Raw genomic sequence first — 113,529 nt, 5'->3', positions numbered from 1 at the left:
TTCTCGTTCGACGACATTTCCGATGCAAGCCGATGCGTGGACATCCATGCCGCCAGCGCACGGACGTGGGCTTGCTTCGATCAAACGATTGCTCGCTTCGAGCAGTCGCGCACAGCAGTGAAGGGGGCGCCGCTCGAAGTCATCGAGGAAAATAGTCGGGCAGCCGAAAGCCGTCATACGCGTGATTGCCGACGATGGCTTGCCTGAACGCATCCGAACGATACGCTTCGACGATATCGTCGGTGGTCTGCGAATGCTGGTTCGCGGCTTTCACCACGACCTGATTCACGTAGGGCGAAGTCATCTCCTCGAGCGCCAGCGCCGTGGTCAGGGCGTGTCCGCTCGATACCGCGAAGTTGCCCTGAATCGCCGCAAAATCCACGTCTTCCAGCGCGCGCGGCGCCTGTGCCGATTCGAGCAGCACGAGCTTGATGCCGGCAGGATTATCGGTCACGTCGCGCTCGGTTACATCGACAGGATTCGGATTCGGACGGATGCGAATCCAGCCGATACGCTGAAGGATCTTGAGCGCGCGTTCCAGATTGACGGGATCGTTGGGCACGGCAACCGTAGCGCCTTTCCGGACCTCGGCAAGCGCATGGTGCTTCGTGGAGAAGAGGCCCATCGGTGGCGTGGGCACTTGCACCACGCCGACGAGATCGGTGCCGTTGCGGTCGTTATAGGACTTCAGATACACGCTGTGCTGCATCACGTCGGCCGCTATCTCGCCGCGATACACCGCCTGGTTCGCTTCCAGGCCGGTGCTGAACTCGACGTAGCGCACGGTGTAGCCCTTCTTCGAGAGTTGCGGTTCGACGCCCTGACGAAACTCGTCCGCGTAAGGGCCGGGCACGAAGCCCACGCGCAGTGTGTGCGCGGTATTGTCCGCGGCGAAGCCGGGCGAGATGAAGACGGCTTGGCTCAACGTCAGCGCGAGCAGGAACGTCCTGAGTTTTACCGGTGCAATCATGGGAATGAGTGGGCTGAAAGAAAGCAGAAATCGTATCAACGCAACCCATGCGGGCGGAACAGATTGATCGAGCTAACCTTAGTCCGCAATGCGATAACCGGGAGGCTCCGCATCAATCGATAGTCTGTCGCGCGAGTTCGACTCTGGGCAGCGCAATGCCATGCCGCTCGCGAGCCGCTTGACGCGTCGCATCGATTTCCTTTTGCTTGCGAAGTTCGTCCCAACCCAGCACCTGTGCCGCGATCTCTGCGCCTTCGAGCAGCAGCGCGTTCGTCAGATGTCCGGAGATCGCGATCGTCGTGCGACGGAAGAATAGGTCCGCAAGACGCGTGACCATGTCGTGCGCGCACAGGTACTCGATCTCGCGCACCGTGAAGTCCGATGCGCTGCCAAAGGGCCGATCCGGTGCGCCCGCGCAAAACGCCGCGACTGCCGAAGCAGTCGTGCCATAGCGCGTGAGCAAGCCGTCGGCACGCTCGGCCGACACCCCATACTGTCGAACGACATCGCCGATCCATTCGGCCCGTGCATACGCATCGCGCGGAAAATCGCGGCCTCCGCCGATCGCCGTGTGACGCGTGCGGACCGCGCGTGAGCGTCCGAGGCGTGCGAGCGTGTCGTCGGTGACCGTTTCGGCGAATCCGCGAAACGTCGTCCACTTGCCGCCGACGAGCGATAAAACCGGGACTTGCGTGCCGGCAAGACGATCCACATGCATCGCGTGATCGCGGCTTACATCGCCGGGATCGGCGGCATTGGAATAGGGCAGCGGGCGCACGCCGCTGTATCGGAACGCAATGTTCGATTCGTTCAACACCACGCGTGGAAAAACTTCCCGCAGCGCGCCGAGCATGTAGGCGACTTCATCGTCCTCGCAGCGCACGGCGTCGGGCTCGCTTGTGCGGATATCGGTCGAGCCGATCAGCAACTTGTCCATGAAGGGATAGATGAGCGAGATGCGCCCGTCCTTCGAGCCGTAGTACACCATGCGGCCGCGCAGTTGCGCATGGAGCTCGGGGTGATCGACGATCAGATGCGAACCCTTCGTCCCGCCGATGTACTTGCTTTTTATGCCGAGCGAAGCATTCACGCTGTCGATCCACGCCCCGCCCGCGTTGACGACGACCTCGGGCCGCACCGCGACGAGCTCGTCCGTTACGAGGTCGCGCAACCACACGACGCCGCCCTCGACGCGCTCCACGCTCGTGTAATTGGCCGCCGCCGATTGCTTGCACGCGGCAAGCCCGTCCGCGACGAGTTCGAAATTCAGGCGTTCGGCTTGCGTCACCTTGGCGTCGTAATACGTGGCGGTCGCCTTGATTGCCGGATCGAGCAGCGGCAGGTCTTCAAGCGATTGCGCTCGCGTCGCGAGATGATGACGCGGCATCGTGCGGTCGTGCCGTCCCAAGAAGTCGTACATGGCAAGGCCGATCTTCGAGATGATCGCGCCGCGATCCGCAAGCTTGGCCTTCATGCCGAAGAAGCGTCGAGCGGACGCCACCATGCCGCCGAAGTACGAGTGAATCGGCAGCACGGTTTCGAGCGGCAGCACGTAATGCGGCGCGTTCTTCAGCAACAGGTTGCGCTCCAACGTCGACTCGGCGACGAGGCGAAACTCGCCCGTCTCCAGATACTTCACGCCGCCGTGTATGAGCCGCGATGGCGCGCTACTCGCACCGGCGGCAAAGTCGGTCTTGTCGATCAACAGGCAGTCGACGCCTTGCAGCGATAAATCGCGAAACACACCCGCGCCGTTGATGCCGCCGCCCACGATCAACACGCCGATCTTCGGGCTCTGCTTCAACCGGTCGAGAAAGAAATTGCGGTTTAGTTCTGTCATCGAAATTCTCCGGCTTCAATGCGAGGTGGCCGCGCGGTCGAGCGCGGGCCACAAGGGCTGAACTGCGGCGATGAGTTGCGACCAGAGCGCGTACGCGTCGTCGAGCTTCGCGTGGCGTTGCGGGTCCGGCGCATGCGTGCGCGCAACGCGGCAGGCGCGCGCCACGGCATCGGCAAGCGAATCGAAAACGCCCACGCTGACGCCTGCGCAAAGCGCCGCGCCGAGCGCGCTCGCCTCCTGACTTTCGGGTATGTCGATAGCGATGCCAAGCACATCCGCGAACGACTGAGCAAGCAACGGACTCGACGATCCACCGCCCGTCAACCCCGCACGATGCGCCGGAAAAGCGCTCGTCAACGCTTCGATGTGCCAGCGGTGATTGAACACCATGCCTTCGAGCACCGCACGCGCCAGATGCGCGCGCCGGTGCCACGAGCGCAAGCCGAAGAACGACGCGCTCGCCGGCTGCTCGAACGGAGAACCGAACAGGAAGGGATGAAACATGACCGAACTCGGTTCGGCCGACACCGCCTGCACTTCGTCGCCGATGAGATCGAACAGCGAGCATCCGCGCCGTGCCGCTTCCTGCGTTTCGTGCTGAAAGAGTTCGCGCAAAGCCCAATCGACATTGCTCGACGAAGCGGGCGAAATCGACATGTTCATCCACTGGCCGGGCCGTGTGCCGTTACGGCACGACCAGCGCGGATCGAGTTGCGGCCGATCCGACAGTATTTCGTTGATGCTGAACGTTCCCGCCGTCACCGACAACACGCCCGGTTCGGCGTTGCCCATGCCGAGGGCGCTCGACGTGACGTCGTGCAGCCCGGTTGCGACGGGCGTGCCTTCCTTCAAGCCGGTTTGCGATGCGGCAAGCACCGTCACGCGGCCGGCCTGCGCCGTGGACGCGACGATCGATGCGAGCGCCTGGCCGATAGTCCCCAGGCCGTAGAGCGCCATGACCTCGGCGCTGTACTGCTGCGTGTTCACATCGGTGAAGGACGAACTGGCTTCGGTTGGATCGGTGGCGGGGACGCCCGTGAGACAGAGCCGCAGCCAGTCCTTGCAAAACAAGACATGGCCGATCCGCGCGAAGCGCGCTGGCTCGTTGAGCTGAATCCATTTCAGCAGGCTGACGGCGGCGTACGGATAAGGCTGCTGTCCGGTCAATGACAGCGCCCGTTCCAGCACGCCTTCCTCGCGCCAGCGTTGCCGGACGTCGAAGGCGCGGCTGTCGAGCGAGAGAATGCCGGCGCCGAGCGGCGCGCCCGCGCAATCCACGAGATAGAGCCCATCGCCGTGTCCGGTTACGCCGACGGCCGCAATGGAACCAGGCGCAATCTCGCTCAACGCATCGCGAATGGCGCCACAGGCCGCATCCCAGGTTTCTCGCATGTCCCGTTCGACATGGCGCGCACGCGGCTGCCGCTGTTCGACGCGCCGGCTGCCCACGGCGACGGTGCGCCCGGCCGTGTCGAAAACAACCGCCTTCGTGGCTGTCGAACCGCTGTCGACGCCGAGCAGATACGTCTCCATCGTGTCTCCGAATTTTTTGTTGCATCGCGTCAAGCCGAAATTTCGCCTTCGGATTGCGCGATGCTTATCTAGGGTTATAGCGGATGGTAATCGAGGATCGGGTTGCCTATTGTGCTTACAATGAAAAAAATTTCAGCACGTAGAAAAAATATCACTTCAACGTGCGCACGGAGACGACATGACGAAATCCGCCGACAGGCGTGACGCCGAGGACAGTCTTGCGATTCGCGCGGCGTGGCTGCACTACGCCGCCGGTCAGACGCAGGCCGACGTCGCGGCTCGTCTCGGCGTGAGCAGTGTCAAGGCGCATCGGCTGATCATGCGAGCGAATCAGAGCGGCGCGGTCAAGTTCACCATCGACGGCGATGTCGCCGAATGCGTCGTGCTCGAAGCGGAGCTCGCGCAGCGCTTCGGTCTTAGCTATTGCGAAGTGGTCCCCGATCTGAACGAAGGCGATCTGCCGCTGCGTGCCCTTGGCGTCGCTGGCGCGCACTTCATGCAGCGCGAGATCGCGACGCGGCAAGGCGGCGTGATCGGCATAGGACATGGGCGAACGCTCGCGGCCGTCGTGGAGAACATTCCGCGCCTGGACGCGGGCACGGTGCGCTTCGTGTCCTTGCTTGGCGGCGTCACGCGCAAATACACGGCAAATCCGTATGACGTGATTCACCGGCTCGCCGAGCAAACGGGCGCGGTGTCGTATGTGCTGCCGCTGCCGTTTTTCGCCAACAAGGCCGAGGATCGCGAAGTGTTGCTGGCGCAGCGTGGCGTGCGCGAAGTGTTCGACATGGCGGCGCATGCGGATCTGATGGTCGTCGGTATCGGATCGGTGAATGCGGACGCGCAACTCGTCGCATCGCATATGATCGAGCCCGACGAAATTCAGGAGGTGCGCGACAAGGGCGGTCAAGGCGAATTGCTCGGACATTTTTTCAGCGATACCGGCCAATCCGTCGAAACATCGCTGGCGGCGCGCACGGTCGCGCCCGAACTCGACGACCTCAAGGGCCGGCGCATCATCGCGATTGCGGGCGGCGCGTCGAAGATCGCGGCGATTCGCGCGGTGCTCAATAGCGGCCTTCTGAGCGGATTGATCACCGACGAAGCCTCGGCGCTGGCGCTGAAGATGGAACCTGTCGCGACGGAGGCGGCGTGATGAGCGAGAACGCACGCGACCTTCTCATCGGCATCGACGCGGGGACCTCGGTCATCAAGGCCGTGGCCTTCGACCTGACGGGACGGCAGATTGCCGTCGCCTCGGTGCCGAACCGCTACACCACGAGCCCCGATGGCGCGGCGACTCAATCGCTCGATCAAACTTGGGGCGACTGCGCGAAGACCTTGCGGGATCTGGGCGCGAAGATCGAAGGTCTCGCGCAACGCACGCGCGCGCTGGCGGTGACGGGTCAAGGCGACGGCACATGGCTCGTCGGCGCAGGCAACAAGCCGGCGAGCGACGCATGGCTATGGCTCGACGCGCGCGCCGCGAACACGGTGCGGCTGTTGCAGGAAGGACCGGCGAGCCGCGCGCGGTTCCAGGCGACCGGCACGGGACTCGCCGCGTGCAGTCAGGGCGCGCAGATCGCGCACATGGCCGCGACGACGCCCGAAGTGCTCGAACGCACCGAAGTGGCACTGCATTGCAAGGACTGGCTGTATCTCAACCTCACCGGTGTGCGCGCCACCGATCCGTCCGAGGCGAGCTTCACTTACGGCAACTTTCGCACGCGCCAATACGACGACACGGTGATCGAAGCGCTCGGCCTCACCGCGTGGCGCGACCTGTTGCCGGAAATCATCGACGGCACGGAGATCATGCATCCGCTGACGTCAGACGCCGCCGCCGCGACCGGCCTGCTCGAAGGCACGCCCGTGTGTCTGGGCTTCGTCGATATCGTGCTGACGGCGCTCGGCGCGGGCATTCACACGGAAGGCGCGACGGGCGCGAGTTGCTCGATCGTCGGCTCCACGGGCATGCACATGCGCGCGATGCACAACGCCGACATCCATCTGAACGCGGAAGGCACGGGGTACGTGATCGCGTTGCCGGTGCCGGGCATGTCGGCGCAAGTGCAGTCCAACATGGCGGCGACGCTGAACGTGGACTGGGTGTTGAATCTCGCGTGCGATCTGCTCGCGCAGTTCGGCACGAGCCTTTCGCACGGCGACCGGATGAAGTGTATCGACGGATGGCTGCAGTCGGGACGTCCCGGCGCGCTTCTGTATCACCCCTATATCTCCGATGCCGGCGAGCGCGGTCCTTTCGTGGACCCGAACGCGCGCGCGGATTTCATCGGACTCACGAGCGAGAGCCGCTACCCGGATCTGTTTCGCGCGGTGGTCGAAGGGCTCGGCATGGCCGCGCGCGATTGCTATACGTCGATGGGCATTCCAATGCCCGATGAACTGCGCCTCACCGGCGGCGCGACGCGTTCGCGCGCGTTGCGCGGCGTGCTCGGCGCGGTGGTCGGCGCGCCGGTGCGTATCTCGCTGCGCGAGGAAGCGGGCGCGGCGGGCGCGGCGATGATGGCGGCGGTCGCGCTCGGTGTGTATCCCGACATGAACACGTGCATCGCGCAATGGGTGACGCCGCTGCTCGGACAAGTGGAAGCGCCCGATGCGGAACTGACGCAGTTGTATGCGCAGCTTTTTCCCGCGTATCGGAAGGCGCGCGAGGCGCTCGTACCGACCTGGGATGAAACGGCGCGGTTGCTGAAATCGCGGCATCGGCCGAACGCGCTAGCCGCGGGCCTCAACTAACGTCGAACATGGAACGCTGAGATGAGCGAGAAGGATAGGGTGGACCTGTGTGTCATCGGCGGCGGCATCAACGGCGCGGGTATTGCGCGCGATGCGGCGGGCCGCGGACTGTCGGTGATTCTGTGCGAAAAGGACGATCTCGCACAGGGCACGTCGTCGCGTTCCGGCAAGCTCGTGCATGGCGGGCTGCGTTACCTCGAATACTACGAATTCCGGCTCGTGCGCGAGGCGCTGATCGAGCGCGAAGTGCTGCTCAATGCCGCGCCGCATATCATCTGGCCGCTGCGCTTCGTGCTGCCGCATAGTCCGGGTGATCGTCCCGCATGGCTCGTGCGCACGGGCCTCTTCATGTACGACCATCTGGGCGGCCGCAAGAAGCTGCCGGGCACGCGTTCGCTCGACTTGTGGCGCAATCCGGAAGGCGCGCCGATCAAGGACGAGTACCGGCGTGGCTTCGAGTATTCCGATTGCTGGGTCGACGACGCGCGTCTCGTCGTGCTGAGTGCCGTCGATGCCGCCAAGCGCGGCGCCGAAGTGCTCACGCGCACCGCATGCATCGGCGCGCGGCGCGAGGGCAATGCGTGGCGCGTCGAACTGCGCGACACGCGCACGGGATCGACGCGCGTCGTGAACGCACGCGCGCTCGTCAATGCGGCGGGACCGTGGGTATCGGATGTCATCGGGCGCGCGGGCGCGAAGTCGACGCGCAAGGTGCGGCTCGTGAAGGGCAGTCATATCGTTACGCCGAAGTTCTGGGACGGTCCGCACTCGTATCTCGTGCAGAACCACGACAAGCGCGTGATCTTCATCAACGCCTATGAGGGCGACAAGGCGCTCATCGGCACGACCGATGTGCCGTGGGACGGCGCGCCGGAAACCGTGCAGATATCGAACGAGGAAATCGACTATCTGCTGACGGCGGTGAACCGCTACTTCAAGCATCCGTTACGCAAGCAAGACATCGTGCAGACGTTCTCGGGCGTGCGTCCTCTCTACGACGACGGCAAGGGCAATCCGTCGGCGGTCACGCGCGACTACGTGTTCGATCTCGACGCCAGCGGCGGCGCGCCCTTGCTGAATGTCTTCGGCGGCAAGATCACGACGTTTCGCAAGCTCGCCGAACATGCGTTGCAAAAGCTGCAGCCGACCTTCCCGAAGATGGGCCCCGACTGGACTTCATCGGCGACGCTGCCGGGCGGCGACATGGAAGGCGCCGACGTGCCGCGCTTCATGGCGAGTCTGCAAAGCCGCTACGAGTGGCTGCCGCGCAATCTGCTGCGCTATTACACGCAAACCTACGGCACGCTGACCTCGCAGGTGATCGACGGTGCGACCTCGCTCGCCGGTCTCGGCCAGCAGTTCGGACCGAACTTCCACGAAGCGGAAGCGCGCTACCTGATGTCGCACGAATGGGCCGAGTCGGCGGACGACATGCTCACGCGGCGCACCAAGCATGGCTTGCACATGAGCGCCGCGCAGAAGTCCGCGTTCGAAGCCTGGCTCGACGGCCTCGTGCGTAAATCCGCTTAAAGACACGAGACGAACATGGCATTCACGCTTGCACTGAACACGAATCCGCTGGTGAACCGCTTCGCCGAACCGGGCGACCTGATCGACACCATCGCGCACGACATGAAAATCCGCGACGTGCAGTTGACGCACGAGTTCATCAATCCGTCGTGGCCGGCGGCAACCACGCGGCGGCTCACGCGCGAGATGCGCGCGGCGATGACGCGCACCGGCGTGCGGATCACCTCGGGCATGACCGGGCCGTATGGCCGTCTGAATCACTTCGGCCATCCGGATGCAGACGTGCGCCGCTACTACATCGACTGGTTCAAGTCGTTTGCGGATATCACCGCCGATCTGGGCGGCGACTCCATCGGCACGCAGTTCGCGATCTTCACTTACAGAGATTTCGACGATCCGCAACGGCGCGACGCGCTGCTTCAAACCGCGATCGATTGCTGGGCCGAAGTCGCCGAGCATGCCAAAGCGGCCGGCTTGAAATACGTGTTCTGGGAACCGATGTCCATTGGCCGCGAATTCGGCGAGACCATCGCCGCGTGCATGGCGCTGCAAGACCGCCTGAGCGCCGCGAACATGGCCATTCCCATGTGGATGATGGCCGACATCGACCACGGCGACGTCACCAGTTCCAACCCCGACGACTTCGATCCCTATGCGTGGGCGCGCGCCGTGCCGCGCGTGTCGCCGATCATCCATATCAAGCAGTCGTTGATGGACAAGGGCGGGCATCGCCCGTTCACCGCGGAGTACAACGCGCGCGGCCGCATTCAGCCAGAACCGCTCATCGAGGCGCTGCACGCGGGCGGCGGGCGCGACAACGAAATCTGCCTGGAACTCTCGTTCAAGGAACGCGAGCCGACGGATCGGCAGGTCGTCGCGCAGATCGCCGAATCGGTGGCGTTCTGGGCGCCGCATTTCGACACCGGCATCGCCGATCTCAACATCTGAGGAGTCAGACATGCCAGGCACGATGACACAAAAGCTGATCAACGATGGCGATGCCGCCGTCGACGAGATGCTCGAGGGCGTCATGGCCGCGCACGGCGATCTGCTGACGCGCAGCGACAGCGCGCCCCGGGCGATCATCGCGCGCAACGGGCCGCGTGAGGGCAAGGTGGCGTTGATCATCGGCGGAGGATCGGGACACGAGCCGACGTTTCTGGGCTTCGTCGGCCGCGGTCTCGCCGATGCCGCCGTGATCGGCAACGTCTTCGCTTCGCCGCCGCCGCAACCGGCCGTCGATGCCGCGCTCGCCGCGCATGGCAACGCGGGCGTGCTGTTCATGTACGGCAATTACGCGGGCGATGTCATGAACTTCGACATGGCGACCGAACTGCTCGAACTCGACGGCGTCGAGGCGCGCACCGTGCTGACCACCGACGACATCGCCTCCGCGCCGCGCGACAAGCGCGAGACGCGGCGCGGCGTGGCGGGCAACGTGTTCATCTTCAAGGCAGCGGGCGCCGCGGCGGACCTGATGATGCCGCTCGGCGAGGTGGAGCGCGTCGCGCGCCATGCCAATGCGCGCACGTACACGCTCGGCGTGGCGCTCGCGCCTTGCTCGCTGCCGCAGACGCGTCAACCGAACTTTGAGATTGCCGCCGGCGACATGGAAATCGGCATGGGCATTCATGGCGAACCGGGCATGCGCCGGGAAGCCTTGCGCACGGCCGACGACATCACCGACGAAATCATGGATGCGATCCTCGCCGAGATGGGCGCGGCCAAGGGCGACCGCGTGGCGGTACTCGTGAATTCGCTCGGCTCGACGCCCCTCATGGAGCTTTACATTCTCAACCGGCGCGTTTCGCAGCGCTTGCAGGAGGCGGGACTCGTCGTGCATCGCACGCTCGTGGGGCCGCTGTGCACATCGCTGGAAATGGCGGGCGCGTCGATCACCGTCATGCATCTCGACGATGAATTGCAGCGCCTCATCGATCATCCGTGCGAGTGCGCGATGTTTCAGCAGAGGGCCGCATGATGTCCGCGCTTTCCACCGCCGACAACGCGCAACTGTTCCGCGAACTCGCGAGCACCATCGCGGCGGCGCGCGACGAACTGTGCCGGCTCGACGGCGTGATCGGCGACGCGGACCACGGCATCGCGATGGAGCAGGGCTTTTCTGCCGCGTCCAGGGCCATCGACGCGTTGCCGTCCGACTGCACGTTCGCGGATCAGTGGAACGCCGCGGCCAAGGGTTTTCTTAACGCGGTTGGCGCATCGTCGGGGCCGCTTTACGCAACGGCGTTCATGCGCGCGGCGAAGGCGGCGGGTGCGCGTCAGGCATTGCCGCTGAACGACGCGCCGGGGTTGATCGTCGCGATGGCCCAAGGCATCCGGTCGCGCGGCAAGGCGGAAGTCGGCGAAAAAACCATGGTCGATGCGTGGGCGCCTGCCGCCTCGGCAGCCGAAGAAGGCATGGCGGACGGCTTGTCCGTGAGCGACATCCTGACGCGCGTTCGCGAAGCGGCGAACGCGGGCGCGGAATCCACGAAGGCGATGGTGGCGACCAAGGGAAGATCGGCGCGCCTCGGTGAACGCAGCATCGGTCACATCGATCCGGGCGCGGCCTCCGCCGCGATGGTCATCAACGTGATTGCAGAAAACTGGGGAAGACATGACACGCACTGAACGAATGGACAGCCGCGAGGTGAGCCAATGAGCGCAATGACTCCGTCGATCAAGCATCAGGGCAAGCGCGGCATGCGCGTTGTGATCGGCATCGTGTTGCTGGCCATTTTGCTGATCGCGATGGCCATGAGTACCAAAATCGTGAAGATCGGTTCCGGCGCCGATACGCAGACCAAGGAATTCGAGCCGGAAGCGTACGGCAAGAAGCAGTTTCCGAAGACGCAGGCCGCGATAGAAAAGCGCGCCGTCGATGCGGCGACGCTGGCCGCCGCCATTGCCAAGGATCAGGACGCGGCGGGCAAGCAATACGGCATCGCGGGCGGCGGCATCGGTCCTGAGATGTCGGTGAAGTTCTCGGGTGTCGCGGGCAAGGAAGACTCCGGCGTGTACGAAGTCAAGGTGCCGGGCCTGCCCGATTCGCTCGTCATACGCGTGCAGACGGGACCGGCGATCAACGGCACCGACTTGCGCGATGCCACGGGCGACATCAGCTTCGGGCAGTTCACGAATCAGATCGATTACCAGAACGCCGGTTACGCCATCAACACGGAGATGAAGAAACAGGTTCTGTCGAAGGTCGATACCGCCAAGTTGACGGGCAAGACAGTCGATGTCGTCGGCGTGTTCCAGCTGATCAATCCGAACGGCTGGCTCGTCACTCCTGTGAAGCTGGACGCGAAATGAGCACCATCGATCCAACCAACGAACAGGGCGCGGCGAAGGATGGCGTGCTGCTGTCCGCGCGCGATGTCGTCAAGTCGTATGGCGGCGTGCATGCGCTCAAGGGCGTGAACTTCGAGATTCATCGCGGCAAGGTCACGACGCTCTTCGGCGAAAACGGCGCGGGCAAGTCGACGCTCATGAAAATCCTCTCCGGCGTGGAAAAACCGACCTCGGGAGAAATCGAGCTGGATGGCGAACGCGTGGCGTTCACGTCATCGACGGATGCGCGCAATCACGGCATCTCCATCATTCATCAGGAACTGAGTCTCGCGCCGAACCTGAGCGTGCGCGACAACGTCTTCATGGGCCGCGAGCTGCGCACGCCGACCGGCGTCAACTTCGCCGAAGAAGCGCGGCAGACGCGCGCGCTGATGGAGGAACTCGAAGAAGACGTCGACCCCATGACGCTGGTGCGCGATCTGCGCCTCGGTCAGCAGCAGGTCGTCGAGATCGCGCGGGCGTTGTCGGTCGATTCGCGCATCCTGATCATGGACGAACCGACTTCGGCGCTGAGCGCATCCGAAGTGGAGGTGCTGTTCAAGGTGATTCGCGACTTGACGAGCCGGGGCGTATCGATCGTCTACATCTCGCATCATCTGGAAGAAGCATTGCAGGTCACGGACTATGCCGTGGTGCTGCGCGATGGCCGCATCACCGCGACGGCGGAGCGCAAGGACATCGACCTCGGATGGATCGTGCGCAACATGGTGGGCGAGAACTTCGACCTCGGCTCGCCGCCGACCGGCTACGAGTTCGGCGAAGTCGCGCTCGATATCGACGATGTCAGCATCGCCGATGAATCCGGCTCAGGCGTGTCCGTGGTCGATCGTCTGTCGCTCAAGGTGCGCGCGGGAGAGATCGTCTGCATCTACGGACTGATGGGCGCGGGCCGCACGGAACTGCTCGAAGCGGTCGCGGGACGCACGCGGCTGCCGGTGACGGGCGGAACCATTCGGCTCGAAGGCGAGAGCATGGCGGGGCTGAGTATTGCGCAGCGCATTGGCCGTGGGCTCGTGCTGGTGCCGGAAGATCGTCAGCGCGACGGCCTCGTGCCGACGATGAGCGTCGGCTCGAACTTGTCGCTCGCGAGCATCCGCTCTTTCGTGAAGGGCATCTTGATGTCACCGCCGGTCGAGCGTGAACTCGTCGGCCAGTCGATCCGCAACGTGCACGTGAAGACCTCGGGCCCGGGCGCTTCGATCCGTTCGCTGTCGGGCGGAAATCAGCAGAAGGTGGTGATCGGCAAGATGCTGGCAACCGGACCGCGCGTCATTCTGCTCGACGAACCCAGTCGCGGCATCGACATCGGTGCGAAGTCGGAAGTCTTTCGTCTGCTCGCCGAGAACGCGAAGAAGGGTTTGGCCGTCGTGTATTCGACGTCGGAAGTGGGCGAATGCCTGAGCGTTGCGCATCGCATCATCGTCATGCGGCGCGGAAAGATTTCCGCGGAATTCGGCCCCAACGCCAACAAGGACGACATCATGGCCGCCTCCGGCGAAGCCGTGGTCGCCTGAATCAGAACATGCCTGGAGACATTGAACATGAACGACGCCGCCAAAACATCGACTCGCTCCGGATCGTCCGGCGAAGGGTTCGACCTCGGCAAAGTGCTGCTCGAAGGACGCGCGTTCTTCGCGCTGATCGCCATCATCATCATCTTTTCGTTTCTCTCGCCGAATTATTTCGCAGTAGAAAACTTCCTTACGATGGCCTCACACGTGGCTATCTACGGGATTCTCGCGATCGGCATGCTGCTCGTGATCATCAACGGCGGCATTGATTTGTCGGTGGGTTCGACGCTCGGGCTGTCGGGCGTCGTCGCGGGATTTTTCATGCAAGGCGTGACGCTCAACATGTTCGGGGTCGTCATGTACCCGTCGGTCTGGGTCGTGGTGGTGCTGTGCTGCGCGCTCGGCGCGTTCATCGGGCTCGTGAACGGCATTCTCATTGCGCGCTTCAAGGTGCCGGCCTTCGTCGCCACGCTCGGCGTGATGTACGTGGTGCGCGGTTTTGCCCTTCTCATGACCAATGGCCTCACGTACAACAACCTGGGCGGTCAGGCGGACCTGGGCAATACCGGCTTCGACTACCTGGGCTTCGACCGCTTGTTCAACGTGCCGGTGGGCGTGCTGATTCTCGCGATCATCGCGATTCTCGGCAGTATCGCGCTCAATCGCTCGGCCTTCGGGCGCTGGCTCTATGCGTCCGGCGGCAACGACCGCGCGGCGGAATTGTCGGGCGTGCCCGTGAAGCGCGTGCTGATCAGCGTGTACATGCTGTCGGGAATGTGCGCGGCTATCGCGGGACTGATTCTTTCGTCGCAGCTCACGTCCGCCGGGCCGACCGCGGGCACGACCTACGAACTGACGGCCATCGCGGCGGTCGTGATCGGCGGGGCATCGCTGATGGGCGGCACCGGCAACATTCGCGGCACGTTGCTCGGCGCGTTCGTGATCGGCTTTCTGTCCGACGGGCTCGTGATCATCGGCATCTCGTCTTACTGGCAAACGGTATTCACCGGCGCGGTCATCGTGCTCGCGGTGTTGCTCAACGCCATTCAATATCGCCGCAAGGTCAAGCGTCCGACGCCGACCGGCGGCCCACTGGCTTCTCCGCAAGGCGGCGGCAAGGCATAGCCCGACCTCCGGCACGCGAGAAGAATATCGAAGTCCTGCGCCAACACCAACCCAAGAAAGAGACACGCCATGACTATGAAGAGAAAGACCTTGATCCTTGCGGCCCTCGCCGTGGCTGCGCCCTTGTTTGCGAGCCAGGCTCAGGCGGCGGGCGGGCTGATCAGCATTATCGTCAACGATCCCGCCAATCCGTACTGGCTCGCCGAAGGCAACATCGCGGCGGCGGAAGCCAAGAAGCTAGGCTATAGCGCGAACGTGTCGGCGTCGAAAGGCGACACGAACACCGAAAGCCAGCAGATCGACACGGCCATCACCAACAAGTCGGTTGCGATCATTCTCGATCCGGCCAATGCGAGCGGCTCCGTCGGCGCCGTGAAGAAGGCGATTGCCGCGAACATTCCGGTGTTCCTCGTCAACGCGGAAATCAACCAGCCGGGGCTCGCGAAGGCGCAGCTCGTGTCGAACAACGCGCAAGGCGCGGCGCTCGGTGCTCAGCAATGGACGAAGGATGTCGGGCCGAAGGGCAACTATGTCGAATTGCTCGGCTCGCCTTCGGACAACAACGCCGCGACGCGTTCCAACGGCTACAAGTCGGTGCTCTCGCAGTATCCGGATCTGAAGATGGTCGGCTCGCAAGTGGCCAACTGGGATCGTACGCAAGGCTTCAATGCAACGCAGAGCCTGTTGCAGGCGCACCCGGATGTGATCGGCGTGATCAGCGGCAACGATGAAATGGCGCTCGGCGCGATTGCGGCGCTCAAGCAATCGGGCAAGCTGAAGAACGTGAAAGTCGGTGGTTTCGATGGCTCGCCGGCCGCGGTCGAGGCAGTGAAAGCGGGCGAGTTGCAGTACACCGTGCTGCAACCGGTCGCGGAGTTTTCCGCCAAGGCCGTGCAGGAAGCCGATCAGTTCCTGAAGACCGGCAAGACGGGCGCCGCCAGCGAAAAGCAGTTGTTCGACTGCGTGCTGATCACGAAGGCGAACGTGTCGAAATACACCGCGCCGTTCGTGCTTTCGAAGTGACCTAGCAGGCGTTTTCATCCGCGCGCCGGGCGGGCATGAGGCACGTCCGGCGCATGACGCGGCCTCATTTGCAAGACACACTGTCCGACAACCTAACCATGTCTGATACCCCGTTCTGGGTTGGCACGAGCTGGAAGATGAACAAGACCCTGGCGCAAGCGATCGCTTTCGCCGAGGGTTTGCTCGCGAGCCCTGACGACCCGCGAATCCAGTGCTTCGTGATTCCGCCGTTCACCGCGATTCGCGAAGTGAAGTCGATTCTCGCCGAGACCAATGTCAAGGTCGGCGCGCAAAACATGCATTGGGCCGAAGAGGGCGCGTGGACCGGCGAAATTTCCCCGCCGATGCTGGTCGATTGCGGCATGGATCTCGTCGAACTCGGCCATTCCGAACGGCGCGAGCACTTCGGCGAAACCGACGACACCGTCGGACGCAAGGTCGAGGCCGCCGTGCGTCACGGATTGACGCCGCTGATCTGCATTGGCGAAACGCTCGCCGACAAAGAGAGCGGACGCGCTGCGGACGTGTTGGCCACCGAGGTGCGCGGCGCGTTGGCGCGTCTTTCTCCAGAACAACGAACGGCGCCGATTCTGCTCGCGTACGAGCCTGTATGGGCTATCGGCGAGAGCGGCATTCCGGCTAGTCCCGAATATGCGGATGCGCGTCAAGCCGAGATCAGCGAAGTAGCGGAGGAAACGCTCGGGCGAAGCATTCCCTGTTTGTACGGCGGCTCCGTCAATCCGGGCAACTGCGCGGAACTGGCCGCGTGCCCGCACATCGATGGACTTTTCATCGGCCGTTCGGCGTGGAGCGTGAGCGGCTATCTGGATATTTTGAAACGCGTCGGCGCGGTGCTTTGACTTGGCATGCTCGACTTGCATCGAACAATCGACGGAGATACTCATGAAGCTAGCAATTGGTGGAGACAGCGCCGGAGTGGGACTTGCACGCGTGCTGGCGGATTATTTGAAGGACCGCTTCGAGGTATTCGAGGTGTCGCACAATGAGGCGAGCCCGAACGAGTTTTACGCCAATCTCTCGGACCGCGTGGCCTCCGGTGTGATGAGCGGCGAATACGATCGCGCGATTCTCGTGTGCGGGACGGGCATTGGTGTAAGCATCTCGGCGAACAAGGTGCCGGGCATTCGCGCCGCGCTGTGCCACGATACTTATTCGGCGGAACGCGCGGCGCTTTCCAACAACGCGCAGATCATCACGATGGGCTCGCGCGTGATCGGACCTGAAGTCGCGAAGACCATCGCCGATTCGTTTCTCGCCAATACCTTCGACGAGAATGGACGCAGCGCGGGCAATGTGAACGCGATCAACGAGCTCGACGACAAGTATCATCGCTAGGATAGTGCTCGCTAGACCCGTGCGCCGCGCTTGCGCACGGGGCGCGTCGACGTGTGGAAGCGGTCCTCGGTTTGCTCGATAGCCTGTCCGAGAAATTGCAGGAACATGCCCATCGCGACCGTGGTCGTCAGATCGGAGCGTTGATACAGGCAACTGGACGATTGCGCGCCCGCATCGGCGAGCGGCGTCCATGCGAGCTTGCCCCCGGCGACGTCTTCCGCGACATTCTCCGCAATCAGAAAGCCGATGCCGATGCCATCCGCCACCAGCCGGCGCACCATGGCGACCGAACTGGTTTCGACGAGCGGTCGCGCATTGCGCCGGTCGCGGTGATCGATTTGATCGACCATCGCGCGCAATTCGGTATCCGGCGACATCAGGATGAGCGGATAGCCAAGGCAGTCGCGTAGTCGCGGACGTCGCTGGAGTTTCGTGAGCGGATGTCCCGGTGGCGTGACCACGCCGAGATGCTGCACGTATGCGCGCACTTCCACGACGCCGGGCGGCGGCTTGCGACGCAGGCCGTAGCCAATGTCGGCCTCACCGGTCTCCACCCACTTCAAGATGTTTTCGCCGTTACCCGAACGCACGCTGTAGGTGACGCCCGGATAGCGCGTCATCGCGGCCTGAATCGCGCCGGGCACCAGATACTCCGCCGACGAAGGCGACACGGCCAGATTGACGTGTCCGCGCCGCAGCGAGCGCAAGTCCTCGACCTGAGTCATCGCGTTGTCGAAATCGCGCTGACCGCGCCGCACGGCCGCGATGATGATCTCGCCCGCCGTGGTGAGCTGCATGCCGCGCGGCAAGCGGTCGAAGAGCGGCGAGCCGACCTGTTCTTCCAGATTGAGGATCTGCTGATGCACCGCAGCCGCGGTCAGATGCAGCGATTCGGCCGCCTTGCGGATGGAACCGCGCCTGACGACTTCGTCGAAGCAACGGAAGGTCTGTGATATTGGACGCATGGCTTACCGTATGGATTTTTCTGACGACCCGTTTAAAACAATCAGGTTTTACTGACGCGTGGAATAGCCTAAATTTTGCTCCATCATCTTAACGGAGCAAACCGTGACTACCACCGTCGATCAAATCACCCAGCGTCGCCGCGGCGTCGGGCTCATAGCGCACGACCCCAACCTGTCCGCTGGCGGCTATACACTGATCGCGCCGCAAACGGCAGGCGGGCGCGTGTTTCTCGTCGATATGCGCGGCGAAGTCGTGCATGAATGGCAGATGCCGGTGCGCCCCGGCCGTCATGCGGTGATTCTCCCGAACGGCAATCTCGGTTACAACGGCAATCATGCGGATTCGGAAGATCGATATGCGCCTTGGTCGATGTGGCACGGCGGCGATTTTTACGAAGCCACGCCGGAGGGCGAGGTGGTGTGGCGTTACCAGGACCCGGCGCATCATCACGACGCGCAGTGGCTGCCGAACGGAAACCTGCTGTACGCCGCGTGCGCGCCGGTGCCCGCGGGTTTCGCCGATCGCGTGCCGGGCGGCACGGCGCATGGTCCGGACGAGCCCATGTTCGCGGACGTGATCCGCGAAGTGAATCGCGCGGGCGAACTCGTGTGGGAATGGAAAGCCTCTGAGCATCTCGATCCGAAAGACTTTCCTATCGCGCCGGGCTTCGGCCGTTATCACTGGCCGCTCGTGAACGGGCTCGGTGTGAATGCGCAAGGCGAGGTGCTGATGAGCTTACGCACCACGTCGGGCATTATCGCGGTCGACCGTCGAACGGGCCACGTGACCATGCATATCCCACCGGACGTGATTTCGCATCAGCATGCGCCGGTCGCGCTCGCCAACGGCAACATCCTCACGTTCGACAACGGCAACTTTCGCGCGGGCGCGCACGTGGCATTCTCGCGTGTGTTGGAGATCGATCCGTCGACGCACGAAATCGTATGGTCTTACGCCGACGACATGGTCAACATGTTCTACAGCGCGTTCATGGGCAACGCCCAGCGGCTCGCGAACGGCAACACGCATATCACCGAATCGGCGACGGGGCGTCTTTTCGAAGTCACGCCCGCAGGCGAAGTGGTATGGGAATACGTGATTCCGTGGTTCGCCGAATACCCGGACGAAGCGGCCCGCAAGACAGGTCCGGGGCAATTGAACAGCGTCTTTCAAACCTTCCGCTACCGCCGCGAGCAATTGCCGTGGTTGCCTGCTTGAGCGCCGTGCGCCACGCGCTTCGAAACCATGGGGGTCTCGTGAAAGCTGAATCCGCCACGCATGATGTCGACGCGCGTTTGCCCGCATGGCAACTCGCGCTGTTCGGTTTGCAACATGTGCTGTCCATGGCCGCATCGCCCGTTACGGCGGTCTTTCTGATGTCGCGCATGTTGTCGCTGCCAGCCGAGATGACCGTGCATCTGATCGGCGCGACGTTCTTCGTGTGCGGCGCCGGCACGATCTTACAGTCGCTCGGCGCGGGGCCGGTGGGCGCGCGGCTGCCATTCGTGATGGTGCCGGGCGGCGCGCCCGCGATGCTCTTCGCCGTCATCGCGATGCAAACGGATCTGCGTACCGCGGCGGGCGCGGCGATCCTCACCAGTCTCTTCTACTGGATCGTGCTGCCGGTATTCGCGCGCTGTCTGCGCTTCTTTCCGCGCGTGGTCGTGGGCGCCATGCTGCTGCTCGTCTCGGTCAGTCTCATCCGGATTTACGCCGGAATCGTCGTCGGGCAGCCGGGGACGCCGGGCTTTGCGCGGCCCGAGGCGCTCGGACTTGCGCTGCTGACCATCGTGGCCACGCTCGCGGTCGCGCGTCTCTTCAAGGGCACGCTGGGCAGGCTCGCGGTGCTGCTGGGTCTTGTCATCGGCACGTTCGCCGCCTGGGCAATGGGTTCGATGTCCCTAAGCGGCCTCTGGAGCGGCCCACTCTTCACGTGGCCGATGCTATTGCCCTTCGGCATGCCGCGCTTCGACGTGCTGGCCGCGCTTCCCATGCTGATCTTCAGTGTCATTTCGATGGCCGAAGCCACTGGACAGACGGTTGCCGTCGGCGAGATCACGGGCAGGAAGATCGACGTTCGCCGCGACGTACCGCGCACGATTCGCGGCGATGCGCTCGCGTCGCTGATCGGCTCGTTGCTCGGCACGTCGCTCATCATCACGAGCGCGGAGAATATCGGCGTCGTGCAGACCACGCGTGTGCGGTCTCGCTACGTCACCGCGACGGCGGGCGTGATGCTGATGCTCATCGCGCTGTTCGTGCCGCTCGGACGCCTTGCCTACGCGATTCCGGCGCCCGTGGTCGGCGGCACCGCGCTGATCGTCTTCGCGATGATCGGGGTGATGGGGATCAACCTGCTCGGCAAGGTCGATCTGCACGCGCGCGGCAATCAGTACACGCTGGCTGCGGCGCTCGTCATGGGTCTGTTACCGATACTCGTGCCCAACGTCTATGCAGCGCTTCCCGGCTCGCTGCAGATCGTGATGGGTAACGGCATGGCGGCGGGCACGCTGACGGCGATCATCGTCAATCTCATATTCGGCGCGTGGCGTCTCGCGCCGGTGGAGAAGGTTCAGTCAACCTGATTTCCGGACTTTCGAGCTCAGGCAGTTCTCCTTCTAACGCTCCTCCCAGACAGCATGACAACAAAAACTCATCGCGCGACACTCGTCGCGGGTTTGACCACGCTCGTCGTTTCGCCGCTGGCATTCGCGCAAAGCAGCGTCACGTTATACGGCAGCATCGATTCGGGTATTGGATACGTGAGCAATTTGCGCGGCTCGTCGGCTTATATCGCGCAGCAAGGGACCTTGCAGGCGGACCGTTTCGGCTTTCAGGGTGTCGAGGAAATCGGCGCGGGGCGCTCGGTGCTGTTCAGGCTCGAAAGCGGTTTTGTCACGACGACGGGTGCATCCGCCAGCAGCACGACGTTCTTCAATCGACAAGCCTATGTCGGAATGTCCGACGCGACGCTCGGCACGGTCACGCTCGGGCGTCAAACCGACTGGAACTTCGACTGGCTCGGCTCGGTTTCGACAGCGCAGTTGCTCGGCGACTTTTCCGCGTTTCATCCAGGCAATCTCGATGGTCTCGGCAGCACGCTTCCCGTGCAGTTATCGAGCACGGTCAAGTGGAAGAGCGCTGCTTATCGCGGCCTGAGCGTCGGCGCGCTTTATGGATTTCCGGGCGCGTCGGCCAGCAATACCAACGGGCGGACAATCAGTTTCGGTGGAAACTATGCCAATGGTCCGCTCAAACTGGTGGCGGTGTATTCGGAGTACCGCGACCGGCTGCTGCCGCTATCCAGCGGGCTCGGGCTGACTTCGTTCGAAGGCCAGACGCTCGCGCCCGGCGCCACGTTCAATGCGAGCCAGGTGCGGGAGATGGGTATTGGTGGCTCGTACCGGTTCGAGCGCGTCACGCTGCATGCGCTCGCAACCGATATGCGCATCGCGTCCAAGGGCGGCAGCGAACATTTTCGCAGCATCGACGCCGGCGCGAATCTGCGCGTGACACCCGCGGAGGAAATCGGCGTGGGCGCATGGACGGCGACGCTCGGCGCGCGTCGCTGGACGCAATTCACGGCGGCCAATGTGTATTCGCTATCGAAGACAACCCAGCTTTATGCCGATGTGATGTTCGAAACGGCGGGCGGCGGCGCGGTGGCCAATACGCTTGGCATCGGGGCGGCTTCGGGTGGGAAGCAGGTGGTGTGTCTTGCCGGGATTCATCACCTGTTCTGAGAATGATCGATCTTTCGGCAGCGTGAGGCCGCCGACGAAGTCAGCGGCCCACGGCATATGTCGCATCATTGCAGTTTCCAGATTTGCGCCGCGATCTCGCCTTCGTCCTGGAAAGCATCGAGGATGGTTTCCAGACCCACGAACGGCACGTTATTCACGGTCAGGAAGAAGGCAAGCCGCCGGCCGCTCTTTGCATCGATATACCCCGCAAGCGCCTGTGACTTGAGAAGCGGCAGGGGCGGTGTGGTGTTGCTCAAACCGCCATACGTGCCGGTCTTGGCGTAGACGCGACCCTTGGCACCGGCTAGCGTCGGATCGGCCTCGAAGCCGGTGACGGTCGTGAGCGAGCCATCGACGCCGAGTACCGGCAAAGTATCGACGTATGTCGCATAGTCGGGCTTGAGCCGCATGGCGCGCAGCAGCGTGATGACAGCCTTCGCGTTCGCGGTGGTATCGCCGCCGCCGCTGCCGTCGATGAAGTGATACTGGTCCGGCGAAATGCCGAAGGTCGAAGACAGTTCGCCTTGTTCGGTCGTAAGCGCCGTGGCCATGGTGCGCGAGCCGTTCTTCGCCAGTCCGTATTGCATCAGCGTAATGTCCGCGCCGATGTTGTAGCTGACCTTGTTCACGAAACGCAGATCCTGCGCATACGGAGCGGCGGTGAGTTGGGCGACCCGTTGCGCGCTCGAATAAGAACCTTGCGCCGGCAAGGATGCAACCGGATTCGCCTTGACGGGCGCGGCCGTCACGGTCACGCCCGCGCGTGCGAGCGCTTCGATCAGCACCGTGCGCGCATACGTGGAGGGATCGGTGATGCGAAACGTCTGCACCAGCGGATACGCGCCGGTCAGCGCGGGCGGAACCCCCGCCGGCACCGTGCCGCTCACTTCGCCGACACAGGTAGCCTGGCCGATACAGTTGAGCGGCTCATCCGGGAATGCCTGATTGAGCACGACGGCAAAGTCCGACGTCGGCGCGCCCGTGGTGAGCGTCGATAGCACCGTGAACGCCGCCGACTGAGGCCGGTACACGAACGGCAGCAGCGCGCCTTGCGCGCTCGCGCTGAAGGCGACATCCACGAGATCGTCGTTGACCAGGATCGGCGTCACGTTGAATTCATCGCGGAAGTCGAACGCGTCGAACAGACGATCGTCGATCACCACATCGCCATTGACCATCTTGATGCCCGAGGCGGCGACCTGCGCGGCCAGCGCGTTGTAACCGGCGAGCGGATCGGGCGTGGTCATTTGCGCGTTGCCGACACTATTGGCTTCGTTGTGATCGAACGCGGTGAGCGCGATCGTTCCGTCCGGATTCGCGCGACCGCCCATGGTGAGATCGCCGCTCGCGACGAGTACGAGATTGCCGGTGAGCGTGCCGTTTGCATCGACGGTGCCTTGCTTGTAGACCGGCGTCACCAGTCGATGCTGCGCACCGATGACGTCGAGCGCATTGGCTGTGGAGAAGAGCTTGCGCACGGACGCGATGAACACCTGTGAGCCCGAGTCGAGCTCGTAGATGACATGTCCGGAATCCAGATCGACGACCTGCATGGTCCACGTCGCGCCGCTGTACGCAGGCTTTTTCATCACCTGCATGATGGTGTCGGGCACCGTGGTATCGGTATGGTCCGAGCCGCCGCACGATGCCAGCAACACGGCGGACGCCAGCGCCATGCAGCGCGTGAGGGTCGGTTCCATCAAAGGCTTGATTGCCGAGCGGAAAGACATCATTGCGTCGTATCCTTTTTGGTTGTAGCGCAATGCGTTGAGAGTCGCCGCTTGGAGGAAGCATTTGACCGGACATCGGTCGCGGGTGATCAGGGCGGGGACGTTTTTTGCGGTGCCGATGCAAATATAAGTTAGGAAGGCGGGACTGACTACGTACTCCCATACACGAACTGTGCGATGACGAACAGAGACGCGGCCGTCCGAATGTTCTGCGGGAATGGAAACGACCGGATAGCCAACACGTTCGCGTCGCGGTCAGGCGTTGCACGTGCCCCGACACCTTGCATGATCGTTCCGCCAGGCTCCCGTCATGCTGAACCCGACTGCTCCACGCGCTTCGAACGCTTCGCCGCTGACGGTTTCGCAGCGAGTTTCGGCACAGCGTCCGAACTTGTCGCAACGAGCGCCCTGATGCCGGCAGCGGCAAATCTCACGATCTAAATACGTCGTTCGGCAGCCGGTCGTATCAAGTCTATTCGGCGAATATCGCGGATGAACACTACGAACCGGGGTTCAAGGCATCGCTCGGACTAAAGGATCTGCGACTCGCGTCTGAAGCCGCGCAAGAGTTGGGTGCCGCGTTGCCGATGCTTGCCGCCGTCTACGAACGCATGACTGAAACCGTCGCGGCAGGATTGGGCGAGCGAGACTGGTCGGCCATGGCGAAAGTCACCATCGAGAAACCACGCACCGAGAAGTGAAGGGCGTCACTCAAGGCGCTTCCTGTTGCATGAGCGCTCCTTACCGTTGGATTCCGTCGACGTCCTGTAAGAGAGGCTGCCGACGCTGCTCGCTGTCGATATGGCTCGGCGCATGCAACGAGCGCCGTAACCGCTAAAATTGCGGTTTTAGCCCGGAATACCTGCATGTCTTTTGCCTCGCTTGGCCTGATCGATCCGTTGCTGCGCAACCTGCAGAAGCTCAATTACCAAACACCCACGCCGGTACAGGTCAAGGCGATTCCTGCTGTGCTCGGTGGCCAGGACGTCATGGCGGCCGCGCAGACCGGCACGGGCAAGACCGCGGGTTTCGCGCTGCCGCTGCTGCAACGGCTGGTGCAACACGGGCCGGCGGTGTCCAGCAATCGCGCGCGCATTCTCGTGCTCGTGCCCACGCGCGAACTGGCTGAACAAGTGCTGCAAAGCTTTATCGATTACGGCGAAGGCCTCGACCTGCGATTCCTGGCCGCGTATGGCGGCGTGAGCATCAATCCGCAGATGATGGCCTTGCGCAAAGGCGTCGATGTGCTGGTCGCCACACCGGGCCGTTTGCTGGATCTGAATCGCCAGAACGCGGTGCAGTTCGATCGAGTACAGACGCTAGTGCTGGATGAAGCCGACCGCATGCTCGATCTGGGCTTCGCACGCGAACTCAACGCCGTGTTCGCCGCCTTGCCCGCAAAGCGTCAGACGCTGCTGTTCTCCGCCACGTTCTCCGATGAAATCCGCACGATGGCCGCGAGCATTCTGCGCGCCCCGGTGAATATCAGCGTCAGTCCGCCCAATGCCACGGCCAGCAATATCAAGCAGTGGGTGGTGACGGTGGATAAGAGGAACAAGCCTGAACTCTTCATGCACCTCGTGGCCGAGAACAAGTGGGAGCACGCGCTGGTGTTCGTCAAGACCCGTAATGGCGTCGACTATCTGGCGGCCATGCTGGATGAAGCGGGCTATTCGGTCGACACCATCCACGGCGACAAGCCGCAACCCGCGCGTTTGCGTGCACTCGAACGCTTCAAGACCGGCGAAGTCCATATGCTGGTCGCCACCGATGTGGCTGCGCGCGGACTGGATATCGACGACCTGCCTTTGGTCATCAACGTCGATCTGCCGATCGTGGCGCAAGACTATGTGCACCGCATTGGCCGCACCGGCCGCGCGGGCGCGAGCGGCGTGGCGGTGTCGCTCGTATGTGCCGATGAAGCGCCGCAACTCGCCGCGATCGAAGCGCTGATCCGGCAAACGCTGGTACGCCGGGAAGAACCAGGTTTCGAAGCCGAGCATCGCGTGCCGCAAACCAGCGCGACAGGCGAGATCGTCAAAAAACCTAAAAAGCCCAAAAAGCCGAAAGTGCCGCAGGTTACGCCGGGCGCGGCGCCGGTGCCCGGCAAGAGGTCGCGCCCGCAGGATGGTGAAAACAAGCGCAAGCCTGTGGCGCAACAAGACACAGGATTGTCCGGCGTCAATCCGTTTAGCGTGAAGAAGCCGCATGGCAAATCCGGCAGCAAGCCAGCCGCGGTTGCAGGTAAGCCGGCTGGCGGGCGTGGCAAACGCTAGCTCTCGTCGGGGTGTGATCGGTCTCGCGATGCATCCCGACCGCCGGCCAGCGTCTTCCGCCTGTCACGTCCGCTCACTCCAACTCCACACCCTTCAACTCCGGAATCAGCACGACAGTCGCGACGACATCGACGATATAGATACAAGCCAGCGCCGCGATGGCCGTGCCGAACGAGTAATAGCTCGCCACCGCGCCGATCGCGAGCGGTCCGAACCCGCCGACCGCGCGGCCGATGCTCCACAGCACATTCTGCGCGGTGCCGCGTGCATGGGTCGGATACAACTCGGCCATGAGTGCGCCATAGCCGCCCATCATGCCGTTTACGAACACGCCGACCACCATGCCGCCAATCAGTAGCGCCTCGGGCGTCGTCATGCGCGAGTAGACGAACACCATGACGAGCGCGCCCAACTGATAGATCACGAAGGTAGGCTTCCTGCCGATTCTGTCCGCGAGCTGCCCGAAGATCCAGATGCCGACCAGCATGCCGAGAATCGACGCCGCCGTCCATGTCGCCGACTTGGCGAGCGTGAAGCCGAACGCCTTCGTCAGATAGCCCGGCATCCAGATGATGAGACCGTAGTAGCCAAAGTTCTGCACCGAACACATGACGATCATGCCGATGCTGCGGCGTCGCGTTTCCCGATCGCGAAACAGCGTCTTGAGGGGAAATTCGTGCCGTCTCCTGATTGCTTTCTCGATGAAGATCTTCGGTTCGCCAATCGCCTTGCGGATGACGAACGACAACACGGCGGGCGCGAGTCCCACGAGAAACATGCCGCGCCACCCGATATGCGGTAACAATACCGGCGTCAGCAGCGCGGCGATCAGCACGCCGATCTGCCAGCCCATGCCGACATACGAGGAGACGCGTCCGCGCTTTTCGGCGGGCCACGCCTCGATGGCGAGCGCCATGCCGATACCGAACTCGCCGCCAAGTCCCAGGCCCGCCACGAAGCGATACGCTAGCAGGTCGTGGTATCCGGTCGCGAAAGCGCACAGACCGGTGAACAGCGCAAAGAGCAGAATGGTGTAAGTGAGCACGCGCACGCGGCCGAGATAATCGCTGAGTATCCCGAAGCCGATGCCACCCGCGACGCCGCCGACTAGCGTCCACGTAACGAGCGAGCCCGCCTGCGCGGAGCTGAGTCCAAGGTCCGCCGAGATGAGGCTCAGCATAAAACCGAGGATCAGCAGGTCGAAGCCGTCCATGGCGTAGCCGGAAATCGATGCGACGAGCGCGCGCACGTGCGGCGGTCCAAATATCGATTTGTCCGTGGCGCTTTGTGGCGAGCTGCCGTAAGACGCCGGCCGTGCCGACGCCGATGCATCTTGCGTGATGTCGTCGTTCATGTGTGGTCTCCCCGTGGACGCCTTAATTGAGCGCGTCCGGATCGTGCGGCAGCGGCGCGCCCGCGCCGGTGCGCTCGACGATCAGCCCGTAATGTTCCGGCCGCCGATGCTTCGCGAAGTTGAAGACGTGCTCGCGGAACGTGTCGCCGAGCGCGAGATCGACGTTCGCGAAGATCACCTCGTCGTCTTCGCTCATGCTTTGCGCGGCGATCTCGCCCGAAGGCGCGACAATCACCGAGCCGCCGATCATATGAAAGCCGTCTTCCTTGCCGCATTTGGCGGCGGCGGCAATCCACATCGCATTCTGATAAGCGCTCGCCTGCAACGTGACGAGATGGGTATGCATGCGCAAATGGACCGGTTCGGGCCAATGAATGTTCTCGGACGGCGTGTTGTAGCCGAGCACGCCGAGTTCCGCGCCTTGCAGCGACATCGCGCGCCATGTTTCCGGCCAGCGGCGGTCGTTGCAGATACACATGCCGAGGCGCGCGCCCATCGTGTCGACGACAGGAAACCCCGAGTCGCCCACCGCGAAAAACTTCTTCTCCAGATGCTGGAAAGGCGCGTCCGGCTTGTGCTCCGAATGCCCCGGCAAATGCGTCTTGCGATACTTCGCGACGATCTTGCCGCTGTCATCGACGATGATCGACGTGTTGAAGCGCTCGCCTTGCGCCGTCAGTTCCGCATAGCCGAGATAGAAGCCGATGCCCGCGTCGCGCGCGGCGTCGAAAAGCGGCTGTACGTCGGGATTCGGCATCGATCGCTCGAAGAAGCGTTCCATGGCCGCTTCCTCGCTCATCCAGTAGCGCGGAAAAAACGTGGTGAGCGCGAGCTCCGGGAACACGACCAGCTTTGCACTGCGCGCTTTCGCTTCGTGCAGCATGGCGACGAGCCGCTCGACGACCGCCCGACGGTCATCGGCGAGGTGGACCGGTCCTATTTGCGCGACGGCCAGGCCGATTTTGCGTGACTTGCTCATGACTTCCTCTTTTGTTCCGGGTGTTGATGTTCGGGGTATCCGAAAGACGGGTGGAGAGCGCCTGTCCCGGCGTCGGCAAGCGCGCGGAAAAACCGGCCGCTCGCGGAGACTTCGCGCGTGGCCTGATAGGGCAACGGCGTCGAGCGTGCAATGAAGCGGCCGCTGCCGGGTTCGGCATGAAAGCCGGCGTCATCGACGATCACGCGGCCCGCGCTCACCACCGTGCGCGGCCAGCCCGTTACCTTCGTCCCCTCGTAGGGCGTGTAGCCCACGCGATCGTGCAATGCGGAGGCTGTCAGCACGACTTCATGGTGTGGGTCCCAGACCGCCATGTCCGCATCCGCGCCCGCTTCGATCAGCCCTTTGCGCGGCGCGATGCCGTACATGCGCGCATGATTCGTCGAACTCAGCGCGACGAACTCGGGCAGCGTCATGCGCCCCTTGTGAACGCCTTCGGAGAACAGCAGCGGCAGGCGCACTTCGAGTCCGGGCATGCCGTTGGCCATCTGCTTGAACGTGGTGGCTTCGCCATGCGGCAGCTTGCCGGATTCGTCGAAGCGATACGGCGCATGATCCGACGACACCGTCTGCAACACGCCCGCCTTCAGCGCCGTCCACAAGGCTTCTTGAGCGTTCGCGTCACGCAGCGGCGGGCTGCAGCAATACTTCGCGCCTTCGACGCCGGGAAGGTCCATCGCGTCTTCGGTGAGCAGCAGATAGTGCGGACAGGTCTCGCCGTACACTTGCGCGCCCATGCGCTGCGCCGCGCCGATGGTCGCGAGCGCGTCCTGCGCGGACACGTGAACGATGAGCACGGGCGCGTCGAAAAGCCTGGCGAGCTGGATCACGCGATTCGTCGCTTCGGATTCCGCCAGCGCCACGTGACTCGTCGCGTGGTACTTCGGCGCGGTGCGGCCGCTTTCGAGCAGCTTTTGCGAGACCCAGCGGATCACGTCGTTGTTTTCGGCATGTACCATCACGAGCGCGCGTTCGCGTGCGGCGAGAGCCAACACGTCGAGCATCTGGTAGTCGTCGATCTTCAATTGATCGTAGGTCATGTAGACCTTGAACGACGTGATGCCCCGGCGAATCTGCTCGACGAGATCTTCCTGAAGCGTGCGGTGGTCCGTCTCAGAGACAATCAAGTGATAGCTATAGTCGATCACCGACTTTGCCCGCGCGAGCGCCGCGTAGTCGTCGGCCACTTGTTTGAGCGATTGTCCGCGATGCTGCGCGGCGAACGGCACGATCATAGTGGTGCCGCCGTGGGCCGCCGCGACGCTTGCGGAGTACCAGTCGTCGGCGCCCATGATTCCCATGCCCGAGCGTTGCTCGACGTGACAGTGCGTGTCGATACCGCCCGGCAGCACGTAGCGTCCGGTCGCGTCGATATCGCGTTTGCCTGCGGGCAGGCCGCGCGCCACTTCGACGATCCGGTCGCCGACCACGCCGACGTCCGCCTCGAAGACTGCCTCGTCCGACGCGACGAGTCCATGACGTATGGTCAGATCAAATTGCTGCATGTCTTTTGTCCGCTTGAGAATTCAGAGGTGTTGGTTCGCTCGCGCGCGGCGAGCCACCAGTCGACGCTTGCACGCGCGAGCGCTTCGGTCGGGTCGATTGCGGGTACGTCGAGCGCAACGCCCGCCAGCGCCACCGGAATTTCCGTGCACGCCATGAGCAACGCGTCGGCGCCGCGATCGATCAGTGCATGAGCGGCGCTTTTGAGCCACGCACGCGCTTCGTCGATTCTCCCGCCTTTCACGGCGGCGATTGCGCCCATGACCTGCGTCGTCTGCGACATCTGACCCGGTTCGATCGCGTCTATGCCGCTTGCAGCCAGTTGATCGTGATAGATGCGCGCTTTGAGCGTCGCTGTCGTCGCGAGCATGCCGACTCGCCGCGCACCGGGGCACTTCACCGCAAGCGCTCGAAGCGCTGCCTCGCCGATATGCAGCACCGGCCGCGTCGTCTCCTGCGCGAGCCGCTCGTGCCAGACATGCGCCGTATTGCAAGGAATCGCGATGGCCGCGCAACCGGCCGCTTCGAGCGTGCGCAGGCCGTCAAGCAGATGCGGCCAAGGCGCGTCCGATCCCGCGAGAAAGGCCGTGCTGCGATCGGGTACTTGCGGCACGTTATGCACGATGACCGGCATATGCTCTTGATCGGACGCGGCGGGCGTCGCCTGTATCAGCTTGACGAGAAAGTCGGCGGTGGCGAGCGGCCCCATGCCGCCAAGCACACCGAGACGCGGAAGCGCAATGAGTGCGGCGTTCATGTCGGACGCCATGGGTCCTGCCGCTCGCGACAGATGGCGAAGGCGAGCGAGGCGGCCGTCGAGCACGGATCGATTACCGGCACGCCGAGCGCCGCTTCGATATCGGCGCGAAGCGGCGTCATGCCCGCGCAGCCGAGCACGATGACATCGGCGCCATCTTCGTCACACAGCGCGCGGCCGGTCGCGATGAGCTTGTCGAGCGCGGCGTCTCGGTTGCCCGATTCGGCCACGCCAAGATTCACGGCGCGTTCTCCCGCGACCGTCTGTGCGATGCGCGCCGCATGATAAGACCGCCAGTGACGCGGCATGCCGTGCGCGCTCGCCGCGATCACGCCGATGCGCGACCCGCGCGCAAGCGCGACGCCCATGGCCGCGGCACCGATGCCGAGCACCGGCTGTTGCGTGAGTTCGCGCGCGGCGTGCAAGCCGGGATCGCTGTAGCACGCGATGACGAACGCACTCGCCGACGCTTCATGCCGCGCGACGTACTCGGCCACGGCGACGGCGGCGCGGTCGGCATCGCGCTGGGTTTCGATGCCGCCGTCGACCGCGAAAAGCGTCTCGAAGCAAACGGGCGCGTCGTCCGCGCCTCGAAGCGCGCACACGGTCTTTTCGATCTCGCGCGTGACGGTGGCGAGACCGTTCGGATTCAGGAAATGGATAAGCTTGGGCATGGCTCGGATCGACTCTCTTCGCGGGGCTCGACTAGAACGAACCATAGCAACGTCGATATTCGCCGTGAAATAGTTCAAATTTCGTATCCCATAGACGCGCTGCATGGATTCGTCGCGCGGCGGTGCCCGCGCTACACTGCGGGCGGTTCACATACATCCGAAAGCGGCGGCGCGGCAACATGACGGCGCGATGAACAACGACCAAGCCCATGAATTACGACGAGGAAATTCCCAACACGCGCACCATGAGCCTGCGGCAGATTGAAGTATTCCGCGCGATCATGATGACGGGTTCCATCAGCGAGGCCGCGCGTTCGCTGTATGTGGCGCAGCCCTCCGTGAGCCGTGTCTTGCAGGTGACGGAAAGCCGACTCGGGTTCTTGCTCTTCGAACGCATGCGCGGCCGGCTCTATCCGACGCCCGAGGCAAAACGTATCTTCGACGAAGTCATGCGCGCGTATGAAGGCATCGAGCGCGTCGATAATCTCGTCCGTTCTCTCGCCGACGGCACGAGCGGCAAGCTCAACATCGTATGCAGCCCGAGTCTCGGCGTGCATCTCGTGCCGCTCGCCATTGCACGATTCCACGCCGAATTCCAGCAGTTGCCCATTCAGTTCGAACCGCTCACGCACAACCATCTCGTGCCTCGCGTGCTGTTCGGCAAGAACTGCATTGGCGTATCGATGTTCGCCGTCGAGCACCCGAACCTCGTCACCATGCCGATTGCAAGCGGACGGCTTCTCTGTGTCGCGAAAAAAGGCGCGCTGGCCCGGCGGCGTGCGCTCGACCCGAAACAGGTCGCCGCCATGCCGTGGATCGATTACGAGCACGACACGCCGCTCGGACGGATCGTCGGGCACGTGTTCAGAAACGAGCGGCGGCCGGAGCCGGTCGTGCGCGTGCGCTCGGCCATCAGCGCCTGCACGCTCGCGAGGGAAGGCGTCGGCGTCGCGGTGGTCGATCCGTTCTGCATCGATTCCGCCATGCGAGACCTGCTCGATGTCGTGCCGTTGCGTGCCGAAGCCGAGCATCGGCTGACCGCGAGTCTCATCTATTCGCACGTCGAGCCGCTGTCGAACGCGGCCCGGCGCTTCGTCGAGATCCTGCGCGACGTGCTGAACGCGCATGGCGTCAGCCGTTCGACGTAGCTTTGTCATCGCCATTGGCGATGGTGCCTTGCCAAATGACCACGTCCAAGCCGGCCGGCCTGATGCAAGATGCTTCTCAAACAGCCACCGACAACAAAACTGCACCGCGCCTGACGAGGCGGTCATTTGACGGAGCGAGACGAAGCAATGCAACTCGAACAGCTTAGCGCGGGTCCACGCACGCTTTACGACAAGATCTGGGACAGCCACCGCGTGATGTCCCGCGACGACGGGCAGGATCTTCTCTACATCGATCGTCATTACATTCACGATGTCACCGCGCAGTCGTTCGACCTGTTGCGCCAGCGCGGGCTCAAGCCGCGTTCGCCCGAGCGCATTTTCGGCACGCCGGATCACTACGTTTCCAGCACGGCGAACGATATCGCGGCGGTGACCGACCTCGAACGGCGCGCCATGATCGAGTCGCTGCAACGCGACGCCAACGAATCGCGCATCACCCTGTTCGACATGAACGACACGCGGCGCGGCATCGTCCACGTGGTCGGGCCGGAGCAGGGCCTGAGTCTGCCCGGCATGACCGTCGTTTGCGCCGACAGCCACACGTCCACGCATGGCGCGGTGGGCGCGCTGGCCTTCGGTATCGGCGCCACCGAAGTGGCTCACGTGCTCGCCACGCAATGCCTGTGGCAGCGCAAGTCGCGCAACATGCGTATTACGCTCGACGGCATGCCAGGTTCGGGCGTCACCGCGAAGGACCTGATTCTCGCGGTCATCGCGCGAATCGGCGTGGCTGGCGCGACGGGACACGTGATCGAATATGCCGGCTCCGCCATCGCCGGCTTGTCGATGGAAGGGCGGTTGACGCTCTGCAACATGACCATCGAGGCGGGCGGTCGCGCCGGCATGATCGCCCCGGACGAAACCACCTTCGCTTATCTCGCCGGACGGCACTACGCGCCCACGGGCGACCGGTGGCAAAGGGCGCTCGCGTCTTGGCGCGGCTTGTTCACGGACCCAGGCGCGGTGTTCGATCGCGAAGTGCTTATCGACGTGACCGAGATCGTCCCGATGGTCACATGGGGCACCACGCCCGGCTATGCCTGCGCCATCGACGGCCGCGTACCGGACCCCATGGAGCAGCCCGATCCCGACCTGCGCGCGGCGATGTCGCGTGCGCTCGACTACATGGGCCTCGCGGCGAACGAGTCGCTCGAAGGCGTCGCAATCGACCGGGTGTTCATCGGCTCGTGCACCAACGGGCGTATCGAGGACATGCGCAGCGCGGCGGAAGTGGCGCGCGGCCGTCATATCGCGCCAAGCGTGGAAGCGTGGGTCGTGCCGGGTTCGCATGAAGTGCGTGCGCAGGCGGAAGCGGAAGGGCTCGACCGCATCTTCATGGAAGCGGGTTTTCAGTGGCGCTATCCCGGCTGTTCGATGTGTCTCGCGACCAACGGCGATATTGCCGAACCCGGCCAGCGCTGCGCTTCGACATCCAACCGGAATTTCGTGGGCCGTCAGGGACCCGGCGTGCGCACGCATCTGATGAGCCCGGCGATGGCGGCCGCCGCGGCGGTGACCGGACGTCTCACCGATGTCCGCCGTCTCCTGGGAGTGTGAACATGGAACGACTGGAGTACCTCGATGCAGTCGCGGCGCCGATCGTCGCGATCAACTGCGATACCGACCAGATTCTGCCCGCGCGCTATCTGCAAAAACCCCGCTCCGACGACTTCGGCCAGTTCCTGTTTCGTGCGCTGCGCTTCGATGCAAATGGCGCGGAACGTCCCGACTTCCTGCTCAACCAGGCACCTTTGCGGGAGTCGCGCATCGTCGTGGCCAACCATAACTTCGGTTGCGGTTCGTCGCGCGAGCATGCGGTCTGGGCGCTCTATGACTACGGCATCCGCGCGGCGATTGCACCGAGCTTCGGCGACATCTTTTTCATCAACTGCCTGAAGAACGGACTGCTGCCGATCGTGTTGCCCGAGGCCGTGGTGCTGCCGCTGCTCGATATGTTGTCGGAGAGTCCGGGCAGCCGTATCGCCATCGACTTGCCCGCGCAGACCGTCACCTTGCCCGACGGGTCCTCGCACGCGTTCGAGCTGGAGCCCTTCGCCAAGGATTGCCTGTTGCGCGGCATGGACGAGATCGACTACACGCTTTCGCATCTGGACCGCATCGTGGCATTCGAGCGCGACCGTGCCGAAACCTTTTGACGGCGCGCACACGGCGCGCTGTTTCCAATAACGACCAAGGAGATTACAGATGAAGATTGCAGTCATGCCCGGCGATGGTATTGGCCCCGAAGTTGTCGCGGAGGCGCTCAAGGTGCTGCGAATCGTGGCGCCGCACGCCGAGACGCAGGAGGCTGCCATCGGCGATGCCGGCATTCAGGCGCACGGCGTGCCGCTGCCGCCGCCCACGCTCGAAGTGGCGCGCAAGGCCGATGCGATTCTCTTCGGCGCGGTAGGCGTGGCCGACGAAGCCGATATCCCGCGCGAGGAGCGTCCCGGCACCGGGTTATTGCAATTGCGCGAGGCACTGACGCTCTATGCCAACTTTCGCCCGGCCTTCATGTTCCCGGAGCTGATCGGCGCTTCGACGTTGCGTCCGGAAGTGGTGGATGGACTCGACATCGTGATCGTGCGCGAGTTGAACGGCGACGCCTACTTCGGCCAGCCGCGCGGCTTCGAGACCAATCAGGCGGGCGAGCGTGTGGGGTTCAACACGATGCGTTACTCGGAGTCGGAAGTGGAGCGCGTCGCGCATGCCGCCTTCAAGGCCGCGCAGCGCCGTCATCACAAGCTCTGCTCGGTGGACAAGGCCAACGTGCTGGAAGCAAGTCAGCTGTGGCGCGAGGTCGTCACGCGCGTCGGGCGGGAATACCCGGACGTCGAACTGAGCCATCTCTTCGTGGACGCCGCCGCGATGATGTTGATGCGGCGCCCCAAGCAATTCGATGTGATCGTCACGGGCAATCTCTTCGGCGATATTCTGTCGGACGCGGCCGCCATGCTGACCGGCTCGATCGGCATGTTGCCTTCGGCCTCGCTAGGCTATAACCGCAAGGGCTTGTACGAGCCGGTCCACGGGTCGGCGCCGGATATTGCCGGAAAGGACATTGCCAATCCGCTTGCCGCGATTCTGTCGTGCGCGATGATGCTGCGCGAGAGCTTCGAAATGGAAGACGACGCGCGCCGGGTCGAGCAGGCCGTGCGCACGGTGCTCGCGGCCGGTTACCGGACCGCGGATATCCAGCAGGAAGGCACGCAGCGCGTCGGCACCCGCGACATGGGCGATGCCGTGGTCGAGGCGCTGCGCAAACAGGCGGCCTAAGAAGATCGCGTTGCGCGGACCGGCTCCGCTATGTCGATAATCAGCAGTCGCGGGAGATGCGAGGATATTCATAAGCCGGTCCGCAATTGACACTCTGTCGTCCCTGAAGTACCTAAAAATCCCTAAAAAGGGAGGAGACAACCATGAAGCTGAAACTCGCCATCGCGCTGTGTGCCGCGTTCGCGCTCGCCTGCGGTTCCTTGACGGCCGCAGCCAAGGATGTGCCTGAGAAGCCCGAACTGCACATCGCGGCGGCTTCGGTGGGCATCACCTACCTGCCCATGCTCGTCGCCAAACAGCGCGGCTATTTCAAGGACGAAGGGCTCGACGTGACCATCGCCGCATTCTCCGGCGGATCGAAGACACTGGAAGCGCTGCTCGGCGGCAGCTCCGACATGGTGGCGGGCGCGTATTCGAACACCATCACCATGGCCACCAAGGGACAGCATCTCGTGGTGGTCGCGGCGCAAGTCATCTGTCCGGGATGGATCTTCGGGGTGTCGCAGAAACGCGAGGGCGAAGTGAAATCGGCCAAGGACCTGAAGGGCATGCGAATCGGCGTGAGCGCGCCGGGTTCCAGCACGCACATGGCACTCAATTACATTCTGCACAAGGCGGGGCTGCAGTCTTCCGACGTGTCGATCATCGGCGTGGGACAAGCGGCCGGCGCGGTGGCGGCCGTGCGGGCCGGGCAGATCGATGCGCTGATCGTCAACGACCCGAGCGCCACTATCCTCATGAAGGATGGCAGCCTCAAGCCGCTTGAGAACATGCGCACGGCTGAAGGGAACGTCAAGGTGTTCGGTTCGGATTACCCCGAGTCGAGCCTCTTCGCGACGCAAGAGTTCATCGGCAAGAATCCCAAGACGGTGCAGGCCGTCGCCAATGCGATCGTGCGCGCCGAGAAGTGGATCGCCAAGGCGACGCCGCAGGAAGTCGCCGACAACGTGCCCCCGCAATATATCGGCGAGAACAAGGCGCTCTATGCGGAGGCCTTCACGAACAGCCGCCGTTGCATTGCGCAGAACGGCGAGATCACGCCGAAGGGCGCGCAGACGGTGCGCGAGGTGCTGGCGGCATTCGACCCTGCAGTGGCATCGGCGAAGATCGATCTTGCATCGACGTATGACAACCGGTTCGTCAGGAAAGCGGCGGAGATCCAGCCATGAGCACGGCAACGTATGGAATCAAGGGCACCCCGAGCGTCCCCCTCGACAGCGAAAAAAGCGAAGTGCGCGAAGCCCTGCGTTTCGACAATGTGACCTGCACCTTCGCCGGCAACGGCAAGAGGGCGCAGACCTACACCGCCGTCTCGGAGGCCACGTTGTCGATCGGCGACGGCGAGTTCGTGTCGATCGTCGGTCCCACGGGCTGCGGCAAATCCACCTTGCTCAACGTTGCTGCCGGGCTTACGCGGCCCTCGTCGGGCAGCATCAGCGTCTTCGACAAGAAGCTGACGCAGGGCTTGAATACGCAGGCGGCCTATCTTTTTCAGGTCGATGCGCTCATGCCCTGGAAGACGACCGAAGACAACATCGCGATGGGTCTGATCTTTCGGGGAACGCCGCGCGAACAGGCGCTCAGCGTGGCGCGCGGCTGGCTCGATCGCGTGGGACTTCAAGGACACGGCAAGAAGTATCCGCATCAGTTGTCCGGCGGCATGCGCAAGCGTGCCGGTCTCGCGCAGGCGCTCGCGCTCAACCCTCGCATCATTCTGATGGACGAGCCGTTCAGCGCGCTGGATATCCAGACGCGGCACCTGATGGAAAACGAGTTGCTGCAACTGTGGTCGCACGACCGCAAGTCCGTGATGTTCGTGACGCACGATCTGGAGGAGGCCATCTCGTTGTCGGACCGCGTCATCGTGCTCTCGGCCGGGCCTGGAACGCGGCCTATCGCCGAGTTCAAGATCGACCTCGAACGTCCGCGCGAGATGTCGGAAATCCGCATGACGCAGCGTTTCCTGCAACTGCACACCCAGATCTGGGACGTGCTCAGAGGCGAGGTTTTGAAAAGCTATGCGCGCAATCGAGTTTGACTCAAACAATCGCTTCACCGTCCTGGTCACGCGGCTTTTGATCCTGTTCGGTGTCTTGTTCCTGTGGTGGCTCGGCACGCATCAGAAGTGGCTGTCGCCGTTCTTCTTCGGCGATCCGCTCGGCGTGGCGGTGCGTATCGTCGACTGGTTCGTGACGGGCTCGATCTACCGTCATCTGTACACGACGCTCGTCGAAACCATGCTGGCGTTCGTGATCGGCACGGTCCTCGGGTTGGCATGCGGCCTGTGGCTTGCGCTCAGCCCGTTCCTCGCCACGGTCTTCGATCCGTTCATCAAGGCGATGAACTCGATGCCGCGCCTGATCTTCGCGCCGATCTTCGCGCTCTGGTTCGGACTCGGCATCTGGTCCAAGGTGGCGCTGGGCGTGACGCTCGTCTTCTTCGTCGTGTTCTTCAACGTCTTTCAGGGCGTGAGAGAGGTCAGCCCGACGGTGTTGTCCAACACGCGGATGCTGGGCGCCAACTCACGTCAATTGTTGCGGCATGTGTACTTGCCATCGGCGACGAGCTGGGTCTTTTCCAGCCTGCATAACGCAATCGGCATCGCCTTCGTGGGCAGCGTGGTGGGCGAATATCTCGGCTCGGAAAAGGGCGTGGGTTACCTGATCCTGCTGGCCGAAGGCGTATTCGATATCAACTCGGTGATCGCCGGCATTCTGGTGCTGACCGTGTTCGCCTTGATACTCGATACCGCCGTGTCGATGGTCGAGGATCATTTGCTGCGCTGGCGTCCTGTCGCCGGACAGACGGTGGCCACGAGCGCTTGAACCCCCGGCGCAATCGAAGATCACTAGAGGAGACCGTTTTGCAGACCAATGCAATCGATTTGAGGGGCCGCGTTGCCGTGGTGACGGGCGGCGCGCAGGGCATCGGCTTCGCGGTCGGCCGCAGGCTGCTTGCTTCCGGCGCGCGGCTTGCCATCTGGGATATCAACCCCGCCGGCATGGACGAGGCGCGCGAGCAACTGGGCGAGCACGATGTCCACTTCGAGCGTGTCGACATTGCCGATTACGCCAGCGTGCAGGCCGCCGTGGCGGGCACGCTGAAGGCCGCGGGGCGCATCGATATTCTCATCAACAACGCGGCTATCGTGGGCCCGAACGCCACGCTGATCGAGTATCCGATCGATATTTGGAAGCAGGTGATGGATATCGATGTCAACGGCACTTTCCACTGCTGCCGTGCCGTGGCCCCGGTGATGATCGACCAGAACTATGGGCGCATCGTCAATCTGTCCTCGGTCGCCGGCAAGGAAGGCAATCCGAATGCGGCCGCGTATAGCTCGGCGAAGGCGGCCGTCATCGCCATGACCAAGTCGCTCGGCAAGGAACTGGCAAGCCACGATATCGCGGTGAACTGCGTGACACCCGCCGTGGCGCGGACGCCCGGGGCGATGGAGCAATCGCCCGAGCATATCCGCTACATGCTCGGCAAGATTCCGCGCGGCCGTTTTCTCGAACTCGACGAAGCCGCCGCGATGATCGCGTGGCTCGCCAGCGAGGAAAACTCATTCACCACCGGAGCGGTTTTCGATCTGTCCGGCGGTCGGGCCACTTACTAGCAACGTCAGCCTGGGAAGAGGGAGACATCATCGTGAGAACGCTCAGGCGCCTGTCGTTGCCAGCGCTCGCCATCTGTGCGGCACTGGCCAGCCAGTCGGCGAGCAGCGCCGCTCCCGTGCCGGAAAAGCCCAGGCTTCATCTGGCCGCGGCGGGTGTGGGCTTTCCGTATCTGCCGTTCGTCATTGCGGATAGCCGCGGATACTTCAAACAGGCCGGGCTGGAAGTCGAAATCGGCGTCTTCAGCGGCGGCGCGAAAGCGCTTCAGGCGATGATGGGCGGCAGCGCCGATATCGTCGCGGGCGCGTATTCGAACACCATCACGATGGCCGCGAAAGGCCAGAAGCTCGTGTCGTTCGTCACGCTGGCTTCGTGCCCCGGCTGGGTGTTCGGCGTGACGCGAGCGAGTCACGACAAGGTCAAGACCTACGCCGATCTGAAGGGCATGCGCATCGGTGTGAGTTCGCCGGGGTCGAGCTTTCATATGGGCGCGAACTATCTGCTGAACAAGGCGGGCGTGAAACCGGGCGATGTTTCGATCATCGGCGTGGGCTCGTCGGCAGGCGCGATTGCCGCCGCGCGCAGCGGGCAGATCGACGCCTTGATGAGCAACGACCCGGTCGCAACCGTGCTACAGACGAGTGGCGATCTCTTTCCGCTTGCCGTGATGCGCGACCCGGCCGGCACCCGAGCAACGCTTGGCGGCGATTATCCGGAAGCCTCCATCTACACCACGCGGGAGTTCGCGGCCAAATATCCCAACACGGTGCAGGCGGTGACCAATGCGATTCTGGAAGCCGAACGCTGGATGGCGCAGGCGACGCCCGAACAAGTCGCCGCCGCCGTGCCGGCGCAATACGCTTTAGCCGACAAGGATGTCTTCGCGCAAGCCTACGCCAACATGCATGACTGCATTTCGCGCGATGGCCTGATGACCGATGCGGCGGCCCACACCGTGCACGACGTGCTGGCCGCGTTCGATCCCGACATCGGCAAGGCGTCCATCGATCTGAAGGCGACTTACGACAATCGTTTTGTCGAGCATGCCGACAAGCGCTGAAGGGAGGACGACAGCGATGGAAAGCCCAATACAAATCCTGGCGGAAGGCTTGAAGTTCCCGGAAGGGCCGGTGGCGATGCCCGACGGCTCCGTGGTGCTCGTCGAGATCGAGCGGGAGACCATCAGCCGCGTTTCGCCCGACGGTAGAGTGAGCGTGCTGGCGGCGGTGGACGGCGGCCCCAACGGTCTGGCGCTTGGGCCGGATGGCGCCTTCTACATCTGCAATAACGGCGGTTTTCTGTTTCGTACCGTTGCCGGACTGAATCGCACGAAACCGGGCGTGCATCCGCGTTATACGAGCGGGCGTATCGAGCGCTTCGACCCGCAGTCGGGCTCGCTCACGACGCTGTATGACCACTGCGGCGATCATCCGCTGTGCGGTCCGAACGACATCGTGTTCGACCACGACGGCGGCTTCTACTTCACCGACTTCGGAAAGAACCGGCTGCGCGAGCGCGATCACGCGGGCCTCTATTACGCTCGCGCCGATGGTTCGGCCATCGTCGAGGTGGCGTATCCGCTCACCACGGCCAATGGCGTCGGTTTGTCGCCCGACGACAGCATCGTCTATGTGGCGGAGACCGAGACCGCGCGGCTCTGGGCATTCGATCTGGAGGCGCCCGGCCGGGCGCGCAGGCATCCTTATCCGTCGCCGCATGGCGGGCGTCTGGTTTGCGGCTTGCCGGGTTATCAGCGCTTCGACAGCCTGGCGCTGGACGCCAAGGGCAACATTTGCGTGGCCACGCTCGTGACCGGTTGCATCACGGTCGTCGCGCCATCCGGTGAAGTGCTGCGACAGGTGCCGGTGCCCGATGGCATGGTGACCAACATCTGCTTCGGCGGCGCCGACATGAAGACGGCCTACGTGACGCTCTCCGGCACGGGCCGCCTGGCCAGGCTGCAATGGCCGCAAGCAGGATTGAAGCTGGCTTATTCGTGATTGACCGATTGCCGGCGCCTAATGGTGTGCCGCATCCTGACTTGCAAGCAGATGCTTGAGAAACAGTTGCACCGGCACGGGAAGCGACTCGGCTTCGCGCACGCAGATTTTCCAGTGGCGCTCCGCCCAGGCTTCATCCAGATGCACGGCGATCAGCGGCGCGGAACTGACGTACCGTTCGGCGTGATGCTCCGGCACGAGCCCGATGCCAAGCCGTGCTTCCACCATGCTGCGCACCGGTTCGAAACCGTTGACGCGAATCGACAGCTTGAGCGGGTGATCGAGATCCGCCGCCGCGCGCAGCACCAACGAATTCAGATAGCTGCCCACTTGCGGCCCCACGAGCGGATACTCGGCGACTTCGCGGAACGTGACCCGTTCGGCGCGGCCGAGCGGATGATCGGGCGGCATGATGACCACCAGCCGGTCGCTGCGATAAGGGAAGACCTGCAGGCCGGTGGTAACCGTCGTGCCGCCGAACACGCCGATATCCGCCGCGTTTTCCGCCACGGCGCGGACCACCGCGGGGCTCAGGCTTTCCTGAAGATCGATGCGCAGCCCGGGGTGCATCTCCAGAAAAACGCGTATGTCGTTGGCGATGTACTGAACGATGGTCGAGAGGCTCGCATGTAAGCGAATCTGACCGCGCACGCCTTCGGCGTGGTCCAGTAACTCGCTCTCCATTTGGGCGATGTCTCGCAACAGCACGCGGGCGTGCTGCAGGAGTGCCGCAGCGGCGGTCGTCAGTTCGAGTCCCTTGTTGCTGCGCACGAAGAGCGCGTTCTTGAGCGTGTCTTCAAGATGGGACATGCGCTTGCTGAGCGCGGAAGGCGCAATGTTTTCCGCATCCGCCGCGCGGGCAATGCTGCCGTGCTCGCACACGGCGATGAACAGTTTCAACGATTGCAGGTCGAATCGCATCGAGTCTCCGGGGTGCGGTCTTTTCGCCGCAGCGCTGCTTCCGAAGAGAAAGTATGCATCGGGTCTGGGGTGAGCGCAAAGGTTTAGGCGTCATGCTGCCTCCGGTTTGGGCTGCGGAAAGCGCACCTCGTAGCGTTCTCCGCAAGCCTTGAGCGGTGTGTCGAAATCGGCATGCAGATGCACGCCATTCTTCAGTTGCTCGGCCCGCCTTGCCATTGCGCGCTCGCCGGGAAGGCGCACGGGGTCGTTGATCGTGCGAGGCGGGTTGGTGCGGCAGGCGTCGCCGAGCCAATCCATCTGCCTCTGGAATGCTTCGATACCGCCGAATGCTGCCGGATCGTGCAGCGACATGAACACGGTCGCGCCCCAGCCTTCGTGTGGATCGGCGCGGCCAAAGCCGGCCAGTCCGCCTGTCAGCGCCTCGATCATCAACGCCATGCCGAATCCCTTGTGACCGGCGGCCAGTCCACCGAGCGGCAGGATCGATCCGGGTGGATCGGCAAACAGCACGCCGGGATCATGCGTCGCGTTACCTTGTGCATCCATCATCCAAGGTTCGTCGAACGATTGGCCGTTCTGATGGCGGCGCGCGCTCATCGCGTTGGTGGTCACGGAGGACGAGATGTCGATCAGCATCGGAGTCGTCGATGTCGGTATGCCGAGAGCGATCGGGTTCGGCGTGAACAAGGCCCGCGTGCCGCCGAACGGCGCGACGCTTTGCACGCTCGGATCGGAGCTCGCCAGCATCATCACCAGGTTTATTTCGGTGGCGCGCAGGAGATACGCGGCAAGACATGCAATGTGATGACTGCGCCGGATCACGAGCGTGGCGGCGCCGAGTTCGCGAGCGCGCGGGGCAAGGACGTCGATGCCGGCATGCACGAGCGCGGGTCCGGGCAGACGCCGTCCGTCCCACAGCAACGCGGCAGGACGATCAGAGATGACTGCGGGCGCGCCGTCGCGTGTCATGGCGCCTTGTTCGAGCTGCTTCACGTAGCCTGGCAACAGCGCGAGTCCGTGCGTGTCGTGTCCCATCAAGTCGCCATCGACGAGAGTGCGTGCCACGTCCCGCGCATGAGCGCTCGCGAGCCCCGCCAGGCAAAGCACTTCCATTGCATATTCAAAGAGCGCGTTCGCGTCGTAGCGGGTCGTTCTCATCGACATCTCTCCCTTGGTGGTGTCATGCGTCGAGCGGTACGTGAGGCACGATAGTCGATCGATGCGACCCTGAGAAGACGTTGATTCAACGATCAAGTATTGTGCGCTAAAGGGCGGCTCCCCTAGACTGGCTTCGTCGATGTAGCGACAGGAGACTAGAGCCGTGAGCAACGAATACATCACCGGCAAGGTGAAAGCCATCATCGGCGCCGAGACCGAATGGGTCACGTCGACGCATGCCGTCGAAGCAAGCGAAGTGCGCCGCTTTCATCATGCAATCATGGATGACGCGCGTCGTTACTGGGACGAAGACTGGGCCGCGACAAGTCGTTATGGCGCACTGGTCGCGCCGCCGGGTTTTCCGGTGCATGCCTTTCGCAGACCGCCGTCATCGCCCGACCCGCTGGATGACATGAACAAGCCTGACTACGATGGCCTGAGCCGCAGTTTCAGCGGCCTGCCGGCCGTCGAAGTGGAGTTGCCACGCGATCTGAACGGCGGCTACGAATACGAGCTCTACCGTTATGCGCGCGTCGGCGAGAAGGTGCTGCGTCAGGCGCGCTACAAGGACATCGTGCAGCGCGACGGCAAAAGCGGACCGATGGTGCTCGTCATCATCGAAGAGACCTACGTGAACGAGAAGGGCGAGAAGCTTTTGAAGGTCACGAACACCCAGATCATGCGCTAGGCGAGGGTCATCATGGCTGCACTGTATTTTGAGGATGTCGAAACAGGCATGGAGATCCCGGCGCTCGTCAAGGGACCGATGACCACGGCGCATATCGTGCGCTGGTCGGCATCCATGGAGAACTGGCATCGCATTCATTACGACTGGCGCTTCGCCACGCAACACGACAAGTTACCCGACGTAATGGTCAACGGCTCGTGGAAACAGCACATCATGCTGCAACTGCTGACTGACTGGGCCGGTGAAAGCGGCTGGGCATGGAAGCTCCAGTTCCAGTTTCGCGGCATGAACGTGCCGGGCGATCTGCTCACGGCGTGGGGCCGCGTGACCGGAACCGAACGGCGCGGCGGCTTCGGTCTCGCGCATCTGGAAATCGGCTTGCGTAATCAGGAAGGCAGGGAAAGCACGCCCGGCAGCGCAACGGTCGTTCTGCCCTTGCGCAACGGCGCGCCCGTGCCTTATCCCTTCGATCCAGCCGTTCTCGACGAGGCCGCATGAGCGCCGCTGATTTCGTATCCCCAGCGCGCGTGGTCGCCGCGCCGCTCGCCGGCGTGCGCGTGATCGAATGGAGCGACGCCATGCCCGCCGCTTTCTGTGCGCGCGTGCTGCGCGACCTCGGCGCGCAGGTGCTCAAGCTGGAGCCGCCCGGTACTGGCGATACGTTGCGTCGAACCGGCCCGTTCGCACCCAATGCTCCTTATGGTGAAGATGCCGCGCTCTTCGCGTATCTGAATCACGGCAAGGAAAGCGCCACGCTCGATCCGTCGCATCGTCAAGGAGCTGCGTTGCTGCGGCGTCTCGTGGAATCCGCCGATCTGCTGATTACGTCCAATACAAGCCGCCTTGCGGAACTGCAACTCGACGGCGATACGCTCAGGCACATTCAGCCCGCGCTCGTCACGCTTTCCGTCACGCCCTGGGCTACGCATGCGGGACCCGACGCGCCGTTCGCGTACACCGACTTCACCCTCACGCATCACGCGGGCTATGCATTTCATCAGGCGCGCCCCGTTCACGCACCCGATCAGCAAGCGCCCGTCGCCTGTGCCGACCGCGAAGTGGCGCTGGCCACGGGTGCGGCCGCCGCGAACGCCGCGCTCTGGGGCTTGCTCGAAGCGCAGATGAATGGCGAGGGACGCAGTATCGAATGCGCGGAGCTGGATGTGATCGCGCATCTGCTGATCGAGCCCGTCGCCGATCATGGGCGCGGCGAACGCAGCTTCAGCCGGCTGCGCGAGGAACTGCAGGGCACCGAGGTCGCGGGCGGGCTGATCTGGCTGTTGCCGTGCAAGGACGGCTTCGTGATGATTTCGCCGCGCGAACAACATCAATGGGAACGCTGGGTCGAATTGCTCGGAAACCCGGCGTGGTCGCGCGATGAGGCGCTGTGCGGCGAACGCACGGCGCGCAACGAAAACTGGATGATCTTGCAAGACGAGATGTCGAAGTGGACGCGCGAGCATAGCCGCGCCGACGTCTTCGAGCGCGCGCAGGCGGCGCGCGTGGCGTGTTTTCCAGTGAGCGGTGCGCGCGATCTTCTGGATAACGCGCAGCTGAATGCGCGCGGGTTTTTCGATCGCTGGCAGTGCGCGGGCGGCACGCCACTGTCGATGCCCGGCCTGCCGTTTGCCATGCGCACGACTTCGGGCGCAGAGTTGCCACGCGCGCGCGATGTCGTATCGCCCGCACTTGGCTCCGCTAACCGCGCGGTGTTCGAAGAGCGCCTCGGACTGTCGCCGGATGAAGTCGAAAGCTTGCGCCGGCATGGAGTCGTGTGATGACACAGAAAGCATTGGCGGGCTTGCGCGTCGTCGATTTCAGCTGGGTGCTGGCCGGACCCATGACTACCAAGATGCTCGCGGGCATGGGCGCGGAGATCATCAAGATCGAATCCGCGACGCGGCCCGAACATACGCAGCGTCCGCCCTGGTGGGCAGTGGTGAACGCCGGCAAGAAGAGCTGCACGATCAATCTGAGCCGGCCGCAAGGTCCGGAACTGATCCGGCGTCTGATCGCGCAGAGCGATATGGTCGTCGAAAACTTCTCCAACGGCGTGCTGGCGAAGTTTGGCCTCGATTACGCGACGCTTGCGCAGATTCGCCCCGATCTGATTTTCGTGTCCGCGTCGGGCACGGGTCGCGAAGGCCCGCAGCGCGATGCGCTTGCCTACGGCTCGTTATTGCAGGCGTACAGCGGTCGCGCCAGCGTGGTGGGCACGCCGAACGAGCGCGTGGAGGCCATGGGCATTCTGCCTGCGTGGACCGATCCGATCACTGCGCTCTGGGAAAGCTGCGCGGTGCTTGCGGCCATCCGGCACCGGCGCGTGAGCGGCGAGGGCGCGTACATCGATCTGTCGATGCTCGAAAGCACCGTCGCGCTATTGCCCGAACAGCTGTTTCGCGAGGCGCTCGGCAGCAAGACGCCAACGGCCACGGGCGCGCGCGAATGGGACGCCGCACCATCCGGATGCTTCCGCTGCTCAGGCGACGACGCCTGGCTCGCCGTTTCCATTGGCAACGACCGGCAATGGCGAGCGCTCTGCGACGCCATGCGCAAGCCCGAACTTGCTACCGATCCCCGCTTCTCCGATGCGTTCGGCCGCGCCGCGCATCGCGCAGCGGCGGACAATTTACTGGCAGAGTGGCTGCGCGACCAGACGCCCGCGCAAGCACTCGATGCGCTGCAGTCGCGTGGCGTGCCGGCCGCGCGTTCGAGACACATTGGCGCGGTGATGGAAGACCCGTATTTCGCCGATGGCGGCCTCTTCCCGCTGCTCGCGGACGGCTCACGCAGCATTGCGCTTCCGTGGCGCGATAACGCCGGCTTTCGCGGCGATTTCACGCCGCCGCCGCGCCTCGGCGAACACAACGACTACGTGTTCGGTGAGCTGCTCGGCCTCGATGCGCACGAAATTGAAACCTTGACCGAAGCGGGCGTGCTGCGTTGATGACGAGCGCGTTCGTGCAAAGACTCATTTTTGAAGGAGCAGGACCATGAAAGAAAAAGTGATGGTTTGCGAAGTCGGGCCGCGTGACGGTCTGCAAATGGCTCACGAGATCATGCCGACCGAGCAGAAAACGCGCTGGATCGCGGCAATCGCGCAAGCGGGTATCGGCGAAATAGAGGTCGGCAGTTTCGTTCCGCCAAAGCTCGTGCCGCAAATGGCGGACACCGAGGCAATCGTCAAGGCGGCGCTGCTACAACCCGGCTTGCGCGTGATGGCACTCGTGCCCAACCTGCGCGGTGCGCAGGCGGCATATGCGGCGGGCGCACATGGCGTCGGCATACCGGTTTCGGTGAGCGAGGGACACAGCCGCTCGAACACGCGCAAGGGCACCATGGAGCAGGTGGACGAAGTACGGCGAATCGTCGAATGGGTGCGCGAGCAGGAGCGGCCAATGGCGATCGAGCCGGGTTGCGCGACGGCTTTCGGCTGCGCCATCGACGGCGAGATTCCCTTGCAAAAGGTAATCGAAACGGCCGTCGCGCTAGCCGAAGCAGGCGTCGATGCCGTCGCGCTCGCAGATACCGTCGGCTACGGCAATCCCGTTCAGGTACGCAAGATGGTCAAGGCCGTGCGCGCGGAGATCGGCGACAAGCTGACCAAACTGCATCTGCACGACACGATGGGACTCGGCCTCGCCAATGCGCTGGCGGGGCTCGAAGAAGGCATCCGTTCCTTCGATTCCGCGCTCGCGGGCCTTGGCGGCTGTCCGTTCGCGCCGGGCGCGTCGGGCAACATCGTCACGGAAGACCTCGTCTTCATGCTGGAAAGCATGGGCTTCGATACTGGAATAGACCTGGAACGGCTGATCGCCGCGCGCGAACTGCTGCACGAAGGGCTGCCTGGCGAGCCGATGTACGGGCAGGTGCCAAAGGCCGGCATTCCCAAGACTTTCCGCCGGACGGCTGGACTTCATGCATAGACGGAGCGTGTTCGACCGCGGTACTGGCATGACCCGATTGTGAGCATCCACGCGTTTGATTATCTTGTGGTTCACTGTGCCCCGTCCGGCGCTTTTGCGCTGGCAGCTTCGCATGGGACCAGGACGGGCGCTTCGGCGCCCGTCCTGGGTCGACAGGAGACCAAGGTGCAATCGAACCCGCATGATGCCGCCAGCGCGCCGCCCGACGCGCCCGGCGATTATCTGACACGCGCTGAAACGCTCGCGCTGCTGCAGATCAAGCTGCAAACGTTGTACGCCTACGTCAGCCGCGGCTTGATTCGCAGCGTGCCGCAAGGCGACAAGGGGCGCCGGCTTTATGCGCGCCAGGATGTCGAACGCGTGAAATCGCGCGCCGATGCCCGCAGTGGCCACGCGCCCGTCGCCGCGGCCGCCATGCGCTGGGGCGAGCCGATCATATCGAGCACGCTCACCGAAATCACGGCCGAAGGTCCGCGTTATCGCGGCGTCGCGGCGCTCGAACTCGCGCGCAAGGGAAAGACCTTCGAACAGGTCGTGAAAGCGCTCTGGAATCCACGCGACGACGTGATCCTTTCGTGGCAGCCGTGCGGTCGCACGTTACGTTTCGCCGATGCCTGGTCGCGCACGGCGGGTCTCCAGCCACGTCGAGAACTCGTGCGCTTCTTCGCCGATATTGCAATGCGCTTCGGCGGCGAGCATCTGCGCGCGTTGCAGGCCGGCGACGCGCAGTTCATCGAATGCAGTCGCATGATCGCAACGATGGCGCATTGCCTTGCGCATTTGCGACGCGCAACGCCGGGCGCTGCGGCGGGCGTCACGCGCAAACGCGCGGACGGTCTCGCCGCGACGCTGTTGACCGTGCTCGGTGGTTCGGCGTCTGCCGCGCATCGTGCCGCGCTCGACGCCGCGCTCGTGCTGTGCGCGGATCACGAACTCGCGCAGGCGACCTTCGTGGCGCGTATCGCGGCGTCGGCGGGAGCGGATATCGGCGAATGCGTGGCGGCGGCCATCCTCACGCAGACGGGGCTCACGTCCGCGCGATCGTACGAAGCCACCGAGGACCTGCTGCGCGCATGCCGCACGGTTGCAGAAGCGCAACGGCTCTTCACGGAGCACTATGCGGCACACCGGAATCTGCCGGGCTTCAATCATCCCTTGTATCCGGATGGCGACCCGCGCGCGAGCTACCTGATCGATCTCGCGCGGCGGCTCGAAGGGCGGCACGCCGCGGTCGATCCGCTCTTCGAGGCACTCAAGATCGCAGCGGGCTACGGCTGTCTGTCGAGCCTGGAAGTTGGGCTGACCATGCTAACCGTGGCATTGGGGCTGCCGCCGCGCAGCGCGTTTTGCCTGTTCATCATCGGACGGTCGGCGGGGTGGGTGGCGCATATCATCGAGCAGCGCGAATCCGGCGCTTTGATACGTCCACGCGCGGACTACCTCGAGGCGAACGCCCCGCAGAACGATTCGGACGAGACGCGCTTGCTGACGTCGATCCTGCCGCCCTGAATCTCCGCATCGCACGACATGACGCCGACGGCCCTTCGCGAGGGCCGTTTTTCTTGGGCGCCGCGATCAAGTTGATTCAACGATCAAGTATTGTGGGCCGCTCCATGCGTCACTAGACTGGGCTAATCGAAAGGAGACAGCGGCCCGGACAAGCTAGCGACAGACAATGCGAACCAAGCCAGCAATTCCACACCGTCCTCATCGAATAGTTAGTATCCCCGATATTCACGACCGGTACGATGCGCCTTCGGCATTCAGCCGGCTGCACAGGAGGAGAAGAGGATGAACACCCCGAACAGGGCCATCGGCGCCGATGTCGCCGGGTCGCTCGACAGCGCGGATTATCCGGCGCGCGTCATCACGGCAGGCGGCGTGACCGCACGCTTCGACCGGTTGCCAATGACCGCCACGCTGTGGAAGCTCCTCACCCTCGTCGCACTCGGCGGCTTCTTCGAACTCTACGATGTGTACTTCGCGGGCTATATCGCGCCGGGCTTGTTCCGCTCGGGCATCCTCACGGCGACCACGCCCACTTTCTTCGCGATGAACGGTCTCGCCGGCTTTCTGGCGTCGCTGTTCATCGGGCTTTTCATTGGCACGATCTGCTTCGGCAGTCTCGCTGACCGATTCGGCCGGCGCCGCGTCTTCGCCGCATCCATGCTGTGGTATTGCATTGCGACGGTCTTCATCGCGTTTCAGGATACGGCGCTAGGACTGAACGTGTGGCGTGTGATTTGCGGCATCGGCGTCGGCGTGCAGTACGTGACGATCGATTCCTACGTCTCCGAATTGACGCCGCGACACGCACGCGGCATGGCGTTCGGGCTTGTATATGGCGTGGCGCAGATTTGCGCGCCGCTGATCGCGTTCCTTGCGTGGGTGCTGGTGCCGATTTCCCCGCTGGGTTTCGAGGGCTGGCGCTGGGTGATCGCGCTCGGATCGGTGGGCGCGCTGCTCGTGTGGTATCTGCAATTGCGTCTGCCGGAATCGCCGCGCTGGCTCGTGCAGAAAGGTCGCCTCGACGAGGCTGAACGCGTCATGCAGATGATCGAAACCCGCGTTCGCCGTGACTACGGCAAGGACCTGCCGCCACCGGCCGACGCGCCCGAAGCCGAGGAGCAGGAAGGCACGTTGCGCGAGGCATTCAGCCCGCGCTATCGCGGTCGCACGCTGATGCTCGTGGTCGTGAACTTCTTTCAAACGATTGGTTACTACGGCTTCGTCAGCTGGATTCCGACGCTGCTCATCGCCAAGGGCATCATGGTGACGCGCAGCCTCGAATACACTTTCCTGATCGTGCTGCTTTATCCAATCGCACCATTCATCGTCATGCTGGTGGCTGACCGCTTCGAGCGCAAATGGCAGCTCGTGTGCAGTGCGATCTCGGTGGCCGTGATCGGCGTGATCTTCTCGATGCTCAAGGCGCCGGGCTGGCTCATCGCGGTGGGGATCGTGCAGACGCTCGTGGTCAATTGGCTGTCGACTATCGTGCATACCTACCAGGCCGAGTTGTTCCCGACGCGCATGCGAGCGGGCGCGGTGGGCTTCGTGTATTCGTGGAGCCGGCTGTCGTCGATCTTCGTGGGCTTTTTCATCGCGTTCTTTTTGCGCGAGTTCGGCGTGCCGGGCGTATTCGCCTTCATCTTCGCCGCGATGGCGATCGTCGTCGTGGCGGTGGCGCTCTTCGGGCCGCGCACCACGGGGCTGGCGCTCGACGACATCGCGCGGTGAGTACGCGCATCGACGCCCTTGCGGAGCAGCCAATGGATTCCGTAGACCCGAAGGTCGTATCCGGCACCATCAACGGCAGGCTCGACCGGCTGCCGATGACCCGGCACATGTGGACGCTCTTGATGCTGATCGCAGCGGGCGGTCTCTTCGAACAATACGATATCTATTTCACGGGTTATATCGCGCCGGGTTTGTTCCAGAGCAAGCTGCTGACTTCGACCACTGCATCGTTCTTCGATCTCAACGGTCTTGCAGCCTTTCTCGGGTCGCTGTTCCTCGGGCTGTTCATCGGTACGATCTGTTTCAGCTATATCGCCGATCGCTTCGGGCGGCGGGTGGTCTTTCTCGGCTCGATGATCTGGTATAGCGTCACGACGTTCATTTTGGCGTTTCAGGGCTCGGTGCACGGTCTCGAGATATGGCGGCTGATAGGCGGTATAGGCATCGGAGTCGAGATGATCACGATCGACACCTACATCTCCGAACTCGCGCCCCGCGGTGCGCGCGGCAAAGCATTCGCGTTGTTCTACGGGCTGGCGCAAATCAGCGCGCCGCTCGTGGCCTTTCTAGCGTGGATGTTCGTGCCGACGAGACCGTTCGGCTTCGATGGCTGGCGCTGGGTGATTCTTTTCGGCTCGTTCGGCGCGGTGCTCGTGCTGTTCTTGCGGCGCCGCTTGCCCGAGTCGCCGCGCTGGCTCGCGCAACATGGGCGGCTCGCCGAGGCCGACCGCGTGCTTTCGGTTATCGAAGCGAAGGTGCAAAAGGAGTACGGCCAAGCGTTGCCCGAACCTGAAAAGGCCGTTGGCACGGTACATCCGGAAGGGCGTATCGCCGAAATGTTCGGGCCGGTTTACCGCACGCGCACCATCATGTTGATGATCGTGAACTTCTGCCAGACCATCGGCTATTACGGCTTCGTGAGTTGGATTCCAACGCTTCTGATAGCGAAGGGCATTCTTGTCACGCGAAGTCTCGAATACACGTTTCTCATCGTGTTGACCTATCCGGTCGCGCCGCTTCTCGTTATGCTCGTGATCGACCGCTTCGAGCGCAAATGGCAGCTCGTGTGCAGTGTGATATCCGTGGCGATCATCGGCGCGATCTTCGCCATGCTGAACGCGCCGGGCTGGCTCATTATGGTTGGATGCCTGCAGACGCTTGTCGTCAACTGGATGTCCACCATCGTGCATGCCTACCAGTCGGAACTGTTTCCAACCTGGATGCGCGCTCGCGCGGTCGGCTTCGTGTTCTCGTGGAGCCGGTTGAGTTCGATATTCGCAGGCTTCTTCATCGCCTTTTTCCTGCGTGAATTCGGGCAGGCTGGCGTGTTTGCGTTCATCGGCGGTGCAATGGCGATCATCGCCACGACGGTGGCGTGGCTCGGTCCGCGTGTCACGGGCCGAGCGCTGGAGGAGATCGCCCATTGAGCGAGCTGGAATGTGTCGGCAATACGCGCGATGTACTCGGGGAGTCTGCGTACTGGTCGGTCGAAGAACAGGCGCTGTATTGGGTCGACATCCGCAGCCATCTGATCCGCCGCCGCAAATGGGGCGACGACCACACGCAAACCTGGACCATGCCCGAACTCGTAGGCTCGATCGCGCCATGCGCGTCGCGGCTCGGATTAATCGTGGCGCTACGCTCGGCCATCGCGTTCTTCGATCCGGCGAGCGGCGCCATTGAACGTTTCGACGCGCCGCACGCAAGCCAGCCACAAATGCGCTTCAACGATGGCAAGTGCGATAGACAGGGACGATTCTGGGTCGGCTCGATGGATGACATTGGACGCACGCCGGTGGGCGCGCTGTATCGCTTCGAAGCGGGGCGTTATACGCGCGTGATCGAACGCGTAGCCGTGCCCAACAGCCTGTGCTTCTCGCCGGACGGCGGGACGATGTACTTTGCGGACGGCATCGAGCCCGTGATCTGGGCGTTTCCATTCGATGTTTCGACGGGCATGCCGGGCGAGCGACGTCTATTTGCGCGGCTCGACCGCGACACGGGAATTCCCGATGGCGCAACCGTCGATCGTCATGGCTACCTGTGGAGCGCGCAATATGGCGGCGGTGTCGTCAAGCGATACGCGCCCGATGGACGCATCGACCGCGTCGTGCCGATGCCGGTCACGCAGCCAGCAAGCTGCACGTTCGGCGGGCCGGATATGCGTACGCTTTTTGTGACGAGCGGTACGCGTAAGTTGTCCGTGGAAGCGCTCGAGACGCAACCGCTTGCAGGGGCGTTGTTTTGTTTGCGCACCGATATTGAAGGATGCGCTGAAGCGGCATACGTTGGCTGAGCGCGCCTTACAAACTCGAGCCAATCCCACGTCGCCCCCCTCATCGCGGCACGTCCCCCTTGAGCGTGATCCGCTGCATCACCCGCCGAAACCCGTGATAATCGTTCACCGGATTATGCTGAGCCGCGCGATTGTCCCAGAACGCAATCGCGTTGTTCGACCAGACGAACCGGCACGTGAACTCCGGTTTCACCTGATGTCGAAACAGGAAGTCGAGCAGCGGCGCGCTTTCGTCGGTGGTCATGCCGTCGATGCCGACCGTATGCGCAATGTTCACGTAAAGCCCCTTGCGTCCCGTTTCCGGATGCGTGCGCACGACGGGATGCTTCGCCACGAAATCGTCCGGCTTCTTGCCCGCGCCGTCCGTTCGAATGCGATCCTCCCGGGTACGCGACACATCCGCCTTGGCCGATGAACTGATGCCCTTCAGTCCTTCGAGCAGCCGCTTCATGGTGTCGGACAACGCGTCGTACGCAAGCTGCTGGTTCGCGAACAGGGTGTCGCCGCCATAGGGCGGAATCTCGCGCGAGAGCAGCATCGAGCCCATGGGCGGCACGTCGAGATAAGTCGTGTCCGAATGCCAGATGCCGCCGAAATTCACGCGTTCCGTTTCCAGTTTCTTGACTTCGATGATGGTCGGAAAACCTTCGAGGCTCTTCACAAAGGGATATTCGATAGGCTCGCCCATCGCCTCCGCAAAATCCAGGAACTGCCGGGGAGCGAGGTTCTGGTCACGCAGAAAGATGACGAGATGCTCGTTGAGCGCCGCGCGCAAAACGCTCGCTTGTTCGCGCGTCACGCCCCGCGACAGATCGATACCGGAGATTTCGGCGCCCAGCGCGCCCGCCACTTTGCGAATGTCCATGCGAACTCCTCGAAGCCGGGCGTGTGTCAGTTCGCGCCGAGCAGCATTGTCGAAAGCGAAGGAAAAATACCGATGAGCGCAAGAACGCCCATCATGATGAACACATAAGGCAACGTGCCGAGCACGATCCGTCGCAACGGGACATCGGGCGCGACGCTCTGCACGACAAAGAGGTTGAGTCCCACCGGCGGATGGATGAGCGCCATCTCCATGTTGATGACGACGACCACGCCGAACCAGATCAGATTCCAGTGATACGCCTCCACGACCGGCACGAGCACGGGCATGGTCACGACGATGATCGCGATCGTCTCCATGAAGCAGCCGAGAAAGATCAGCAACACGTTGATGCTCACGAACAGCACCCACGGTTCGACGTGCGCGCCCGCGACGGTTTGCGTGAGCGACGCCGCAACCTGGCTCGTCGTCATCACATAGCCGAACACGATGGCCGATGAAATCACCGCGAGGATCATCACGCTGCTTTGGGCCGCGCTGATCAGGATCTGCCGGAATTTGCTCCACGAAAGCTCCCGGTACACGACGCCCGCAAGCACCAGACTTGCGACGATACCGAGCGACGCCGCTTCCTGAGGCGTTGCAAGCCCGCGATACAGCGAGCCGAGAATGATGAGAATCAACAGAGCGAACGGGCCGACGTCTTTCAATGCGACGACACGTTCGCGCATGCTCGCGAGCGGCCGCGTGCGCCTTTCGCTCTCGCTGCCGCGCGCACGATCGCGCATGGCGAGCAGTATCTGATAGATGCCGAAAGCAGAAGCCATGATCGCGCCGGGGATGAGTGTCGCGACGAACAGTTTGCCGATACTTTGCTCCGCGATCACGCTATACACGATCAACGGTATGCTCGGCGGTAACAGAATGCCGAGTGTGCCGCCGGCCGCGACCGCGCCGCATGCACGCGCTTCGGGAACGCGGTGCCGGCGCATCTCCGACACAGCGAAGCCGCCGATGGCCGCCGCCGTCGCCACGCTCGAACCGGATACGGCCGCCATCACGCCGCATGCAAGCGTCGTCGCGACGGCGAGGCCGCCGGGCACGCCGTCGAGGATCGTCGCCAGCGCCGCATAAAGACGCGCGCCCATGCCCGACGCGGAGACGATCGCGCCCATGAACATGAACATCGGCACGGAAGTCAGCGTGAAGGTGGCAACCGATCCCCAGTACGTGCTCGGTACGAGACTCAGTGCATCCCATCCGCCGCCCGTGACGAACAGCGAGGCGAGGGCGACAAACAGCAACGCGAACGCAATGGGCACGCCCATCGACAACACCGCGAGCAAGCCGCCGAACATCCCCGCACCGATGACGAGCTGATTCATTCTTCTCTCCCGAGCAGCATGTCGTCGATGGCGACTTCACGGCCTGCCGGTTCGCGTGCGAATACGATGGTCAGCAAGCGTACGATCTGCGCGATGCACAAAAGCAGCATGCCCGCGAAGAAGCCCGAATAAGGAATCCACAGCGAGAGCGAGAACATGCCCCACGAACGTTCACCGCTCGTGTACGCCTCCCACCAGAAGTCGAATGCGAGGCATGCGAGCGCGAACGCGACCGCCGTGACGATGGCCGTCGATATGAACGCGAGCGCGCGCTTGCCACGTTCGCCGAGATGTGCGCTGAGAACGTCGACCTTGAGATGCCGGCCTTGCCACGCCAGCGCCGCGGTGCCCACGAAGGTCATGTAGGCCATGAGGTAAGTCGTGACCTCCGTGACCCAGACATCGGAAAGATGCAGCGCTTCGCGCGCGAGCACGCCATACGAAATGACGAGCACTGTCGCGATGACCGCCGCGCCGACGGACAACGCGACGCCCCGGCAAAAAGCGTCGAGCCCGCGCGAGAAGCGGTCCAATGCGTGGCGCATCGCGGCCTCTTATTTGTAGAACGCCGTGCTCTGATCGAGCAGACGTCCGCCGTCGGGCACTTCGGCGCGGAACTTAATGAAGCTGACTTTCTGGAACAAGGTCTGCCACTGGTTCCACTCATCGAGCGTCATCTTGTGGATCTTCGCGTTATGGCTCGCAAAAAGTTGCGCGACGCGGCGATCGTCCGCTTTCGCCCCTTCGAACGCGCTCTGCTCGAGGCTTCGACCCACGTCCGTCATGATCTTTTGCTGCTCGGGCGTGAGCTTGTTCCACGTCTTCATGCTGATCGCGATCGGCTCGATCGTGTAGTAGATGCTGTAGTCCTCGGGCGAGTTGTAGTACTTCGCCACTTCGTAAAGCCGATACGAACCGAAGGTGCCGGACGACGTCCACAAGCCATCGAGCAAGCCGAGTTGCATCGCGCTATAGGTTTCCGACGACGCCATCGACACGGTACTCGCGCCAGCGCTCTGCAAGGCCGCCTCCATCATCTTTCCGGCGCCGCGCACCTTCTGCTGCGGCAGATCCGCAGGCACGTTGATGGGCTTGGACTTGGATGCCATGCCGCCCGAGATTTGAATCCAGCAGAGCGTCTTGAAGCCATATGCTTCTATCTTCGCTTCGAGTTCTTTCCAGGGCGCGGAGGTGCGGAATTTGAAGACGTCCTCGGGCGTTTTCCAGAGGCCCGGCAGGAGGATGAGGTTCATCTGCGGGATCGCGCCCGCCGAATAGATGTACGGATAGATTGCGAGATCGGCGCTGCCGTTCTTCAAGGCCGTGTGGGTGTTCAGCGATTTGACGAGCGACTCGGCCGGAAAGATGTTGATGTGTATCTTGCCGCCCGACTTCTGCTCGACCTGCTGCGCGAACTTCTTGCCGGTCTGCACCACATAATCGTTCGGGTCGTCGGGCCATTGATGCGCCATCTTGAGCGTCACGACGTCGTCGGCGTGTGCCGCTGTCGATATCGCGGCGAGCGCGAACATGGCGGTGAACATGCGGGTCCAGCGCTTTGCCTGCATCTTCCGTCTCCTGATTTTCTATTTATCGAACCATCGTTTTAGCGCGTCTGTTCTTCCTGAATCTCGCCGATAGCCGCGCGTATGCGCGCCGCGATGCCGTCGAGCGCGCCTTCCATCCGATACCGTGGCCCCGCGACCGCGATGCCGAGCACTTCCCGGTTCACATGCACGGGCATGGCAAGTGCGAAGACATCGCTCACGCTTTCACCGCGCGTGAGAAAAAAGCCGCGTTGCTTCGACTCCACGAGGTCGGCCATCAACGCGTTTGCAGCGGTCAAAGTGTGCGCGGTGACCGGCGCGAGCGTCGTGCGCGCGAGCCAGTCGGAAAGCGTTGCATCGTCGAGTTGACCGAGCATCGCCTTGCCGATCGACGTCGAGTAGAGCGGTTTGAGCGCACCGGCCGGCGCGCTGTATCGAATGGTCTGCGGACCTTCGTACACGGCGAGATAGACGATGTGATCGCCCTGACGTTTGCCAATGATCACGGTCTCTTGCGTGGCCTTGCGCAACGCCAGCAACGACGGCTCGATGCGTTCGAGAAACGGGTCGTGCGAGGCGATCTCGAGCGCCATGTCGAGCAGCCGCCGCGTTGGAAACAAGTCTTTGCGACGCCCGGTGACGTAGAGATAGCCGCGCTCGGTCAGCACTTTCACGATGCCGTGACTGGTGCTGACCGGCATGCCCGACGCCGATGCGAGTTCCGACAGCGTCATCGGGCGGCATGCGGCTTCGAATGCCTCGAAGATGCTTAGAGCACGGTCAGTCGGCTTCAATTTCGTATGTTCGAAAAGAGTTTCGCCAAATCGAAACCGAGTATAAAAGATGCGAGCGTCCTTCCGGTCGCTGATTGGATCGGGATTTACCCTTTGAAATGAGGTGCCGAGGCGACGCCGAGATTCTCATGCGCCGCCGTCCGTAGGCGGCGCGGCGTTATCGCTGGCGAAGTTCAGCTCTGCGTTGCAGCAGGGCGCCGCTCGCGCACGGAGTCCAGTACTGCCTCGACGACCCGGTCGACAGAAGGCCAGTTTTTATCCGGTGCACGTTCGACATAGCTATCCGGCGAGACACTCCGATACTGTTCCGGATAGCCCCAGATCGCGTCGTGAACGTTCGGCCTCGTGATGCTGCCGCCGATCACCGCGACCGTCGGCCGACGAAACGCGGCCGCCACGTGCATGAGCATGGAAGAGTTCGTCAGCACGACATCCGCCGAGTCGGCAAGCGCGAAAACCGTTCGCATCGACAACGTTCCCGCCACCGAACGAACCGGCACGCCCGGACCGGCGGCGGCGATCGCTTCGGCGGCGCGCGCCTTGTCGGCGGCGCTGCCCACGATCAGGATGTCGCAGGCGTCGTCGGTTCGGTTGAGCGCCGACGCAACCCGCGCGAGCGCCGCGCCGACCTGTTTTGGGTCCCAGACCTTGGTCGGCACGCCTGCCCCGATGCCGACCAGCACGCGCACCGTGCGATTGCCAGACTCGGCGGCGCGCCAGACGTTCGCGGCCTGCGCGCGCTCATCCGCGGTAAGAAAGAGTTGCGGCCGCGCTTCGGGCAGATCGGTCGCGCCCAGCAGTTCGGCCTGCGCAAGCGCGGCGCGTCCACTTTGGCGACGCGCGAAGTCGATAAATTCCTGGCATCCGCTGTGACCGCCGCGATAGCCGCGCACGCCGATGCGGTAGCGCACGCCTAAGCGCATCATCAAAAGCGCGCCCATGTAGCTGCCGAGCACGTCGATGCCGACATCGAAGCCGCCACGCCTGCGCAGCGCGGCGACTTGAGGCGACGACAGTAGAAAGCGCAGGACGTTACGCGGTGAACGGTCCTGGACGAGCTTGTTGTTCCAAGGCGCATCGATCTCGACGATCTCGTCGATGAACGGATTGTTTTCCAGAATCGGCCGCCCCCAACCGCCGATGCCCGCGACAAGGCGCGTCGTCGGAAAACGCTTCTTGAGCGCCTCGAAGATCGGCGTGGTGGTCAGCAATTCACCGAAATCGTTCGGGCGCAGCACGAGGATTTCGCGCGGCACGTCGCGATGCGGATCATGCCGTGCCGGGTTCAAGCGTCCAATCGTCCAGACCGGCAATTCCGTCAGCAGACTCTTCCAACCCATTGCTCCTCCGTGCACGCGGTGGGCGCCGAATGGCGCCGCGTTTTCCGGATCGATTGTGCATCGCGGAGCCGTTGCGATCTGTGGGCGTGATTACAGAAAGCGGTCCGTCGCGCAGCGAGCGGTAGTTCGACGCGCCGCTCAGACGGCGCTTGCACTCCGATACTCGCGCGGTGCCGTATCGTGATATCGCCTCCAGACACGGCGAAAGTCGCGTACCGACGCGAACCCCGATTGCTCGGCCACGCGTTCTATCGACAGCTCCGGGCTCGTCAGCAATCTTTGCGCGCGAGCCACGCGAAGACTTTGCTGATACGCCAGCACGGTGACGCCCGCATGCTCCGCGAACAACCGGCTCAAATGCCGCGAGCTCACGTGCGCGGCCTGCGCAAGCTCGGCCACGCTCCAGGCGCGCGCGGGGTCCCGCGCGATGACGTCCTGCGCCCGGTGCACCGCCGGATGCATGTGATTGCGATGCGCAAGCCACGGCGACAGCTGCGATTCGTCTCCCGCGCGGCGCTGGTACATCACCTGACGTCGTGCCACTGACGCAGCCAGTTCCGCCCCCGCGATCTGCTCGATCACATGAAGCGCCAAGTCGATGCCCGCCGTGATGCCGGCGCTCGTCAGCACGTCGGTGTCATCGACGAACAGGCAGTCGTCCTGCACGCGCGCCGTGGGTTCCTCGCGCTTGAGCAGATCGATTAACGCAAAGTGCGTGGTGCAGCGGCGCCCGGCGAGCAAGCCCGCGCGCGCGAGCAGCACGGCGCCGGAACAAATGCTGGCGATGCGCGTGTCGTCGCGCGGCGCGGTTCGCAGCCAATGCGTGACCGCATCGAAGGGCGCGCTCGTGCCGGGCTCGGGCGATTCCGTGGTGCCGACGACCATGACGAGGCTATTCGGCGGCAGCTTGTCGGGCAGCGGTTCGAGGCCGTCGACAAACGTGCCGATGGAGGTCGCGACGCGAGGCAATGGGCCGCAGTGATGCAAGTCGAACGAAGCGCCGGATTCGGCCGCCATGCGAAAAGCCTCGGCGGGGCCCGCATAATCGAGCATCAGCACGGAGGGCGTCAGCACGAACCATACGGATGTCGCGGGCTTCATGCCGCGCGTGACGTTTGCCAATTGGCGAGCGCATCGTCGACGCTGGCGATGCGTGCAAAGCGATTCTGCAAGACCAGTTCCGTGTGCGCCTTGATTTCTGCCGGCGAATAGACGCGTCCGCTCGTCGCGTGAGTCATCGGGAAGGTGAGCGTGGCGTCGGTCACATAGTCGACCGTATAGCCGATGTCGGAGGCTACGCGCGTCGTGGTTTCGCAGCATTGCTCGGTGCGGATGCCGGTGATGACGAGATGATCGATCTGCCGGCGACGCAACCAGAGATCGAGGCCGGTATCGGTGAACGCGTTGTGCGTGTGTTTTTCGAAGACCACGGAGGGCGCGCCCGGCAACCAATCCTGCGGCACGACAAAGCCGGATTCCTTGGTGAACGGACCAGCCTTGCCGATGTGAAAGATGTGGACGACCGGAATGCCGGCTTCGCGCGCGCCACGGTCCAAGCGGAGGATGGCGCTTTTGAAAGCAGGCAGATCGGCATCCGACCAGTCGGCGGTCTGACGAAACGATTCCTGTACGTCGATGATGATCAGCGCCGAGCGGGGGAGGGTGGCGGACATTTTTGACGCTCCTTGATTGGGAAAGTCCCATCATAAGCGGGCTTTTTGCGGGAATCGAGAATGCTTGCGGTCAGGATGAGGACAAAATCCGCCAAGCGTCTGGCGAAGGCGACTGGTTGTTTCCTAGGGCCTAAGCACCGCTGCGACAGATGAGGTCCACGAATTGCTATAAGGCGTCTCAAGCGTCGTTCGGAATTTCAACAGTCGAGGTCTTGCCGAAAGACGCGTCTGATCAAACAGTTCCAATCGACGAAGAACCAGCGCTTGCCTAATGGTCCAGGCAAACCTGACGTGGGTCGCCGGGCGCATCTCATTTCGCTTCAACAGCCAGTACACCGCCTCTTGGCGCGAGCTCTAATTCAACGGGAGCAATCATGCATTTCGTTATCAACGGCAAGGCAGTCGACCTGGACTTCGATCCAAGAACGTCGCTGCTCGATCTGCTGCGTGAACATCTCCATCTTTTCGGCGCTAAGAAAGGCTGTAATCAAGGCGCATGTGGCGCTTGCACGGTGCTGGTCGATGGCACGCGCATCAACAGTTGCCTCGCGTTGGCCGTTCAATATCAGGACCGCGAGATCACCAGCGTCGAGGGACTTGGCGCACCGGGGGCGCTTCATCCACTTCAGGAAGCCTTCGTCGAGCATGACGGTTTTCAGTGCGGCTACTGTACGCCCGGTCAAATCTGTTCGGCTATCGGAATGGAAAAGGAGTTGAGAGGCGGCGTGCCGAGCTATGTCAGCGAGGACGTGAGTGCGGAAGGCTTCTCACTGACCGATGCGGAACTGCGCGAACGGATGAGCGGAAACCTGTGCCGCTGCGGTGCGTATAACGGTATCGTCGACGCCATTCAGATCACGTTCGGAAAGGTTCAGACGCAGAAAGAGTCCGTCGAGCAAGGGGTCGAACAATGAATCCCTTCTCCTATGAACGCGCCCTGGATCAGCAGGCGGCGCTGACGTCCGGCGCCCGTTCGGATGCAAAGTACCTAGGCGGCGGCACCAATCTCGTCGATCTGATGCGAGAGACGATCGAGCATCCGACGATGCTGATCGATATCACGGGCCTCTCATGCGCCATCGACGACACAAATGACGGCGGCCTGAGAATCGGCGCCGGCGTAAAGAACACCGCCGTGGCCGCTGACCGGCGCGTGCGCGAACGCTACCCGCTATTGTCCGAGGCCATCCTTGCAGGCGCTTCCGCGCAGATTCGCAACATGGCAACGGTCGGCGGCAATCTCCTGCAACGCACCCGCTGCGGCTACTTTTACGATGATGCCGCCCGCTGCAACAAGCGCGAGCCGGGTTCGGGCTGCGATGCAATGGACGGATTCAACCGCATGCACGCCATCTTCGGCGCGTCCTCCGCGTGCGCGGCCACGCATCCCTCGGACATGGCGGTAGCGCTCGCCGTACTCGGCGCGAACGTGGAAGTCGAAGGCCTCAATGGCGCGCGACGTATTCCCCTGATCGATCTTCACGTCCTGCCCGGCGACACACCGAACATCGAAACGGTGCTCGAGGCAGGCGAACTGATTACGGCTGTTACGTTGCCGCCTGAATCGGCGGGCCGATCCGCCTATCGCAAAGTCCGTGATCGATCTTCCTATGCCTTCGCGCTCGTTTCCGTGGCGGCGGTTCTCGACGTGCAGGGCGGCATGGTCAAGGAGGTGAAAGTCGCCCTGGGCGGTGTCGCGCACAAGCCGTGGCGCGCCTTCGCGCTCGAAGCGGCGCTCAAGGATGGACCCGCGACCGAAGCCGCGTTTCGCGCTGCCGCAGCGGCGGAATTTGCGTCCGCTCGAGGTCTTCGCGACAACGCCTTCAAGATCGAACTGGGTCAGCGCGTGATTGCCGACACACTGGTCAAACTGACCGCTCGCAAGGAGATCCGCTAATGCCTATCCTCAAGGACGCCGCGCAGGCGGTCATGAAAAAAGCCATCGCCCTCGCACCCGATAGCTTCATTCCCGGCGGCAAGCCGGACCCTTTGATCCTTCACAAGCACGGGCTGATCGGCGCACCGGTTAGCCGTATCGACGGACCGTTGAAGGTGTCCGGTCAGGCGACTTTCTCGGCCGAGTTTCCAGTCGATGGCATGACGTACGCGGCACTCAAGTACGCATCGATAGCGCGCGGCCGCATCGTGCAGATCGATACGTCGGCGGCGGACGCCGCGCCGGGCGTCGTGCTCGTGATGACGTACAAGAACGCGCCGCGTCTGAAGCCGATGCCCGCGTTCATGACGAAGCCCAAGGCCGCAGGTGGCGACGATGTGCCGATCATGCAGGACGATCAGGTTCACTGGAACGGTCAACCGGTTGCGCTCGTGCTGGCCGAAACGCAAGAGCAGGCGGACCACGCGCAGTCGCTGATACAGGTGACGTACGAGACCTCAGGCGATGCGGTGACGTCCTTGGCGGCAGCGAAGGCGCACGGCTCGGAGCCGGGCGTGTTTCAGGGCGAGCCGCTCAAGCTCGAGATCAAGGATGCCGAGGCAATGCTCGCCGCCGCGCCGCACAAGATCGACGTGCGCTACACGACGCCGCGTCACAATCACAATCCAATCGAGTTGCATGCGGCGACGCTCTATTGGAAGGACGAGACGCTGCGTATCCACGATACCGTGCAGGCGGTCGCGCACGAAGCGTGGACCATTGCGCAGGTGTTCGGCATCGACGAGAAGGACGTGCATGTCACGTCACCGTATGTCGGCGGCGGATTCGGTTCCAAAACCATCTGGCAACACCAGGTTTTGGCCGCGGCTGCATCGAAACTCGTGAGACGTCCGGTGCGGATCATGTTGACGCGCGAGGGCGTATATCGCATCGTCGGTGGACGCACGCTCACCGAGCAACGCGTGGCGCTCGGTGCCCAGGCTGATGGAACCCTGGACGCGTTGATTCATACCGGCACGGTCGCCATGACGCCGCATAACAACATGCCCGAGCCGTTCATCTTGCCGGCAAAGAGCGCATATGCGTCGCGCAGTTTTCTGCTCGATGTCGAGACCGTCAAGATGAACATGACGGCCAATACGTTCATGCGCGCGCCCGGCGAGGCGGTCGGCACCTTCGGGCTCGAAAGCGGCATCGACGAACTCGCGCACGCCATGGGCATGGACCCTATCGAGTTGCGACTCAAGAACGAGCCGGAGAAAGACCCGACGACGGGACTGCCATTTTCCCAGCGCGGAATCGTCGAGGCATGGAAGACCGGCCGTGAACGATTCGGTTGGGCCGAGCGCGGCGAGCCGGGCGCACGCCGCGACGGCGACTGGCTCGTTGGCGTGGGCTGCGCAACGGGAACGTATCCGTACTATCGGATGCCCGGCGGTGCGGCGCGCATCACGCTCAATAGCGCGGGGCGTGCGACCGTCAGCATCGCCGCGCACGAAATGGGCATGGGAACGTCGACCGCGCAGACGCAAATCGTGGCCGAACGCCTTGGACTCGCCATGGAGGACATCGAGTTCAAGTACGCCGATTCACACTTGCCAGGCGCGGTGCTCGCGGGCGGTTCGCAGCAGACGGCGGCCATTGGCGCTGCGGTGATCGCGGCGCATCACAAGCTCGTGAAGGAACTGCTCCGTCTTGCGGGCAACAGTTCGCCGCTGTCCGGTCTTTTGCCCGACGACGTTGGCGGCCACGACGGCGGCCTTTGCGCGCTCGACGACGAAACCCGGCACGAACGCTACGGCGCCATACTCGCTCGCGGTCAGCGCGATGAAGTGACCGTGGAGGCCGAAGCCCCGATGCCTTTCGAATTGCAGCACTGGTCGATGCACAGCCATAGCGCGCTCTTCTGCGAGGTGTGTGTGAACGTCGTCACCGGCGAGATTCGCGTGAGCCGTTTTCTCGGTTCGTTCGATTGCGGCCGCATCATCAATGCCAAGACGGCTGCAAGCCAGTTTCGCGGCGGCATCATCATGGGACTCGGCCTTGCGCTCATGGAAGAGACTCAATTCGACGAGAGAAGCGGCCGCGTGATCAATCCATCGCTTGCCGATTACCATGTCCCAGTTCATCTCGATGTCCCGAGAATCGATGTCATCTGGAACGATGAAGCCGATCCGCACACGCCGATGGGCGCGCGTGGCGTCGGCGAGATCGGTATCACGGGCGTGGGTGCGGCCGTGGCGAATGCGGTTTTCAATGCCACGGGCAAGCGGGTTCGGGATCTGCCAATCACGTTGGATAAGGTGATGTGAGGTTTCGGCGCGGGCGCGGACTGTGTACGTGTTCCGGTGACCTTCAAGGTAATCAGCTTCGAAAGACGTGGCCGGTTGCCGAAAAAGAAGTGAACGTCGCGCACGCATCGCTCGCCGGGGCATCGCGGGCTACGCGATCGTTTGGCGAAGACATGCGCGACGCTCGCTTGAGCAGGCGACAGCCAGCTCAAGCCTTCAGCGCCTTCAGCTTATTCCAGTCGAACTCGATTCCATGCCCCGGCCTTTCCGGAGCGATAGCAAAACCGTCTTCGATACGAAGCGGTTCGGCCAGATACTTCTCCAGCCCGAAACCGTGCGCTTCGAGATAAGAGCGATTCGGAACCGCCGCGAGCAAATGCACGGTCACGTCATGGGCGCCGTGGCTGGTGACGGGAAGGTTGTGCGCTTCCGCAAGATGGGCGATCTTCATGAACGGCGTGATGCCCCCGCAATTCGTGACATCGGGCTCCGGGTACGTCACACGACCGATGGTGATCATCTGCTGGAACTCCCAGATCGTGCGCATGTTTTCCCCTGTGGCGACCGGCAAGCCGCCTTCGCTGACGATCCTCGCGTGACCCGCGATATCGTCGGGAATGGTCGGCTCTTCGAGCCAGCCGGGGTTGAACGGTGCAAGTGCGCGCGCGGCGCGGATGGCCTCGTCGACGGACCATTTCATGTTGGCGTCGACCATCAGCGGGAAGCTGTCGCCGAGCATCTCGCGCATGGCCGCGACGCGCGCCACGTCCTCCGCCAGATTCTTGCGTCCCACTTTCATCTTGATGGCGCGAAAGCCTTGGTCGATGAAACCTTCCGCCTGGCGCAACAACTGATCGAGTGGAAAGTCCAGATCGACACCACCCGCATAGACCGGCACCTTGGGATCGTAGCCGCCGAGCATGCGCCAGAGCGGCAGGTTCGCGCGCTTCGACTTCAGGTCCCAGATCGCCATGTCGAAAGCGGATAGCGCGAGGACAGTCGGGCCGCCGCGCCCACCGTAATGCATGGCCCACCAGATCGATTTCCAGAGCGCTTCGGCCAAGTCCGCATCCTGATGCCGGGCCAGTTCGGCGATCTCGTTTGCCGCCGCCTGAACCGAACGGCCGTTGCGCCCGACGGTGTAGGTGTAGCCGACGCCTTGGGCGCCATCGGCATCGCGAACGGTTACCGTGACCAGCTCGAAATTGGGAATGAGGCCGTGCGTGCTGTCGGACAGCGGCACGGGCAGGGGAATGCGGAAATAGTCGCTACTGACATCACTGATGATCGCCATGACACGTCCTCACGATTGATCAAACGAAAGATGATGCGCGGCACCACTGCGCGCTTACGCCTCTGAGCCGCTGTCTCCTTGCAGCCGTGCGGAACGTCGACGGCGCGCTTCCGTATCGACGAGATGTTCCAGCATGGCGGCGCTCGCGCGCGGGCCGTCGCCGCCGATAATGGCATCGAGCACCGCCTTGTGCAACGGCAGCGAGATCGCGTGAGTTTTCGTCGGGCGTCGAGTTGGTCAAATGAAGCGAAGCCATTCGCGCCACGGACCCTGGTTCGGCTGGCGATCGCGCGCTTGCACGAATGAGCATCGCACGTTCGTCAGGCGCATCGATAGATGACCGACTCAATGTCGCGACGGCTCGTTGTTGCGGCATTGGCCACTGCGCTTGGCTGCTATTTTCGCTCGCGGCATGACAACGCAGTTTGCGGCACGATACGGTATATGTAGCCCAAGGCCACGTGGCTCGGGCTCGATTGAACCGTTCATCTCAGACCATACGAGGCACTATGCGCATTGGATTCATTGGCACCGGCACGATCACGCGAGCCGTTGTGACCGGAATGATTCGGTTCGACGTTCCTTTTGAACACATTGCGCTTTCGCCGCGCAATGTCGAAATCGCCGCGAAACTTGCGAGTCTCGACGCGCGCGTCGCGGTGTGCAGCAGCAATCAGGAGGTGCTCGACACCAGCGACGTCGTGTGTCTCGCGGTCGTGCCGCAACTTGCGTCGACGGTGCTTGGCGAACTCGAGTTCGATGTGCGGCATCAGGTCATCAGCTTCATGGCGGGCGTGTCGATCGAGCGAGTGTTCGGCATGGTGCGCACGGCCGCGAGTGTTGCGCGCGCGGTTCCTTTGCCGGCCGTCGCGGAAGGCAAGGGCAGCACGGCCATCTGTCCGCCGAGCGAACTCGCGCGAGCGCTCTTTGGACCATTGGGTAAGGCGGTCGAAGTAGACAGCGAATATCAGTTCGATGCGCTGTCGGCAGTCACGGCAACCATGGCCAGTTTCTACGCGCTACTGGAAGAGCAGGCTGCGTGGCTCGTTCGCCAAGGGCTGCCGTATGAGGCGGCCCGATCGTTTTTGTCGGGCTATCACGTCGGCTTGGCACACGCTACGACGCGAGGCGATCAACCGTTCTCGAAGATGATAAAGGAGTCGAGCACGCCGGGCGGCATCAACGAGCAGCTTCACGCGGAGTTGCAGCAGAAGGGGACTTTCGCGAGTTATTCGGAGGCGCTTGATCGGATCATGCGACGGGTTCAGGGGAGGGAGTGAGGCTTGCTTGGGTTGTTCTGGGACGCACACGAACTTAATCGACATTATGATATTAATGTCTAACTTGGAGATTGGGTTGATTTAATTTTTTGCGTATTACGTTGATTATCTTGACCCGTATTTAGTTTCATTCGCTTCTTTTCTGAAGGATGTCCACACGTTGCCGATCCTGCAAAGTCAATTTGGCACGCTTCACGCGGCCCTTGGCCTGACTCGTGTTTGCGCAAAATGCGTCGATGTTGAGCTCGTATAAGGCTCGCCCGAATTGCGTCACGCCTTTGCCCGCCGTGCTCGAACGGTTCTTGACATTGAACACACTGGCCTTGTCGCTACGGAACGCCATCGGTTTGCCGTGTGCGCGCAAGTACTTTGACAGCGCCTCGAAATAGCTGAAGGTCGACTCGGTCGCGGTGAAGTGCAGCGTCATCAGCCGGCTCGTCGCATCGTCGATAAACACCAATAATGTGCAGGCCGGTGCGCAATCCTCGAACCAGCGATGATCGCTGCCATCGATCTGAATCAGCTCACCCAGGCACGCGCGCCGATTACGCGGCTGGTGAATGCTGGGCGGGCGCTGCTTGCGGGGAACCCAGAGTCCGGCGGCCGTCATCAACGTTCGCACTGTCTCGACAGCCAGTCTGATGCCGTGGCACTCCCGTAACTTCCCGCATGCCAGGGTGGGTCCGAAGTCGGCGTAGCGCTCGCGGATCAACCCAAGCGCGCGCTGCGCCACGCCCTCAGGTAGTCGATGATTGCTCGCGCGTGCGCGCTTAAGCGAGACCAGACCGAGCGCACCGGTCGCTCGATAACGCAGCATTAGCTGCTCGACCTGTCGCACGCTCAACTCCAGCCGCTCAACGGCCTGGCCCGGCTTGAGCTGCCGCTCGATGACAGCCTGAATGACCCTGAGGCGATCCACTTCGTGCATTGACATTGTGAGGGTCCAGGTCGTGTTCATTGCCCGCGCTCCTGACACGCTTGTCCGGCAATGAACTTAAGCCAAAAGGCGACATCTCTACTTGGCAGAAACACGACATAATGAAATGGCCAGCCCGATCCCAGCGATCGTCCTACGATGAGAGGTTCGATCCAACGTAGATGGAGGGTGACATGGACGAGGTCACGCTGATCGGCATCGATCTGGGCAAGCATGTGTTTCACGTTCATGGACAGGATGCGAAGGGCCATGCGATCTTCCGCAAGAAGCTTTCGCGTCAGCAGTTGCTTTCGTTCTTTAGCAATCTCAGGGCTGTTACTGTTGTCATGGAAGCTTGTGCTGGTTCGCACTGGCTAGCACGCAAGCTGAACGCGATGGGGCACGTGAGCAAGCTTATTTCGCCGCAATACGTGCGGCCGTTTGTGAAGAGCAACAAGAATGACTACATCGATGCTGAGGCGATCTGTGAAGCCGCGTCCCGACCGGCGATGCGCTTCGTCGAACCTCGAACGGAAGCGCAGCAACTTCTAGCCGCGTTACATCGAACACGTGAGGGTTTGGTGACTGAACGTACGGCGACCATCAATCGAATTCACGGTATCTTGCTCGAATTCGGCGTTGTGGTGCCAATGTCCAAAGCAACCTCACGTCGTTTGCCCGATGTCATCGCGCTCCATGATCTCCCGTCGAGACTTCTGCAAATCATTCAACGGTTGTACGAACACTATAAATATCTCGATGCGCAAGTTGTCGAGACCGAGAAGGAATTGGTCGCGCAGCTTCGTGCCGACGAGAACGCTACTCGATTACTTTCGGTTCCGGGGATAGGCACCATCACGGCAAGCTTGCTCGTATCGGAGATCGGAAGCATCGCACAGTATGCGGGTGGAAGAAATTTCGCGGCATCGATCGGACTGGTTCCACGTCAAAAAAGCACGGGCGGGCGAGCGACTTTATGTGGCATCAGCAAACGCGGTGACAAACATCTGCGTCATCTGCTCGTGCAGGGCGCGCGTGCCGTCATACAACACGTGCACAAACGTAACGACCGGCTTGGAGAATGGATTCGCTCCATGCTGAGTCGACGACACTCAAACGTTGTTGCATGCGCGCTTGCTAACAAGCTTGCTCGAATAGCGTGGGCAGTTCTCACGAAGCACACGGAATATCACGGTTCGTTGTTGGTTCGCACGATTTGAGATTTTGCTACCAGGTTTTGCGACTGCTGGAGATTGATGGTCAACGGCTCAGCGACCGGACGAATAACCTGACAAGTTCTACAGCTCACAAGCAGCTGCCGACATTTTGAGGTTCGACCGGTGCGGTTTTCATCTCGGAACAACGGACGAGCGTCCGGCACGATTCCGGATAGATTTGCGCACGCCACACACTGTCAAAACCAAAGGTTGCAAAATTCGGGCTGGCCATAGATTTGAACTTGGGACCTACAAGTTAATGATCGATAATTAGGATTATGTAAATTACCAAATGACCAACGTTCGTTGAACACAGCCCGACGGACTCTCGGTTAATCCGGAGCCACTAAACGGTGGCAAGCCGCGCTTTCAGTCGATCGCATACCTTCCCCTCGGCCCTCAAACGGCTTCGCACGCGGACACATACAGCACCCGCTATTCGAGGCGGCGAAGGCACGCATTCTTGTGAAGGCGCGACGGCCGCTTTCCGGCGCTGCGGAACAACTGCTGAGTCGGATTCTTCAACGAATGAGCGCATTCGCCGCAAGCGCTTGAGGCCGCGCTCACGCTTTCAGGACTGAGCGATGTCGCGAAGGATATGTTCACTCTCACTCTTGGCTTCCATCACGTATGAAATTCCGGAAGCCCGAAGCAGCCCATGCAGGTCTGCGTATGGGTCAAAAGCAATTGGACCGGGCGCACATTCCCTGTGCGTTGATGGATCAACGATGCCTTCATGCGAAGCGTTGTGCACGTGCCGCACGCGGCGGCGTCCAGTCCAATCGGCGATCCAACGATAGACCATGCGAGCATGCTGGCGCGTCGATAGACACGCTGCCACCTGCAGCCGACTCGGTAAAGTAAATCGATAGATTTCAGTCGATCTGAACTCTGTCGAGAATCTCGTCCGAACCTACCTCGAGAGGAGCGAAATTGGTCGAGCGCACATAATCCGGTCGCGGCTGCTCCACCTGTTCAGGCTTGTTCTCCACCTGGTTGTAGACAACATAGGCTTGCCATCGATCGTCACCTGAAAGGTTGTGACCCGATGAATGCACGATGTTTGCGTCGAAGAACACCACTGTTCCCGGTCGGCCGATGATAGGCACGGCCTTGGGATGGCTGGACAAGATATCGAGCATGGTCGGCTTGGGTACCACGTAGAAGCGATAACCGGTCGTCTCATCGAACGTTGGATCGAGTGAGCCTAGTTTGTGGCTTCCCGGAATAAAGTAGAGACATCCGCCCATTTCGGTCGGCTCATCGAGCATGACCAACGCGGTTGTCATATGCGGTTCTTTCACGCCGTCCATATGCCAGGTGCCGAAATCCTGGTGCCACTGCCAGACCGAACCGTCGATTGCCGTCTTCAAATTGCACTTCGTATGATAGACGTAAAGTTGGGGATTGTTCATCAGTTGTTGTGCGGGTTCGAGCAATCTGGGCGAGCGCACTGCGGAGTGAAAAATTGCCGATGCCGTTGGACTGGCGGTCTCATGAACTTTATAAATCGTTTTTGCAATGCCGCCCGTTTTTTCACGAACGAGATGGTCGGTGTCGATTTTTTGGATTCGGCGCAACTCGCTCTTCATATGCTCGACTTCTTCTTTCGAGAAAAGCTCCGGCAGAACCGCGAAGCCATCGCGCTCGTACGCTTCCAACTGCGACGTCGTAAGTTTCATGGGGGATCTCCTGACTTGTTGGTGTGGTCTCACGATCCTAAAAGCGTTCGCATCCGATGTAAAAGATATAATAGGTTGCGTATCGATACTCGAAAGGTTCCAAATGGAACTGCGTCATCTTCGCTATTTTCTGACGGTGGCACGCACACTCAACTTCACGAAGGCGGCGGACGAACTGCACATGGCGCAGCCGCCGTTGAGCCGGCAGATACGGGAACTGGAAGAAGAAATCGGCGTAGCGCTTTTCGAGCGCCAAAGCAAACGCGTGTTTCTCTCATCGGCGGGCCAGGTCTTCGAGGAACGGGCCCGGCAGATTCTTAAGGACACGAACTCCGCAATCGTGGATTCGCAACGTGCGGCAAGAGGCGAAACCGGCCGGGTGGCGGTCGGGTTCTTCGAACACATTGCGTACACACTGCTGCCACCGCTCTTGCGCGATTTTCAACAGCGCTACCCTGCAGTGACCGTCGACCTTCAATGGTTTTCCTCTGCGGAACAGATCAATGCCTTGAACCGAGGAGACGTCGATCTGGCTTTCGTCCGTTCGTTGCCGCCAAATAATCAACTGAACAGTGTCTTGTTGCTCCAGGAGCCGTTTTACGTTGCCATCGCTAAAGACAATCCTTTAGCAGCCAAACGACGCATTTCCATCAAGGACTGTAAGCAGTTGCGCGTCATTAATTATCGGAAGGATGTCGCGCCGGATTATCACGCCGCCATCAACCAGTTGTGCGCGCTTGCCGGATTTTCTCCCTCCACGAGCTTTGAAATGGGCCAGATCTACGCTTCCCTTGGCCTTGTAAGCGCCGGCTTTGGTGTGACGCTCGTACCGGCGTCGGTTCAACGAACGCACATGGAAAACGTCGTCTTTCGTCCTCTGCGCGAAGAGCACACGAAGAGCGAACTCTACCTTGCGTGGAAGGAGCCCAATTCGTCTGCTGCGCTAGGCGCTTTTGTCGAACTCGCGTGCAAGATAGCCGCGCATCCGCCGCGAAAAGCGAAGGTCGAGTAAGTGCAGCGGTACCGCTTCAATTGCGATCCAAAGCTTCGTTTGCAAGGCGAAACCGTCAGCAAACCCGAATGCGACCTTTTCGGAAAACTCCGCGACAGCAAGACGGTCGTCACCGTTGGCGGTCGACATCGAGCTTCTCGCGTAATTCACAGTAAGTGCATCGGCGGCCATTACGTGGAGCAATACATTTGCATGGCTATCGGTGAAAGCCATCCGATCGTAAGTGGCAGCACCCTCACCCATGCTCAATGGCGTCCGCTGATGCGGTGATCGCAAACATGCGCCCTCTGCACTGAGCAGAAAAAAGAGAAGATTTTCCGTGGACGGAACAACTATCCAGGGCACGGGTTTCGGCAAGTCGGGCGCGGCTACGCGATGGCTTCGAGGCTGTCACTTTTCAGCGTGTCAGATGGAAACTGTGCATGTTCGCGAATCATTCAAGCCGATAGGATAGGAACGAACTAGCTCATCTCTCTTCGACTCTACCGCCCATGCAACTGAAGCTTTATCAGATAGACGCTTTCACCAGCGAAGTATTCAAGGGAAACTATGCGGCGGTCATTCCGCTCGACGCGTGGCTTCCCGCTTCGCTAATGCAAGCCATCGCCAGCGAAAACAACCTGTCGGAAACAGCGTTCATCGTGCGTCGAGACGATGGCGTTTTCGACATCCGGTGGTTCTCACCGATCAAGGAAATCGCCTTCTGCGGACACGCGACGCTGGCGAGCGCTTTCGTTCTGTTCAGACACCTCCCTCAAGACGATCACCTCGTCTTTCATGCAGAAGCAACGGGCGCGTTCTCTGTTCATCGGCGGGAGCGGGGGCTAATCGAAATGAACTTTCCTCGACGACAAAGTGAACGGATTAAAGATGTTCCGGACCAGCTCGCGTATGGTTTGTCGATCAAGCCAACGGCAGTCTTCATAAACCAGCAGTCATACATCGCCCTCTACGACACCGAGGCCGAGGTACGCGCCGTCGTGCCAAATCTGGAACTGCTCGCGCAACTTGGACCATTGGATGTCGCGGTCACCGCTCCTGGCAACCAATACGACTTCGTCTCCCGATACTTTTGGCCAGCGAACGGCGGCGCCGAAGACCCGGTGACGGGGTCCATTCACGCGGCGCTTGCTCCGCTCTGGTCCGACATTCTCGGCAAGCCGAAGCTCGTCGCGCTACAGGCTTCCCAACGAAGCGGCGTTCTACATTGCGAGATCGAACCGGAGCGTGTGTTGATATCCGGTCACGCGGTTCAATATATGGAAGGAACCATCGAACTGCCCGACTAGCGCGCGCTTTACAATGCTGCGGCTCGACTGTGCGGAAACGGCAGCGCTGCCGCAGCTCAATACCCTTTAGAATCGAGGCGCGTTCCTGAGACTCGACTCAAGCACTTACTTCGCTACCTCAACCGGAATCATTCTTCTGCCGAAGTCCGGGCTCATCGTTTCCCAAGGCTGCGTCGTCGATTAGAAGTCACGCACTTCGGCCGGGCAACGCCGACAGGCGACTGGATCGAAATGTTCATCTCGCACGATGACTTACACCGAACTTGGCACGATTCATTGCAGACACGGCCAGCAACTAAGCGCACGCCAAAGTAAGCGAAGTCCAAAGACCTCCGCACTTCACGTTCGGCTAAGCGACGCGCGCAGCTTACCCGGCGTCACACCGTACGCTTCGCGAAAGCCGCGAATGAAGTGCGCCGAATCCGCGAAGCCACATTCGTAGGCGATCGCGGTGACGCGCTTCGCCGAGTTCAAGAGTAGCCAGCGGGCGTATCGCAAGCGCATCGTCCGGTAGAACTCCTTTGGCGTCACGCCCATTTCAGACATGAACACGCGCTCCAGTTGCCGCGCATTTGAACCGGTCATCCTGGCAATTGCGGCGATCGTCAGCGGGGCTTCGAGATTCTCCTCCATCAACACGATCGCGTGACGCAGCAAGAGACTATCGACGGCGAGGTAGCCGAGCGCACGGCGGCGTTCGACGAAGGACGTGCCGCTCTTGCGACTCACCGTCATCTGGTGAATGACCTTCGACGCGCGGTCGGCGCCGCAATGCACGGAAATCAACCGCGTGGCAAGTTCGATGGCCGACACGCCGCCCGCGCACGTAATGCGGTTGCCGTCGATCACGTAGTCGGCGTTCGTGACCACGCGCAGGCCAGGAAACATGGACTGGTAATCGTCGTAGTGAAAGGAATGCACGCACGCGACGCGGTCGTGCATGTAGCCCGCTTTCGCCAGCACGAAGCTGCCGGTGCACAGGCCGATGAGCGGCACGCCGGCTGCGTCGGCGTCGCGCAGCGCGTCCCAGTAGCGCGGGTCGACATGTTCGAGCCTGGGCAGCAAGCCGCCGATCACCACGAAGTAGTCGAATCGCGACGCCTTCCCGGAATACGCCCGGACTGGCACGCTCACGCCGCAACTCGCTTCCACGGTGTCGTCCGTCGGCCCGAGCAAGGTCCACGTACACCGTAACTGGCGGCTCTGGTCGCCGAGATCCGCGGCGTGCCGCAGGCAGTCGCAAAAACTGGCGAGCGAAAGCAGCGGAAAGCTCGGCCAAAGTAGAAGGCCGACGCTGAGCTCGGCGCCCGCGCGTCGCGCAGATACCTTGCGATCCACGCCGTCCATGCGATCGAGCCGCTCGACAAGTCCGCGCCCGAGCGTCGCGGTATCGGACTTTTTTGCGTTCGCCATTGCCATCCATGCACTCCTTGAATGCCGTGAGGTCGTCGGCGCCAGTATAGGAGCGCCGAAAAGCGATCGGTGCGACTTGTCGCATTCGTTCTATTTTTCCGCGAGCGCGTGCAATGCCGCCTATTTCGTCGCCGTTACATTGAAGTCAGTTCCGGGGTGAAGACGGCCGGAAAGAACCGATTCAAAACAGGGAGTGCGTCATGTCAGCAGCGTTGCATCTGGCGGTTTGCGCCGCATTTGGAAGTGCGTTCGTCGTCCTGCATCCGGTCGAGGCGTGCGCCGATGAAGTAGTGAAGATCGGCCACGTCGCGCCTCTGACGGGGGCCAATGCGCACCTCGGCAAGGACACTGAGAACGGCGCACGGCTTGCCGTCGAGGAGATCAACAAGAAGGGCCTCGTGATCGGCGGACAGAAGATCACGCTTGCGCTGGATGCGCAAGACGACGCCTCCGATCCGCGCCAAGGCACACAGGTCGCGCAAAAGCTCGTGGACGACAAGGTGGCGGCCGTGGTCGGGCACATGAATTCCGGCACCTCCATTCCGGCCTCGAAAATTTATAGCGATGCCAACGTGCTGCAGATTTCGCCCTCGGCCACCAATCCGGTCTATACGCAGCAGGGGTTTCGCACGACGTATCGCGTGGTCGCCACCGACGCGCAGCAGGGTCCGGCGCTTGCCGACTATGCAGCCCGAGTGCTGAAGGCGAAGTCGGTCGCCATCGTCGACGACGCCACCGCTTACGGTCAGGGTCTCGCGAACGAATTCGAAAAGCGCGCCAAGGCGAACGGGATGAACGTCCTGTCGCACGACGCAACCACCGACAAGGCCGTGGACTTCCGCGCGATCCTGACCAAGGTGAAGAGCGAGCATCCCGACGTGATCATGTACGGCGGCATGGATGCGACAGGCGGCCCGTTCGCGAAGCAGGCCCGCCAGCTCGCAATCTCCTCGAAGGTACTGGCCGGCGACGGCCTGTGCGCAGCGTCGCTGTCGCAACTGGCGGGCGAGGCGGCGGACAACGTCGTGTGTTCCATCGCCGGCATGCCGCTCGCTAAAATGCCCGATGGCCCCGCGTTCGAGCAACGCTACGAAGCGCGCTTCGGGCAGAAGGTGCAGCTCAACGCCCCGTTCGCGTATGACGCGGTGTACATCATCGTCGACGCGATGAAACGCGCGAATTCCACCTCACCAGACAAGATTCTCGCGGCGATGCCCAACACCGACTTCAAAGGCGTACTCGGCGAGACGCAATTCGACGCGCACGGCGACCTCAGGCAGGGAATGATCTCGCTCTATCACTACGTGGGCGGAAATCAAACGTTGCTCGACGTCGTCAAGATGTAATGGCCGCACATTCACAAGGACGACGCAAGCCATGAACATTCTGGTGATCGGCGCGGGTGTGATCGGTCTCACGACCGCATACCGCTTGCGCGAGGACGGCCACGAAGTGAGCGTGATCGACCGGCGCACGGAGGTCGCGGCGGAAGCGAGCCGCGCCAACGGCGCGCAGCTTTCTTACAGCTACGTGGCGCCGCTCGCCGGTCCTGGCGTGCTTGCGAAGCTTCCCGGTTGGCTTATGCGTCGCGACGCCCCGGTGCGCGTCTCGCCCGCCATCGACATGAATCAGTGGCGCTGGTGCTGGCAATTCGCACGGGCCTGTACTCAGGCGATGAGCGAATCGACCACGGCGCAACTCCTTGCGCTGTCCTTTCTGAGCCGCTCGCTGATGCACGAATTTACCGCCGCCCATCCCACGCTTGCCTTCGACTACGTCCGCGCTGGCAAGCTCGTCATGCATCGAAGCGCAATGGCGATGTCGCGGGCCGCGTCCTTGCTGTCCTACCAGCGTACGCTCGGTAGCGAGCAGCAAGCGCTCGGCGTGAGCGATTGCGTCGCGCTCGAACCCGCGCTGGCCCAGGTGGCAGATCGATTCGTCGGCGGCATCCATACGCCGGGCGAAGAGGCAGGCGACTGTCACCGGTTCTGCCTGGAACTCGAAAGCTTGTTGCGCGAACGAGGCGTGGCGTTCGAGCTAGGTACGGCCGTGAGTTCGCTGTCCGTGTCGAACAAAGGCGAGGTCCGGGCAATTGCCGGAAGCCGCAGGTTTGACGCGGAACATGTCGTCGTGGCGTCGGGTTGCGACAGCGCGGCCTTACTGCGCACGATTGGCGTGCGGGTGCCGGTCTATCCGCTCAAGGGCTACAGCCTGACGCTCGACGCAGTCGCGGTAAAGGCTGCGCCCGCGACGAGCGTGACGGACTTCGACCGCAAGGTGGTGTACGCCCGGTTGGGCGACCGTCTGCGCGTGGCGGGCATGGCGGACATCGTGGGGCATTCGAGCGCGATCGATGCGACCCGGCTCGCGACGTTGCGGCGCGAAGCGCAGGCCGTCTTTCCGCACGCGGGCGATTATGACGCGGCAGCCGCGTGGGCGGGCTTGCGGCCGGCCACGCCGCGCGGGACGCCGATCATCGGAGGGTCCAAATACCGGAATCTCTGGTTCAACGTCGGTCATGGCGCGCTTGGCTTCACCCTCGCCATGGGGTCGGCGCACGTGCTCGCGCAACGGATGGCCGGGCGCAAACCTTCGCTCGACGACACCCCCTTCTCGCCGCGTGCTGCATCATGATTGCGCGCGTCGTCATTGTCGGCACGGGCGGCACCATCGCGGGGCGCGGTGCGTCGGCCGCGCATACCGCGACCTACGACTGCTCTGTCGAAACGGTGGATGATTTGCTCGACGCGTTGCCCGGCGCGCGCGATCTCGCCGATATCCAAACGGCCCAGCTTTTCCAGACCGGCTCTGAAAACTTCGGCAATGAGGAGTTGCTCGGGCTCGCGCGGCATGTTCGCGCGCTTCTCAAGCAGGACGACATCGACGGCGTCGTGGTGACGCACGGCACCGATACCATCGACGAGACGGCATACTTTCTGCACCTGGTGGTGCCGAGCGCGAAGCCCGTCGTCGTGGTCGGCGCAATGCGCCCGGCGTCTGCGCTCAGTGCCGACGGACCGCTCAACCTGTACAACGCGATCGTGGTGGCGTCGAGCGCGGCATCGCGCGGCAAGGGTACGCTCGTCGTTTCGAACGACGAGATTCACTCGGCGCGCGACGTCGTGAAGACCAGCACCTTCAAGCAGGAAGCGTTTCGTTCGACCTTCGGTCCGCTAGGCTACGTGGTCGAGGGACGCGCGCGTTTTTATCGGCTGGTGGCGCGGCGGCATACGGTGGAAAGCGAATGGAACATCGACACCATCCAGACCTTGCCCGAGGTCGCTATCGTCTACGCGCATGGCGGCATCAACCGAACGGTGGTCGAACACATGGCGTGCTCCGACGTGGATGCGATCGTGTACGCCGGGACGGGCAACGGCAACGTGGCGCACGAGCTGATCGATTCGCTCGTGAAAGCGCGCGCGAGACACATTCATATCGTGCGTGCGTCGCGCACGGGCAGCGGCATCGTCATCCGTAATGCCGCACAGCCGGACGATCGCTATGGATGGATCGCAGCGGACGATCAGGTCCCGCATAAGGCGCGAATCCTGATGATGGTGGCGCTCACGGGAACGAGAACCACGCACGCGTTGCAGGAAGCGTTCGTGACGTACTAGAACCCCGACCGCGCGCCGCAGGCATGCCTGTTCCCTGGCCTCAATGCGCCCCAGCCGCCTCCGCCGAATCCCCACCCTTCACCGGCCGCGTAATCCAGATAAGCGGAATGATCAAAATGAAAATGAACGTGGACGCATAGAAGAAATCGTCGAGCCCCATGACGGCAGCCTGATTCGCCACCATCAACTCGAACGATGCGTAAGCCGCACCCACATCGATATGAAGCTGCGACTGCAATGCCGCGATGGTCTGATTGAAAATCGGATTGTCGACGCTCGCCTGTTCGGTCAGCCGCACGTGATGTACGACCGTCCGATGATTCCATACGGTGCCCGCGATCGACGTGCCCACCGCTCCGCAGAAAATGCGCGCGAAATTCGACAACCCCGCCGCTGCGGGAATCCGTTCGGGCGGCAAGCCGGAAAGAATGATCGACACGAGGGGCACGAACCAGAGCACGGTCGGAATACCTTGCAGCAAGGTCGGTATGACGAGATGCCAAGCATCGACCGTACTCAGATACTGCGTGCGCATGAAGAACACACCGGACAGTCCCATGAACGCGACCGTCACGAGAACGCGGGCATCGAATAACTGTAAAAGTCGCCCGATAAAAGGCGAAAGCAATACCGTGAAAATGCCCACCGGCGCGGTGACGAGGCCGGCGTCGTAAGCGCGATAGCCGAGATACTCCTGCATCCATTGCGGCAGCAGAACGAGGTTGCCGAAGTAGAGCGCGTAGGAAACGGAAATGGCTATGGTGCCGCTGCTGAAGTTGCGCAATGCGAAGAGCCTCAGGTCGACGACCGGATGCGCCTCCGTCAACTCCCACACGAGAAAGAACGCGAAGCTGACGAGGGCGATGAGCCCCAGCGCAACGATGAAGGGCGATGCGAACCAGTCGAGGTCCCTGCCCTTGTCGAGCATCACCTGAAGCGAGCCCACCCACACCACGAGCAACGCAAGGCCGACCGTATCGATGGGCAGTTTCTTCGTCGGCGTCTCGCGCTTGCGATAGATGATCCACGTGGCGCCCGCCGCAATGAAGCCGACCGGAATGTTCACGTAGAAGATCCACGACCAGCTGTAGTTGTCGGTGATCCAGCCGCCTAGCACCGGTCCTGCGATCGGACCGACCGTGGCGGTCATCGCCCAGAGCGCCAGCGCCATGTTGGCGCGCGCCTTCGGATAAGAACTCAGCAGCACGGCCTGGGACAAGGGAATGAGCGGCCCGGCCACGAGGCCCTGCAAGATCCGCGCGCCCAGCAGGAAAGGCAGGTCAGGCGCGATGCCGCAAAGCCACGAAGCGAACACGAACATCAGAATCGCGCCGACGAACAGGCGGATCTGGCCGATCTGCTGCGTAAGCCAGCCCGTCAATGGAATGGATACGGCATTCGCGGCCGCGAAGATCGTGATGACCCACGTTCCCTCGTCGACCGATACGCCGAGGTTTCCCGAGAGATTCGGCACGGCGACGTTCGCAATCGACGTATCGAGGACGGTCATGAAGGTCGCAAGCGCCACCACGATGGTGGCAATCACGAGCTGGCCGCCCTGCAACGGCGGATGCGGGACGGGTGCTGCGGGAGACGGCGATCCCTGCGTCATGACTGCGGTTCGGGGTTGATTGTTGTAAGCAGAAGCGGTTCTTCAGCAGGGCGCGTCCTCGAAACGAGCGATTCAACCCGCTCGTCTCGCGCGCGCCGCAACTGTCGATGACGTGAGAATAGCGGAGCCCGCTGCTTTATTAAACGCCTATTTCATTAATTCGCTAAGGTGATTGCTTTGCGGAAGGGTTATCCCCTAGGCAAACCGGATTGACACAGATCATTAACAAACACACACTGTGATCACAGATCACGGAGCAACTCCGGCTCTCTTGCCGATGCCCGTGGCGCGGACCAACGCATCAACATGCGCGAGATGCAAAAGCGCGAAATGGGCCATGCGAGCAAGAACAGCACACGCCTATCACCATCGCCCGCGCTTCGAAAAGCTGACCAAATAACAACCGTCCTACAGGAGTCAACCACATGGATTACCTCAAACTGCTCGCCCCGCCCGCCGGATTGCGCGTGCTGATTACCGGCGGCGCGTCGGGCATCGGTTTGACGATCGCGCAGGCGTTCGTGTCCACGGGCGCGCGCGTGCATGTATGCGATGTCGACGCCAAAGCCATCGATGCCCTATCGACTCATGCGACCGGATCGCCGTCGATCACCGGTACTCGCGCCGACGTATCGAACAAAGCCGACGTCGCGCGCGTGTTCGACGACGTGAAGCGCGAACTCGGCGGCCTCGATGTGTTGATCAACAACGCGGGCATCGCGGGACCGACGGGCGGCATCGACGAGATCGAGTCGGACGACTGGGAACGCACCATCGACATCAATCTGAATAGCCATTACTACTTTTCGAGCCAGGCCATGCCGATGCTGCGCGAAGCAAATGGCGGCGGCGTGATCGTTTTCATGTCGTCGGTCGCAGGACGTCTCGGCTATGGATTCCGCACGCCCTATTCCGCGACCAAATGGGCGATCGTGGGCCTCGCGAAGAGTCTCGCCATTGAACTCGGCGCGGACAACATTCGCGTGAATGCGGTGCAGCCGGGCATCGTCAAGGGGCCGCGCATGGAAGGCGTGATCGCCGCGCGCGCGAAGCAACTGAACATCAGCTATCAGGAAATGGAAGCGCGTTATCTGGAGAAAATTTCGCTGCGCCGCATGGTGACGCAAGAGGAGATCGCCGCCAGCGTGCTGTTCTTGAGCTCGCCAGCTGGCAGCGCGATTTCCGGTCAGGCGCTGTCCGTCTGCGGCAACGTCGAAACGCTCTGAATATCGCTTCAAACAAGTACGAGAGGAGATCGAACACCATGGCAAGCAAACGCAAAGTCATCATCACCTGTGCGCCGACGGGCGCCATCCACACGCCTTCCATGTCGCCGTATCTGCCGGTCACGCCGGATCAGATCGCCGATGCCGCGCTCGCCGCCGCACGCGAAGGCGCATCGATTCTTCATTTGCACGCGCGCGATCTTGAAGACGGCCGGCCGACGCAAGACCCCGCGGTTTTCGAACGCTTTTTACCGCGCATCAAGGCGGAAACGAACGCGGTCATCAATCTCACGACGGGCGGCAGTCCGCATATGACGGTCGCCGAGCGCCTCAAGCCCGCGCATCATTTTCAGCCGGAAGTGGCATCGCTCAACATGGGATCGATGAACTTCGGGCTGTATCCGATGCTCGACCGTTTCAAGGACCTGAAGCACGACTGGGAACGTCAGCATCTGGAAAAGAGTCGCGATCTCGTGTTCAAGAACACATTCGCGGATATCGAGTACATCCTGAGCTCGTGCACGGCGAACGGCACGCGCTTCGAGTTCGAGTGCTATGACACCTCGCATCTCTACAACCTCGCGCATTTCGTCGATCGCGGGCTAGTGAAAGGGCCGTTCTTCGTGCAGACCGTGTTCGGACTGCTGGGCGGCATAGGCGCGCACCCGGAAGATCTGGCGCATATGAAGCGAACCGCCGATCGCCTTTTCGGTTCGGATTATGTGTGGTCCATTCTCGGCGCGGGGCGCAATCAGATTCCGCTCGCGTCCATCGGCGCGGCGCAAGGAGCGAACGTGCGCGTTGGCCTTGAGGATTCGCTGTGGATCGGTCCTGGCCAGCTTGCCGAATCGAGCGCGCAGCAAGTGCGCCAGATTCGCCAGGTGATCGAAGGCTTGTCGCTCGACATCGCGACGCCCGCCGAAGCGCGTCAGATGCTCGCGCTCAAGGGCCACGACAACGTGAACTTCTGAAGATCGCACCGAAGCAAGCGGACGCGCGCCAAGCGACGTCCGCGCCATGACAACGAAAAAATACACGGAGACAAGTCATGAAAGCCTACCTATCTCGCCGCGACGCTTCACCTCGTCGTCCATGCGCGCCCTACTCTTCCAATCCGTCCTGACGCCGGGAGTCATCATGTCCACGCCCAGTTCTTCGCGTAACTCAACACATGCGTCACCCCATGCGTCGCTGAACGCGCTGCTGTTTCGCAAGCTCATGCCGCTGCTCGTGATCTCGTATGTGATCAGCTTTCTGGATCGCACCAACATCGCGCTTGCCAAGCATACGATGAGCATCGATCTTGGCCTGTCATCCGCCGCCTATGGGCTAGGCGCGGGGCTGTTCTTTCTGACGTATGCCGCTTTCGAGATTCCGAGCAATCTCGCGATGCATCGTGTCGGCGCGCGCTTCTGGATCACGCGCATCATGGTGACATGGGGCGTGCTCTCGGTGGCGATGGCCTTCGTGCGCGGCGAGACCTCGTTCTATGTGATGCGTCTTCTGCTCGGCGTGGCCGAAGCGGGACTCTTTCCCGGCGTGATGCTGTATCTGACTTACTGGTTCGGACGCGAGGATCGCGCGCGCGCCACCGGCTACTTCCTGCTCGGCGTGTGCGTGGCCAACATCGCCGGCGGCCCGCTTGGCGGTGCGCTGCTGGAAATGGATGGCGTGCTCGGTTTTCACGGCTGGCAATGGCTGTTCATGGTCGAAGGCGCGCCTGCCGTGCTGCTCGCGATCGTCGTGTGGAAGATGTTGCCCGACCGGCCGACACGCGCTTCGTGGTTACCGCGCGAGGAAGCGCTGGCGCTGGAGCGACGTCTTGCCGCCGAACAGGAAGCCATCGGTACCGGTCACGGCGGTCATACGTTTCGCGCGGCGCTGGCGGACAGACAGATCTGGCTCTCGATCTTCGTCTACTTTTGCCATCAGTTGACCATCTATACGGTTATCTTCTTTTTGCCAGGGATCATCGGGTCTTCGGGGCACTTCTCGCCATTCGTCGTCGGCGTGCTGACGTCCACGCCGTGGGTCGCCGCCGCACTCGGCGCCGCCCTTTTGCCGCGCTTCGCGAGCAATTCATCGCGCAGCCGCCGCATGCTCGTGGGCGGCCTGCTGATCATGGCCGCGGGCATGCTGGTCGCCGCCTATTCGACGCCCGTCATCGGCTTTCTCGGCGTGTGCGTGTCCGCTTCGATGTTCTTCGTGGTTCAGTCGATCATCTTCACGTTCCCGTCTTCGCGGCTTTCAGGCAGCGCGCTTGCGGGCGGACTCGGGCTCGTCAACACGTGCGGGTTGCTCGGCGGCTTCGTCGGGCCCACGGTCATGGGGATCATCGAGCAATCGACCGGCAAGGCGATGAACGGGCTGGTGTGTCTTGCTGTCGCGCTGATTGTCGCGGCAATATGCAGTGTGCGGTTGCGGCACGGCCATGAAACACGCAAGACTAGCGATGCGGATCGACGGGCGACGAACGCGGCTTGAACGATTGATGGCTTTCCGGGATGCGGAATCGGCGAGCGGGCTTGTTCATCCGCTTGCCGATGGCACGGTTAACTTCGGCTCGTCAGGGACATGTATCGGGCACGCGTTGACCTTGGCGATGAGCGACCCTAGCAAAACGCGTCGCCTCAACCAAGGTGGCGATCATCGCCAACTACGACACTGCGAATGCATCTCGCCGTCATTCAACGCCATTCGCCACGGCATCAGTCGTCTTTCCGGCGAGCGACGTCACCGGAAAAGTGCGCGCCGACAAGCTCACGCGCCGCTTCCCACAACTGCGGCGATCCGCGTGCAATCACAGGCCCGTACCGCTCCACGACCTGTTGCTCGTTCACGCCGTTCTCCGTCCACGTGCCTCCGCCAGTCAAGGTATTGATCAGCAACGGCTGCAGCCGATCGAGCGATTTGGCGAAGATCGCCTCCGGTGTCTCAGCCGCCTCGAATTCCATCCATAGTTTGCGCAGTTCGCGCCCTTGATCGTCGGGCAATAACCCGAAGATTCGCTCCGCGGCCCGTTGCTCCGATTGCTCGATCGACGCGGAATCCGCGCCTGGCGCGTGCAGCGGATGATCGCCAGCATCGATCTCGACGATGTCATGCACGAGCAGCAGTTTGATGACATGAAAACTGTCGACATCCTTCGCGCAATCCGAAAGTACCAGCGCGAACATGGCCAGATGCCACGAGTGCTCCGCCGAATTCTCCCTGCGGCTGCGGTCGATGAGCGGCGATTGCCGCATAACCGACTTCAACTTGTCCAGTTCGATCAGAAACCCGAAGCGCCGCGAGAGCGGCTCGACCTCTTTGTCTTGGTTCAAATTCATTCTCCCGGAAGACGGTTGCACGAGGAGAAGTCTACCGCTCGTCCTAACCTCCTCGCGCCGCGTGTACGAACCGCCGCACCTTGTCTTCATCGACGGGATTCCACCACACGCCGCCCACCTTCAGCGAACTCGCGACGATCACCGCATCCACGACCGACAAAATCTCCGCGACGTTGGTTTCCGTGCAGCCGCTGCCCACCAAAAGCGGAAGCCTGGTCGCGGCGCGAATCTGCCGAAGATAATCGAGGCTCGCGACATCGCCCGTGCGCTGGCCGGTGGCGATGATCGCATCGGCATCGAAGAATTCGACATCGCGCACGAGTTCCTCGAGCGCACGATCCGCGACGATTGCATGCGCGCCGTGCTTCACGTGCGCGTCCGCAAACACGCGGATGCCTTCCGCGCGCAACCGCGCACGATATCGCAAGGCCCGCGCCGCCTCGCCTTCGATGATGCCTTCGTTGGCCACATAAGCATTCGCCCACTGATTGACGCGCACGAACGCGGCATTGCTCGCGGCCGCGATGGCGAGCGCCGGCACCGAAGCGTTGGCAAGCACGTTGATGCCGATAGGCAGGCCCGTTTCGCGCGCAATCCGGTCCGCGCTCACGGCCATGAACGCCGATGTTTCCGGTCCGATGTCATCCGGTTTTGCGAACGGCACGTCGCCATGATTTTCGACGATGAGACCATCGACGCCGCCTGCTGCATACGCGCGGGCATCGGCAAGAGCGGTTTCGTATAGCGCCTCGCTCGTGCCTCCGTCGTAGCGCGGCGCGCCGGGAAACGCCGGGCAGTGAATCACGCCTATGACCACGCCGCGCGGGCGGCCGAAAATATGCGCGATGCTGTCGGTGCGTCCGCGTCCAACCTCGTGTCCGGTGTCCATGAGAATCCTGTCGAAGTATCGGTCAGATGAAGCGCGCGAGTTCGAGCATGCGCGCACGATCCGGAAAACTTGCCTGCGTGCCGTGCCGGCCGACCACATAGGCGGCAACGGCCATTGCGCGAGGCAGGATGTCGCGCAGTCGATGGCCGTGCGCGAGCCCAGCCGCGAGCATGCCGCAGAGTGCATCGCCTGCGCCGACCGTGTCCACGGCAATGACTTCAGATGCGGGCATCTGCTCGATGCCGCCGTGCGCGCCGCACCAGACGACGCCGCCCGCGCCGAGCGTGACCAGCACCTCGGTCGCGCCTGCCGCGTGCAATGCGAGCGCCGCGCGGCATGCATCGGCGTCGCCCGACAGCATTTCGGCCTCGACGCTGTTGACGACGAGCACATCGACATCGGGCAGCAGCGCGTTGACCTCGAATTGCACCGGTCCCGGATTCAGAAGCGTATGCCGCCCGCCGCGACGCGCCGCGCGCAACCACGTCGCCGTCACCGTGCGCGCCAGATTGCCTTGCAGCACGATCCAGTCGCCCGGCGCGCTCACGGCGTCCAGCAACGCGGCATCCGGTGCGTAGCCGCTGGCGGCTTCGTTGCGCGTGACGATGGTGTTTTCACCGGCAGCATCGACGGTGACAATGGAAAGGTCCGTCGGGCAATCGAGATGGTCAACGTGCCGCGTATCGATGCCTTCCTCACCGAGCATGGCGACTATGCGCGCGCCGTCGGCGTCGCATCCGACAGCCGCAAGCAACGTCACCTGCGCGCCCGCGCGTGCAGCGATCACCGCCTGATTCGCGCCCTTGCCGCCGAAGTCCAGCGTGCTGCCAAGCGCAATCGACGTCTCGCCGGGCTTCGGCAACGAAGCCACGCGGAGCGTCATGTCCATCGCCGCGTTGCCGATCACGCAGACGCGCGCGCTGCTCATGATGGTGCCATCCGGTAGCCGGACATCGCTCGATACGAGCCGAGCGCCTCACGCGGGCGAGCGTCGCGGCAAGCCGCGCATGCCGCGCGCGCGAGGTCGAGGTCGAGGTCGAGGTCGGCGATACCGAAATACATCATGCCGCGCGCGCCTCGGTCAGCCAGTCGAGACACTGCCGCCAAAGCCGTCCATAACCGTCCCACGCGGAGAACTCGGGCGGCAGCCAGTGCACGGACATGTCGCTTGTCCAGGCAAGCGTGCGGCCCTCGCCATACTGCCCCGCCACGAGCAACGGATGGCCCGTGTCCGGCACGGTTGCGATGAGCGTCGCACCCGGCTTCAACTCGACTTCGTTGTAGCCGAGCAGATGCGGCCATTGCGTGCCGAGGCCCTCTATCACCGGATGCCGCGCGACGATACTCGGCGTGAACCCCTCGGGCACTTCCACGCGGTCGTCCCACGCGAGGCACTTCACGGGCAGCACGTCCTCGACGGGCGTATTGCGAAAGCGCGCACTGCCGTTGATGCCCTGAAAGCTCAGATAGCCACCGATCATCATGAGACCGCCGCCTGCCTCCACATACTCGCGCAACAACTTCAGGCGGTTCGGCGTGCGCTTGCTGTGCACCCACGTATCCGGATGCAGCAAGAGCGTATTCGCGCCGATGTCGGAAAGAATGATTGCGTCATACTCCTTGAGCCCTTCGAGCGTCGTGGGAAATCGCGTCTGCGCGTCGTGACTCGGCATGTGCGTGACCGCGTACCCGGCGCTGTCCTTGAAGAGCGCGAGAAACTGCTCGGAGCCGGTGTGATACGTCACCGACGCGAACAGATCGAACCCCTTCACATGGGTTGCCGTGCTGGTCCACGACTCTCCGGCGAGCAGGACTTTCTTCGTCATTCTCAATCTCCTTGAACACGACGGCTCGTCACGCCAGATGCCGCCGCCGAGAACACGCGAGCGGGATTGGTCACGAGCATGGTTTCGATCTGCGCGTCGCTCACGCCGTGGCGTCTGAGTCTCGGCACGAAGTGTTCGAGGATATAGCCGTAGCCGAAGCCGCCGTAACGCGTGAGCATCATCTTGAGGAACACGTCCTGCGAGAGCAGCAGATTGCCGATGAACCCCGCATCGATGAGCGCGCGGATAGCGCGCGCGTTCTCTTCATCGGACGGCGATTGCGCGTCTTCGTCGGCGTAGTAGTAGTCCATGCCGATCATGTCGTATTCGAGCCACGCACCGCGCCGCGCGATGGAATGCTGATACTCGATATCCGCGTGGCTCGGGTTCATGTGACAAAGCACCGTATGCGCGAGATCGGCGCCCTCGCGCTCGACGATATCGAGCACGCGATGTCCATGCCGCACCCATCCCGGCAGATGCACCGAAAGCGGCACGCGCGTGGCGGCGCTCGCGCGAGCCGCCGCGCGCAGCGACTTCTCTTCTTCCGCCGTGAACGCCGCCGACACGCCGATTTCGCCGATGAGCCCCGCGATCACATCTGGCTTGCGCTCGGCGCCGCCCACGTCGAAGATCATCTGCTCGGCGAGTTCGTCGATGGAACGCTCGCGCACGTACGCCGGATGCGAAGGCTCCAGATAAAAGCCCGTCGACATGACGATGTTGAGCCCCGTGCGCCGCGAAATGCGCTGCAGCGCGAGCGGATCGCGGCCAATGCCGAGGTTGGTCGGATCGACCACCGTCTGGCCACCCAATTCGCGGAACTTCATCAGTTCCTCGGTGGCGGCATCGACATCGAATAGCTGGCAGTTGTCGCGGTTCATGAGCGGATTCATGCGCAGCGCGCCCAAAATGCCGACATGCACCTTCTGCTCGCCGATATGCCGTTCGCCGCAACAAGCCGGCGCGACCCATTTGCCGGAGGCATCGACCAGAATATGCTCGTGCATCAGCGTGATGCCCATTTGCTCGACCGGTAGCGGACCGAGCACCGTCATTACGTGGCCGCTGCCGACACCTATGGGCAGCGTCGCCGGATGACCGAATACGGGTTTCGTCGACATCATGCTCAGCCCTTCTTTCCACGCCGGGCGGAAAAGATGCGCGTGTTCAGCCAGATCGCGAACAGCATGATGGCCCCCTGGATGATCTGCGTATAGAACGGCGACACGTGAACCAGAATCAGCCCGTTGCCGAGCACGGCAATGGTCAGCGCGCCGAGGAGCGTGCCCAGAATGGTGCCGCGGCCGCCGAACAGATTGGTGCTGCCGAGCACGACCGCCGCGATCACCGCGAGCTCGAAGCCGACGCCCTGATTCGACGAACCGCTCCCGAGCCGCGCGGTCGTAATGAGCCCGGCGAGCCCCGCCGCGATGCCGCTCAGCACATACACCTTGATGATGACGCCGCGTGTATCGACGCCCGCGCGCCGCACGCCTTCCGCGTTCGTGCCGATCCCGATGATGTAGCGCCCGAAGCGCGTATGACGCAGCACGACCCATCCGGCGAGCATCACGGCCACCGCGATCACGGCGGGCAGCGGAAGTCCCAGGAACCACTCGCGGCCGAGCGCGACGAACCAGCCGTTGCCATCCACGGGCACGGAATAGCCTTGCGTGATGAGAAGCGCCGCACCGCGCACGATCGACAACGTGCCAAGCGTGACGATGAACGCGGGCATGCCCGCGATCGCGATGAAGTAGCCGTTCGCGAGCCCGATGACCCCGCCGAGCACAAGGCCGCCGATCAGAACGAGCGTATCCGGCATGCCCGCGTGCAACGCGATGGCCGCGAGCGCGCCGACGAACGCGAGCGTCGAGCCCACTGAAAGGTCGATGCCCGCGGTGGTGATGACGAGCGTCATCGTCGTGGCGACGATCAGCAACGGCGCACTCTGACGCAGCACGTTAAGGAGATTGCCGGTGGTGAGAAAAGTGTCGGTGGCGATGCTGAACGCCACGACGCAGATCGCGAAGAAGGCCGCGATGCTCGCGACGCCTGCACGATGGCCCAGCCGGTGCGACAGCGAAAGCGCGCGCCGTGCGGAAGATTCGGAGGACACGGTGGTACCCATGATCAATGTTCGGCGTGTGGACGCGCGGAGCGCGCGTTGAATTTGTGCCCGACGATCAGATCGACGATCTCCTGCAGATTCGTCTCGCCGATAGGCCGGTCCGCGATAGCGGTGCCTTCGTACATCACCGTGATGCGGTCGCAGACCAGAAACAGGTCCTGTAGCCGATGACTGATGAGAATCACGCTGACGCCGCGCGCGCTTACGGTTCGCACGACATCGAGCACCGCTTCGACCTCCGCGACGGCGAGCGCGGCAGTCGGCTCGTCCATGATGAGCACTTTCGGATCGAACGAAACCGCGCGCGAAATGGCGATGGCCTGACGCTGTCCGCCCGACAGATTTTCCACGTCTAGTTTCGTGTCCGGAATGCGGATGCCGAGCCCGTCCAGCATGGAACGTGCATCGCGATGCATCTTCGCGTGATCGAGAATCGGCATGCCGAGCACGCGGCGCATGGGCTCGCGGCCGAGAAACAGATTGCCCGCGACATCGACCGTATCGCACAAGGACAGGTCCTGATAGACCATCTCGATGCGATGCGTGCGGGCATCGCCCGGATTGTCGAAATGGACCGTCTTGCCGTCGATCTCGATCGATCCGCTGTCGGGCACGACCGCACCCGACAGCACTTTCGACAGCGTCGATTTACCCGCGCCGTTGTCGCCGACGAGGCCCAGCACTTCGCCCGGCGCGACATCGAGATTCACGCCGCGCAACGACTGTATCGCGCCGTATTGCTTGGTGATGCCGCGCATCCGCACACGCAGCGGCGCGCCTGTGTCCACGCTCGACATGAGGCTCTCCCGGTTTGGACGCGGCCTACTTGAACACGCTGCGATACTTCGCCACGTTCGCCTTGGTGACGATGGTCACCGGAACAGAGATGTTCTTCTCGACCGGTTGCTTCGCGATCAGCTTGAGCGCGGCGTTGACGGCCGCCTTGCCTTCGCCTTCCGGGTCCTGCTGCACCACGGCCACGACAAAGCCCTGATCGATGCCCTTGATGGCCTGCGCGCTCAAGTCCCAGCCGAAAATCTTGACGCGATCCGTCGCGCTTTGCGCCGACACGGCGGCCACGAGACCGATCAAGGCCGGTTCGCCGGTTGCATAAACGACCTGCATGTTCGGGTTGCCGGAGATGAGATTTTCGGCGGCCGTCTGCGCCTGATCCTGCACGTTCTGGCCATCGACCGTGGACACGATCTTCGCATTGGGCGCGCCCGCGAGACCGGCCTTGAAGCCGTCCAGACGCACGTTCTGAATGTACGAATTCAGCGCGCCGACCACGCCCACGCTTGCCTTGCCGCCAAGCGACTTCTTGACGTAATCGGCCGTGTAGGTGCCGATGTCCTTGCCGACCTTGAGATTGTCGACACCGACTTGCACGTCGTTATCGCCGTTCACGATAGCGTCGATGGTGACGACCGGAATGCCGGCCTTCTTTGCTTCGGCAATCGCCGGCTTGATCCCGTTCACGTCGATGGCGACCACGAGAAGCGCATCCACCTTCTGCTGGATGTATGTCTCGATGGCGTTGTTCTGCGCGTTCGGGTCATTGTTCGAATTGAAGATGGCGAGGTCCGCACCCGCGGCCTTCGCGGCCTTTTGCGCGCCGTCATCCATCTGGGTGAAGAAGAGCGCTTCCTGATTGATCTGGACCAGCGCGATCCTCTTCTTGTCGGCGGCGTGCGCGCCGCCCGATAGTGCAATCAGCGATCCGGCGGACATCACGGCGACCGCGGACATGATCCGGCGTGACAGCATGGCGTTCATCACAGCTCCTCCATCGCAAAGGCGCAGGACGAGCGACTCGTCGGCTGGTCCTGGCATGGTTGAAACTTCAGAGGGCGCGGATAAAACGCGCCGCTTTGTAAACCGGTTTACTTAGGCTACGGCCGTCGCCCCTTTCATGTCAACCGGTCAAAATTAGAATTTGCGTGGAGTGCGCGTTGACGCTGAGTTCAGCGCAAACGTGGTGGCGCGACGGACGCGCGTTGAATCAAACTCACGGGCAGCCGCCGCACGGTGGACGGTCCGCCGCCCGAGAGACGCGCAAGCAGCAACTCGACGCCCGTGCGGCCGAGATCGCGCGCGGACTGCCGAAGCGTCGTGATGGGCGGCATCAGCAGGCTCGCAAACTCCATGTCGTCAAAGCCGACGATCGACATATCGCGCGGCACGTCGATACGTCGATCGCGCAGCGCTTCGAGCAGGCCGACCGCGAGGTAATCGCTCGCCGCGAAAATCGCCGTGGGCGGCGACGGCAGCGCAAGCAGACGGCCGAGCGCCGTCGCGCCGAACTCGCGCTCGTACGAGCCGAAACAGACGAGCGTTTCATCGAATTCGATATTCGCCTGCGCCAACGCCCGCCGATACCCTTCGCAACGCTCCTGCACGGTGAAAAGACCGAGCGGGCCGCTGATATGAGCAATGCGCCGATGCCCCGCCTCGATCAGATGCTGCGTGGCGAGATAGCCGCCCTGCACGTTATCGACGAGCACTTTGGGCACGTCCGCGCCGGGCACGTCTTCATCGATCACGACGATATTGCCGCGCGTGCCGATGAGCGTGCGCAGCGTGCCGTCGTCGGGACGGTTGGAGACGAGGATCAGGCCATCGAGATGCTGAATGTCGAGCCAGCCGACATACAGCGATTCGCGAGCGAACTGGTTGCGCGTGATGCACAAGGACAGACCGTAGCCATGCTCGGAAGCGGCCAGCTCGACTTCGTCGGCGATCTCCGCGAAGAAAGGATTCGCCACGTCCGGCATGGCCAAGCCGATAGTCTCGCTGCTGCCGAGGCTCAGGCGCCGAGCAAGGCTGTTTTGCCGGTACTTCAACGCCGCGATGGCGGCGTCGATGCGTTCGGCTGTGTCCGGCGGCAACGCGAGGCTGCCGTTCAGGTAGCGCGATACGGTCGCCTTCGAGACCTTGGCATGTTCCGCCACTTCGCGAATCGTGGACACTTTGGGCACAGCGCGTTCCGGCTTGGAAAAGCCTGAGTGTAGCCTCGTTCTCGCGCCAGCCGTCATCGAGGCATCGCGAACGCGCGCTTGTGCGCCTTATTCCTGCTTGGCGGAAAGCGCCGCATACGCGCCGTCTTGCGTATCCCAGCCGCCGCCGAGCGCCTTGTACAACGCGACGAGATTCGTCGATACCGTCGCGGTGCTGTCGACCCATTGCTGCTCGGCGGTGAGCAACGCCTTTTGTGCCGTCAACACGTCGAGGTAGTTCGACAGGCCACGAATGTAGCGCTTGTTTGCAATGTCGAGCGCGCGTTTGGACGCTTGCACGCTTGCCTCCAGGCGATCGCGGCGGCGCTGTTCGGCGGCGAATCCCGTCAGCGCGTCATCCACTTCCTGGAATGCCGACAGCACGGTCTTGCGGTACGTGATCGCCGCTTCCTGTTGCTGGGCTTCCCGCAACGCGAGCGTCGCACGCAAGCGGCCACCCTCGAAGATGGGAAGCGAAAGACTCGGCCCCGCACTGTAGCTGCGCGCGCCCCAACTACCGAGATTCGTGAATTGCGTGGCCTGAATGGCGACGCTTCCCGACAGCGTGATCTTGGGGAAGAAGTCCGCCTTCGCCGCGCCGATGCTCGCCGTTGCCGCATGAAGCTGCGCCTCCGCCTCGCGGATATCCGGCCGCCGATGCGCCAGTTCCGATGAAAGCCCGACCGGCACGCGCGGCGGCGCCATCGGCACGGCGGATGGCGGCGACAGCTTCGCCGCAAGCGCTTGCGGATACTCGCCAAGCAGCACGCCGATGGCATTGATCAGCTTCGCTTCCTGCTGCTCTTCCTGCGGAATATCCGCGGCATTCGATTCGGCCTGGCTCTGCGCATTGGCGACATCGAGATCGGTTGCGAGTCCATGCTTCGCGCGCTCCTCCGTGAGTTGCACGGTACGCTCTGCAAACGCCAGATTCTCTCGCGTAATACGCAGCTTTTCCTGCGTCCCACGCAGATTCAGATAATCGCGCGCGACTTCGGCGGCGGTCGAGACGATCGCATCGTGCCGCGCCTCGTTCTGCGCTTCGACCGTGGCGCTCGCGCTTTCCGTCGTGCGTCGCACGCGGCCCCAGAGGTCGAGTTCCCACGATGCATCGAAACCATACTGATACAAATTGAACGGCGGCAGTGCGTTTTGCGCCGCGCTCGACGTCGGAACACCGCCTTGCCGTCCGCCGAGCCCGTTCGTATCCGTGGCCGATGACCCGCCGCCGCCCAGCAAGCCGATGACGCCATCGGCGCTCTGCAGCTCGCGCGTGTAGGAAGCGTTGCCGTTTAGCGTCGGAAGCTCGTCGGCCTTCGTCTGGCCAAGCTGCGCACGCGACTCCAGGAGCCGCGCCGCCGCGACCTTGATGTCGAGATTGCTGTCCATCGCGCGCGTGACGAGCTCGGTCAGCACGGGATCGCCGAAGCTGTTCCACCATTGCGGATCGACAGGTTCGGGCACCGCGACCGACCGGTTAGCCTCGCTCGTGGACTGCGTTTCGGGCCACGGCGCCGGTGTCTGCAATGCAGGACGCTGAAAGTTTGGGCCGACCGTGCAGGCGGACAGGAAAACGACAAACGGAATCCATCGATAATCAATGCGCATTGACTTGTGCCCCCTTCGGCAGCTTCGGCAACAAGATACAGACGGGACACAGCACGAGGGATATGACGCCGAGCATGATGAACACGTCGAGATAACTCATGACGGACGCCTGTTGCTCGACCCGTCCGGCGATGGAGCCGAGCGCATTCACGAAGCCGTTATACGGCGTGATGTGCTCGGCGAGCCGTGCATGATGAAACTGATCGCGCCACGCCAGTTGCGTCGTCACGAGCGACACGCCGAAGCTGCCGCCGAGATTGCGCATCATGTTGATGAGCGCGGATGCGTTGTTGTTCTCTTCCGGCGGAATACCGATGAACTGCACGGTCGAAAGAGGAATAAAGAGGAATGGCAGCCAGATGACCTGATAAAGCCGCGACAACGAGACATCCCAGAAGCCGATGTTCAGATCGAGACCCGCCGAATGCAGTAACGCGACGCCCGTGCCCGCAAGCGACATCATCACGAGCCATTTGGGCTGGAACACGCGCCCGGTCACGATGCCCGCCACGGGCATGAAGAACAACGTGACGAGACCACCCAGGCCAAGTGTGAGGCCGGCGTTGGTGGCATCGTAGCCAAGCAGTTCCTGCGTGAATTGCGGCAGGATCTGCGTCGTGCTGTTGATGATGAACCCGAACGCGAACATGACGCCGCAACTGATGGCGAATGCGCGCGACTTGAAAAGCCGCAAGTTCACGATTGGTTGCGCGGTCGTCAGTTCACGAAAGACCAGCGCCACCAATGCGACGCATGCAACCGCCGCGAACGAGCAGATGAAGTTCGACGAGAACCCGTCCTCGCGCTCGAATTTATCCAGCACGATCTGCAGGCAGCCGAAGCCGACCGCCACCAGAAAGAAGCCGAGATAGTCGATGCGCAAGCCTCGGTCGAGCAGCGCGCGACGCTCTTGCTGAACGAGCTTGCTGTCGCTTACGAACATCCACGTCAGGACGAGCGAAACCATCCCCACCGGCAGGTTGATGAGGAACACCCAGTGCCACGAATAGTTCTCGGTGATCCAGCCGCCAAGCATCGGTCCGATGGCGGGCGCCGTGACGACCGTAAAGCCATACAGCGCAAACGCCATCGCGCGCTTGTCCGGTGTGAACGTGTCCGCGAAAATGCTCTGCTCGACCGGCGCGAGACCGCCGCCGCCCAGTCCTTGCAGCACGCGAAAGACGATCATCATCGGCAGCGAGGTGGCGAAGCCGCACGCCACCGAACTGACCGTGAACAGGAACACGCAGATCATGTAGAAGCGCTTGCGCCCGATCACGTTCGCAAGCCATCCGCTGATAGGCAAGACGATTGCGTTGCTCACCAGGTAGCTCGTCGTGATGTACGTGCTCTGGTCGAGACTCGCACCGAGTCCGCCCGCGATATGCCTGAGCGCCACGTTCGCGATGGTCGTGTCGAGCACTTCCATGAAGGTGGCAATCGACACGATGACCGCGATGAGCCATGGATTGAAGGGCCCCGCCGCCGACCTCGGCAATGCTGCGTGCGTAGCGGCCATGTCAACGTACCGTCACGCGCGGACTGACGGAGAGACCCGGCGCGAGCGGCATGTTGCGCCAGTCGTCGCCATCGAAGACGATCTTCACGGGCAGACGCTGCACCACTTTCACGTAATTGCCCGTGGCGTTTTCCGCAGGCAGGCTGCTAAACACCGAGCCCGTACCGCGTTGCAGGCTCTCGACATGCGCGTGGAGAACCTTGTCCGGATAAGCATCCACGGTGACATCCACGGGTTGTCCCACGTTCATGTGAACGAGCTGCGTTTCCTTGAAGTTCGCGGTGACCCACATCTCGTCGGGCACCACTGCAACGAGCGCCTGTCCGGGCGTCACGTAGTTGCCAAGGTTCACGGTGCGGCGCGTCACCTTCCCTGCCTGCGGTGCGACGACTTCCGTGTAGCTCAATTGCAGCTTCGCGTTATCGACATCCGCATGCGTCTGACGCACCGATGCCTGAGCGGCGTCGATCTTGGTTCGTTGCGACGCGACCTGCGCTTCGCCCGCCTGAACGGCCTGCTTCGCGCTATCGAGCCTCGCGAGCGCGCTCTTGGTGGTCGCCTGACTTTGTTCGAGTTGCTGACGCGTGATGGCGGCCGGGTCCGTGCCCGTATAGCGCGCGAGATCCTGCTGCGCCTGCAGTAGATCGGCCTGCGCGACGCGCACCTGCGCGGTCTGCTGCGCGAGATTGGCTTGCTGATACAGCAGGTCGGCATGCGCCTGCGCAACTTGCGCAACGGCATTGGCTTCCTGTGCCTCGGCTTGTTCGAGCTTCACTTCGAAGTCGCGTGGATCGATGCGCAAGAGCGGCTGATTCTTTTCGACGTGCTGGTTATCCGCCACCAGCAATTCGATCACGCGACCGTTCACCTGCGATGCAATCTGGCTTTGATTGCTGTCGATGAACGCGTCGTCGGTACTCTCGTAGTGCCGGCTATGGAGCCAGTACGCAACGCCTCCAGCCACACAAATCAGTAATACCGTTCCGCCGATGATGGCATTCATGCGCTTGCGCTTCGGGCTCATCGGCTTGGACGTTTCCTCGCCCGGCTTCTTGTCGGCTTGCTCGCGGTCGCCTTCTCCGGCATCGCCGGAGGGCTTGCTATCTTCGCTTTCACTTCCGGCCATTGCAGTCTCCCAACCAATATTGAGATGCATTCTACAATAGAACGGAACGGTCTCGTTCTTTTTTTAATAAGCGGCGTCTGTGTTAATCTTGCGCTGGAGATTTATGCAAGGATCAGCCGTGAAACGCACGATGAAAGATGGCAACGGACATGCCTCCCTATGCCCCATAGGAGCCATGTTCTCGCGGAAGAAAGGCCGTCCGTCCAACGCGATGGCAGGCGATGTGGAAGAGCGCATTCTGGACGCGGCGAGTACCGTCTTTCTGCAGCAGGGTTTCGCTGGAGCGTCGCTGGAGCGCATCGCCGAGGCGGCGGGCGCAGGCAAGGCAACGTTGTACAGTCGGTATCCGAGCAAGGAAGCGCTCTTCGCCGAAGTGGTCAAACGAAATTGCGAGCGGTGCTTGCGTCCCGTGTTCGAGGCGCCGCAATCCTCTGCTCTCGTCGAGCAACTCGAAGGGGTGACGCGCGCGCTCGTCACACGCTTGCTCGACGACGAGGTGATCGGGTTGATCAGAGTAGTGGTCGCGGACGCGCCGCGATTTCCGTCGCTGGCGAAAATGACACGCGAGGCGGGGCGCCTACGCGGCATCGATGCGGTCGCGAGCTTGATGGCGGAACATTCGCAAATTGCGCGCGACGCCAGTACGCGCGCTGCCATCAAGCGCAATGCGTTGATCATCGCCACTCAGATCCTCGATGCAATCGTTCCGCCCATGCTCATGAGAGCATTGATGGATGAAAACCTCGATGATCTTCGCAACGAGATCCGCTCGCATGTCAAGCGGACTATCGCTGTATTCGTCGCGGCGGGTGCGCTGAATGCGTTTTTATAGAGGCACGCAGTAGTCGCTCGACCCCTGCTTTGAATCGACGAGCAACTTTCACACGACTTCAAGCGGCGCCTCTATATGTCATTGAGCGCACGGATAGCCGACCTTATCCGGTCATATGGCTCGGGTCCGATGACATGATCGTACATGGCTCATTGCTCCTTCTTGAACAGGTCCTGAAAGATCAACGCCGCCCAATGCTTGTCACGGGCCTGTACGAGTTGACCGCCTTCGGCGAGCTTGCCGAGACTGACCGGCGCATAACCGAGCCGTTCGACGAGCGCCGCGACGGTTGCATTGGCGCCCTCATCATCGCTCGATAAAAAGAGCACTCGGCGTCCCGCTGAAGTCGCGGGTTCCTGCGCGAGCACGCGCGCGGGCAGATGGTTGAACGCCTTGACCAAATGCGCGCCCGGCAGCGCCTTCGCCACGACCGCCGAGGAAGGCAGATCGTCCAGTTCGTTTAGCGGCACGCCATAGGCATTGGTGGCGTCGATGACGACTTTGCCTTGCCAGCTAGCCATAGCCTTGGCGACATCGCGATGCGCCCAGAACGGAACCGCGAGAATGATCACGTCGGCCTTGAGCGCGTCCTGCAACGTCATAGGTACGATCTTGTCGCCGAGCTCTTGCGCGATAGGTGCGATGGATTCCGGCCCGCGCGTGTTCGCGATGCCTGCCGTGATGCCGCTGCGAACGAATTGACGGGCAATCGCGGCGCCTACGCTGCCGCTCCCGATGATCGAATAAGTCATGAGAATTCCTTTTTCTGGTTGGTCACGAGTACGTCGTTGCTTAAGTAGATCGTGGCAGTGCGTGAACGATCTGGGAAGACGGCATATCGAGATACAATCCATCACGCTCGGAGATGGATGGCCGCCATGCTCGATGGAGTATCGCTGGACCAACTCAGAACCTTTATCGCCGCCGTGGATGAGGGCAGTTTCTCGGCGGCAGCGCGAAAACTCAATCGCGTTCAGTCGGCGGTAAGTGGTTGGGTCGGAGGATTGGAAGATCAAACGGGCGTCATTCTTTTCGAGCGCTCTGGACGATTCCCGAAGCTCACGCCGGAGGGCGCGCTGTTGCTCGCGGACGCTCGCAATATCGTCGCCGGGGTGGATGCGTTGAAGGCGCGTGCGAGGCTCATGACATCGGGCGTGGAAGCCGAACTCTCGGTAGTGGTCGACGTTTTCTTCCCGACTGACGTTATCAGTGCAGTGGCAAAGGCCTTCGCCGAGCAGTTTCCACTGACGCCGCTACGTCTCTTCGTCGAAGGACTGGGAGCGGCTTATCTACCCGTTCTCGACGGCCGATGCAGTCTCGGCATACTACCGCCGCTGCCACAGGCATTTTCATCGCTGACGAGCGAGCGGCTCGGCGACGTGCCCGTGGTCGCGGTGGCTTCGGCGCAGCATCCGCTTGCAGCCATCGGTCGCCGAATAACACGGCGTGAGCTTGGCCGCCACGTTCAACTGGTGCTGACCGACAGATCCGATCTCACGGCAGGTCGCGACTTCGGTGTGGCCTCCGCTTCAACCTGGCGCTTGGCGGACTTGTCCACCAAATATGCGTTTTTAAAGGACTGCGTGGGCTGGGGAGGCATGCCCTTGCATATGGTCGAAAAAGACATCGCCGCAGGGACGCTGGTTGTTCTCGATACGGACGAGATGCCGCCCAGCGGCTGGCTTTTGACGATGTCCATCTTTCAGCAGCCTTCGCAGCCGCCCGGACCGGCAGGCAAATGGTTCATCGAACGATTGAAGACTCAGTGGCAAAGTTGATGGTTCAAACGGCCGCTCGGGCTTTCAACGAGTCGCCTGGTAAGCGCTGCCAGTTCCGCAATCCGTGCTGACCGTACGGATCACACGCCCGGCCTGCATCAACGTGATGCTGACCTTGCAAGCCTCCCCTTTCGCCGATGACACGGCAAGCGTCGAGACCGCTCGGCTCTCGCCACCGCGCAAGTGCAAACTGCCCGACTGCGACACGTTCGACGTGCCCGACGCGCCCGACTTGAGCACGTGCAAGTCGTAGTCGAGGCCGGTGTCGTACACGCTGACGACGTACGGAACGACGCGGATCGAACCGTTGGCGGAAGTGACATCGAAGGACACGGCGACATCGGAGAACGCGATCATGATTGGCTCCTCTCAGGCAAAGCGCGTCTGAATGGAAAAGCACCCGGCGTGGTGGCTGTGAATATCGACCGGCACCACGCGGGGTGAAGGAAAGCATCGATCAAACGGCCGGGGGCTCGGCCGTTCGAGTCGAACCCATACAACGATCTTAACTACGCCCCTTAGTGCTGAGCGATCGTCGTCGAGTTGTGGATGCCTGTTTGCGTCACGGTGGCGATGTTGCCTGAACCGGCTTGCGTGACCGATGCGTAGTTGCTTCCACCAACTTGCGTCGATGCAATGCGGTTGCCGCTGCCCGATTGCGACGAGTACAACTCGTTGCTCACGCCATCTTGCGATGCCAGCAGCGTTTCTTCCATCCCGGCCTGATACGCCACCGCATTGTTGCCGCTGCCATGCTGGAGCAGATCGAGCTTCGAGCCGAATGCGCCGACTTGCGAAAGGCCCGCCGTGTTGACGGCCGTGCCAGTCGAAACCTGGGTCGACGTGATCTCGTTGCCGCTGCCGTTTTGCTGCAACGTACTGACATTGTTCACGCCTGAGCCACTTTGCGACACGGTCGCGCTCGAACCTGCTTCGCTCACCTGCGAAACCGAGGCCTGACTCTTCGAGCCCATCTGCGACACCGTGACGTTGCCGCCTAGCGCAAGCATCGTCGAGACGGCCGCGTCGTTATTCGAGCCGGTCTGCGAGATGGAAGTCAGGTTGGCCGCCGACAAAGTCTGTGCGACGTTTGCCGTGTTGCTCGGACCGGTTTGCAGAATCTGCGTCGTGTTGCCGAGCGCGCCGAGTTGCGAGACCGTTGCCGTCTCCAGCGAGCCATGCTGCGCGATGTTCGTGGTGTTGTCGTAGCCGAGCGTCTGAGAGACCGTTGCGTTGCCGCTGGCGCCATCTTGCTGCACATTCGTGTTGTTACCCGACGACGAAGCCTGGCCCACCGATGCCACGCCAAGCGCGCCGGTCTGGCTGATGATCGTCGTGTTATCCGAACCGACATTCTGCGCAACACTCGCCGAATTCACACCGGTCTGATAGATCGAAGTCGTGTTGCCGGTGCCATTGTTCGAGTTCACGTTGGCGGTCGAACCACTCACGAAGCCGGTCTGCGTGATGTTGACCTTGTTCTGCACTTCGCCCGTCTGCACGACTGACGCCTTGGCTGCGGTCAGCACACCGCTCTGATCGATGTTCGTCGCATTGCCCGCACCGCCGCTCGTATTGACCGATGCGTTGTTCAGCACACTCGACTGGTTGATCACAACTTTGTTGTCGCGTGAGCTCGATTCGGTGACACTCGCGCGGTTGCCGGCCGCGATAAGGCCGCCCTGCTGCGATATTGCGACGTTATCGCCGTTCGTGTCCTTCTGGTCAACCAATGCATTGTTGTATGTACCGGTCGTGGTCACGGTGACGGTGTTGTTGATGGCTTCGGCGAACACGCTCGACGAGGCCAGTGCCAGAAACCCCATTGCAACGACGGATGCTTTGATCTTCATGATTGGTCAACCCCTTATATGAACCAGTGAACGATGGTTTCGTGTTTGTGCTTTTGCTTTCATTTCAGCGGTCCGGCCTGCTTGGCATTTTTCATGGTGTGCACTTGCCGCCTTTCCCCTGCTGCTGCCGCTACTTCACTCGTCGTTTCATCGAATGGCTGCTCCTTGATTCGTTGCTCGTCGTTGTATGCTTATCGGGCGATCACCAACGCTTTTGCTCCGTTACCCGTTTGCTGGACCTGAATGCCGCTGCCGGCGCCTCCTTGAATGATGGTTGCCTGATTACCGTTGCCGCGTTGCGCCACCGATGCGTCGTTGCGAGACCCGTATTGCGTAACCGACGCGTAGTCGCTATTGCCTCGTTGCGTCACGCTGGCCGTGTTGTATGACCCCGATTGCACGCCGACATACTGATTGCCGTTACCTGACTGCACGAGCGACTGCCAGTTCTGCGTCCCGGTTTGCTGCGACGCCGCCACGTTCGCCACGCCAATCTGATTGATGGTGATCGCGTTGACGCCGGTTTGCCGGGCCTGCACCGTGTTCGCTGAACCCGTCTGATTCACCGTCGCACTTTGGCGGCTCACCGTGAAAGCCGGCTCCCCTGCACCGAAGTCCGAGATGAAGGACAGGTCAGCGGCACTCGCGGTCGACGCAACAATCATAAGCATTCCGTATATTTTATGAGCGAGCGACTTCTTGATTTTTCGGTTCTTCATTTACGGCTCCTGATGCGAGCTACTAATCGCGTGCGCCGGAATCAACCGCCCGACGATGCCTTTTCCGGTTCGACCTTCGACGGGTCATACGAGGTGTTGACCTTGTCCATCTCCGCGATGTAGTTCTGGTTTTCCTGCAGATAACGCTGAACCGTCTGGTCGTACCAGTCCTTGTCGTCCTTGAGCGCCCAAGTCTGGTTCTTCAGTCCCTGCACGATCAGATGAACCACTGCGGATTCGATCGCTTCCTTGACGCATAACTGCGCCGGCTCATTGCGCGTCAAGCCTGCTTCAGCCTGGAGCAGATCCTTGAAGCCAACGAACTTGTAGACGCCGACATCCACTTGATACGAGTAGATGGTTTTGGTCGTCGAGACGCTATTCAGGATTTGCCCGTTGCGTATATCGACGGTGCGTAAGTTCACGGTCACCTGATCCACGCGATATTGCTGCGAGCCGCTGATCCCGAGATACGCCACGCCCGCGCCGCCGGTCTTCACATTCGAGTCGTACGCCACGATCCCGCCTTCGAGGATGATGCTGGCTGGCGCCAACGCGCCGATCTGCGGAATGACGCGGTTCTTGTCGTCCGGTGTTTCGAGCGCGCGCATGATCTTGCGTTCGGTCAGCAGGTCCTGAAGATTCTCGCGCTCGACCGGCGTGAACCAGCCGGAATCGCGCATGGCGGCAACGAGGAACGACGCTCCACCTTGCGTAACCTGCGATGAAAACGAACTGTCGGGCGACGGCTTGTACTGACCGGTCAGATCACGAAAGCCATAGACGGCAGCGAGCACGCGGCCCTTGGGCGGCGGCAGATGCACGAGGTCGCGGGTCACGCGCGTGGGCGGCGTGAGCGTCGCGTTGCCCGCCACATTCTGCGGCGATACCGCGCAGCCTGAGAGCGTGAGCACGGCGGCGCTGACGAGCGCGAGCGTTGCCCGGAGTGCGAATCGGTTCATGATATTCCCCGTGTCTTGCTGTTTCTTGTTGGTATCGATCTGGATGACGGCTGGTCGCAGCCCTCGCTCCAGCATTTGGCGTAGGCTGCGTTACTGGCCGCCGCTCACCACGAAAGTCGTTGAAGCACCCGAGGTCTTGTCGGTCGTCGTCACTTGCAGATTGCCGTTCGCTATCTGCGCGATGTTGATCGAGAAGTTGCCCGTGTTGATGGTGCCTGGCTTGAGCGATCCATCCGTGCCCACGATCGAACTCGTGACCGAACTCGCCACGCGTGACAGAATGGCCTGCTGCAACTGACTGTTGAATTGATCGAGCGTGGACTGCGAACTGGTCAGGCTCGCCAGACTCGGGTCCTGATGCTTGTTCTGTGCGGTCGCCTGATCCATGAGAACAGGACCATTCGCGGGATTCCCGCCGAACGTCGGATTGATGGGCTCGTACACCAGCGGCGATGCATACGCTCCGCCAATCAGTCCCGCGTTGGCAATCGCGGTAAGCAGTATCCGCGTGAAGGTCTTTTGGTTAGTCATCCCGAATTCCTCGAACTCTCTTTTATCGTTTGAATGCTGTCTTTGTCTTTCTGCTACCGTATGCCGCGACTTACATTTCATCCGATGCGAGATCGGCTTCATGAAACAGCAGGCGCGATATATCCGCCTGCAGCACTGTCTGCAACGCGCTCGCCGCCGCGCTTTCGGCAATAGGCCGCACGTTCGCCCGGGCAATAGGCAAGAACGCCTGAAACACGCGACGCTGATCGTATTCGACCCAGATCAGACTGCCGTATCTTGCAGAGGGACGCTCATGGACCGACACGTTATAGCGTTCGCTCATCGGCATCTGCGTCCATGCCTGAGCAAAAAAGTTATAGAAGTCTTCGCCTACCAGCGTCACCGCGTCGTTGGTAACGATCCCGCCAAGCGTATCCACGAGTGGAGATCTGGCATCCGGCTGACGGCTGGTCGCAGCCCTCGCTCCAGCATTTGGCGTAGGCTGCGTTACTGGCCGCCGCTCACCACGAAAGTCGTTGAAGCACCCGAGGTCTTGTCGGTCGTCGTCACTTGCAGATTGCCGTTCGCTATCTGCGCGATGTTGATCGAGAAGTTGCCCGTGTTGATGGTGCCTGGCTTGAGCGATCCATCCGTGCCCACGATCGAACTCGTGACCGAACTCGCCACGCGTGACAGAATGGCCTGCTGCAACTGACTGTTGAATTGATCGAGCGTGGACTGCGAACTGGTCAGGCTCGCCAGACTCGGGTCCTGATGCTTGTTCTGTGCGGTCGCCTGATCCATGAGAACAGGACCATTCGCGGGATTCCCGCCGAACGTCGGATTGATGGGCTCGTACACCAGCGGCGATGCATACGCTCCGCCAATCAGTCCCGCGTTGGCAATCGCGGTAAGCAGTATCCGCGTGAAGGTCTTTTGGTTAGTCATCCCGAATTCCTCGAACTCTCTTTTATCGTTTGAATGCTGTCTTTGTCTTTCTGCTACCGTATGCCGCGACTTACATTTCATCCGATGCGAGATCGGCTTCATGAAACAGCAGGCGCGATATATCCGCCTGCAGCACTGTCTGCAACGCGCTCGCCGCCGCGCTTTCGGCAATAGGCCGCACGTTCGCCCGGGCAATAGGCAAGAACGCCTGAAACACGCGACGCTGATCGTATTCGACCCAGATCAGACTGCCGTATCTTGCAGAGGGACGCTCATGGACCGACACGTTATAGCGTTCGCTCATCGGCATCTGCGTCCATGCCTGAGCAAAAAAGTTATAGAAGTCTTCGCCTACCAGCGTCACCGCGTCGTTGGTAACGATCCCGCCAAGCGTATCCACGAGTGGAGATCTGGCATCCGGCTTGGCGGGCAATGTGTTGCTGCCCGTGATCGTCGACTGGCGGCTGACCGTCGCACTGTCGGTGAGTGCAGGCGACGCCGCTTGCGGCCGGACCCTCGTAAGCGGACTCGGCGTCGGCGGGTTCGGCAGCGTGACGAGCGCACGTGCTTCATTACCCGAAGCGGAGCCATGAGCGCTCGACGGCGAATCGGCGTCCTGCGCGCCTTGAGCATATGCCGCGTTATCGACCATGTTGCCGAGTAGCGCGGCCGTGGTCACGAACGTCATCGACGCGACCCAGAACTGCGGCATGCGCCACGCGCCCTTCGTCGAGATCCTGTTTGCATCGCCATCGTGTCGCATACGAGCCTCTCGTCGTCATTCCTGCAGACTTCGTTTGCCGAAGCGATGCAGTGGTATGGAACGCATTCTGGCGGATGGCGATGGCGGATGTCGATGGGTCAAATGAACACCTCTCGCTGCCATGAAACTTCCGCGACTCATGTCGCGGGGAACACGTTACGGTGTTACGAGAACGCACGTGCAGCGGGCGTTTGAGACGCTCGTTCGTTTGAGTCGATCGTCCTTAAAAGCCGCTGCGCAAACGTTAGCGACCGAAAGCGGGACGTTCGTGACTGAAACAGTTTTGGTCCGCCTGGTTCAAATTCGTGCGGATTTCAACTAGCGGTGAGCGGCTTGTTGGAGACCTCTTGTCCAACAAGGCTTCGCAGGATTTGGCATACAAATTGCCTTTGCCTGGTAGACGCAAGAGTGCCAACGTGATGGCTCCAAAGCCGGCCTAAAAAAACACCGAAGGGGATGAAATGCTGGAATGTATCGTGGCATCGGAGATGAACGTGGCGGTTTCGATCAACGCGCAGGAAGCGATGTCGGACGCTCGGACGGTCAAGGCCGTCGCGCTCGAAAGCAGCGATGCCGCAGCGCTGGTCGATTATCTGTTCAACGAAGAGACCACGGTCGTCGCCGTCGATGCCGATCTGAACGTCATGTGCAAGATGTCGAACGCGTTGGCCCTACTTGGAGACCAGGGTGGTCTCGCTATCCGCAATGGACAGCTCATGCATCCGAACGCGAAGGCCTACGAAGGACTCAAATCTAGCGTAGCGAAGACGCTGGCTTGCGGTCAGTGCAGCACGATCGTCGTGACTGGAGCTTGGGGACATGCGTGGCATATGGTGATCACGCGCGCGGACGATCTTGTGCTTTCCTCACGGCCGCGAGCGGTATTGCGCATTGAGCGCCGTCATATTTTTCGCCGGCCGGAGGTAGCGACACTCCAAAGTGTGTTGGGCTTATCGCAGGCTGAAGCGCGGATGCTGTGCGAGTTGATCTGCGGTCACAGCGTCAATGAATGCGCAGCGATTCTTGACGTGTCGATTGCGACCGTACGCAAGCACCTTGCCGCAACGCTCAAGAAAACGTCCTGCTCGCGTCAGTCGGAATTGATGCGGCTAGCGAGCATCGTGACGTAACGTGCGACCTGGTGAACGTTGACCATCGGTTGAATGGGAACGGGCCTCAACGCTTACCGAAGAAGAAAGAAAGAGCCCGAAGGCCCTTTCTGACTCGCTTTACTTCGGGTGACTTGCAATGAAACTCTTGACTGCGGTGAAGGCAGGCTTTTGCGTCTTGCCATCGCTCGTCATAAGACCGTATGCGCCTTCGCTGTCGTCGTACATTTCGAAAGCCTGAATCGACTGGATGTTGTACTTTGCCGCGTTGTTGTAAAACTGCTGCATCATCAAGCTGCCGGTGAAGTACGACGCGATTGCCGAGTACGTACCGTAGGTCGGACGCACACCGTACTCGTTGATCCAGACCGGTTTGCCAAACGAGTTCAGCACGCCGAGGATGTCATGGCAACCTGTGTTGCCGCAAGCGTGGGTCATGTCGCCCTGGTCCGAGTACCAGTGCCATGCCGTGATGTCCCAGCTGACAGTCGGGTGACCATGCGTGCCGTCCGGCTGCGAGCCGTCCGCAAGCATCTGAAAGAACGCGGTGTGCTTCCACGTGCCGTCGACGATGATCTTCGCCGAGCTATTGACCGACTTCACGCCCGCGATCATGCCGCGAATCAACCCGCGCGCGACTGTGAACGGCTGATTGCTGTAATGGTTCCAGACGTTGCCGTCGTAGTTGCCAGAGAGCGTGTTTGCTTCGAGCTCATTGCCGACTTCGTAGTACGTGTAGTTGTACGTCTGCGCCGTCTGCTGGCCCATCGTGTAGCCCGCGTTATAGGCGGCCTGCTCGCTGTTGTAGTTCAGGCCCAGCAGCATCACCGGATAAACCTGTACGCCGCCTGCCGCAAACTGCTTTGCGACCGTGGCGAGAACCTTCGCCGATGCCTGGCTGTACACGTCGTTACGGTAAATCTTCACGCCGAGATTTTGGAGTTGCGAAAGCTGCGTTGCGTACGACGTGGTGTCATACGCGCCGCCGTTCGTGATGTGGCCGTTTGCGCCGTAGAAGATGGAACTGGTGGTTGCGGCCTTTTCGGTCGATTGCGGCGTGGCGGCGGACTTGTCGACTGCGGCATCGACTGCGCTTTCGCCGCCGCCACCGCAAGCTGCGAGCAACGTGGAAGCGACCAGAGCAGTGGCAAGCGCTGCGGCTTTAGTTTTCGACAGAACTTTCAGGAAATGGGAAGACTGATTTTCATTCATGTTAGTTTGCATAACTAATTGCCGGGCTAGCGCCCGCACATGTTTAAAAGGTTGCCGGCACTTTCCGCCGACAGCTAGCACACAGTTCGCTAGTTGCGAGGTTCGCCGTAGCACCACGTCGACTTCGCGACGAGTCACGGCTTTCCGCGGCTTGCTTTGTACTCAGCACGTAAGCAAACGATTGCTTTCGATACTGCAGGAACTGCCGATCGAAGCTTCCGAACGTAAGACACAAGAGACCGCGTTAGATGTAGCAACTATTACCGTATTCAGCTGTGCGAATTCTTGCTTAGAGCAAGATGTGCCGAATCGGTGAGAACGGAAGCAAGGTTATCGTCTTATGAGATGACTGTAAATGTGAAATTAAGAAAAAAATGCGTTAAGTTTTCCTGACAGTGAAACATATACCGATTGATATGAAGTTTTCATTTCGAAAGGATGGCGGCGGTTTCAGGGGTACAAAAGTTGGACACAGTTGGTCTTAAAGGCGTTGTGCGACATTGCGCAATCGTTGGATCGACGCGTAGCCCGTTAGAACGGTAGCGAGCGCACAGGGCGTAGGCGCTAGCGTCGAGTCGCGAGACGTTGCCATGTGTGATGGAATCGACGCGACAGGCCGACGAGTTTTGCTAGCGCAAGCTGCTTAGAGGATCGCTAAAGACAGCGACCCCTATCGCACTTCTTAGGGGAAGAAATTCGGCCGGGCCATTTGCGAAAGCCGGTAATCTCAGGCTCTCAACCGCCCGCAACGGCTAGAGCGTTACTCTAGAAGCAAAGCGCAATGCCCCCTGTCATCGTGATGCTCGAAAGCTGGGTAACAAAGTTGACTAAGCGATACTTCTTAGCGACCTCTCGATACCATCGCGAAGCGTCGTGATGGCAAAAGGCAAAGTGGAATCGCATGCGCTATGCATGCTGAATGGATAACCCGCCTTAAAGGGCCGTTCGAGGACTCCAAACTATTAAATTCCGCTTCATTGGCAGGGCTGCTTTGTGCGCTCGCTTCGGGAAATACTGAGAGGATGAGTTCCAATATAGAGCACGCCGGATCAGGATTCAACCGAAGTCGCCGTCGAGGCTCGACGCAATCAGCCTGATTCATCGCCGCCAATATTAATAAGCCGCCTCGCGGTTTAAACTTGCGCTCGCCGCTTCGCGACGTAGGATCGCGAACCGAACATCAGCTTCTTCCACGGTGCACAAAGATGAGCCGAATGCAAAGCGTTGTCGACGTACATGTCCTGTTCAAGAACGACAATAACGAATATCTCTTCATCCAGCGCGCAAATACTGGCCATAGAGACGGTCAGTATTCGCTGGTCGCCGGTCATCTCGAACCTGGGGAATCCATCGAGGAATGCGCGATCCGCGAGTCGAAGGAAGAAGCCGGCGTGAGCATCGCGCCAGGTTCATTCGACTTCACGTTGGTGATGCGACGCGATTCGGAACAGAACCGAATAAGCTTCTTTTTGACATGTCGTTCTTGGGAAGGCGTCCTTGCGAACATGGAGCCGCACAAGTGTTCTGCGTTTGTTTGGGCGCCGCTGGACCATCCGCCTGAGCCGACCGTCGACTACATAGCCCATGCGCTTGAAAATATTCGCAACGGCGTGATACTGGCTGATTTCAAGCCTTGATTCAGCGTGCTAAAGTCGGCGGTGTCTCAGCCGGATTCACGAGGCGCCAAGTCAACGTGGCCGACAACAGCATGAACAATGCAGCCACGACGAACAGCGCTTGATACCCTTTGGCGAAACTAATCGCACCGAGTGCATGCAACGCGGCATCGCTCCAGCCTGGCAAGGTTGCGCTCTGAAGATGCCCTGCAGTGATATCCACTACGAGATGAAGGCGCTGCTGCGAATCGACGGAAGGCATCGAATTCGTAATGACATTTTGGACACGCGCAAACATCACCGCGCCGAGCATTGCGATTCCGATGACGAGTCCGGTAAAACGGGTCGTGCCCGACACACCCGACGCCATGCCGGATCGCTCCTTTGGGATCACGGTCATCGAAACCTTGGTCGTCTCGCCGTTGAGCATGCCCGCGCCGATGCCCGTCACGACCATGCCTACGATGAGAGGCGCATAAGCAAGCATGGTCACGACCGCCGCGAAACAGACGAGCCCGATGCACACCGTAAGCAACCCGAGCGTAACCAACGCGCGCCCTGTCAGGCGATGCGCGAGATGACGCGACACGAGACGCGGCACGATAAAGAGTGGCCCGACCATCGGCAGCATCATGAGACCCGCACTCGCCGATGTCGCGCCGAGACCGCTTTGCAGAAAGATCGGCACGAACGTCAGCATCGTGAGCATGCCGATGGAAAACGCAAACTGCGCGAGCGTCGCACCGAGAAACGTTCGATTGCGGAAGTACGATAGATCGAGCATCGGCCGCGTCTGACGTCGCTCGACAATGACGAACAACACGAACAGCACGCCAGCGCCTACGAATTCAGCGATGATCCAGCGATCATTCCAGCCGCGCCGATTGCCTTCGATAAGCGCAAGCGTCGTTAGAAAGAGCGCCGTTCCGAAGCATGCGACGCCTGGCAGGTCGAGTCGCATCGAGTGCGGATCGCGCGACGATTCGATCACGCGCAAGATCAACGCAAGCAATACGACGCCTATCGGCACGTTGACATAGAACGCCCATTGCCAGCCGAACGCCTGCGTGATGAGTCCACCGACCACCGGACCGCTCGCGATCCCGATGCCCACTACGGTGCCCCAAAACGCGAACGCTCGCGCCCGTGCTTCGCCGTGGAATGCGTGCGACAAGGTGGCGAGTGCGGCGCTCAATTGCATGGCCGCGCCCGCGCCTTGCAACGCGCGCGCGGCTATCAACATCGGCAAGTTCCACGCGGACCCGCATAGCAGCGATGCAAACGTAAATAACATCAGCCCTGTAACGAGCAAGCGCTTGCGTCCGAAGCGGTCGGCGAGCGCGCCTGCTGGCATCAACAGCGACGCGAAGCTCAACATGTACGCCGTGATCACCCACTCGATGCCCGCGAAATCCGCATGCAGCGAGCGCGCAATGGAGGGCAGCGACACCGACACGATGTTCGCATCGAGTTGCAGCATGAAGGACGGCGCCGAGGTGCAGATGAGCACGAGCCACTCATGCCGCTTCGTCGCGGCGTCCGGTCTACTTGCGAGTGAACGATCCATGCGGCGCGCTCCTCAAACCGCGTATTGCGCTAAACCGTTGCCGAACGACCAGTTCTCTTTCTTCACTTCGACCAGATTGATGAAGACGTTCTCAGGCCGTATGCCCGGCGATGTCGAGAGTCCCTCGGCAATTGCGCGGTATAGCGCTTTCTTTTGATCGGTGCTACGTCCTTCGTTCCACGTGATCTGGATGATGACAAGGTCGTCGTCGCGCGCAATGCCAAGATACGTCGGATCGAACATGAAGTTGGCGTCTTCATGCTCGTTGATGACCTGGAAGCGGTCGTTCTGCGGCACACCGACACTGAGCATCGCTTCATAAACGACGAGGCCGATCTTCTGGCGATAGTCGGCATTCTTTCCCTTCTTCAAGTCGATACGAACAAACGGCATGATGGAGCTCCATTTGATGAGGACCGGTGCGGCAAATTATCAGCATATGCTTGCAATCTGTCAATTGCCTGCATATGCTGATAATGGAATAATGACTCTGCAGGAAACTTCGCAGAGGAATGAGTGATGGCAACGAAAATGGCGGCAAAGAATGTGAATCGCGGGCGACCCGGTTGCAGTTGCACCGCACTGCGCAAGGCCACGCGACGTATTTCACAACTCTATGACGCGGCAATATCGCCAAGCGGCCTGAAAATCACGCAGCGCGCGGTGCTCGCTCAGATCGGGCGATCGGAGCCGACCAACGTAGGCAAGCTCGCTGCAGCGCTGGTAATGGATTCGGGCGCGCTCGCGCATACGCTTAAGCCGCTTGAGCGTGACGGCTTCATCTCACTCGAGGTGAACCCTGACGACAGGCGGCATAAATCGATTGGTCTCACGCCCGAAGGACGCGAGAAGCTCGCTGAATCCGACGTTCTGTGGCGCAAGGCGCAAGCTATCTTCGATTCATCATTGGGCCGCGCCGAAGCCGAAGTATTGCGCGGCGTGCTGGACAAGCTCTTATCGGATGAATTTGCGGAGCGCTTCGAAAAGGACATGCAACGCTAGCGGATAAACGCTAACCAGGGAGACGCCCTATGCCGACTTACCTCGTATCTGTCACGGACGGACTGCTTTCCGATGACGCGAAAGCAAACATCGCGCGCGAAATCACCCGAGCGCATAGTCAAGCCACGGGTGCGCAAACTTTCTTCGCGCAGGTCATGTTCAGCGCGATTTCACGAGGCGCTCATTTCATGGGCGGTAAGCGGATCGATACGAATCATATCTTCGTGCATGGACACATTCGCGCAGGAAGAACGCCTGAGCAAAAGGCCAGGTTGCTTGCCGATATCGTGGAATCCCTTCATCGAATCTCGAAGTTGGAAAAGCGTTTTTTATGGGTTTATCTCTCCGAGTTGCCGCCTGCGAACATGATCGAATATGGACAAGTCTTGCCTCAACCTGGAACTGAACAACAGTGGCTTGACGGGCTCCTTGAGGCAGATCGCGCCTATTTGCTGGGGCTTGCGGGCACACCGGACTGATCGTCGACTCACGCTCTTCGATTATGTTGGCGGGTCATACGAAATTATTGTTTACGGCTTGCCTCAAGAATCACTTACGCTCGTCGATACGGACGGGGATGCCATCCAACACTTCGACCGATCTAAACGTATGACGATAACATCCCCAACGCCCATTACCAACGTCGAGCAGCGCGCCTAAGAACCGCTAACAAGCAATCGAGGTCCTCTAAAAAAGCGCCCCGGCGCATTCCCGCTTTTTCCAAATCAATCTGCAATACGCTTGAAACTGACGTAGTAATCTTCAGTGTAATAGCAGTCATTAGTCTGTTTGCGCTGTCCACCGCACACGATGCGTCGTTGCCCGCGATCCGTCGCGCCCGGCGTGCGCACGGTATAGGCGCGGTAGTAGCCACGCGGATGTTGCGGCAGCATTGCGGCGCTATTGCGGAACATGACACCGTCCTCGGCGAAGGGGAACGGACCACCGGCCTTGATCAGACGCAGTGTCTCAGTCGCCTCGCCTGGCAATTGCGCTTTGGTGGTAGTGGTGACGGCGGCTGGCGCGCTGTGTTCCTGCGTGGCCGATGCGGCTTGCGTACCGCTCGCGACCTGTCCTGGTTGGACTGGCGCCTGACTCGCTGATGCGCCCGCATCTGGAGTCGCGCTTCGCGATCCGTCTTTGTTGCATGCGCAGAGGATTGCGCTCAAGGTAAAAATGCAGCAGAAAGCCAGAGTTCGCTTCACGAAGTTGTTGTCCCCGGATTGACCAGCATTCGATTACTGCAAGCGGTTCAAGAATAGCGCTAGTAGCAGCCTGAGGCAATGTTCGCGCGTTGTCGACGAAACCGCACCAACGATGCTTTAAGAACTCAACCAGGAAGCGCAAACGAAAACGGCCTAAAGGCGCAGGTATCGCGCCTTTAAGCCGCACTTTGAATACTCCGTCACCTCGTTCGATCGTTTCAACCCTGAACCACTGCCGAACGAAGCGAATTCGACACCCTAAAGCTTAGGGCTTCGGTGCCGACGACGGGATCGGGGCAGCCTTCGTCGTGTTCTTGTGATGCTTGCGGTGATGCTTTTTAGTCTTGGTTCCACTTGCGGGCTGCGCGGCGTCGGCCGTCGTGGCAGCCGGAGCTGCAGGGGCTACGGCAGGCGCCGAAGCCTGTGCGAATACACCAACG

Annotated in this window: 105 protein-coding genes and 2 pseudogenes (1 of these 107 cut by a window edge); 55 read left to right on the top strand and 52 right to left on the bottom strand. The window is 61.9% G+C overall.

Going from position 1 to position 113,529, the window contains the following annotated elements; translation table 11 throughout:
* Positions 1–139: 139 nt before the first annotated feature.
* From ACYQ47_RS11050 to ACYQ47_RS11040, 3 genes are all read right to left on the bottom strand, one after another.
* Positions 140–970 (bottom strand): MetQ/NlpA family ABC transporter substrate-binding protein, encoded by an 831-nt coding sequence (locus tag ACYQ47_RS11050; protein WP_459905398.1) that lies wholly within the window; start codon positions 968–970, stop codon positions 140–142.
* Between the two features lie 112 nt (positions 971–1,082).
* Entirely contained in the window at positions 1,083–2,810 is a 1,728-nt protein-coding gene (locus ACYQ47_RS11045) for a glycerol-3-phosphate dehydrogenase/oxidase (RefSeq protein WP_459905397.1), read from the bottom strand.
* Between the two features lie 15 nt (positions 2,811–2,825).
* Positions 2,826–4,343, bottom strand: coding sequence for an FGGY-family carbohydrate kinase (locus tag ACYQ47_RS11040; RefSeq protein ID WP_459905396.1), 1,518 nt, complete (start codon positions 4,341–4,343; stop codon positions 2,826–2,828).
* Positions 4,344–4,521: 178 nt separating this feature from the next.
* Between ACYQ47_RS11040 and ACYQ47_RS11035 the strand changes: the two genes are divergently transcribed.
* From ACYQ47_RS11035 to derI, 12 genes are all read left to right on the top strand, one after another.
* The gene (locus ACYQ47_RS11035; RefSeq protein ID WP_250468264.1) at positions 4,522–5,499 is read left to right on the top strand and encodes a sugar-binding transcriptional regulator; all 978 of its coding nucleotides are present in this window, start codon (positions 4,522–4,524) and stop codon (positions 5,497–5,499) included.
* Positions 5,499–7,103 carry an FGGY-family carbohydrate kinase gene (locus ACYQ47_RS11030; protein ID WP_310392298.1) on the top strand — a complete coding sequence of 535 codons (1,605 nt, stop codon included), beginning with the start codon at positions 5,499–5,501 and terminating at the stop codon, positions 7,101–7,103. Before ACYQ47_RS11035 ends, ACYQ47_RS11030 begins: the two co-directional genes overlap by 1 nt.
* A 21-nt stretch (positions 7,104–7,124) precedes the next feature.
* Positions 7,125–8,633, top strand: a complete 1,509-nt coding sequence (locus tag ACYQ47_RS11025; protein WP_244830443.1) for a glycerol-3-phosphate dehydrogenase — start codon at positions 7,125–7,127, stop codon at positions 8,631–8,633.
* A gap of 15 nt (positions 8,634–8,648) precedes the next feature.
* Entirely contained in the window at positions 8,649–9,581 is a 933-nt protein-coding gene (locus ACYQ47_RS11020; RefSeq protein WP_250468266.1) for a sugar phosphate isomerase/epimerase family protein, read from the top strand.
* Positions 9,582–9,591: 10 nt separating this feature from the next.
* On the top strand, positions 9,592–10,614 hold the full coding sequence (locus ACYQ47_RS11015) for a dihydroxyacetone kinase subunit DhaK (RefSeq protein ID WP_244830439.1): 1,023 nt from the start codon (positions 9,592–9,594) through the stop codon (positions 10,612–10,614).
* A complete protein-coding gene (gene dhaL / locus ACYQ47_RS11010; RefSeq protein ID WP_459905395.1) occupies positions 10,611–11,264 on the top strand; it encodes a dihydroxyacetone kinase subunit DhaL in 654 nt (217 codons plus the stop codon). The genes ACYQ47_RS11015 and dhaL overlap by 4 nt, the downstream gene beginning before the upstream one ends.
* A gap of 27 nt (positions 11,265–11,291) precedes the next feature.
* The gene (locus ACYQ47_RS11005; protein WP_250468268.1) at positions 11,292–11,948 is read left to right on the top strand and encodes a DUF2291 family protein; all 657 of its coding nucleotides are present in this window, start codon (positions 11,292–11,294) and stop codon (positions 11,946–11,948) included.
* Positions 11,945–13,501, top strand: coding sequence for a sugar ABC transporter ATP-binding protein (locus ACYQ47_RS11000; protein ID WP_459905394.1), 1,557 nt, complete (start codon positions 11,945–11,947; stop codon positions 13,499–13,501). The genes ACYQ47_RS11005 and ACYQ47_RS11000 overlap by 4 nt, the downstream gene beginning before the upstream one ends.
* A gap of 27 nt (positions 13,502–13,528) precedes the next feature.
* Complete coding sequence (locus ACYQ47_RS10995) at positions 13,529–14,623, top strand: ABC transporter permease (RefSeq protein ID WP_244830432.1); 1,095 nt, start codon at positions 13,529–13,531, stop codon at positions 14,621–14,623.
* A gap of 69 nt (positions 14,624–14,692) precedes the next feature.
* The gene (locus tag ACYQ47_RS10990; RefSeq protein WP_310392287.1) at positions 14,693–15,646 is read left to right on the top strand and encodes a D-ribose ABC transporter substrate-binding protein; all 954 of its coding nucleotides are present in this window, start codon (positions 14,693–14,695) and stop codon (positions 15,644–15,646) included.
* Positions 15,647–15,681: 35 nt separating this feature from the next.
* On the top strand, positions 15,682–16,506 hold the full coding sequence (locus ACYQ47_RS10985; protein ID WP_459905393.1) for a triose-phosphate isomerase: 825 nt from the start codon (positions 15,682–15,684) through the stop codon (positions 16,504–16,506).
* 43 nt (positions 16,507–16,549) lie between these two features.
* Positions 16,550–17,002, top strand: a complete 453-nt coding sequence (gene derI / locus ACYQ47_RS10980) for a D-erythrulose-4-phosphate isomerase (RefSeq protein WP_244830427.1) — start codon at positions 16,550–16,552, stop codon at positions 17,000–17,002.
* Between the two features lie 11 nt (positions 17,003–17,013).
* Here derI and ACYQ47_RS10975 read toward each other — a convergent pair whose 3' ends face one another.
* Positions 17,014–17,967, bottom strand: a complete 954-nt coding sequence (locus ACYQ47_RS10975; protein ID WP_244830425.1) for a LysR family transcriptional regulator — start codon at positions 17,965–17,967, stop codon at positions 17,014–17,016.
* 103 nt (positions 17,968–18,070) lie between these two features.
* On the opposite strand from ACYQ47_RS10975, the gene ACYQ47_RS10970 reads away from it, so the two are divergent.
* The 3 genes from ACYQ47_RS10970 to ACYQ47_RS10960 are packed head-to-tail and all read left to right on the top strand — an operon-like array spanning position 18,071 to position 21,711.
* A complete protein-coding gene (locus tag ACYQ47_RS10970; RefSeq protein WP_459905392.1) occupies positions 18,071–19,186 on the top strand; it encodes an aryl-sulfate sulfotransferase in 1,116 nt (371 codons plus the stop codon).
* Positions 19,187–19,224: 38 nt separating this feature from the next.
* Positions 19,225–20,553, top strand: coding sequence for a uracil-xanthine permease family protein (locus ACYQ47_RS10965; RefSeq protein WP_244830422.1), 1,329 nt, complete (start codon positions 19,225–19,227; stop codon positions 20,551–20,553).
* Positions 20,554–20,607: 54 nt separating this feature from the next.
* A complete protein-coding gene (locus tag ACYQ47_RS10960) occupies positions 20,608–21,711 on the top strand; it encodes a porin (RefSeq protein WP_459905391.1) in 1,104 nt (367 codons plus the stop codon).
* 65 nt (positions 21,712–21,776) lie between these two features.
* Here the strand turns inward: ACYQ47_RS10960 and dacB are convergent, their stop codons facing one another.
* Positions 21,777–23,444 (bottom strand): D-alanyl-D-alanine carboxypeptidase/D-alanyl-D-alanine endopeptidase, encoded by a 1,668-nt coding sequence (gene dacB, locus ACYQ47_RS10955; RefSeq protein WP_459905390.1) that lies wholly within the window; start codon positions 23,442–23,444, stop codon positions 21,777–21,779.
* A 449-nt stretch (positions 23,445–23,893) separates the two neighbouring features.
* On the opposite strand from dacB, the pseudogene ACYQ47_RS10950 reads away from it, so the two are divergent.
* A pseudogene (locus ACYQ47_RS10950) lies at positions 23,894–24,142 on the top strand (NAD-binding protein); the annotation flags it as partial.
* Positions 24,143–24,307: 165 nt separating this feature from the next.
* Positions 24,308–25,717, top strand: coding sequence for a DEAD/DEAH box helicase (locus tag ACYQ47_RS10945; protein WP_459905389.1), 1,410 nt, complete (start codon positions 24,308–24,310; stop codon positions 25,715–25,717).
* 73 nt (positions 25,718–25,790) lie between these two features.
* Here the strand turns inward: ACYQ47_RS10945 and ACYQ47_RS10940 are convergent, their stop codons facing one another.
* The 5 genes from ACYQ47_RS10940 to ACYQ47_RS10920 are packed head-to-tail and all read right to left on the bottom strand — an operon-like array spanning position 25,791 to position 31,002.
* The gene (locus tag ACYQ47_RS10940) at positions 25,791–27,071 is read right to left on the bottom strand and encodes an MFS transporter (RefSeq protein ID WP_459905388.1); all 1,281 of its coding nucleotides are present in this window, start codon (positions 27,069–27,071) and stop codon (positions 25,791–25,793) included.
* A gap of 22 nt (positions 27,072–27,093) precedes the next feature.
* Positions 27,094–28,050: an N-carbamoyl-D-amino-acid hydrolase gene (locus tag ACYQ47_RS10935; protein ID WP_459905387.1), complete on the bottom strand. Its 957-nt coding sequence runs from the start codon at positions 28,048–28,050 to the stop codon at positions 27,094–27,096.
* Positions 28,047–29,573: a dihydropyrimidinase gene (gene hydA / locus ACYQ47_RS10930; RefSeq protein ID WP_459905386.1), complete on the bottom strand. Its 1,527-nt coding sequence runs from the start codon at positions 29,571–29,573 to the stop codon at positions 28,047–28,049. The genes ACYQ47_RS10935 and hydA overlap by 4 nt, the downstream gene beginning before the upstream one ends.
* Positions 29,555–30,328 (bottom strand): cysteate racemase, encoded by a 774-nt coding sequence (gene cuyB, locus ACYQ47_RS10925; protein WP_459905385.1) that lies wholly within the window; start codon positions 30,326–30,328, stop codon positions 29,555–29,557. The genes hydA and cuyB overlap by 19 nt, the downstream gene beginning before the upstream one ends.
* Positions 30,325–31,002, bottom strand: a complete 678-nt coding sequence (locus tag ACYQ47_RS10920) for an aspartate/glutamate racemase family protein (protein WP_459905384.1) — start codon at positions 31,000–31,002, stop codon at positions 30,325–30,327. The genes cuyB and ACYQ47_RS10920 overlap by 4 nt, the downstream gene beginning before the upstream one ends.
* Before the next feature lie 209 nt (positions 31,003–31,211).
* Here ACYQ47_RS10920 and ACYQ47_RS10915 point away from each other — a divergent pair, with 209 nt between their 5' ends.
* From ACYQ47_RS10915 to ACYQ47_RS10870, 10 genes are all read left to right on the top strand, one after another.
* Positions 31,212–32,150, top strand: coding sequence for a LysR substrate-binding domain-containing protein (locus ACYQ47_RS10915; RefSeq protein ID WP_250494751.1), 939 nt, complete (start codon positions 31,212–31,214; stop codon positions 32,148–32,150).
* 147 nt (positions 32,151–32,297) lie between these two features.
* The gene (leuC, locus tag ACYQ47_RS10910; RefSeq protein ID WP_459905383.1) at positions 32,298–33,728 is read left to right on the top strand and encodes a 3-isopropylmalate dehydratase large subunit; all 1,431 of its coding nucleotides are present in this window, start codon (positions 32,298–32,300) and stop codon (positions 33,726–33,728) included.
* 2 nt (positions 33,729–33,730) lie between these two features.
* Complete coding sequence (gene leuD / locus ACYQ47_RS10905; protein ID WP_309845533.1) at positions 33,731–34,327, top strand: 3-isopropylmalate dehydratase small subunit; 597 nt, start codon at positions 33,731–33,733, stop codon at positions 34,325–34,327.
* A 49-nt stretch (positions 34,328–34,376) separates the two neighbouring features.
* Positions 34,377–35,447, top strand: a complete 1,071-nt coding sequence (gene leuB, locus ACYQ47_RS10900) for a 3-isopropylmalate dehydrogenase (protein ID WP_250468281.1) — start codon at positions 34,377–34,379, stop codon at positions 35,445–35,447.
* Between the two features lie 143 nt (positions 35,448–35,590).
* Positions 35,591–36,616: an ABC transporter substrate-binding protein gene (locus ACYQ47_RS10895; RefSeq protein WP_250511233.1), complete on the top strand. Its 1,026-nt coding sequence runs from the start codon at positions 35,591–35,593 to the stop codon at positions 36,614–36,616.
* Complete coding sequence (locus tag ACYQ47_RS10890; RefSeq protein ID WP_459905382.1) at positions 36,613–37,485, top strand: ABC transporter ATP-binding protein; 873 nt, start codon at positions 36,613–36,615, stop codon at positions 37,483–37,485. The genes ACYQ47_RS10895 and ACYQ47_RS10890 overlap by 4 nt, the downstream gene beginning before the upstream one ends.
* Positions 37,466–38,272 carry an ABC transporter permease gene (locus ACYQ47_RS10885; protein ID WP_244830399.1) on the top strand — a complete coding sequence of 269 codons (807 nt, stop codon included), beginning with the start codon at positions 37,466–37,468 and terminating at the stop codon, positions 38,270–38,272. Before ACYQ47_RS10890 ends, ACYQ47_RS10885 begins: the two co-directional genes overlap by 20 nt.
* A gap of 38 nt (positions 38,273–38,310) precedes the next feature.
* A complete protein-coding gene (locus tag ACYQ47_RS10880; RefSeq protein ID WP_250511235.1) occupies positions 38,311–39,066 on the top strand; it encodes an SDR family NAD(P)-dependent oxidoreductase in 756 nt (251 codons plus the stop codon).
* A 32-nt stretch (positions 39,067–39,098) separates the two neighbouring features.
* A complete protein-coding gene (locus ACYQ47_RS10875; protein ID WP_250494756.1) occupies positions 39,099–40,124 on the top strand; it encodes an ABC transporter substrate-binding protein in 1,026 nt (341 codons plus the stop codon).
* A 16-nt stretch (positions 40,125–40,140) separates the two neighbouring features.
* A complete protein-coding gene (locus ACYQ47_RS10870) occupies positions 40,141–41,064 on the top strand; it encodes an SMP-30/gluconolactonase/LRE family protein (protein ID WP_459905381.1) in 924 nt (307 codons plus the stop codon).
* A gap of 18 nt (positions 41,065–41,082) precedes the next feature.
* On the opposite strand, the gene ACYQ47_RS10865 is transcribed toward ACYQ47_RS10870, so the two are convergent.
* Both ACYQ47_RS10865 and ACYQ47_RS10860 read right to left on the bottom strand, forming a co-directional pair.
* Positions 41,083–41,985, bottom strand: a complete 903-nt coding sequence (locus ACYQ47_RS10865) for a LysR substrate-binding domain-containing protein (protein ID WP_459905380.1) — start codon at positions 41,983–41,985, stop codon at positions 41,083–41,085.
* Positions 41,986–42,075: 90 nt separating this feature from the next.
* Positions 42,076–43,149, bottom strand: coding sequence for an Ldh family oxidoreductase (locus ACYQ47_RS10860; RefSeq protein WP_459905379.1), 1,074 nt, complete (start codon positions 43,147–43,149; stop codon positions 42,076–42,078).
* Positions 43,150–43,306: 157 nt separating this feature from the next.
* Between ACYQ47_RS10860 and ACYQ47_RS10855 the strand changes: the two genes are divergently transcribed.
* The 9 genes from ACYQ47_RS10855 to ACYQ47_RS10815 all read left to right on the top strand — a co-directional run bounded on the left by ACYQ47_RS10855 (position 43,307) and on the right by ACYQ47_RS10815 (position 53,293).
* Positions 43,307–43,831: an FAS1-like dehydratase domain-containing protein gene (locus ACYQ47_RS10855; RefSeq protein WP_459905378.1), complete on the top strand. Its 525-nt coding sequence runs from the start codon at positions 43,307–43,309 to the stop codon at positions 43,829–43,831.
* Between the two features lie 12 nt (positions 43,832–43,843).
* The gene (locus ACYQ47_RS10850) at positions 43,844–44,329 is read left to right on the top strand and encodes a hotdog family protein (RefSeq protein ID WP_459905377.1); all 486 of its coding nucleotides are present in this window, start codon (positions 43,844–43,846) and stop codon (positions 44,327–44,329) included.
* Positions 44,326–45,609, top strand: coding sequence for a CaiB/BaiF CoA-transferase family protein (locus ACYQ47_RS10845; RefSeq protein WP_309958518.1), 1,284 nt, complete (start codon positions 44,326–44,328; stop codon positions 45,607–45,609). The genes ACYQ47_RS10850 and ACYQ47_RS10845 overlap by 4 nt, the downstream gene beginning before the upstream one ends.
* Positions 45,609–46,778: a CaiB/BaiF CoA transferase family protein gene (locus ACYQ47_RS10840; protein WP_250511239.1), complete on the top strand. Its 1,170-nt coding sequence runs from the start codon at positions 45,609–45,611 to the stop codon at positions 46,776–46,778. The genes ACYQ47_RS10845 and ACYQ47_RS10840 overlap by 1 nt, the downstream gene beginning before the upstream one ends.
* A gap of 46 nt (positions 46,779–46,824) precedes the next feature.
* On the top strand, positions 46,825–47,757 hold the full coding sequence (locus ACYQ47_RS10835) for a hydroxymethylglutaryl-CoA lyase (protein WP_250494760.1): 933 nt from the start codon (positions 46,825–46,827) through the stop codon (positions 47,755–47,757).
* Between the two features lie 165 nt (positions 47,758–47,922).
* On the top strand, positions 47,923–49,266 hold the full coding sequence (locus ACYQ47_RS10830; protein ID WP_459905376.1) for a citrate synthase: 1,344 nt from the start codon (positions 47,923–47,925) through the stop codon (positions 49,264–49,266).
* Between the two features lie 282 nt (positions 49,267–49,548).
* On the top strand, positions 49,549–50,997 hold the full coding sequence (locus ACYQ47_RS10825; protein ID WP_459905375.1) for an MFS transporter: 1,449 nt from the start codon (positions 49,549–49,551) through the stop codon (positions 50,995–50,997).
* A 32-nt stretch (positions 50,998–51,029) separates the two neighbouring features.
* Positions 51,030–52,424: an MFS transporter gene (locus ACYQ47_RS10820; protein ID WP_459905374.1), complete on the top strand. Its 1,395-nt coding sequence runs from the start codon at positions 51,030–51,032 to the stop codon at positions 52,422–52,424.
* On the top strand, positions 52,421–53,293 hold the full coding sequence (locus ACYQ47_RS10815) for an SMP-30/gluconolactonase/LRE family protein (protein ID WP_459905373.1): 873 nt from the start codon (positions 52,421–52,423) through the stop codon (positions 53,291–53,293). The genes ACYQ47_RS10820 and ACYQ47_RS10815 overlap by 4 nt, the downstream gene beginning before the upstream one ends.
* Positions 53,294–53,333: 40 nt before the next feature.
* Here the strand turns inward: ACYQ47_RS10815 and ACYQ47_RS10810 are convergent, their stop codons facing one another.
* The 8 genes from ACYQ47_RS10810 to ACYQ47_RS10775 form a co-directional block, all read right to left on the bottom strand.
* Complete coding sequence (locus tag ACYQ47_RS10810; RefSeq protein WP_244830393.1) at positions 53,334–54,158, bottom strand: TauD/TfdA dioxygenase family protein; 825 nt, start codon at positions 54,156–54,158, stop codon at positions 53,334–53,336.
* 26 nt (positions 54,159–54,184) lie between these two features.
* On the bottom strand, positions 54,185–55,501 hold the full coding sequence (locus tag ACYQ47_RS10805) for a TRAP transporter large permease (protein WP_244830392.1): 1,317 nt from the start codon (positions 55,499–55,501) through the stop codon (positions 54,185–54,187).
* The gene (locus tag ACYQ47_RS10800; protein ID WP_244830391.1) at positions 55,498–56,046 is read right to left on the bottom strand and encodes a TRAP transporter small permease; all 549 of its coding nucleotides are present in this window, start codon (positions 56,044–56,046) and stop codon (positions 55,498–55,500) included. Before ACYQ47_RS10800 ends, ACYQ47_RS10805 begins: the two co-directional genes overlap by 4 nt.
* Before the next feature lie 9 nt (positions 56,047–56,055).
* Positions 56,056–57,069, bottom strand: coding sequence for a TRAP transporter substrate-binding protein DctP (gene dctP, locus ACYQ47_RS10795; RefSeq protein ID WP_309845572.1), 1,014 nt, complete (start codon positions 57,067–57,069; stop codon positions 56,056–56,058).
* Between the two features lie 38 nt (positions 57,070–57,107).
* Entirely contained in the window at positions 57,108–57,842 is a 735-nt protein-coding gene (locus ACYQ47_RS10790; protein ID WP_459905372.1) for an IclR family transcriptional regulator, read from the bottom strand.
* Between the two features lie 173 nt (positions 57,843–58,015).
* Positions 58,016–59,182 (bottom strand): glycosyltransferase family 9 protein, encoded by a 1,167-nt coding sequence (locus ACYQ47_RS10785; RefSeq protein WP_459905371.1) that lies wholly within the window; start codon positions 59,180–59,182, stop codon positions 58,016–58,018.
* A 138-nt stretch (positions 59,183–59,320) separates the two neighbouring features.
* Positions 59,321–60,283: a GlxA family transcriptional regulator gene (locus ACYQ47_RS10780; RefSeq protein ID WP_310392238.1), complete on the bottom strand. Its 963-nt coding sequence runs from the start codon at positions 60,281–60,283 to the stop codon at positions 59,321–59,323.
* Positions 60,280–60,855 carry an isochorismatase family protein gene (locus ACYQ47_RS10775; protein WP_250468301.1) on the bottom strand — a complete coding sequence of 192 codons (576 nt, stop codon included), beginning with the start codon at positions 60,853–60,855 and terminating at the stop codon, positions 60,280–60,282. The genes ACYQ47_RS10780 and ACYQ47_RS10775 overlap by 4 nt, the downstream gene beginning before the upstream one ends.
* Positions 60,856–61,229: 374 nt before the next feature.
* Here ACYQ47_RS10775 and ACYQ47_RS10770 point away from each other — a divergent pair, with 374 nt between their 5' ends.
* Genes ACYQ47_RS10770 through ACYQ47_RS10760 form a run of 3 tightly spaced genes read left to right on the top strand, consistent with a single transcriptional unit; the run spans position 61,230 to position 65,064 of the window.
* The gene (locus ACYQ47_RS10770; RefSeq protein WP_250468302.1) at positions 61,230–61,769 is read left to right on the top strand and encodes a 2Fe-2S iron-sulfur cluster-binding protein; all 540 of its coding nucleotides are present in this window, start codon (positions 61,230–61,232) and stop codon (positions 61,767–61,769) included.
* Complete coding sequence (locus ACYQ47_RS10765) at positions 61,766–62,752, top strand: FAD binding domain-containing protein (RefSeq protein WP_459905370.1); 987 nt, start codon at positions 61,766–61,768, stop codon at positions 62,750–62,752. The genes ACYQ47_RS10770 and ACYQ47_RS10765 overlap by 4 nt, the downstream gene beginning before the upstream one ends.
* Positions 62,752–65,064, top strand: coding sequence for a xanthine dehydrogenase family protein molybdopterin-binding subunit (locus ACYQ47_RS10760; protein WP_459905369.1), 2,313 nt, complete (start codon positions 62,752–62,754; stop codon positions 65,062–65,064). Before ACYQ47_RS10765 ends, ACYQ47_RS10760 begins: the two co-directional genes overlap by 1 nt.
* Before the next feature lie 187 nt (positions 65,065–65,251).
* Here ACYQ47_RS10760 and ACYQ47_RS10755 read toward each other — a convergent pair whose 3' ends face one another.
* Entirely contained in the window at positions 65,252–66,337 is a 1,086-nt protein-coding gene (locus ACYQ47_RS10755) for a mandelate racemase/muconate lactonizing enzyme family protein (RefSeq protein WP_459905368.1), read from the bottom strand.
* Between the two features lie 509 nt (positions 66,338–66,846).
* Here ACYQ47_RS10755 and ACYQ47_RS10750 point away from each other — a divergent pair.
* A complete protein-coding gene (locus ACYQ47_RS10750) occupies positions 66,847–67,617 on the top strand; it encodes a pyrroline-5-carboxylate reductase (RefSeq protein ID WP_459905367.1) in 771 nt (256 codons plus the stop codon).
* Between the two features lie 163 nt (positions 67,618–67,780).
* Here ACYQ47_RS10750 and ACYQ47_RS10745 read toward each other — a convergent pair.
* Positions 67,781–68,575, bottom strand: a pseudogene (locus tag ACYQ47_RS10745) (ISNCY family transposase); the annotation flags it as partial.
* A gap of 152 nt (positions 68,576–68,727) precedes the next feature.
* On the opposite strand from ACYQ47_RS10745, the gene ACYQ47_RS10740 reads away from it, so the two are divergent.
* Positions 68,728–69,753 carry an IS110 family RNA-guided transposase gene (locus ACYQ47_RS10740; protein ID WP_459905366.1) on the top strand — a complete coding sequence of 342 codons (1,026 nt, stop codon included), beginning with the start codon at positions 68,728–68,730 and terminating at the stop codon, positions 69,751–69,753.
* 872 nt (positions 69,754–70,625) lie between these two features.
* On the opposite strand, the gene ACYQ47_RS10735 is transcribed toward ACYQ47_RS10740, so the two are convergent.
* A complete protein-coding gene (locus ACYQ47_RS10735) occupies positions 70,626–71,432 on the bottom strand; it encodes a phytanoyl-CoA dioxygenase family protein (RefSeq protein ID WP_459905365.1) in 807 nt (268 codons plus the stop codon).
* A 103-nt stretch (positions 71,433–71,535) separates the two neighbouring features.
* On the opposite strand from ACYQ47_RS10735, the gene ACYQ47_RS10730 reads away from it, so the two are divergent.
* Together ACYQ47_RS10730 and ACYQ47_RS10725 are read left to right on the top strand one after the other, a co-directional pair.
* Positions 71,536–72,444 (top strand): LysR family transcriptional regulator, encoded by a 909-nt coding sequence (locus tag ACYQ47_RS10730; protein ID WP_459905364.1) that lies wholly within the window; start codon positions 71,536–71,538, stop codon positions 72,442–72,444.
* A gap of 491 nt (positions 72,445–72,935) precedes the next feature.
* Positions 72,936–73,733: a PhzF family phenazine biosynthesis protein gene (locus tag ACYQ47_RS10725; RefSeq protein ID WP_459905363.1), complete on the top strand. Its 798-nt coding sequence runs from the start codon at positions 72,936–72,938 to the stop codon at positions 73,731–73,733.
* Positions 73,734–74,072: 339 nt separating this feature from the next.
* Here ACYQ47_RS10725 and ACYQ47_RS10720 read toward each other — a convergent pair whose 3' ends face one another.
* On the bottom strand, positions 74,073–75,146 hold the full coding sequence (locus ACYQ47_RS10720; protein ID WP_459905362.1) for a GlxA family transcriptional regulator: 1,074 nt from the start codon (positions 75,144–75,146) through the stop codon (positions 74,073–74,075).
* Between the two features lie 200 nt (positions 75,147–75,346).
* Here ACYQ47_RS10720 and ACYQ47_RS10715 point away from each other — a divergent pair, with 200 nt between their 5' ends.
* The 3 genes from ACYQ47_RS10715 to ACYQ47_RS10705 are packed head-to-tail and all read left to right on the top strand — an operon-like array spanning position 75,347 to position 78,766.
* On the top strand, positions 75,347–76,492 hold the full coding sequence (locus ACYQ47_RS10715; protein WP_244832426.1) for a branched-chain amino acid ABC transporter substrate-binding protein: 1,146 nt from the start codon (positions 75,347–75,349) through the stop codon (positions 76,490–76,492).
* Between the two features lie 31 nt (positions 76,493–76,523).
* Positions 76,524–77,780 (top strand): D-amino acid dehydrogenase, encoded by a 1,257-nt coding sequence (locus ACYQ47_RS10710; RefSeq protein ID WP_459905361.1) that lies wholly within the window; start codon positions 76,524–76,526, stop codon positions 77,778–77,780.
* Positions 77,777–78,766, top strand: a complete 990-nt coding sequence (locus ACYQ47_RS10705; protein ID WP_459905360.1) for an asparaginase — start codon at positions 77,777–77,779, stop codon at positions 78,764–78,766. The genes ACYQ47_RS10710 and ACYQ47_RS10705 overlap by 4 nt, the downstream gene beginning before the upstream one ends.
* A 40-nt stretch (positions 78,767–78,806) precedes the next feature.
* Here the strand turns inward: ACYQ47_RS10705 and ACYQ47_RS10700 are convergent, their stop codons facing one another.
* A complete protein-coding gene (locus ACYQ47_RS10700; protein WP_250468313.1) occupies positions 78,807–80,378 on the bottom strand; it encodes a DHA2 family efflux MFS transporter permease subunit in 1,572 nt (523 codons plus the stop codon).
* A gap of 425 nt (positions 80,379–80,803) precedes the next feature.
* Here ACYQ47_RS10700 and ACYQ47_RS10695 point away from each other — a divergent pair, with 425 nt between their 5' ends.
* From ACYQ47_RS10695 to ACYQ47_RS10685, 3 genes are all read left to right on the top strand, one after another.
* The gene (locus tag ACYQ47_RS10695) at positions 80,804–81,604 is read left to right on the top strand and encodes an SDR family oxidoreductase (protein ID WP_459905359.1); all 801 of its coding nucleotides are present in this window, start codon (positions 80,804–80,806) and stop codon (positions 81,602–81,604) included.
* A gap of 38 nt (positions 81,605–81,642) precedes the next feature.
* Positions 81,643–82,575, top strand: coding sequence for a beta-keto acid cleavage family enzyme (locus ACYQ47_RS10690; RefSeq protein ID WP_459905358.1), 933 nt, complete (start codon positions 81,643–81,645; stop codon positions 82,573–82,575).
* A gap of 166 nt (positions 82,576–82,741) precedes the next feature.
* Complete coding sequence (locus tag ACYQ47_RS10685; RefSeq protein ID WP_459905357.1) at positions 82,742–84,088, top strand: MFS transporter; 1,347 nt, start codon at positions 82,742–82,744, stop codon at positions 84,086–84,088.
* Between the two features lie 224 nt (positions 84,089–84,312).
* On the opposite strand, the gene ACYQ47_RS10680 is transcribed toward ACYQ47_RS10685, so the two are convergent.
* From ACYQ47_RS10680 to ACYQ47_RS10620, 13 genes are all read right to left on the bottom strand, one after another.
* Positions 84,313–84,927, bottom strand: coding sequence for an HD domain-containing protein (locus tag ACYQ47_RS10680; RefSeq protein WP_284509435.1), 615 nt, complete (start codon positions 84,925–84,927; stop codon positions 84,313–84,315).
* Positions 84,928–84,976: 49 nt separating this feature from the next.
* Positions 84,977–85,822: a BtpA/SgcQ family protein gene (locus tag ACYQ47_RS10675; protein WP_250468316.1), complete on the bottom strand. Its 846-nt coding sequence runs from the start codon at positions 85,820–85,822 to the stop codon at positions 84,977–84,979.
* A 22-nt stretch (positions 85,823–85,844) separates the two neighbouring features.
* Positions 85,845–86,750 (bottom strand): ribokinase, encoded by a 906-nt coding sequence (locus ACYQ47_RS10670; RefSeq protein ID WP_459905356.1) that lies wholly within the window; start codon positions 86,748–86,750, stop codon positions 85,845–85,847.
* Positions 86,747–86,887 (bottom strand): hypothetical protein, encoded by a 141-nt coding sequence (locus tag ACYQ47_RS10665; protein WP_309847122.1) that lies wholly within the window; start codon positions 86,885–86,887, stop codon positions 86,747–86,749. The genes ACYQ47_RS10670 and ACYQ47_RS10665 overlap by 4 nt, the downstream gene beginning before the upstream one ends.
* Positions 86,884–87,648 (bottom strand): glutamine amidotransferase, encoded by a 765-nt coding sequence (locus ACYQ47_RS10660; protein ID WP_459905355.1) that lies wholly within the window; start codon positions 87,646–87,648, stop codon positions 86,884–86,886. The genes ACYQ47_RS10665 and ACYQ47_RS10660 overlap by 4 nt, the downstream gene beginning before the upstream one ends.
* Before the next feature lie 2 nt (positions 87,649–87,650).
* A complete protein-coding gene (locus tag ACYQ47_RS10655; RefSeq protein ID WP_459905354.1) occupies positions 87,651–88,775 on the bottom strand; it encodes a phosphotriesterase family protein in 1,125 nt (374 codons plus the stop codon).
* A 2-nt stretch (positions 88,776–88,777) separates the two neighbouring features.
* Positions 88,778–89,782: an ABC transporter permease gene (locus ACYQ47_RS10650; RefSeq protein WP_244832415.1), complete on the bottom strand. Its 1,005-nt coding sequence runs from the start codon at positions 89,780–89,782 to the stop codon at positions 88,778–88,780.
* Positions 89,783–89,784: 2 nt separating this feature from the next.
* Positions 89,785–90,579: an ATP-binding cassette domain-containing protein gene (locus ACYQ47_RS10645; protein ID WP_250527839.1), complete on the bottom strand. Its 795-nt coding sequence runs from the start codon at positions 90,577–90,579 to the stop codon at positions 89,785–89,787.
* Between the two features lie 25 nt (positions 90,580–90,604).
* The gene (locus ACYQ47_RS10640) at positions 90,605–91,558 is read right to left on the bottom strand and encodes a substrate-binding domain-containing protein (protein ID WP_309936261.1); all 954 of its coding nucleotides are present in this window, start codon (positions 91,556–91,558) and stop codon (positions 90,605–90,607) included.
* A gap of 188 nt (positions 91,559–91,746) precedes the next feature.
* The gene (locus tag ACYQ47_RS10635; protein ID WP_250495233.1) at positions 91,747–92,760 is read right to left on the bottom strand and encodes a LacI family DNA-binding transcriptional regulator; all 1,014 of its coding nucleotides are present in this window, start codon (positions 92,758–92,760) and stop codon (positions 91,747–91,749) included.
* 87 nt (positions 92,761–92,847) lie between these two features.
* Entirely contained in the window at positions 92,848–94,386 is a 1,539-nt protein-coding gene (locus ACYQ47_RS10630; RefSeq protein WP_459905353.1) for an efflux transporter outer membrane subunit, read from the bottom strand.
* Positions 94,376–95,905 (bottom strand): DHA2 family efflux MFS transporter permease subunit, encoded by a 1,530-nt coding sequence (locus ACYQ47_RS10625; RefSeq protein ID WP_309958568.1) that lies wholly within the window; start codon positions 95,903–95,905, stop codon positions 94,376–94,378. The genes ACYQ47_RS10630 and ACYQ47_RS10625 overlap by 11 nt, the downstream gene beginning before the upstream one ends.
* 1 nt (position 95,906) lies before the next feature.
* Positions 95,907–97,031, bottom strand: a complete 1,125-nt coding sequence (locus ACYQ47_RS10620; protein WP_244832463.1) for an HlyD family secretion protein — start codon at positions 97,029–97,031, stop codon at positions 95,907–95,909.
* Positions 97,032–97,206: 175 nt separating this feature from the next.
* Here ACYQ47_RS10620 and ACYQ47_RS10615 point away from each other — a divergent pair, with 175 nt between their 5' ends.
* Positions 97,207–97,863, top strand: a complete 657-nt coding sequence (locus ACYQ47_RS10615; RefSeq protein ID WP_459905352.1) for a TetR/AcrR family transcriptional regulator — start codon at positions 97,207–97,209, stop codon at positions 97,861–97,863.
* A 149-nt stretch (positions 97,864–98,012) separates the two neighbouring features.
* Here ACYQ47_RS10615 and ACYQ47_RS10610 read toward each other — a convergent pair whose 3' ends face one another.
* Positions 98,013–98,615 (bottom strand): NADPH-dependent F420 reductase, encoded by a 603-nt coding sequence (locus ACYQ47_RS10610; RefSeq protein ID WP_459905351.1) that lies wholly within the window; start codon positions 98,613–98,615, stop codon positions 98,013–98,015.
* Between the two features lie 117 nt (positions 98,616–98,732).
* On the opposite strand from ACYQ47_RS10610, the gene ACYQ47_RS10605 reads away from it, so the two are divergent.
* Complete coding sequence (locus ACYQ47_RS10605; protein ID WP_459905350.1) at positions 98,733–99,641, top strand: LysR family transcriptional regulator; 909 nt, start codon at positions 98,733–98,735, stop codon at positions 99,639–99,641.
* A 24-nt stretch (positions 99,642–99,665) separates the two neighbouring features.
* Here ACYQ47_RS10605 and csgH read toward each other — a convergent pair whose 3' ends face one another.
* The 8 genes from csgH to ACYQ47_RS10565 form a co-directional block, all read right to left on the bottom strand.
* On the bottom strand, positions 99,666–99,998 hold the full coding sequence (gene csgH, locus ACYQ47_RS10600; protein WP_250527847.1) for a curli-like amyloid fiber formation chaperone CsgH: 333 nt from the start codon (positions 99,996–99,998) through the stop codon (positions 99,666–99,668).
* 161 nt (positions 99,999–100,159) lie between these two features.
* Positions 100,160–101,494 carry a beta strand repeat-containing protein gene (locus ACYQ47_RS10595; protein ID WP_310392178.1) on the bottom strand — a complete coding sequence of 445 codons (1,335 nt, stop codon included), beginning with the start codon at positions 101,492–101,494 and terminating at the stop codon, positions 100,160–100,162.
* A 191-nt stretch (positions 101,495–101,685) separates the two neighbouring features.
* Positions 101,686–102,159, bottom strand: a complete 474-nt coding sequence (locus ACYQ47_RS10590) for a hypothetical protein (RefSeq protein ID WP_244832459.1) — start codon at positions 102,157–102,159, stop codon at positions 101,686–101,688.
* Positions 102,160–102,254: 95 nt separating this feature from the next.
* Complete coding sequence (locus ACYQ47_RS10585; protein ID WP_459905349.1) at positions 102,255–103,175, bottom strand: CsgG/HfaB family protein; 921 nt, start codon at positions 103,173–103,175, stop codon at positions 102,255–102,257.
* Between the two features lie 90 nt (positions 103,176–103,265).
* Positions 103,266–103,706, bottom strand: a complete 441-nt coding sequence (locus ACYQ47_RS10580; protein WP_244832457.1) for a curli assembly protein CsgF — start codon at positions 103,704–103,706, stop codon at positions 103,266–103,268.
* Positions 103,707–103,776: 70 nt separating this feature from the next.
* Positions 103,777–104,106 carry a CsgE family curli-type amyloid fiber assembly protein gene (locus ACYQ47_RS10575; protein ID WP_459905348.1) on the bottom strand — a complete coding sequence of 110 codons (330 nt, stop codon included), beginning with the start codon at positions 104,104–104,106 and terminating at the stop codon, positions 103,777–103,779.
* A 68-nt stretch (positions 104,107–104,174) separates the two neighbouring features.
* Positions 104,175–104,615, bottom strand: a complete 441-nt coding sequence (locus ACYQ47_RS10570; RefSeq protein WP_244832457.1) for a curli assembly protein CsgF — start codon at positions 104,613–104,615, stop codon at positions 104,175–104,177.
* 70 nt (positions 104,616–104,685) lie between these two features.
* The gene (locus tag ACYQ47_RS10565; protein WP_250495242.1) at positions 104,686–105,378 is read right to left on the bottom strand and encodes a curli production assembly/transport protein CsgE; all 693 of its coding nucleotides are present in this window, start codon (positions 105,376–105,378) and stop codon (positions 104,686–104,688) included.
* Between the two features lie 461 nt (positions 105,379–105,839).
* Here ACYQ47_RS10565 and ACYQ47_RS10560 point away from each other — a divergent pair, with 461 nt between their 5' ends.
* Complete coding sequence (locus ACYQ47_RS10560; RefSeq protein ID WP_309847085.1) at positions 105,840–106,508, top strand: helix-turn-helix transcriptional regulator; 669 nt, start codon at positions 105,840–105,842, stop codon at positions 106,506–106,508.
* A gap of 99 nt (positions 106,509–106,607) precedes the next feature.
* Here ACYQ47_RS10560 and ACYQ47_RS10555 read toward each other — a convergent pair whose 3' ends face one another.
* Complete coding sequence (locus ACYQ47_RS10555) at positions 106,608–107,699, bottom strand: lipopolysaccharide biosynthesis protein (RefSeq protein WP_244832454.1); 1,092 nt, start codon at positions 107,697–107,699, stop codon at positions 106,608–106,610.
* Positions 107,700–108,904: 1,205 nt separating this feature from the next.
* Between ACYQ47_RS10555 and ACYQ47_RS10550 the strand changes: the two genes are divergently transcribed.
* Entirely contained in the window at positions 108,905–109,336 is a 432-nt protein-coding gene (locus tag ACYQ47_RS10550) for an NUDIX hydrolase (protein WP_459905347.1), read from the top strand.
* Between the two features lies 1 nt (position 109,337).
* On the opposite strand, the gene ACYQ47_RS10545 is transcribed toward ACYQ47_RS10550, so the two are convergent.
* Entirely contained in the window at positions 109,338–110,882 is a 1,545-nt protein-coding gene (locus ACYQ47_RS10545; protein ID WP_459905346.1) for an MFS transporter, read from the bottom strand.
* 12 nt (positions 110,883–110,894) lie between these two features.
* Positions 110,895–111,275, bottom strand: a complete 381-nt coding sequence (locus tag ACYQ47_RS10540) for a tautomerase family protein (RefSeq protein WP_459905345.1) — start codon at positions 111,273–111,275, stop codon at positions 110,895–110,897.
* Between the two features lie 126 nt (positions 111,276–111,401).
* Between ACYQ47_RS10540 and ACYQ47_RS10535 the strand changes: the two genes are divergently transcribed.
* Positions 111,402–111,884 (top strand): MarR family winged helix-turn-helix transcriptional regulator, encoded by a 483-nt coding sequence (locus ACYQ47_RS10535; protein WP_250511651.1) that lies wholly within the window; start codon positions 111,402–111,404, stop codon positions 111,882–111,884.
* 29 nt (positions 111,885–111,913) lie between these two features.
* Positions 111,914–112,363 carry a tautomerase family protein gene (locus ACYQ47_RS10530; protein WP_459905344.1) on the top strand — a complete coding sequence of 150 codons (450 nt, stop codon included), beginning with the start codon at positions 111,914–111,916 and terminating at the stop codon, positions 112,361–112,363.
* Positions 112,364–112,609: 246 nt separating this feature from the next.
* Here ACYQ47_RS10530 and ACYQ47_RS10525 read toward each other — a convergent pair whose 3' ends face one another.
* Together ACYQ47_RS10525 and ACYQ47_RS10520 are read right to left on the bottom strand one after the other, a co-directional pair.
* Complete coding sequence (locus ACYQ47_RS10525) at positions 112,610–113,089, bottom strand: ribonuclease (RefSeq protein ID WP_459905343.1); 480 nt, start codon at positions 113,087–113,089, stop codon at positions 112,610–112,612.
* Between the two features lie 265 nt (positions 113,090–113,354).
* Positions 113,355–113,529 carry the 3' portion of a hypothetical protein gene (locus ACYQ47_RS10520; protein WP_250468339.1) on the bottom strand. The gene runs 44 nt beyond the window's last position, so the window shows 175 of its 219 coding nt (coding positions 45–219); the start codon falls outside the window, past its right edge; its stop codon occupies positions 113,355–113,357.

The organism is Caballeronia sp. HLA56 (assembly GCF_054655155.1).
This window is presented reverse-complemented; position numbering and strand designations above follow the sequence as displayed.

What these genes read in the sequence shown, in the direction of transcription:
- ACYQ47_RS11050 (WP_459905398.1), bottom strand. Translation starts at nt 970, where the DNA reads ATGATTGCACCGGTAAAACTCAGGACGTTCCTGCTCGCGCTGACGTTG.
- ACYQ47_RS11045 (WP_459905397.1), bottom strand. Translation starts at nt 2,810, where the DNA reads ATGACAGAACTAAACCGCAATTTCTTTCTCGACCGGTTGAAGCAGAGC.
- ACYQ47_RS11040 (WP_459905396.1), bottom strand. Translation starts at nt 4,343, where the DNA reads ATGGAGACGTATCTGCTCGGCGTCGACAGCGGTTCGACAGCCACGAAG.
- ACYQ47_RS11035 (WP_250468264.1), top strand. Translation starts at nt 4,522, where the DNA reads ATGACGAAATCCGCCGACAGGCGTGACGCCGAGGACAGTCTTGCGATT.
- ACYQ47_RS11030 (WP_310392298.1), top strand. Translation starts at nt 5,499, where the DNA reads ATGAGCGAGAACGCACGCGACCTTCTCATCGGCATCGACGCGGGGACC.
- ACYQ47_RS11025 (WP_244830443.1), top strand. Translation starts at nt 7,125, where the DNA reads ATGAGCGAGAAGGATAGGGTGGACCTGTGTGTCATCGGCGGCGGCATC.
- ACYQ47_RS11020 (WP_250468266.1), top strand. Translation starts at nt 8,649, where the DNA reads ATGGCATTCACGCTTGCACTGAACACGAATCCGCTGGTGAACCGCTTC.
- ACYQ47_RS11015 (WP_244830439.1), top strand. Translation starts at nt 9,592, where the DNA reads ATGCCAGGCACGATGACACAAAAGCTGATCAACGATGGCGATGCCGCC.
- dhaL (WP_459905395.1), top strand. Translation starts at nt 10,611, where the DNA reads ATGATGTCCGCGCTTTCCACCGCCGACAACGCGCAACTGTTCCGCGAA.
- ACYQ47_RS11005 (WP_250468268.1), top strand. Translation starts at nt 11,292, where the DNA reads ATGAGCGCAATGACTCCGTCGATCAAGCATCAGGGCAAGCGCGGCATG.
- ACYQ47_RS11000 (WP_459905394.1), top strand. Translation starts at nt 11,945, where the DNA reads ATGAGCACCATCGATCCAACCAACGAACAGGGCGCGGCGAAGGATGGC.
- ACYQ47_RS10995 (WP_244830432.1), top strand. Translation starts at nt 13,529, where the DNA reads ATGAACGACGCCGCCAAAACATCGACTCGCTCCGGATCGTCCGGCGAA.
- ACYQ47_RS10990 (WP_310392287.1), top strand. Translation starts at nt 14,693, where the DNA reads ATGACTATGAAGAGAAAGACCTTGATCCTTGCGGCCCTCGCCGTGGCT.
- ACYQ47_RS10985 (WP_459905393.1), top strand. Translation starts at nt 15,682, where the DNA reads ATGAGGCACGTCCGGCGCATGACGCGGCCTCATTTGCAAGACACACTG.
- derI (WP_244830427.1), top strand. Translation starts at nt 16,550, where the DNA reads ATGAAGCTAGCAATTGGTGGAGACAGCGCCGGAGTGGGACTTGCACGC.
- ACYQ47_RS10975 (WP_244830425.1), bottom strand. Translation starts at nt 17,967, where the DNA reads ATGCGTCCAATATCACAGACCTTCCGTTGCTTCGACGAAGTCGTCAGG.
- ACYQ47_RS10960 (WP_459905391.1), top strand. Translation starts at nt 20,608, where the DNA reads ATGACAACAAAAACTCATCGCGCGACACTCGTCGCGGGTTTGACCACG.
- dacB (WP_459905390.1), bottom strand. Translation starts at nt 23,444, where the DNA reads ATGATGTCTTTCCGCTCGGCAATCAAGCCTTTGATGGAACCGACCCTC.
- ACYQ47_RS10945 (WP_459905389.1), top strand. Translation starts at nt 24,308, where the DNA reads ATGTCTTTTGCCTCGCTTGGCCTGATCGATCCGTTGCTGCGCAACCTG.
- ACYQ47_RS10940 (WP_459905388.1), bottom strand. Translation starts at nt 27,071, where the DNA reads ATGAACGACGACATCACGCAAGATGCATCGGCGTCGGCACGGCCGGCG.
- ACYQ47_RS10935 (WP_459905387.1), bottom strand. Translation starts at nt 28,050, where the DNA reads ATGAGCAAGTCACGCAAAATCGGCCTGGCCGTCGCGCAAATAGGACCG.
- hydA (WP_459905386.1), bottom strand. Translation starts at nt 29,573, where the DNA reads ATGCAGCAATTTGATCTGACCATACGTCATGGACTCGTCGCGTCGGAC.
- cuyB (WP_459905385.1), bottom strand. Translation starts at nt 30,328, where the DNA reads ATGAACGCCGCACTCATTGCGCTTCCGCGTCTCGGTGTGCTTGGCGGC.
- ACYQ47_RS10920 (WP_459905384.1), bottom strand. Translation starts at nt 31,002, where the DNA reads ATGCCCAAGCTTATCCATTTCCTGAATCCGAACGGTCTCGCCACCGTC.
- ACYQ47_RS10915 (WP_250494751.1), top strand. Translation starts at nt 31,212, where the DNA reads ATGAATTACGACGAGGAAATTCCCAACACGCGCACCATGAGCCTGCGG.
- leuC (WP_459905383.1), top strand. Translation starts at nt 32,298, where the DNA reads ATGCAACTCGAACAGCTTAGCGCGGGTCCACGCACGCTTTACGACAAG.
- leuD (WP_309845533.1), top strand. Translation starts at nt 33,731, where the DNA reads ATGGAACGACTGGAGTACCTCGATGCAGTCGCGGCGCCGATCGTCGCG.
- leuB (WP_250468281.1), top strand. Translation starts at nt 34,377, where the DNA reads ATGAAGATTGCAGTCATGCCCGGCGATGGTATTGGCCCCGAAGTTGTC.
- ACYQ47_RS10895 (WP_250511233.1), top strand. Translation starts at nt 35,591, where the DNA reads ATGAAGCTGAAACTCGCCATCGCGCTGTGTGCCGCGTTCGCGCTCGCC.
- ACYQ47_RS10890 (WP_459905382.1), top strand. Translation starts at nt 36,613, where the DNA reads ATGAGCACGGCAACGTATGGAATCAAGGGCACCCCGAGCGTCCCCCTC.
- ACYQ47_RS10885 (WP_244830399.1), top strand. Translation starts at nt 37,466, where the DNA reads ATGCGCGCAATCGAGTTTGACTCAAACAATCGCTTCACCGTCCTGGTC.
- ACYQ47_RS10870 (WP_459905381.1), top strand. Translation starts at nt 40,141, where the DNA reads ATGGAAAGCCCAATACAAATCCTGGCGGAAGGCTTGAAGTTCCCGGAA.
- ACYQ47_RS10865 (WP_459905380.1), bottom strand. Translation starts at nt 41,985, where the DNA reads ATGCGATTCGACCTGCAATCGTTGAAACTGTTCATCGCCGTGTGCGAG.
- ACYQ47_RS10860 (WP_459905379.1), bottom strand. Translation starts at nt 43,149, where the DNA reads ATGTCGATGAGAACGACCCGCTACGACGCGAACGCGCTCTTTGAATAT.
- ACYQ47_RS10850 (WP_459905377.1), top strand. Translation starts at nt 43,844, where the DNA reads ATGGCTGCACTGTATTTTGAGGATGTCGAAACAGGCATGGAGATCCCG.
- ACYQ47_RS10845 (WP_309958518.1), top strand. Translation starts at nt 44,326, where the DNA reads ATGAGCGCCGCTGATTTCGTATCCCCAGCGCGCGTGGTCGCCGCGCCG.
- ACYQ47_RS10840 (WP_250511239.1), top strand. Translation starts at nt 45,609, where the DNA reads ATGACACAGAAAGCATTGGCGGGCTTGCGCGTCGTCGATTTCAGCTGG.
- ACYQ47_RS10835 (WP_250494760.1), top strand. Translation starts at nt 46,825, where the DNA reads ATGAAAGAAAAAGTGATGGTTTGCGAAGTCGGGCCGCGTGACGGTCTG.
- ACYQ47_RS10825 (WP_459905375.1), top strand. Translation starts at nt 49,549, where the DNA reads ATGAACACCCCGAACAGGGCCATCGGCGCCGATGTCGCCGGGTCGCTC.
- ACYQ47_RS10820 (WP_459905374.1), top strand. Translation starts at nt 51,030, where the DNA reads ATGGATTCCGTAGACCCGAAGGTCGTATCCGGCACCATCAACGGCAGG.
- ACYQ47_RS10810 (WP_244830393.1), bottom strand. Translation starts at nt 54,158, where the DNA reads ATGGACATTCGCAAAGTGGCGGGCGCGCTGGGCGCCGAAATCTCCGGT.
- ACYQ47_RS10805 (WP_244830392.1), bottom strand. Translation starts at nt 55,501, where the DNA reads ATGAATCAGCTCGTCATCGGTGCGGGGATGTTCGGCGGCTTGCTCGCG.
- ACYQ47_RS10800 (WP_244830391.1), bottom strand. Translation starts at nt 56,046, where the DNA reads ATGCGCCACGCATTGGACCGCTTCTCGCGCGGGCTCGACGCTTTTTGC.
- dctP (WP_309845572.1), bottom strand. Translation starts at nt 57,069, where the DNA reads ATGCAGGCAAAGCGCTGGACCCGCATGTTCACCGCCATGTTCGCGCTC.
- ACYQ47_RS10785 (WP_459905371.1), bottom strand. Translation starts at nt 59,182, where the DNA reads ATGGGTTGGAAGAGTCTGCTGACGGAATTGCCGGTCTGGACGATTGGA.
- ACYQ47_RS10780 (WP_310392238.1), bottom strand. Translation starts at nt 60,283, where the DNA reads ATGAAGCCCGCGACATCCGTATGGTTCGTGCTGACGCCCTCCGTGCTG.
- ACYQ47_RS10775 (WP_250468301.1), bottom strand. Translation starts at nt 60,855, where the DNA reads ATGTCCGCCACCCTCCCCCGCTCGGCGCTGATCATCATCGACGTACAG.
- ACYQ47_RS10770 (WP_250468302.1), top strand. Translation starts at nt 61,230, where the DNA reads ATGCATTTCGTTATCAACGGCAAGGCAGTCGACCTGGACTTCGATCCA.
- ACYQ47_RS10765 (WP_459905370.1), top strand. Translation starts at nt 61,766, where the DNA reads ATGAATCCCTTCTCCTATGAACGCGCCCTGGATCAGCAGGCGGCGCTG.
- ACYQ47_RS10760 (WP_459905369.1), top strand. Translation starts at nt 62,752, where the DNA reads ATGCCTATCCTCAAGGACGCCGCGCAGGCGGTCATGAAAAAAGCCATC.
- ACYQ47_RS10755 (WP_459905368.1), bottom strand. Translation starts at nt 66,337, where the DNA reads ATGGCGATCATCAGTGATGTCAGTAGCGACTATTTCCGCATTCCCCTG.
- ACYQ47_RS10750 (WP_459905367.1), top strand. Translation starts at nt 66,847, where the DNA reads ATGCGCATTGGATTCATTGGCACCGGCACGATCACGCGAGCCGTTGTG.
- ACYQ47_RS10740 (WP_459905366.1), top strand. Translation starts at nt 68,728, where the DNA reads ATGGACGAGGTCACGCTGATCGGCATCGATCTGGGCAAGCATGTGTTT.
- ACYQ47_RS10735 (WP_459905365.1), bottom strand. Translation starts at nt 71,432, where the DNA reads ATGAAACTTACGACGTCGCAGTTGGAAGCGTACGAGCGCGATGGCTTC.
- ACYQ47_RS10730 (WP_459905364.1), top strand. Translation starts at nt 71,536, where the DNA reads ATGGAACTGCGTCATCTTCGCTATTTTCTGACGGTGGCACGCACACTC.
- ACYQ47_RS10725 (WP_459905363.1), top strand. Translation starts at nt 72,936, where the DNA reads ATGCAACTGAAGCTTTATCAGATAGACGCTTTCACCAGCGAAGTATTC.
- ACYQ47_RS10720 (WP_459905362.1), bottom strand. Translation starts at nt 75,146, where the DNA reads ATGGCGAACGCAAAAAAGTCCGATACCGCGACGCTCGGGCGCGGACTT.
- ACYQ47_RS10715 (WP_244832426.1), top strand. Translation starts at nt 75,347, where the DNA reads ATGTCAGCAGCGTTGCATCTGGCGGTTTGCGCCGCATTTGGAAGTGCG.
- ACYQ47_RS10710 (WP_459905361.1), top strand. Translation starts at nt 76,524, where the DNA reads ATGAACATTCTGGTGATCGGCGCGGGTGTGATCGGTCTCACGACCGCA.
- ACYQ47_RS10705 (WP_459905360.1), top strand. Translation starts at nt 77,777, where the DNA reads ATGATTGCGCGCGTCGTCATTGTCGGCACGGGCGGCACCATCGCGGGG.
- ACYQ47_RS10700 (WP_250468313.1), bottom strand. Translation starts at nt 80,378, where the DNA reads ATGACGCAGGGATCGCCGTCTCCCGCAGCACCCGTCCCGCATCCGCCG.
- ACYQ47_RS10695 (WP_459905359.1), top strand. Translation starts at nt 80,804, where the DNA reads ATGGATTACCTCAAACTGCTCGCCCCGCCCGCCGGATTGCGCGTGCTG.
- ACYQ47_RS10690 (WP_459905358.1), top strand. Translation starts at nt 81,643, where the DNA reads ATGGCAAGCAAACGCAAAGTCATCATCACCTGTGCGCCGACGGGCGCC.
- ACYQ47_RS10685 (WP_459905357.1), top strand. Translation starts at nt 82,742, where the DNA reads ATGTCCACGCCCAGTTCTTCGCGTAACTCAACACATGCGTCACCCCAT.
- ACYQ47_RS10675 (WP_250468316.1), bottom strand. Translation starts at nt 85,822, where the DNA reads ATGGACACCGGACACGAGGTTGGACGCGGACGCACCGACAGCATCGCG.
- ACYQ47_RS10670 (WP_459905356.1), bottom strand. Translation starts at nt 86,750, where the DNA reads ATGAGCAGCGCGCGCGTCTGCGTGATCGGCAACGCGGCGATGGACATG.
- ACYQ47_RS10665 (WP_309847122.1), bottom strand. Translation starts at nt 86,887, where the DNA reads ATGATGTATTTCGGTATCGCCGACCTCGACCTCGACCTCGACCTCGCG.
- ACYQ47_RS10660 (WP_459905355.1), bottom strand. Translation starts at nt 87,648, where the DNA reads ATGACGAAGAAAGTCCTGCTCGCCGGAGAGTCGTGGACCAGCACGGCA.
- ACYQ47_RS10655 (WP_459905354.1), bottom strand. Translation starts at nt 88,775, where the DNA reads ATGATGTCGACGAAACCCGTATTCGGTCATCCGGCGACGCTGCCCATA.
- ACYQ47_RS10650 (WP_244832415.1), bottom strand. Translation starts at nt 89,782, where the DNA reads ATGGGTACCACCGTGTCCTCCGAATCTTCCGCACGGCGCGCGCTTTCG.
- ACYQ47_RS10645 (WP_250527839.1), bottom strand. Translation starts at nt 90,579, where the DNA reads ATGTCGAGCGTGGACACAGGCGCGCCGCTGCGTGTGCGGATGCGCGGC.
- ACYQ47_RS10640 (WP_309936261.1), bottom strand. Translation starts at nt 91,558, where the DNA reads ATGAACGCCATGCTGTCACGCCGGATCATGTCCGCGGTCGCCGTGATG.
- ACYQ47_RS10630 (WP_459905353.1), bottom strand. Translation starts at nt 94,386, where the DNA reads ATGCGCATTGATTATCGATGGATTCCGTTTGTCGTTTTCCTGTCCGCC.
- ACYQ47_RS10625 (WP_309958568.1), bottom strand. Translation starts at nt 95,905, where the DNA reads ATGGCCGCTACGCACGCAGCATTGCCGAGGTCGGCGGCGGGGCCCTTC.
- ACYQ47_RS10620 (WP_244832463.1), bottom strand. Translation starts at nt 97,031, where the DNA reads ATGGCCGGAAGTGAAAGCGAAGATAGCAAGCCCTCCGGCGATGCCGGA.
- ACYQ47_RS10615 (WP_459905352.1), top strand. Translation starts at nt 97,207, where the DNA reads ATGTTCTCGCGGAAGAAAGGCCGTCCGTCCAACGCGATGGCAGGCGAT.
- ACYQ47_RS10610 (WP_459905351.1), bottom strand. Translation starts at nt 98,615, where the DNA reads ATGACTTATTCGATCATCGGGAGCGGCAGCGTAGGCGCCGCGATTGCC.
- ACYQ47_RS10605 (WP_459905350.1), top strand. Translation starts at nt 98,733, where the DNA reads ATGGCCGCCATGCTCGATGGAGTATCGCTGGACCAACTCAGAACCTTT.
- csgH (WP_250527847.1), bottom strand. Translation starts at nt 99,998, where the DNA reads ATGATCGCGTTCTCCGATGTCGCCGTGTCCTTCGATGTCACTTCCGCC.
- ACYQ47_RS10595 (WP_310392178.1), bottom strand. Translation starts at nt 101,494, where the DNA reads ATGAAGATCAAAGCATCCGTCGTTGCAATGGGGTTTCTGGCACTGGCC.
- ACYQ47_RS10590 (WP_244832459.1), bottom strand. Translation starts at nt 102,159, where the DNA reads ATGATTGTTGCGTCGACCGCGAGTGCCGCTGACCTGTCCTTCATCTCG.
- ACYQ47_RS10585 (WP_459905349.1), bottom strand. Translation starts at nt 103,175, where the DNA reads ATGAACCGATTCGCACTCCGGGCAACGCTCGCGCTCGTCAGCGCCGCC.
- ACYQ47_RS10580 (WP_244832457.1), bottom strand. Translation starts at nt 103,706, where the DNA reads ATGACTAACCAAAAGACCTTCACGCGGATACTGCTTACCGCGATTGCC.
- ACYQ47_RS10570 (WP_244832457.1), bottom strand. Translation starts at nt 104,615, where the DNA reads ATGACTAACCAAAAGACCTTCACGCGGATACTGCTTACCGCGATTGCC.
- ACYQ47_RS10565 (WP_250495242.1), bottom strand. Translation starts at nt 105,378, where the DNA reads ATGCGACACGATGGCGATGCAAACAGGATCTCGACGAAGGGCGCGTGG.
- ACYQ47_RS10560 (WP_309847085.1), top strand. Translation starts at nt 105,840, where the DNA reads ATGCTGGAATGTATCGTGGCATCGGAGATGAACGTGGCGGTTTCGATC.
- ACYQ47_RS10555 (WP_244832454.1), bottom strand. Translation starts at nt 107,699, where the DNA reads ATGAATGAAAATCAGTCTTCCCATTTCCTGAAAGTTCTGTCGAAAACT.
- ACYQ47_RS10550 (WP_459905347.1), top strand. Translation starts at nt 108,905, where the DNA reads ATGAGCCGAATGCAAAGCGTTGTCGACGTACATGTCCTGTTCAAGAAC.
- ACYQ47_RS10545 (WP_459905346.1), bottom strand. Translation starts at nt 110,882, where the DNA reads ATGGATCGTTCACTCGCAAGTAGACCGGACGCCGCGACGAAGCGGCAT.
- ACYQ47_RS10540 (WP_459905345.1), bottom strand. Translation starts at nt 111,275, where the DNA reads ATGCCGTTTGTTCGTATCGACTTGAAGAAGGGAAAGAATGCCGACTAT.
- ACYQ47_RS10535 (WP_250511651.1), top strand. Translation starts at nt 111,402, where the DNA reads ATGGCAACGAAAATGGCGGCAAAGAATGTGAATCGCGGGCGACCCGGT.
- ACYQ47_RS10530 (WP_459905344.1), top strand. Translation starts at nt 111,914, where the DNA reads ATGCCGACTTACCTCGTATCTGTCACGGACGGACTGCTTTCCGATGAC.